General features: G+C 70.9%; 101 protein-coding genes (2 of these 101 running past the window's edge). 52 read left to right on the top strand and 49 right to left on the bottom strand.

Annotated features, from left to right (window positions below; translation table 11 throughout):
* Positions 1–486: the final stretch of a phosphoglucomutase (alpha-D-glucose-1,6-bisphosphate-dependent) gene (gene pgm / locus ACFWHT_RS11845; protein ID WP_378828707.1), read on the top strand. It extends 1,158 nt beyond the left edge of the window; only the last 486 of its 1,644 coding nucleotides appear in the window; the start codon falls outside the window, past its left edge; its stop codon occupies positions 484–486.
* A 55-nt stretch (positions 487–541) separates the two neighbouring features.
* Here pgm and ACFWHT_RS11840 read toward each other — a convergent pair whose 3' ends face one another.
* The 9 genes from ACFWHT_RS11840 to ACFWHT_RS11800 form a co-directional block, all read right to left on the bottom strand.
* The gene (locus tag ACFWHT_RS11840; RefSeq protein ID WP_378828704.1) at positions 542–1,645 is read right to left on the bottom strand and encodes a glycerate kinase; all 1,104 of its coding nucleotides are present in this window, start codon (positions 1,643–1,645) and stop codon (positions 542–544) included.
* 4 nt (positions 1,646–1,649) lie between these two features.
* Complete coding sequence (locus ACFWHT_RS11835; RefSeq protein ID WP_378828702.1) at positions 1,650–2,699, bottom strand: LacI family DNA-binding transcriptional regulator; 1,050 nt, start codon at positions 2,697–2,699, stop codon at positions 1,650–1,652.
* Between the two features lie 56 nt (positions 2,700–2,755).
* Positions 2,756–3,532, bottom strand: a complete 777-nt coding sequence (locus ACFWHT_RS11830) for a sugar phosphate isomerase/epimerase family protein (protein ID WP_378828700.1) — start codon at positions 3,530–3,532, stop codon at positions 2,756–2,758.
* A gap of 20 nt (positions 3,533–3,552) precedes the next feature.
* Positions 3,553–4,416 (bottom strand): sugar phosphate isomerase/epimerase family protein, encoded by an 864-nt coding sequence (locus ACFWHT_RS11825; protein ID WP_378829489.1) that lies wholly within the window; start codon positions 4,414–4,416, stop codon positions 3,553–3,555.
* 107 nt (positions 4,417–4,523) lie between these two features.
* Entirely contained in the window at positions 4,524–5,696 is a 1,173-nt protein-coding gene (locus ACFWHT_RS11820; RefSeq protein ID WP_378828699.1) for a dihydrodipicolinate synthase family protein, read from the bottom strand.
* Positions 5,693–6,847 carry a Gfo/Idh/MocA family protein gene (locus ACFWHT_RS11815; protein ID WP_378828697.1) on the bottom strand — a complete coding sequence of 385 codons (1,155 nt, stop codon included), beginning with the start codon at positions 6,845–6,847 and terminating at the stop codon, positions 5,693–5,695. The genes ACFWHT_RS11820 and ACFWHT_RS11815 overlap by 4 nt, the downstream gene beginning before the upstream one ends.
* A 211-nt stretch (positions 6,848–7,058) precedes the next feature.
* On the bottom strand, positions 7,059–7,532 hold the full coding sequence (locus tag ACFWHT_RS11810; protein WP_378828695.1) for a MarR family winged helix-turn-helix transcriptional regulator: 474 nt from the start codon (positions 7,530–7,532) through the stop codon (positions 7,059–7,061).
* A 61-nt stretch (positions 7,533–7,593) separates the two neighbouring features.
* Positions 7,594–8,031: a MarR family winged helix-turn-helix transcriptional regulator gene (locus ACFWHT_RS11805; RefSeq protein WP_378828692.1), complete on the bottom strand. Its 438-nt coding sequence runs from the start codon at positions 8,029–8,031 to the stop codon at positions 7,594–7,596.
* Between the two features lies 1 nt (position 8,032).
* Positions 8,033–9,706, bottom strand: a complete 1,674-nt coding sequence (locus ACFWHT_RS11800; protein WP_378829488.1) for an MDR family MFS transporter — start codon at positions 9,704–9,706, stop codon at positions 8,033–8,035.
* A 176-nt stretch (positions 9,707–9,882) separates the two neighbouring features.
* On the opposite strand from ACFWHT_RS11800, the gene ACFWHT_RS11795 reads away from it, so the two are divergent.
* Positions 9,883–10,893 carry a hydroxyacid dehydrogenase gene (locus ACFWHT_RS11795; RefSeq protein WP_378828690.1) on the top strand — a complete coding sequence of 337 codons (1,011 nt, stop codon included), beginning with the start codon at positions 9,883–9,885 and terminating at the stop codon, positions 10,891–10,893.
* The gene (locus ACFWHT_RS11790) at positions 10,890–12,818 is read left to right on the top strand and encodes a DUF2264 domain-containing protein (RefSeq protein WP_378828688.1); all 1,929 of its coding nucleotides are present in this window, start codon (positions 10,890–10,892) and stop codon (positions 12,816–12,818) included. Before ACFWHT_RS11795 ends, ACFWHT_RS11790 begins: the two co-directional genes overlap by 4 nt.
* A gap of 9 nt (positions 12,819–12,827) precedes the next feature.
* Here ACFWHT_RS11790 and ACFWHT_RS11785 read toward each other — a convergent pair whose 3' ends face one another.
* Positions 12,828–13,805 carry a LacI family DNA-binding transcriptional regulator gene (locus ACFWHT_RS11785; RefSeq protein WP_378828686.1) on the bottom strand — a complete coding sequence of 326 codons (978 nt, stop codon included), beginning with the start codon at positions 13,803–13,805 and terminating at the stop codon, positions 12,828–12,830.
* Between the two features lie 95 nt (positions 13,806–13,900).
* On the opposite strand from ACFWHT_RS11785, the gene galT reads away from it, so the two are divergent.
* The 6 genes from galT (at position 13,901) to ACFWHT_RS11755 (ending at position 19,820) form a co-directional block, all read left to right on the top strand.
* Positions 13,901–15,079 (top strand): galactose-1-phosphate uridylyltransferase, encoded by a 1,179-nt coding sequence (gene galT, locus ACFWHT_RS11780; protein WP_378829485.1) that lies wholly within the window; start codon positions 13,901–13,903, stop codon positions 15,077–15,079.
* Positions 15,076–16,257, top strand: a complete 1,182-nt coding sequence (galK, locus tag ACFWHT_RS11775; protein ID WP_378828684.1) for a galactokinase — start codon at positions 15,076–15,078, stop codon at positions 16,255–16,257. Before galT ends, galK begins: the two co-directional genes overlap by 4 nt.
* 40 nt (positions 16,258–16,297) lie before the next feature.
* Positions 16,298–17,275, top strand: a complete 978-nt coding sequence (galE, locus tag ACFWHT_RS11770) for a UDP-glucose 4-epimerase GalE (protein WP_378828682.1) — start codon at positions 16,298–16,300, stop codon at positions 17,273–17,275.
* Positions 17,276–17,289: 14 nt separating this feature from the next.
* Positions 17,290–17,799 (top strand): GNAT family N-acetyltransferase, encoded by a 510-nt coding sequence (locus tag ACFWHT_RS11765; RefSeq protein ID WP_378828680.1) that lies wholly within the window; start codon positions 17,290–17,292, stop codon positions 17,797–17,799.
* A gap of 107 nt (positions 17,800–17,906) precedes the next feature.
* A complete protein-coding gene (locus ACFWHT_RS11760) occupies positions 17,907–18,374 on the top strand; it encodes an Lrp/AsnC family transcriptional regulator (RefSeq protein ID WP_378828678.1) in 468 nt (155 codons plus the stop codon).
* Between the two features lie 51 nt (positions 18,375–18,425).
* The gene (locus ACFWHT_RS11755; protein WP_378828676.1) at positions 18,426–19,820 is read left to right on the top strand and encodes an NAD(P)/FAD-dependent oxidoreductase; all 1,395 of its coding nucleotides are present in this window, start codon (positions 18,426–18,428) and stop codon (positions 19,818–19,820) included.
* A gap of 25 nt (positions 19,821–19,845) precedes the next feature.
* Here ACFWHT_RS11755 and ACFWHT_RS11750 read toward each other — a convergent pair whose 3' ends face one another.
* Complete coding sequence (locus tag ACFWHT_RS11750) at positions 19,846–21,309, bottom strand: PucR family transcriptional regulator (RefSeq protein WP_378828675.1); 1,464 nt, start codon at positions 21,307–21,309, stop codon at positions 19,846–19,848.
* A 169-nt stretch (positions 21,310–21,478) separates the two neighbouring features.
* Here ACFWHT_RS11750 and ACFWHT_RS11745 point away from each other — a divergent pair, with 169 nt between their 5' ends.
* Complete coding sequence (locus tag ACFWHT_RS11745) at positions 21,479–22,963, top strand: CoA-acylating methylmalonate-semialdehyde dehydrogenase (protein ID WP_378828672.1); 1,485 nt, start codon at positions 21,479–21,481, stop codon at positions 22,961–22,963.
* Positions 22,964–22,988: 25 nt separating this feature from the next.
* Positions 22,989–24,377 carry an aspartate aminotransferase family protein gene (locus ACFWHT_RS11740; RefSeq protein WP_378828670.1) on the top strand — a complete coding sequence of 463 codons (1,389 nt, stop codon included), beginning with the start codon at positions 22,989–22,991 and terminating at the stop codon, positions 24,375–24,377.
* A gap of 67 nt (positions 24,378–24,444) precedes the next feature.
* Here the strand turns inward: ACFWHT_RS11740 and ACFWHT_RS11735 are convergent, their stop codons facing one another.
* Genes ACFWHT_RS11735 through ACFWHT_RS11715 form a run of 5 tightly spaced genes read right to left on the bottom strand, consistent with a single transcriptional unit; the run spans position 24,445 to position 30,217 of the window.
* Entirely contained in the window at positions 24,445–26,103 is a 1,659-nt protein-coding gene (locus ACFWHT_RS11735) for an amidohydrolase (RefSeq protein ID WP_378828667.1), read from the bottom strand.
* A 1-nt stretch (position 26,104) separates the two neighbouring features.
* Positions 26,105–26,968: an ABC transporter permease gene (locus ACFWHT_RS11730; protein WP_378828665.1), complete on the bottom strand. Its 864-nt coding sequence runs from the start codon at positions 26,966–26,968 to the stop codon at positions 26,105–26,107.
* Positions 26,965–27,849, bottom strand: coding sequence for an ABC transporter permease (locus tag ACFWHT_RS11725; protein WP_378828662.1), 885 nt, complete (start codon positions 27,847–27,849; stop codon positions 26,965–26,967). The genes ACFWHT_RS11730 and ACFWHT_RS11725 overlap by 4 nt, the downstream gene beginning before the upstream one ends.
* Entirely contained in the window at positions 27,842–29,020 is a 1,179-nt protein-coding gene (locus tag ACFWHT_RS11720) for a spermidine/putrescine ABC transporter substrate-binding protein (protein ID WP_378828660.1), read from the bottom strand. Before ACFWHT_RS11720 ends, ACFWHT_RS11725 begins: the two co-directional genes overlap by 8 nt.
* A gap of 48 nt (positions 29,021–29,068) precedes the next feature.
* Positions 29,069–30,217, bottom strand: a complete 1,149-nt coding sequence (locus ACFWHT_RS11715; RefSeq protein ID WP_378828658.1) for an ABC transporter ATP-binding protein — start codon at positions 30,215–30,217, stop codon at positions 29,069–29,071.
* A 211-nt stretch (positions 30,218–30,428) separates the two neighbouring features.
* Between ACFWHT_RS11715 and ACFWHT_RS11710 the strand changes: the two genes are divergently transcribed.
* Complete coding sequence (locus tag ACFWHT_RS11710; RefSeq protein WP_378828655.1) at positions 30,429–31,868, top strand: carboxylesterase/lipase family protein; 1,440 nt, start codon at positions 30,429–30,431, stop codon at positions 31,866–31,868.
* 320 nt (positions 31,869–32,188) lie between these two features.
* On the opposite strand, the gene ACFWHT_RS11705 is transcribed toward ACFWHT_RS11710, so the two are convergent.
* Complete coding sequence (locus ACFWHT_RS11705) at positions 32,189–35,659, bottom strand: bifunctional proline dehydrogenase/L-glutamate gamma-semialdehyde dehydrogenase (protein WP_378828653.1); 3,471 nt, start codon at positions 35,657–35,659, stop codon at positions 32,189–32,191.
* Between the two features lie 90 nt (positions 35,660–35,749).
* Here ACFWHT_RS11705 and ACFWHT_RS11700 point away from each other — a divergent pair, with 90 nt between their 5' ends.
* Entirely contained in the window at positions 35,750–36,643 is an 894-nt protein-coding gene (locus ACFWHT_RS11700) for a LysR family transcriptional regulator (protein WP_378828651.1), read from the top strand.
* Positions 36,644–36,717: 74 nt separating this feature from the next.
* On the opposite strand, the gene aztD is transcribed toward ACFWHT_RS11700, so the two are convergent.
* The 4 genes from aztD to aztB are packed head-to-tail and all read right to left on the bottom strand — an operon-like array spanning position 36,718 to position 40,947.
* Entirely contained in the window at positions 36,718–37,908 is a 1,191-nt protein-coding gene (aztD, locus tag ACFWHT_RS11695) for a zinc metallochaperone AztD (protein ID WP_378828649.1), read from the bottom strand.
* A 44-nt stretch (positions 37,909–37,952) separates the two neighbouring features.
* The gene (locus tag ACFWHT_RS11690; RefSeq protein ID WP_378828647.1) at positions 37,953–38,864 is read right to left on the bottom strand and encodes a metal ABC transporter solute-binding protein, Zn/Mn family; all 912 of its coding nucleotides are present in this window, start codon (positions 38,862–38,864) and stop codon (positions 37,953–37,955) included.
* A complete protein-coding gene (locus ACFWHT_RS11685) occupies positions 38,861–40,084 on the bottom strand; it encodes a hypothetical protein (RefSeq protein ID WP_378828645.1) in 1,224 nt (407 codons plus the stop codon). Before ACFWHT_RS11685 ends, ACFWHT_RS11690 begins: the two co-directional genes overlap by 4 nt.
* Positions 40,081–40,947, bottom strand: a complete 867-nt coding sequence (gene aztB, locus ACFWHT_RS11680) for a zinc ABC transporter permease AztB (RefSeq protein WP_378828643.1) — start codon at positions 40,945–40,947, stop codon at positions 40,081–40,083. The genes ACFWHT_RS11685 and aztB overlap by 4 nt, the downstream gene beginning before the upstream one ends.
* Positions 40,948–41,002: 55 nt before the next feature.
* Between aztB and aztA the strand changes: the two genes are divergently transcribed.
* Positions 41,003–41,659, top strand: coding sequence for a zinc ABC transporter ATP-binding protein AztA (gene aztA / locus ACFWHT_RS11675; protein ID WP_378828640.1), 657 nt, complete (start codon positions 41,003–41,005; stop codon positions 41,657–41,659).
* A 9-nt stretch (positions 41,660–41,668) separates the two neighbouring features.
* Here aztA and ACFWHT_RS11670 read toward each other — a convergent pair whose 3' ends face one another.
* From ACFWHT_RS11670 to ACFWHT_RS11660, 3 genes are all read right to left on the bottom strand, one after another.
* A complete protein-coding gene (locus ACFWHT_RS11670; RefSeq protein ID WP_378829483.1) occupies positions 41,669–42,550 on the bottom strand; it encodes a DNA-methyltransferase in 882 nt (293 codons plus the stop codon).
* A 135-nt stretch (positions 42,551–42,685) separates the two neighbouring features.
* A complete protein-coding gene (locus ACFWHT_RS11665) occupies positions 42,686–43,735 on the bottom strand; it encodes a lipoate--protein ligase family protein (RefSeq protein ID WP_378828638.1) in 1,050 nt (349 codons plus the stop codon).
* A gap of 40 nt (positions 43,736–43,775) precedes the next feature.
* Positions 43,776–44,639, bottom strand: a complete 864-nt coding sequence (locus tag ACFWHT_RS11660; protein ID WP_378828636.1) for an alpha/beta fold hydrolase — start codon at positions 44,637–44,639, stop codon at positions 43,776–43,778.
* Between the two features lie 175 nt (positions 44,640–44,814).
* On the opposite strand from ACFWHT_RS11660, the gene ACFWHT_RS11655 reads away from it, so the two are divergent.
* The 7 genes from ACFWHT_RS11655 to ACFWHT_RS11625 all read left to right on the top strand — a co-directional run bounded on the left by ACFWHT_RS11655 (position 44,815) and on the right by ACFWHT_RS11625 (position 51,034).
* Entirely contained in the window at positions 44,815–45,753 is a 939-nt protein-coding gene (locus ACFWHT_RS11655) for a type II CAAX prenyl endopeptidase Rce1 family protein (RefSeq protein ID WP_378828634.1), read from the top strand.
* A gap of 9 nt (positions 45,754–45,762) precedes the next feature.
* Complete coding sequence (locus ACFWHT_RS11650) at positions 45,763–47,028, top strand: sensor histidine kinase (RefSeq protein ID WP_378828631.1); 1,266 nt, start codon at positions 45,763–45,765, stop codon at positions 47,026–47,028.
* Positions 47,025–47,690, top strand: coding sequence for a response regulator (locus ACFWHT_RS11645; RefSeq protein ID WP_378828629.1), 666 nt, complete (start codon positions 47,025–47,027; stop codon positions 47,688–47,690). Before ACFWHT_RS11650 ends, ACFWHT_RS11645 begins: the two co-directional genes overlap by 4 nt.
* 40 nt (positions 47,691–47,730) lie before the next feature.
* On the top strand, positions 47,731–48,171 hold the full coding sequence (locus ACFWHT_RS11640) for a MarR family transcriptional regulator (protein ID WP_378828626.1): 441 nt from the start codon (positions 47,731–47,733) through the stop codon (positions 48,169–48,171).
* 5 nt (positions 48,172–48,176) lie between these two features.
* On the top strand, positions 48,177–49,508 hold the full coding sequence (locus ACFWHT_RS11635) for an MFS transporter (protein ID WP_378829481.1): 1,332 nt from the start codon (positions 48,177–48,179) through the stop codon (positions 49,506–49,508).
* A 3-nt stretch (positions 49,509–49,511) separates the two neighbouring features.
* On the top strand, positions 49,512–50,693 hold the full coding sequence (locus ACFWHT_RS11630) for a multidrug effflux MFS transporter (RefSeq protein WP_378828624.1): 1,182 nt from the start codon (positions 49,512–49,514) through the stop codon (positions 50,691–50,693).
* A 68-nt stretch (positions 50,694–50,761) separates the two neighbouring features.
* The gene (locus ACFWHT_RS11625; protein WP_378828622.1) at positions 50,762–51,034 is read left to right on the top strand and encodes a hypothetical protein; all 273 of its coding nucleotides are present in this window, start codon (positions 50,762–50,764) and stop codon (positions 51,032–51,034) included.
* Between the two features lie 10 nt (positions 51,035–51,044).
* Here the strand turns inward: ACFWHT_RS11625 and ddaH are convergent, their stop codons facing one another.
* Positions 51,045–51,920 (bottom strand): dimethylargininase, encoded by an 876-nt coding sequence (gene ddaH / locus ACFWHT_RS11620; protein WP_378828619.1) that lies wholly within the window; start codon positions 51,918–51,920, stop codon positions 51,045–51,047.
* A 258-nt stretch (positions 51,921–52,178) separates the two neighbouring features.
* Between ddaH and ACFWHT_RS11615 the strand changes: the two genes are divergently transcribed.
* Positions 52,179–53,060, top strand: a complete 882-nt coding sequence (locus ACFWHT_RS11615; RefSeq protein WP_378828617.1) for a manganese catalase family protein — start codon at positions 52,179–52,181, stop codon at positions 53,058–53,060.
* Positions 53,061–53,073: 13 nt separating this feature from the next.
* Here ACFWHT_RS11615 and ACFWHT_RS11610 read toward each other — a convergent pair whose 3' ends face one another.
* Positions 53,074–56,727, bottom strand: a complete 3,654-nt coding sequence (locus tag ACFWHT_RS11610) for a bifunctional proline dehydrogenase/L-glutamate gamma-semialdehyde dehydrogenase (RefSeq protein WP_378828615.1) — start codon at positions 56,725–56,727, stop codon at positions 53,074–53,076.
* A 78-nt stretch (positions 56,728–56,805) separates the two neighbouring features.
* Between ACFWHT_RS11610 and ACFWHT_RS11605 the strand changes: the two genes are divergently transcribed.
* From ACFWHT_RS11605 to ACFWHT_RS11595, 3 genes are read left to right on the top strand one after another with little or no spacing between them, the layout of a single operon-like run.
* Entirely contained in the window at positions 56,806–57,462 is a 657-nt protein-coding gene (locus tag ACFWHT_RS11605) for a hypothetical protein (protein ID WP_378828613.1), read from the top strand.
* A complete protein-coding gene (locus ACFWHT_RS11600) occupies positions 57,459–58,028 on the top strand; it encodes a hypothetical protein (protein WP_378828612.1) in 570 nt (189 codons plus the stop codon). The genes ACFWHT_RS11605 and ACFWHT_RS11600 overlap by 4 nt, the downstream gene beginning before the upstream one ends.
* Positions 58,025–58,672 carry a hypothetical protein gene (locus tag ACFWHT_RS11595; RefSeq protein WP_378828609.1) on the top strand — a complete coding sequence of 216 codons (648 nt, stop codon included), beginning with the start codon at positions 58,025–58,027 and terminating at the stop codon, positions 58,670–58,672. The genes ACFWHT_RS11600 and ACFWHT_RS11595 overlap by 4 nt, the downstream gene beginning before the upstream one ends.
* Here ACFWHT_RS11595 and ACFWHT_RS11590 read toward each other — a convergent pair.
* Positions 58,564–60,003 (bottom strand): hypothetical protein, encoded by a 1,440-nt coding sequence (locus ACFWHT_RS11590; RefSeq protein WP_378828607.1) that lies wholly within the window; start codon positions 60,001–60,003, stop codon positions 58,564–58,566. The two genes, ACFWHT_RS11595 and ACFWHT_RS11590, sit on opposite strands and share 109 nt — an antisense overlap.
* 77 nt (positions 60,004–60,080) lie before the next feature.
* Positions 60,081–60,641, bottom strand: coding sequence for an acyl-CoA thioesterase (locus ACFWHT_RS11585; protein ID WP_378828605.1), 561 nt, complete (start codon positions 60,639–60,641; stop codon positions 60,081–60,083).
* 119 nt (positions 60,642–60,760) lie between these two features.
* Here ACFWHT_RS11585 and ACFWHT_RS11580 point away from each other — a divergent pair, with 119 nt between their 5' ends.
* The gene (locus ACFWHT_RS11580) at positions 60,761–61,267 is read left to right on the top strand and encodes a GNAT family N-acetyltransferase (RefSeq protein ID WP_378828603.1); all 507 of its coding nucleotides are present in this window, start codon (positions 60,761–60,763) and stop codon (positions 61,265–61,267) included.
* Positions 61,268–61,317: 50 nt separating this feature from the next.
* Here the strand turns inward: ACFWHT_RS11580 and pntB are convergent, their stop codons facing one another.
* The 5 genes from pntB to ACFWHT_RS11555 form a co-directional block, all read right to left on the bottom strand.
* Positions 61,318–62,718 (bottom strand): Re/Si-specific NAD(P)(+) transhydrogenase subunit beta, encoded by a 1,401-nt coding sequence (gene pntB / locus ACFWHT_RS11575; protein ID WP_378828601.1) that lies wholly within the window; start codon positions 62,716–62,718, stop codon positions 61,318–61,320.
* Positions 62,715–64,271, bottom strand: coding sequence for a Re/Si-specific NAD(P)(+) transhydrogenase subunit alpha (locus ACFWHT_RS11570; protein ID WP_378828598.1), 1,557 nt, complete (start codon positions 64,269–64,271; stop codon positions 62,715–62,717). The genes pntB and ACFWHT_RS11570 overlap by 4 nt, the downstream gene beginning before the upstream one ends.
* A gap of 149 nt (positions 64,272–64,420) precedes the next feature.
* Positions 64,421–66,058, bottom strand: coding sequence for a cytochrome b/b6 domain-containing protein (locus tag ACFWHT_RS11565; RefSeq protein ID WP_378828596.1), 1,638 nt, complete (start codon positions 66,056–66,058; stop codon positions 64,421–64,423).
* Between the two features lie 2 nt (positions 66,059–66,060).
* Positions 66,061–67,029 carry an electron transfer flavoprotein subunit alpha/FixB family protein gene (locus tag ACFWHT_RS11560; protein ID WP_378828594.1) on the bottom strand — a complete coding sequence of 323 codons (969 nt, stop codon included), beginning with the start codon at positions 67,027–67,029 and terminating at the stop codon, positions 66,061–66,063.
* 2 nt (positions 67,030–67,031) lie between these two features.
* Positions 67,032–67,808: an electron transfer flavoprotein subunit beta/FixA family protein gene (locus tag ACFWHT_RS11555; RefSeq protein WP_378828592.1), complete on the bottom strand. Its 777-nt coding sequence runs from the start codon at positions 67,806–67,808 to the stop codon at positions 67,032–67,034.
* A 135-nt stretch (positions 67,809–67,943) separates the two neighbouring features.
* Here ACFWHT_RS11555 and ACFWHT_RS11550 point away from each other — a divergent pair, with 135 nt between their 5' ends.
* On the top strand, positions 67,944–68,480 hold the full coding sequence (locus tag ACFWHT_RS11550; protein WP_378828590.1) for a MarR family winged helix-turn-helix transcriptional regulator: 537 nt from the start codon (positions 67,944–67,946) through the stop codon (positions 68,478–68,480).
* The gene (locus ACFWHT_RS11545) at positions 68,480–68,926 is read left to right on the top strand and encodes an SRPBCC family protein (protein WP_378828588.1); all 447 of its coding nucleotides are present in this window, start codon (positions 68,480–68,482) and stop codon (positions 68,924–68,926) included. Before ACFWHT_RS11550 ends, ACFWHT_RS11545 begins: the two co-directional genes overlap by 1 nt.
* 6 nt (positions 68,927–68,932) lie before the next feature.
* On the opposite strand, the gene surE is transcribed toward ACFWHT_RS11545, so the two are convergent.
* A complete protein-coding gene (gene surE / locus ACFWHT_RS11540) occupies positions 68,933–69,691 on the bottom strand; it encodes a 5'/3'-nucleotidase SurE (RefSeq protein WP_378828585.1) in 759 nt (252 codons plus the stop codon).
* Complete coding sequence (locus tag ACFWHT_RS11535) at positions 69,688–70,686, bottom strand: 1-phosphofructokinase family hexose kinase (RefSeq protein WP_378828583.1); 999 nt, start codon at positions 70,684–70,686, stop codon at positions 69,688–69,690. Before ACFWHT_RS11535 ends, surE begins: the two co-directional genes overlap by 4 nt.
* Positions 70,687–70,782: 96 nt before the next feature.
* Here ACFWHT_RS11535 and ACFWHT_RS11530 point away from each other — a divergent pair, with 96 nt between their 5' ends.
* On the top strand, positions 70,783–71,226 hold the full coding sequence (locus ACFWHT_RS11530) for a YdeI/OmpD-associated family protein (protein WP_378828581.1): 444 nt from the start codon (positions 70,783–70,785) through the stop codon (positions 71,224–71,226).
* On the opposite strand, the gene ACFWHT_RS11525 is transcribed toward ACFWHT_RS11530, so the two are convergent.
* The 5 genes from ACFWHT_RS11525 to ACFWHT_RS11505 form a co-directional block, all read right to left on the bottom strand.
* On the bottom strand, positions 71,227–71,676 hold the full coding sequence (locus ACFWHT_RS11525; protein WP_378828579.1) for a putative immunity protein: 450 nt from the start codon (positions 71,674–71,676) through the stop codon (positions 71,227–71,229). It abuts the gene before it with no gap.
* Positions 71,673–72,449, bottom strand: coding sequence for an enoyl-CoA hydratase-related protein (locus tag ACFWHT_RS11520; RefSeq protein ID WP_378828576.1), 777 nt, complete (start codon positions 72,447–72,449; stop codon positions 71,673–71,675). Before ACFWHT_RS11520 ends, ACFWHT_RS11525 begins: the two co-directional genes overlap by 4 nt.
* Before the next feature lie 81 nt (positions 72,450–72,530).
* Positions 72,531–73,418, bottom strand: coding sequence for a 3-hydroxyisobutyrate dehydrogenase (gene mmsB, locus ACFWHT_RS11515; RefSeq protein WP_378828574.1), 888 nt, complete (start codon positions 73,416–73,418; stop codon positions 72,531–72,533).
* Positions 73,415–74,623 (bottom strand): acyl-CoA dehydrogenase family protein, encoded by a 1,209-nt coding sequence (locus ACFWHT_RS11510; RefSeq protein ID WP_378828572.1) that lies wholly within the window; start codon positions 74,621–74,623, stop codon positions 73,415–73,417. The genes mmsB and ACFWHT_RS11510 overlap by 4 nt, the downstream gene beginning before the upstream one ends.
* Entirely contained in the window at positions 74,620–76,152 is a 1,533-nt protein-coding gene (locus tag ACFWHT_RS11505) for a CoA-acylating methylmalonate-semialdehyde dehydrogenase (protein WP_378828569.1), read from the bottom strand. Before ACFWHT_RS11505 ends, ACFWHT_RS11510 begins: the two co-directional genes overlap by 4 nt.
* Before the next feature lie 398 nt (positions 76,153–76,550).
* Here ACFWHT_RS11505 and ACFWHT_RS11500 point away from each other — a divergent pair, with 398 nt between their 5' ends.
* Positions 76,551–77,528, top strand: a complete 978-nt coding sequence (locus tag ACFWHT_RS11500; RefSeq protein WP_378828567.1) for a hypothetical protein — start codon at positions 76,551–76,553, stop codon at positions 77,526–77,528.
* Between the two features lie 84 nt (positions 77,529–77,612).
* Here ACFWHT_RS11500 and ACFWHT_RS11495 read toward each other — a convergent pair whose 3' ends face one another.
* The 5 genes from ACFWHT_RS11495 to ACFWHT_RS11475 are packed head-to-tail and all read right to left on the bottom strand — an operon-like array spanning position 77,613 to position 83,137.
* The gene (locus tag ACFWHT_RS11495) at positions 77,613–78,791 is read right to left on the bottom strand and encodes a thiolase family protein (protein ID WP_378828565.1); all 1,179 of its coding nucleotides are present in this window, start codon (positions 78,789–78,791) and stop codon (positions 77,613–77,615) included.
* 48 nt (positions 78,792–78,839) lie between these two features.
* On the bottom strand, positions 78,840–80,027 hold the full coding sequence (locus ACFWHT_RS11490) for a bifunctional 2-methylcitrate synthase/citrate synthase (RefSeq protein ID WP_378828563.1): 1,188 nt from the start codon (positions 80,025–80,027) through the stop codon (positions 78,840–78,842).
* 4 nt (positions 80,028–80,031) lie between these two features.
* Complete coding sequence (gene prpB / locus ACFWHT_RS11485; RefSeq protein WP_378828561.1) at positions 80,032–80,934, bottom strand: methylisocitrate lyase; 903 nt, start codon at positions 80,932–80,934, stop codon at positions 80,032–80,034.
* Complete coding sequence (locus ACFWHT_RS11480; RefSeq protein WP_378828559.1) at positions 80,934–82,463, bottom strand: MmgE/PrpD family protein; 1,530 nt, start codon at positions 82,461–82,463, stop codon at positions 80,934–80,936. The genes prpB and ACFWHT_RS11480 overlap by 1 nt, the downstream gene beginning before the upstream one ends.
* Complete coding sequence (locus ACFWHT_RS11475) at positions 82,460–83,137, bottom strand: GntR family transcriptional regulator (RefSeq protein WP_378828557.1); 678 nt, start codon at positions 83,135–83,137, stop codon at positions 82,460–82,462. The genes ACFWHT_RS11480 and ACFWHT_RS11475 overlap by 4 nt, the downstream gene beginning before the upstream one ends.
* 183 nt (positions 83,138–83,320) lie before the next feature.
* Between ACFWHT_RS11475 and ACFWHT_RS11470 the strand changes: the two genes are divergently transcribed.
* From ACFWHT_RS11470 to ACFWHT_RS11435, 8 genes are all read left to right on the top strand, one after another.
* Positions 83,321–83,677, top strand: coding sequence for a PadR family transcriptional regulator (locus ACFWHT_RS11470; RefSeq protein WP_378828555.1), 357 nt, complete (start codon positions 83,321–83,323; stop codon positions 83,675–83,677).
* A 1-nt stretch (position 83,678) separates the two neighbouring features.
* The gene (locus ACFWHT_RS11465) at positions 83,679–84,050 is read left to right on the top strand and encodes a DUF1048 domain-containing protein (protein ID WP_378828554.1); all 372 of its coding nucleotides are present in this window, start codon (positions 83,679–83,681) and stop codon (positions 84,048–84,050) included.
* Positions 84,047–84,823, top strand: a complete 777-nt coding sequence (locus ACFWHT_RS11460; RefSeq protein ID WP_378828552.1) for an ABC transporter ATP-binding protein — start codon at positions 84,047–84,049, stop codon at positions 84,821–84,823. The genes ACFWHT_RS11465 and ACFWHT_RS11460 overlap by 4 nt, the downstream gene beginning before the upstream one ends.
* The gene (locus ACFWHT_RS11455; RefSeq protein ID WP_378828550.1) at positions 84,820–85,587 is read left to right on the top strand and encodes an ABC transporter permease; all 768 of its coding nucleotides are present in this window, start codon (positions 84,820–84,822) and stop codon (positions 85,585–85,587) included. The genes ACFWHT_RS11460 and ACFWHT_RS11455 overlap by 4 nt, the downstream gene beginning before the upstream one ends.
* Positions 85,588–85,759: 172 nt before the next feature.
* Positions 85,760–86,437, top strand: coding sequence for a response regulator transcription factor (locus ACFWHT_RS11450; RefSeq protein WP_378828547.1), 678 nt, complete (start codon positions 85,760–85,762; stop codon positions 86,435–86,437).
* A 1-nt stretch (position 86,438) separates the two neighbouring features.
* The gene (locus ACFWHT_RS11445; RefSeq protein WP_378828545.1) at positions 86,439–87,731 is read left to right on the top strand and encodes a sensor histidine kinase; all 1,293 of its coding nucleotides are present in this window, start codon (positions 86,439–86,441) and stop codon (positions 87,729–87,731) included.
* 56 nt (positions 87,732–87,787) lie between these two features.
* On the top strand, positions 87,788–88,573 hold the full coding sequence (locus ACFWHT_RS11440) for a hypothetical protein (RefSeq protein ID WP_378828543.1): 786 nt from the start codon (positions 87,788–87,790) through the stop codon (positions 88,571–88,573).
* A gap of 37 nt (positions 88,574–88,610) precedes the next feature.
* Positions 88,611–89,633: a hypothetical protein gene (locus tag ACFWHT_RS11435; RefSeq protein WP_378828541.1), complete on the top strand. Its 1,023-nt coding sequence runs from the start codon at positions 88,611–88,613 to the stop codon at positions 89,631–89,633.
* An 8-nt stretch (positions 89,634–89,641) separates the two neighbouring features.
* Here the strand turns inward: ACFWHT_RS11435 and ACFWHT_RS11430 are convergent, their stop codons facing one another.
* Positions 89,642–90,604, bottom strand: coding sequence for a DMT family transporter (locus ACFWHT_RS11430; protein WP_378828539.1), 963 nt, complete (start codon positions 90,602–90,604; stop codon positions 89,642–89,644).
* Positions 90,605–90,643: 39 nt separating this feature from the next.
* Here ACFWHT_RS11430 and ACFWHT_RS11425 point away from each other — a divergent pair, with 39 nt between their 5' ends.
* From ACFWHT_RS11425 to ACFWHT_RS11390, 8 genes are all read left to right on the top strand, one after another.
* Positions 90,644–91,180, top strand: coding sequence for a CGNR zinc finger domain-containing protein (locus tag ACFWHT_RS11425; protein WP_378828537.1), 537 nt, complete (start codon positions 90,644–90,646; stop codon positions 91,178–91,180).
* Between the two features lie 272 nt (positions 91,181–91,452).
* On the top strand, positions 91,453–92,721 hold the full coding sequence (locus ACFWHT_RS11420; protein WP_378828535.1) for an ABC transporter substrate-binding protein: 1,269 nt from the start codon (positions 91,453–91,455) through the stop codon (positions 92,719–92,721).
* Between the two features lie 86 nt (positions 92,722–92,807).
* Positions 92,808–93,722 (top strand): carbohydrate ABC transporter permease, encoded by a 915-nt coding sequence (locus ACFWHT_RS11415; RefSeq protein ID WP_378828533.1) that lies wholly within the window; start codon positions 92,808–92,810, stop codon positions 93,720–93,722.
* A complete protein-coding gene (locus tag ACFWHT_RS11410; protein WP_378828530.1) occupies positions 93,722–94,579 on the top strand; it encodes a carbohydrate ABC transporter permease in 858 nt (285 codons plus the stop codon). Before ACFWHT_RS11415 ends, ACFWHT_RS11410 begins: the two co-directional genes overlap by 1 nt.
* 2 nt (positions 94,580–94,581) lie before the next feature.
* Positions 94,582–96,504 carry a hypothetical protein gene (locus ACFWHT_RS11405; RefSeq protein ID WP_378828528.1) on the top strand — a complete coding sequence of 641 codons (1,923 nt, stop codon included), beginning with the start codon at positions 94,582–94,584 and terminating at the stop codon, positions 96,502–96,504.
* On the top strand, positions 96,501–97,301 hold the full coding sequence (locus ACFWHT_RS11400) for a ribonuclease activity regulator RraA (protein WP_378828526.1): 801 nt from the start codon (positions 96,501–96,503) through the stop codon (positions 97,299–97,301). Before ACFWHT_RS11405 ends, ACFWHT_RS11400 begins: the two co-directional genes overlap by 4 nt.
* A complete protein-coding gene (locus ACFWHT_RS11395) occupies positions 97,271–98,215 on the top strand; it encodes an aldo/keto reductase (RefSeq protein ID WP_378828524.1) in 945 nt (314 codons plus the stop codon). Before ACFWHT_RS11400 ends, ACFWHT_RS11395 begins: the two co-directional genes overlap by 31 nt.
* On the top strand, positions 98,185–99,009 hold the full coding sequence (locus ACFWHT_RS11390; protein ID WP_378828522.1) for an amidohydrolase family protein: 825 nt from the start codon (positions 98,185–98,187) through the stop codon (positions 99,007–99,009). The genes ACFWHT_RS11395 and ACFWHT_RS11390 overlap by 31 nt, the downstream gene beginning before the upstream one ends.
* A 13-nt stretch (positions 99,010–99,022) precedes the next feature.
* Here the strand turns inward: ACFWHT_RS11390 and ACFWHT_RS11385 are convergent, their stop codons facing one another.
* The 3 genes from ACFWHT_RS11385 to ACFWHT_RS11375 are packed head-to-tail and all read right to left on the bottom strand — an operon-like array spanning position 99,023 to position 104,419.
* A complete protein-coding gene (locus ACFWHT_RS11385) occupies positions 99,023–99,679 on the bottom strand; it encodes a GntR family transcriptional regulator (protein WP_378828519.1) in 657 nt (218 codons plus the stop codon).
* Positions 99,680–99,711: 32 nt separating this feature from the next.
* Positions 99,712–100,341 carry a GDSL-type esterase/lipase family protein gene (locus ACFWHT_RS11380; RefSeq protein ID WP_378828517.1) on the bottom strand — a complete coding sequence of 210 codons (630 nt, stop codon included), beginning with the start codon at positions 100,339–100,341 and terminating at the stop codon, positions 99,712–99,714.
* 37 nt (positions 100,342–100,378) lie between these two features.
* Positions 100,379–104,419, bottom strand: coding sequence for an Ig-like domain-containing protein (locus ACFWHT_RS11375; protein ID WP_378828515.1), 4,041 nt, complete (start codon positions 104,417–104,419; stop codon positions 100,379–100,381).
* 284 nt (positions 104,420–104,703) lie between these two features.
* Here ACFWHT_RS11375 and ACFWHT_RS11370 point away from each other — a divergent pair, with 284 nt between their 5' ends.
* From ACFWHT_RS11370 to ACFWHT_RS11345, 6 genes are all read left to right on the top strand, one after another.
* On the top strand, positions 104,704–105,624 hold the full coding sequence (locus ACFWHT_RS11370) for a carbohydrate ABC transporter permease (RefSeq protein WP_378828513.1): 921 nt from the start codon (positions 104,704–104,706) through the stop codon (positions 105,622–105,624).
* The gene (locus ACFWHT_RS11365; protein ID WP_378828511.1) at positions 105,621–106,526 is read left to right on the top strand and encodes a carbohydrate ABC transporter permease; all 906 of its coding nucleotides are present in this window, start codon (positions 105,621–105,623) and stop codon (positions 106,524–106,526) included. Before ACFWHT_RS11370 ends, ACFWHT_RS11365 begins: the two co-directional genes overlap by 4 nt.
* Positions 106,527–106,588: 62 nt before the next feature.
* Complete coding sequence (locus tag ACFWHT_RS11360) at positions 106,589–107,917, top strand: extracellular solute-binding protein (RefSeq protein WP_378828509.1); 1,329 nt, start codon at positions 106,589–106,591, stop codon at positions 107,915–107,917.
* Positions 107,914–110,049: a BNR-4 repeat-containing protein gene (locus ACFWHT_RS11355; protein WP_378828507.1), complete on the top strand. Its 2,136-nt coding sequence runs from the start codon at positions 107,914–107,916 to the stop codon at positions 110,047–110,049. Before ACFWHT_RS11360 ends, ACFWHT_RS11355 begins: the two co-directional genes overlap by 4 nt.
* Before the next feature lie 79 nt (positions 110,050–110,128).
* A complete protein-coding gene (locus ACFWHT_RS11350; RefSeq protein WP_378828505.1) occupies positions 110,129–112,387 on the top strand; it encodes an FAD-dependent oxidoreductase in 2,259 nt (752 codons plus the stop codon).
* Positions 112,388–112,455: 68 nt separating this feature from the next.
* Positions 112,456–113,069, top strand: the 5' portion of a protein-coding gene (locus tag ACFWHT_RS11345) for a LacI family DNA-binding transcriptional regulator (RefSeq protein WP_378828503.1). 292 nt of this gene lie beyond the right edge of the window; 614 of the gene's 906 nt are visible here — the first part of the coding sequence; its start codon is at positions 112,456–112,458; its stop codon lies beyond the right edge, outside the window.

The following is a 113,069-nucleotide window of genomic DNA, read 5'->3' as shown; positions in this document are numbered from 1 at the left end:
GTGGCGTTCGGCGGCGAGGAGTCGGCGGGTGCGTCGTTCCTGCGCCGGGACGGCAGCGTGTGGTCGACCGACAAGGACGGCATCCTGCTGTGCCTGCTGGCCGCCGAGATCATCGCGGTCACGGGCAAGACGCCGTCGGAGCGCTACCGCGAGCTGGAGGAGGCCTTCGGGGCATCCGCCTACCAGCGCGTCGACGCCCCGGCCACGCCGGAGCAGAAGGCGACGCTGGGAGAGCTGGCCCCGGATGCCGTCAGCGCCACCGAGCTCGCCGGCGAGGCGATCGTCGCCAAGCTCTCGCACGCGCCGGGAAACGGCGCGGCGATCGGCGGGCTGAAGGTGCAGACCGAGCATGCATGGTTCGCCGCCCGCCCCTCGGGCACGGAGGACGTGTACAAGCTGTACGCCGAGAGCCTGCTCGGCCCGGACCACCTCGCGAAGGTGCAGGAAGAGGCCAGGGCCGTCGTGTCCGCCGCGCTCGGCGACTGAGCCGCCGTGGCGCCCGGCGGCGGCTGACGCCCCGGCGCGCGCGACGCGGGCCGGGTCAGCCGAGTTCGCGCGCCAGCGCGGCACCGGCCGCGCGCAGCCAGCGGGCGGGGTCGGCGAGAGCGGATGCCGAGGAGCCGGCGAGCTCGGTCAGCGAGAGGCACGCCGCGAAGAGCGTCCGGTCGGCATCCTCGGTGATGCGTCCGGCCACCACGGCGGCCGGCACCCGGGCATCCGCTGCCCGTCGCGCGACGAAGGAGGGCACCTTGCCGTCGCCCGACTGCCCGTCGTACGAGCCCTCCCCGGTGATCACGAGGTCGGATTCCGCGATCGCCTCCGCCAGTCCGACGAGCCGCGCCACCTCCTCGGCCCCGGGAACCAGGCGCGCACCCCAGGCCAGGAGCGCACCGCCGACGCCGCCCGCGGCACCCGAGCCCGGCGCTTCGGCTTCCAGGCCCAGCATCCTCGCGAGGCGCGCGAGACCGGCGTCCACGGCGGCGCGATCGGCGGCGTCCGTCAGCCCCTTCTGCGGCCCGAAGACCTCGGCCGCCCCGCGGGCCCCGGTGAGCGGATTGGTCACGTCGGTGAGCACGAAGACCTCGGGTGCGGTGCGCAGATCCGAGAGGTCGACGCGGGCGAGGGCCGCGAGTCCGCGCGCTCCGGGCGCGACCGGCATGCCGCTCGCGTCGTCGAAGCGCGCGCCGAGCGCACACAGCATCCCGGTGCCGCCGTCGGTGGAGGCACTCGACCCGATGCCGAGCACGAGCCGTGACACGCCGTGGTCGAGCGCCGCGGCGATCGCCTGCCCGAAGCCCGTCGAATCCGCATCCCAGGGCCGCAGCTCGCCGATCAGCTCGATCCCGGAGGTGGACGCCAGGTCGATGACGGCCGTGCCGCCGGGCGTCTCATCCGCTGGCGGCAGCAGCAGCCAGGCGGTGCCGACCGGATCGCCCGCGGGTCCGTCGACGGTCACCGGCATCCGCACGGCCCCCGGTATCGCCGCCGCGAACGCGGCGACGGTGCCCTCTCCCCCGTCGGCCATGGGCCGACTCACGACCTCGACGTCTGCCGAGACCGATGACCACCCCTCGGCGAGGGCCGACACGGCATCGGCCGCGGTGATGGTCCCCTTGAAGCTGTCGGGCGCGAAGACGACGCGCATCGGATCACTCCTCCCGAGCCGGTGTGCTCTCGCGCACCAGCACCTCGAGTTCCGCGGTCGCCGGATGCCACTCCGCGTCGACGGTCGCACGGAACGCCTGATAGCCCAGCTCGCTCAGCGGCACGCGCACCGTGCTGAGCTGCGGCGTCACGTCGCGGCTGACCGGCACGTCGTCGAAACCGCAGACCGCGATGTCGTCGCCGACGCTCCTGCCCGCCTCGCGGATCGCCGTCATGGCACCGATCGCGACGATGTCGCTGAGCGCGAAGACCAGGGTGCCCGGCTCGACGCCGTCGGTCAGCGCCGCCGTCATGCAAGCGGCGCCCGATTCCCGCTCGAACGTGCCGCGGTACACGCGGCGCACCTCGCCGCCGCGGGCGGAGAAGCCGGCGGTGAAGCCGGCCAGGCGGTCATCGGAGGTGCGCACGCCCTCCGCCGCACCGAGCGCGACGGCGCTGCGGTAGCCGAGATCCGCCATCGCCCGCCCGAGGCGCTCGGCACCCCCGCGGTTGTCGATGCGGATGCTGCGATCACCGCCCGGGCCGAAGGTCACCGTCCGCGCACCGAGCGCACGGAAGGCAGCCGCCTCGTCGCCGGTGCTCTTCTCGGTTCCGTCCGACCGGGAGGCTGCGAGGATCACGCCCTGAGGGCGCTGTCCGCGCAGCGCGTGCAGGATGCGGGTCTCGCGCTGCGCCTCGCGCTCGGTGATCGCGACCGTGACGATCAGGCCCTCCTCATCGGCGCCGCGTGCGACGCCGGAGGCGATCAGCCCGAAGTAGGGGTCGGCGATGTCGGCGACCAGCAGCGCGATCACCGGCGAGGTGCCTCGCGCGATCGCCTGCGCCGAGACGTTCGCGCTGTAACCGAGTCGAGCCGCGGCCGTCTCCACGCGTTCACGGAACGACTCGGCGACCTTGCGCTCGGAGCCGTTGAGCACGCGGGAGGCCGTCGCCAGGGAGACACCAGCCGCGCGTGCGACGTCGTGCAGCGTCGGTGCGGAGCTTGCGCGCGCGGAGCGCTGCCTGCCCGGGGAAGGGCTTTCCGCTGTGGCCATGACCTCGAGCCTACTGGGAGCTCGCGGCCCCGACGGGCCCGACGTCGTGCCTGCCGTCAGCGGGCACGCGTCGCGTCCGCGTCGGCGAGCCACTGCCGCAGAGCGGCGGCCTCGGAGGCCAGGAGGTCGGGGTCGTCGTCGGGGACGAACTCCAGCAGCGCATCGCGCGGCGGTGAGGCCAGTGCGGCGGCCGCCGTGAACAGGGACTGCCACAGAACGCCGCGCTCCCGCAGCGGCAGCCGCTCGGTCAGCGGCCACCACGAGAAGACGTGCACCGCGCTGACTCGCGACGCGAGCGCGTCGAACTCGGCGAGCGCCACCTCGTCGGCAGCCCCGACCGTCGGCTGCCAGTACGTCGACAGCCCGGGTCGCCCCACATCCGCGAGCAGCCGCAGCACGGCATCCGGGTTGTCCGCGACGGTGCCGCGATGGTACTCCAGCGCCAGCGAGATCCCTCGGTCGCCGGCCTCGTCGACGGCGTCCCGCAGCCGGGACACGACGCCGGCGTACTCCTCCGGCGAAGCATCCGCGGAATCGACGCGGCCCGCCCACACGCGCACGCGGTCGGCACCCAGCGCCTGCGCGCTGTCGAGGATCGGCGTGATCGGCTCCTGGGCCCCGGCACGGAAGTAGGAGCCGTAGGAGCACACGTCGACACCGGCATCCGCCGTGGACCGGGCGACCTCGGCCGCGCGCTCCGGGTCGCCGGGCGGCACGTGCACGTCGCCGCCCCACTCGATCACCTCGAGCCGCGCCTCCGCGGCGAGCTCGACGATCCGCTCGGGGGTGAGCTGCCGGAACGTCACCGAGCACAGCCCTGGTCGCACGGTCATCCCCCCATCCTGCCCGGTCATCACCGCAGGTGCGGACTGATCGCTTCGCCGAAGGACGCCGCGGTGCGCGCCACGACCCGGGCCGGATCGTCGGCCCAGATGTCGGCGTTGAACAGCTCGACCTCGATGTCGCGGTCGTATCCGGTCTCGATCACCGCACGCGTCAGCGAGCCGAAGTCGATCACGCCGTCGCCCGGGTAGTGGCGCGAGAGCAGCACGTCCGCGGCCAGTGGCGTCTTCCAATCGCACACCTGGTACGTGGCGATGCGGCCCTCCCGCCCGGCGCGGGCGATCTGATCGAGCACCTGGGGGTCCCACCAGATGTGGAACGTGTCGACGGCCGCACCGACCACGGTGGCGTCGAAGTCGGCGGCGACGTCGAGCGCCTGGCCCAGCGTGGAGATCACGGCGCGATCGGAGGCGTACATCGGATGCAGGGGCTCGATCGCCAGCGTCACGCCGGCGGCCTTGGCATCGCCTGCGAGGGCGCCGATCGCATCGCGCACGCGCTCCCGAGCGCCGATGAGATCGCGAGAGCCCTCCGGCAGCCCGCCCGCGACGAGCACGAGCACGGCCGTCGATCCCGCAGCTCCCGCGGCGGCGAGGACGGCGGTCTCCTCGATGGCCCGGCGATTGTCGTCCAGGGCGGCGTCGCGCTCAGGTCCCGCGGGCAGCGTGAAGAACCCGCCCCGGCAGTGGGTCGAGAATCGCAGCCCGGAGTCGGCCAGCATCTTCGTGGCGGTGTCGAGGCCGACCTCGTTCACCGGCTCGCGCCACAGCCCGATCGACTGCACGCCGGCATCCGCCGTCGCCTTCAGCGCTGTGGCCAGGTCGGCGTGCTTGATCGTCGCCTGGTTGATCGACAGGCGCGGGTCCGCCCGCACCTGTCGGCTGGATTCACGGATGTCGGCGGATCCGACCGGATTCCGGCCGGCATCCGTGTTCTGCACCGACATCCGTGAGGAGCCGGTGCCGTGGGCGTTCGGGAGGATCATGCGTCGATTCCGTTCAGGCGCAGCATCCCGTGCCAGCGCTCGCGCGCGAGCTCGGGATTCTCCAGGGCGAGCGAGGCATTGGCCAGCTCCACGATCCGCGACAGATGCGGCAGGCTGCGCGCGGAGTGCAGGCCGCCGACCATCTGGAACGCGGGCTGGTGGCCGTTCAGCCACGCCAGGAACGCCACGCCGGTCTTGTAGTAGAAGGTGGGGGCGGCGAAGACCTGGCGACTGAGCTCTTCAGTCGGACCGAGGATGCGCCGGTAGGCGGCCGTGTCGCCCGCGTCGAGCGCCTGGATCGCGGCGGATGCCACGGGCGTGATCGCCGCGAACGCGCCGAGGAGCGCGTCGGAGTGTCCTTCGCCCTGCGCCGTCGAGTCGCCACCGATCAGGGAGACGTAGTTGAAGTCGTCACCGGTGAACATGCGCACACCCTCAGGGAGCCGCTCACGCACCGAGATCTCGCTCTCGGCGTTCAGCAGGCTCATCTTCACGCCCGCGACCCTGCCCGGATTCTCGGCGATGATGTCCAGCAGAACACCGGATGCCGTCTGCCAGTCGGATGCCCCGAAGTAGCCCTCCAGCTCGGGGTCGAAGGCCGTGCCGAGCCAGTGCAGCACGACCGGCGTCGTGGCCCGCTCCAGCACCGCGCGGTAGACCCGGCGATAGTCGTCGGCACTTCGCGCGACGCGGGCGAGGTGGCGGGATGCCATCAGCACTGGTCCTGCGCCCTGCTCCTCGGTGAACTCGAGCTGCGAGACGTACGCGTCGATGACCCGATCGAGGGAGATGTGCGTGTCCTCGACGTGATCGGTGTTGACGCCCACGACGACCGAGCCGCCCTCCTCGCGCGCCACCTGGGCGCTGCGGGAGATCAGCTCGCGGGTCGCTGCCGCGTCGAGTCCCATGTTCCGCTGAGCGGTGTCCATGGCATCCGCCACCCCGAGGCCCCACGAATAGACGTTGCGGCGGAACGCGAGCGTCGAGTCCCAGTCGATCTCCGCCGGCTGCCCGGGGGTGTTGTCACCCCAGACGACGGGCACGACGTGCGCCGCGGCGTAGGCGACCCGCGAACGCAGGGGCACCGCCGGGCGGACGTATCCGCCGGAGTCGCTGAGCTCGGCATCCGAGACGGCACCGTCGGCCGCCAGCAGGCGCAGGGTGCTCACAGCGACAGCCTCTCGATGGCGATCTTGCGGCCCTCGGCGCTGGAGGCGAGCCCCGCCTCGGCGAACTGCACGCCGCGGGCGCCGGCCAGCAGGTCGAAGACGTAGTCGGTGCCGAGCACGTACGACTCCAGGTACTCCTCCCACTGCTGGCGGAAGCCGTTCAGGAAGACGTCGTTGGTGGGGACGGCCTGCCAGTCGGCGTCGTAGTCGTGGGTGTCTTCGAGGTCGGGGTTCCACACCGGCTTCGGGGTGGCGTTGCGAGGCTGGATCTTGCAGCCGAACAGGCCGACCACGGCCGAGCCGTGCGTGCCGTCGACCTGGAACTCGACGAGCTCGTCGCGGTTCACGCGCACCGTCCACGAGGAGTTGATCTCGGCGATGATGCCGCCGTCGAGCTCGAAGATGCCGTACGCCGCGTCCTCGGCGGTGGCGTCGTAGTGCTCGCCCTTCTCGTCCCAGCGGTCGGCGATGTGCACGGCGGCCTGCGCGTACACGCTCTTGACCTCGCCGAACAGGTTCTCGAGCACGTAGTTCCAGTGCGGGAACATGTCGGTGATGATGCCGCCGCCGTCTTCGGTGCGGTAGTTCCAGCTGGGGCGCTGCGCGGGCTGCCAGTCACCTTCGAAGACCCAGTAGCCGAACTCGCCGCGCACCGAGAGGATGCGGCCGAAGAAGCCCGAGTCGATCAGGCGCTTGAGCTTCTGCAGGCCCGGCAGGTACAGCTTGTCGTGCACGACGCCGGTCTTCACGCCGGCGGCCTTGGCGAGGCGGGCGAGCTCGAGCGCCTCCTCGAGCGACTCGGCGGTGGGCTTCTCGGTGTAGATCGCCTTGCCCGCGGAGATGGCCTTGCGGATGGCGGTGGCGCGCGCCTTGGTCACCAGGAAGTCGGCGTAGATCTCCCACTGCGGGTCGGCGAGTGCCGCGTCGAGGTCGGTGGTGTAGTCGACGATGCCGTGCTTGGCGGCGAGCTCCGCGAGCTTCTCCTCGCTGCGGCCGACGAGGATCGGCTTGACGGTCACCCTGGAGCCGTCGGAGAGCTCGATGCCGCCCTGGTCGCGGATCGCGAGGATCGAGCGCACGAGGTGCTGCCGATAGCCCATGCGTCCGGAGACGCCGTTCATGATGATGCCGATCTCGCGCACGTTCGCCATGGTCTTCCGTTCTGTCGGGAGGTCTGTTGCGCCTCCGAGAGGTCCGGTAAGCGCTTTCCCATATGAAAGCAGGTCGCGGCCGAACGTGCAAGCGGCAGCATCCGTCATCCGGAACAGGAGGATCGTCGAAAACAGGACGGATGCCGTCGGCAGCGTCGTGTTCTCGCCGAATCTCCTGTCCTCGACGCGGGGAGGGGATGCCCGCCCGGGCTCAGGAGCCGAGGGCGTTCAGCAGGTCGGCGAAGTGGTCGAGGTCGGCCGCCGACCAGGTGCGCAGCCGATCGCCGATCCGGCTCTCGTACGCGGCCCGGGCGATCGCGACCCGCTCCTTCGCGAGCGCGGTCGCGACCAGCCTGCGCGCACGGCGGTCGTCGGGATCGCGGATGCTGTCGACCAGCCCGAGCTCGGTGAGCTGGCGCACCTGCCTGCTCACCGCCGACTTGTCGGTGTGCAGTCGCTCGACGATCGCGCCGGCCGTGGTCGCCTCCCCGCCGAGGATGGCGACCAGCACCTGGTAGCCCAGAGGCTGCAGGTCGGGATGCACGGTCGCCGCCGCCTCGCGCCAGCCGACCCGGATGCGGGCGAACAGCCGCCCGAACTCGTGCTCCACTCGAGCCACGGCGTCGTCCAGGTGGACACCACCGTCGTCGTCGCGGCCGGCGGCCCGATCCGTCGGAGCACTCATGCTCGCCAGTGTACGGCGCAACCCCCCGGGCGGATGGCCCGGGGGGTTGCGACGGCGCCTGTCAGATCTCGGCGAGCAGACGGAACGCCTTCGACGCGGCCAGGACCTCTTCCGGCGTCAGCTCGGCCAGGACCGAGCGCATGCGCTCGGCGTTCTCGCCGCGCAGCTCGGCCAGCATGCTGCGGGCGTCCGGCGTGGCCGAGAGCACGCGCAGCCGGCCGTCGTGCTCGTCCGGCCGGGATTCGAGAAGACCGAACTCCTCGAGCATCCGGATCTGCCTGCTGACCACCGACTTGTCCATGCCGAACAGCTCGGCGAGTCGGTGCGCACTGGCGTCGCCGCTGCGGGCGATGTACGCCAGCAGCTTGTAGCCGGAGGGCTGCAGCTCGGGGTGGATCCGCGCGGCGGAGTCCTTCCAGAGCGTGCGGGCACGCGCGAAGATCAGGTTCAGGTGAGCCTGGAAGTCCGCGAGCGTGTCGTCGGCCGTCGGGGTGGTCATGTCAGCGCACCGGCTCCTGTACGCCCGAGCGCCCCTCGCCCTCGACGACGCGGATGCTGCCGGTCGACGCGCCGACCTCGGCACCGGCGACCTCGATCGCCGACTCCTCCGCCTGCTCGCGCAGCTGCTCGGCCGAGTTCTTCGTCGACAGCGGCTTGTTGCGGATGAACGCGATGGCGATGATGCCGATCACCGCGAGGGGGATCGCGATGAAGAACGCGTCGGCGATCCCGTGGCCGTATGCCGACTCGACGATGGTGCGGATCGCGTCGGGCAGGTCGGCCATCTTCGGGACGTTGCCCGAACCGAGCTCCTTGAGCGCTTCGACCTCCTCCGGGGAGGCGGGTGCGAAGCCCGCGAAGCCGTCGGACAGATAGCCCTTCACGTTCGTCGCCAGGATCGAGCCCATGATCGTCACGCCGATGGTGCCGGCGATCGTGCGGAAGAAGTTCACGCCCGACGAGGCGGCGCCGAGCTGCTGCGGCGGGGTGTCGTTCTGCACGATGAGCGTGAGGTTCTGCATGACCATGCCGAGGCCTGCACCCAGGACGAACATGTAGATCGCCACGAGCACGAACGGGGTGTCGTAGCGCAGCAGCGACATCAGGCTGACGCCGGCGAGCGCGAGCACCGAGCCGAGCAGCATCCAGCCCTTCCACTTGCCGAAGCGGCTCACGAGCTGCCCGATGATGATCGAGGCGCCCATCTGACCGACGATCATGGGGATCGTCATCAGGCCCGACTCGGTGGGCGTGGCGCCGCGCGCGAGCTGGAAGTACTGGGCGAGGAACACCGAGGTCGCGAACATGGCCACGCCGATCGCGATCGATGCGACGACCGAGAGCGTGAAGGTGCGGTTGCGGAACAGCGTCATCGGGATGATCGGCTCCTTGACGAAGATCTCGACGAGGACGAAGGCGACGAGCACGACGCCCGAGCCGATCGCCAGCACGTAGCTGGTCATCGAGTCCCAGTCGAACTGGGATCCGCCCATCGAGACCCAGATCAGCAGCGCGGAGACGCCGACCGCGAGCAGCACGATGCCGAGGTAGTCGATGGAGACCTTGGCGGTCTGCGGCTTGGGCAGGTGCAGGGTGACCTGCAGCAGGATCAGGGCGATCACGGCGAACGGGACGCCGACGAAGAAGTTGGCGCGCCAGCCCCAGACATCGGTGATGAAACCGCCGAGCAGCGGCCCGCCGATGGTGGCCAGTGCCATGATGCCGCCGACGACGCCCATGTACTTGCCGCGCTCGCGCGGCGAGATGATCAGCGCGACGGCGACCATGACGAGCGACATGAGGCCGCCGACGCCGAGGCCCTGGACGACGCGCATGCCGATGAGCATGTTCATGTCGTGCGAGAATCCGGCCGCGACCGTGCCGACAGTGAACAGCACGAGCGACAGCTGCACGAGGATCTTGCGATCGACGAGGTCGGCGAGCTTGCCCCAGATGGGCGTGGTGACCGCGGTGGCCAGCAGGCTGGCGGTGATGACCCAGGTGTACTGGGCCTGGGTGCCGCCGAGGTCGGCGACGATGACGGGAAGCGAGGTCGAGACGACCGTGCCCGAGAGCACGGCCACGAACATGCCGACGATGAGGCCGGAGATCGCGGTGAAGACCTCGCGTGCCGAGCGCGTCGTCTCGGCGGAGGAATGGGTGGTGGAGTTCAAAGCAAGGCTCTCCTGAGAAGGATGGTTGATCTTCGTCAACGATACATCATTGGTTGACGTTTCTCAACCATTGCTCTCGATCAACCATCCGAACCCGAGTTGCGCGCGCGGCCCTCCTGGCGGTTCACTGGTCATACCGCCGAGAAAGCGGTTTCCCATTCGCCCGGAGGCATACCTTGAGCATCGAGAACCCACCCCGCGCTCATGCCGTGATGCACGCCGACGCCTTCTCCCTGCTCTTCGACGACTCCCGCAGGGCCCGCTTCGCGCAGCTCGCCGACACGGCCGACCGGATGCTGATCACCGACGTCGACGACCCCGCGCACGCGGCTCTGCTCGCCGGCACGGAGGTCCTCATCACGTCGTGGGGGGCGCCGCGGCTCGACGCCGCGCGGCTCGCCCGCATGCCCCGGCTGCGCGCCGTCCTGCACGCCGCCGGCAGTGTGCAGGGCCTGGTCTCCGACGAGCTCTGGGAGCGGGGCATCCGCGTCACCTCGGCGGTGGACGCCAACGCCGTGCCCGTCGCCGAGTTCACGCTCGGCGCCATCCTGCTCGCCGGCAAGCGCACGTTCACGCATCTGCGGGCACCGCACGACGACACCTGGAGCGCGTGGAGCGAACGCGGCATCGGCAACGTCGATCGCACCGTCGGCGTCGTCGGCTTCTCACGCATCGGACGGCGGGTGGTCGAGCTGCTGCAGCCGTTCGACGGCATCCGGGTGCTCGTCGCCGACCCCTACGCGGACGCGGATGCCGTCGCCGCGGCCGGCGCCACCCTGCTGCCCCTGGGCGAGATGCTCCCGCAGGTGAGCGTGCTGTCGCTGCACGCGCCCGCCCTCCCCGCCACCCACCACATGATCGCGGCAGCCGAACTGGCCGCCCTGCCCGACGGCGCCACGCTCATCAACACCGCCCGCGGCGCACTGGTGGATCACGAGGCGCTGCTCGGCGAGTGCCGCACGGGCCGGCTCGACGCCCTGCTCGATGTGACCGAACCCGAACCCCTCCCCCCGGGCCACGGCCTGCTCAGCCTGCCGAACGTGGCCATCACCCCGCACCTGGCGGGATCGCTGGGCACCGAGACGCGCCGCCTCGCCGACGCCGCACTCGACGAGCTGGCCGCCTACGCCGCGGGCGAGCCGGCCCGGCATCCGATCACCCGCGAAGAACTGGCCATCAGCGCATGACACTCCTCCTGCCCACCGACGACCGGGCCCTCTCCCCCTTCACCGGCTGGACCCGTGCTCACTGGAGTGCCCTCGCCGACACGATCCTCGCCGGCGCCGCCCGGCACGCGAGCCCCGCCCAGTCCCTCATCCGCTACCCCGGCGAGCCGGGCGGGCTGGGGCGCGACATCGACCACCTCGAGGGCTTCACGCGCACGTTCATGCTGGCCGCGTTCCGCATCGCGGGAGACCCGGCGGGAACGCGCGACCTCGCCGAACGCTACGCGCGTGGGATCGCGGCCGGGGTGGATCCCGAGCATCCGGAGCGCTGGGTGCGCATCGAGGAGCACGATCAGGCGAAGGTCGAGGCGGCCGCGCTCGCCCTCGGACTGCACCTCACCCGCGACACGGTCTGGGCGCTGCTCGGCGAGCGCGCGAAGCAGCAGACGGTCGAGTACCTCACGGCATCCATCGGAGCCCCCTACTGGCCCAACAACTGGGTGTGGTTCCGGATCATGGTGTCGTACTTCCTGGAGAGCGTCGGCGGCCCGTTCTCGGAGTCGGACCGCGAGGAGGACTTCGCCCTGCTCGACTCCTTCGACCTGCCCGGCGGCTGGGCCGCCGACGGCGTCGGGCGCAACTTCGATCACTACTGCGGCTGGGCACTGCCCTTCTATCCGATGGTGTGGGCGCAGCTGGTCGAGGACGACCCTCGGCACACCGAACGCGTCGCGCGGTACCGCAACCGCCTGGACGACTACCTCGACGACGCCCTGCACCTCATCGGCGCCGACGGCGGCCCGCTCATCCAGGGACGCAGCCTCACCTACCGCTTCGCGACCGCCGCACCGGCGTGGGCGGCCGCGTTCCACGGCGGCTCGCGCCACGACCCCGGGCTGCTGCGTCGTGCCGCCAGCGGGCAGGCGCGCCACTTCGTCGAGCGCGGTGCGCCGGATGCCGACGGCATCCTCTCCCTCGGCTGGCACGGACCCTGGCGGGCGATCGCGCAGCGGTACTCGGGGCTGGGCTCGCCGTACTGGGCGTCGAAGGGCATGCTCGGTCTCGCGCTGCCCGAGAGCGACCCGGTCTGGACCGCCGTCGAGCAGCCGCTGCCCATCGACCGCGGGCCGTTCGCCCGTGCGGTCGTCGCTCCGGGCTGGCTCGCGGTCGGCACGTCCGACGGCACCGTGCGGGTGACCAATCACGGCACCGACCACCGCGTGGAGGGATCGCTCGAGCCGGATGCCGCGGTCTACGCCAAGTTCGGCTACTCCACCGCGACCGCCCCGGTGCTCGACGGTCCCGGCGCCTCCTGGCCCGTGGACGGCACGGTCGCCCTCGTGCGCGACGGGCTGCCGAGCCACCGCTCCGGCTTCCGGACGGGCGGCGTGCGCGCACTCGACGCCGAGACGCTCACCGGCTCCTCCTGCGCGCGGGCGCACTGGCCGCTCGGCTTCGTCTCCGTGCCCGACAACGGGGTGAGTCTGCACGAGGGAACGACGATCACCGGCCCGTGGGTCGATGCCGTGTCGGTCGTGCGCGGAGCGTGGGAGGTGCGCTTCGTCCGCGTGCACGCCGGCGCCCTTGTCGAGGGCGACGTGCTGCGGGTCGGCGGGTGGGCGATCACGGCGCCCGACGTCGTGGTACGGCAGGGGGCCTGGGCCGCGAGCGAGCGGCTCGGTTCGCGCGTGGTCTCGCTCTCCGGAGCGGATGCCGTGACGGCCGGAGTGCTCAAGGAGGACGACGTGACGCCGCTCGAGGGGCGCACCGCCGTCCCCTGGGTCGAGGTGGCCCCGGCCCCCGGCGCGTGGCAGGCGTTCGCGATCGGACTGGGGTCGCCTTCCGAGGTCGAGCGCGCACCCTCCGTGGCGGGCACGACGATCACCTGGCCGGACGGCGGCACCACCGAGGCCGACCTCTCGGCCGTCGCCGCTCCGCCCGCCTGACCGGGCCGGTCAGGCGCTGGCTCGGCGGACGAGCTCCGGCACGAGCAGCACATCGCCGGGCGCGCCGCCCTCCACCGCGGCGACGAGAGCGCGCACCGCGTGCTCACCCAGCGCGTCGAAGTCCTGCCGCACGGTCGTCAGCGGCGGCGGGAACTGCGCGGCGTCCGCGATGTCGTCGAACCCGACCACGGCGACGTCCCGCGGCACCCGCCGTCCCGCCTCGGCCAGGGCGCGCAGCGCGCCGAGAGCCATCTGGTCGTTGGCGGCGAAGATCGCGGTGACGACGCCCGCGGCCAGCATCCGGGCCGTCTGCTCGTGTCCGGATGCCGCGGACCAGTCTCCGCGCACGACCGCGGGCGCGTCGCGACCGGCGGCGACGAGCGCGTCGCGCCAGCCGCGCTCGCGCTGCGCTGAGGCGTACGACCCGGCGGGTCCCGCCACGTGGTGCACCGTGTGGTGCCCCGCGGCGAGAAGGTGGTCGGTGGCGATTCGGGCGCCGGCGGCGTGGTCGGTGCCGATCGAGACGAAGCGCTCGTCGGGTGGCGAGTCGACCACGACCAGGCGCATGGCCGCGGAGGTCGCGTCTCGCGCGAGAGCGGATGCCTCGTTCAGCACGATCGCGCCGTCGACGCCCTGGTCGCGCAGCCGCTCGAAGGCGTCGTCGATGGCGGCGTCGGCGCCGAGGGTCACGACGGTGAGGGCGTATCCGCGCTCGGCCGCGGCTTCGGCCACCGCCTGGAGCATGCGGGAGTTGCCGACGGTGGCGAGTGTCTGCGCGACGAGCCCGAGCGTGTGCGTGCGCCCGGTGCGCAGGGCGCGAGCGGCACGGTTGGGCCGGTAGCCGAGTTCCGCCATCGCGCGCTCGACGCGCGTTCGGGTCTCGGGGTCGACGCGGGGACTGCCGTTCGCGACACGGGACACGGTCTGGCCCGACACCCCGGCGTGCTGGGCGACCATCGCCATCGACACGCGCCTCGCCTGCGGCATCCGCTCTCCCACCCTCGTCCGGCTCTCCCGGGCGGGTCCGCACCGCCGGGATGTTGACGTTACCACGGCTCCCGGGCTACCGTGTTGACGTGAACATGGATGCCTCTCCGGAGCTGCGAACGACCGAACTCGGCGCCGGCGTGATCCGACGCAGCACCCTGCTGGCCGACGGTCGCGAACTGCTCTACTACGACGACCCGGGCAGCGCCCTCGGCGACGAGCGTGCCGTCGACGCCCGCACCCTCGACGAGCGCCCCGAGACCGCGACCATGCGCCAGGACGTGCTCTCGGGCGACTGGATCACCTACGCCACGCGGCGGCAGAACCGGGTGATGATGCCCGGCGCCGACGCCGATCCGCTCGCACCGCAGACGGCCTCGAACCCGTCGGAGGTGCCCTCGCGCTACGACGTCGCCGTGTTCGAGAACCGCTCCCCCGCCTTCGGCCCCGCGCTCACGGCGGCCACCGCGAACGCCCCCGCCGCCGTCGATCCGCCCCGGGGGCTCGACGACATGGCGCACCTCGGCATCGGCCGCACCCGCACCAGCGCGGGCCGCTGCGAAGTGGTGTGCTTCAGCCCCGAGCACGAGGGCTCGCTCGGCACGCAGACGGTGACCCGCTCGCGCACGATCATCGAGGCCTGGGCCGACCGCACCGCGGCGCTGTCGGCTCTGCCCGGGATCGAGCAGGTGTTCCCGTTCGAGAACCGCGGCGAGGCCATCGGCGTCACCCTGCCGCATCCGCACGGCCAGATCTACTCCTACCCGTACATCACGCCGCGCACGCAGCGGCTGATGGACGGCATCGCGCGCGCGGCGCCGGACCTGATGACCCGCGTGCTCGACGCCGAGCAGGCCTCGGACCGCGTCGTGCTGCAGAACGAGCACTGGACGGCGTTCGTGCCCTTCGCCGCACGCTGGCCGCTCGAGGTGCAGGTCATGCCGCACCGGCACGCGGCCGACTTCACTGAGCTCACCGCTGCGGAGCGCGACGCGCTCGCACCGCTCTTCCTGCGACTGCTGCGCGGCGTCGACGCGCTGTACGAGACGCCCACCGCCTACATCGGCGCGTGGCATCAGGCGCCCGTGAACATCGGCCGCGACACCGTGCGGATGCGCTTCGAGCTGACCAGTCCGCGCCGCGCCGCCGACAAGCTCAAGTTCCTCGCCGGCACCGAGGCGGCCATGAGTGCGTGGAGCGCCGAGATCCTGCCGGAGGTCGCCGCCGAGCGCCTGCGCGCCGCGATCGACACCGTGCCCGAGGTGACCGCGTGAGCGCCCTGGAGGCAGCCCGAGAGCTGTTCACCGGCTCCTTCGGCGCCCGCCCGGACGGCGTCTGGTCGGCACCGGGCCGCGTGAACCTGATCGGCGAGCACACCGACTACAACGAGGGCTTCGTGCTGCCGTTCGCGATCCCGCACCGCACCTTCGCCGCCGCGGCGCTGAACGGCACGGACGAGATCCGCGTGCGCTCCACGTTCGCCGACGACCGGGTGGTCGTGCCCGTCGCCGACCTGGGCGGCATCTTCCCGACCCCGGCGGGCGCCGCTCCCGCCGTGCCGGAGTGGTCCGCCTACGTGCTCGGGGTCGCCTGGGCGCTGTGGATGCTGCAGCCGGATGCCCCGGCACCGGGCGTCGACATCGCGATCGCCTCCGACGTGCCGGTGGGAGCGGGGCTGTCGTCCTCCGCCGCGATCGAGGGTGCGGTGGCATCCGCCCTGAACGACCTGTGGGAGCTGGACCTCGACCCCGTCGCGCTCGCGCGGGTCGGCCGCCGCGCCGAGAACGAGGCGGTCGGCGCGCCGACCGGGATCATGGACCAGATGTCGTCCATGCTGGGCCGCCCGGATGCGGCGACCTTCATCGACTGCCGCAGCCTCGAGACGCGTTCGGTGCCCACCGGCTTCGCGTCGGCAGGGCTCGACGTGCTGGTGATCGACACGCAGGTCCGTCATGCGCACGCCACCGGCGGCTACCGTGAGCGCCGCGCCTCGTGCGAGCGCGGCGCGGAACTGCTCGGCATCCGCTCTCTGCGCGACGCGAGCGTCGCCGATCTGCCGCGCGCCGAAGAGCTCATGGACGACGTCACGCTTCGCCGGGTGCGGCACATCGTCACCGAGAACCAGCGGGTGCTCGACACGGTCGCCGCGCTGCAGAGCCGCGGACCCCGCGCGATCGGCGACCTGCTGGTGGCGTCGCACGCGTCCATGCGCGACGACTTCGAGATCTCGGTGCCCGAGCTCGACACGGCCGTCGACACCGCTCTGGCCAACGGCGCGATCGGCGCACGGATGACCGGCGGCGGCTTCGGCGGCGCCGCGATCGCCCTCGTCGCCCACGCCGACGTCGGCTCGGTGACGGGCGCCGTGACCCGGGAGTTCGCGGATGCCGGCTTCGCCGCTGCGCACATCTTCACGGTGACGCCTTCGGAGGGTCCCCGCCGGGACGCCTGACAGAATGATCACTGCGCCTTCGCGCGGGGAGAGGAGACCCATGTCCTGGCTTGTCACCGGCGGCGCCGGCTACATCGGAGCGCACGTGGTGCGCGCGCTCGCATCCGCCGGGCTCACGCCGGTCGTGCTGGACGACCTCTCCAGCGGGCGCCCGGCCTTCGTGACGGCGGACGTGGCGCTGGTCGAGGGCAGCATCCTCGACCGCGAGCTCGTCGAGCGCACCCTGCGCGAGCACGCCGTGGAGGGCGTGATCCACGTGGCGGGCTTCAAGTACGCGGGCGTCTCCGTCGAGCGGCCCCTGCACACCTACGCGCAGAACGTGGAGGGGACCCGGGTGATCCTCGAGGCGATGGCGGCCGCGGGCGTGACGAACATCGTCTTCTCGTCCAGCGCCGCCGTGTACGGCACGCCCGACGTCGAACTCGTGACCGAGGACACCGCCAAGCGCCCGGCGAGCCCGTACGGCGAGTCCAAGCTCATCGGCGAGTGGCTGCTGCGCGATCAGGGCGTGGCGACCGCGGCATCCGGCGCGCCCCTGCGGCACACCTCGCTGCGGTACTTCAACGTCGTCGGCTCCGCCGACCCCGCGGTGCACGACGTGAGCCCGCACAACCTGTTCCCGATCGTCTTCGAGGCGCTGCTGGCCGGGCAGACCCCGCGCATCAACGGCGACGACTACGACACCCCCGACGGCACGAACGTGCGCGACTACGTGCACGTGGGCGACATCGCCGCCGCGCACGTCGAGGCCGCCAAGCGCCTCGCCGCCGGCGAGCCGATCGAGCCCGCGTACAACCTCGGCTCCGGCGACGGGCTGAGCGTGAAGCAGATCATGGATGCCATGGTGCGCGTCACCGGGATCGACTTCGACCCCGTGATCGGTCCGCGCCGCGCCGGCGATCCCGACCGGATCGTCGCGGCGGGCGACCTGGCAGCCCGCGACCTGGGGTGGACCATGCGCCACACCGTCGACGAGATGGTGCGCAGCGGGTGGGAGGCCCGCCGCGCCGCCGGGTGAGCGGGATGGACGGGATGCTGCCGCGCCCCGCGACCGTCGACGACGCGCACGGCATCGCGGTCGTGCACGTGCGATCGTGGCAGGAGGCCTACCGCGGGCTGATGCCGCAGGAGGTGCTCGACGGACTGTCGATCGCCGAGCGCGAGGCGAACTGGGCTCGCATCATCGACGAGGCCGGGCGGGACTCGAGGACGCTGGTGGTGGAGCGCGACGGCGAGATCGCCGGCTGGGCGAGCTTCGGCGCCGCACGCGATGACGATGCTGCCGGCTCGGGCGAGCTGTGGGGCATCTACGCGCACCCGGATGCCTGGTCGAGCGGCGTCGGGCACGTGCTGATCGATGCCGCCGAGCGGGCGCTGCACGCCGAGGGCCATGAGATCGCGTACCTCTGGGTGCTGGAGGGCAATGAGCGTGCTGCGTCGTTCTACGAGCGGCACGGCTGGGCATCCGACGGCGCCGTCAAGACCGAGCACCGCCCGGGACTCGTGCTGCGCGAGCGCCGCCACGTCAAACGCCTGACCTGACCGGTTTCCCTCGCCACCGGGCTCAGTTCCTACGAATTCGGAACCGTTTACCACGATTCGGTGCGAATTCGGTTGTCGGATCTCGATTCGGATGGCAGGATCGACACATGACCGACAGGACGAAGGCCCCCGTGCTCGACGAGGTCTCCAAGCGCATCATCGAGCTGCTGCAGCAGGACGGCCGGCGCCCCTACGCCGAGATCGGCCGGGCGGTCGGGCTGAGCGAGGCCGCCGTGCGCCAGCGCGTGCAGCGGCTCACCGAATCGGGTGTCATGCAGATCGTGGCGGTCACCGATCCGCGCCAGCTGGGCTTCTCGCGGATGGCGATGATCGGTATCCGCGTGCAGGGCGATCCCCGCGAGGTGGCCGAGGCGGTGAAGGCGTTCGACGAGATCGCGTACGTCGTCGTCACGCTCGGCTCCTTCGACGTGCTCGCCGAGGCCATCTGCGAGTCCGACGAGGACCTGCTCGAACTGGTGTCCACGCGTGTGCGCGCCATCCCCGGGGTGGCCGAGACGGAGTGCCTGCTCTACGCCGGCCTGCACAAGGACTTCTACAACTGGGGAACGCGCTGATCCCCGCGCCTCCCGCCGACCCACCCCCGACCCCGACGCCGGAGTGATCCCATGGGAACGACCGTCTTCGAGCGGCTCCAGCCCTCTGCCGCCGTCATCGACGACGCGCTGCGCGACACGAGACACGAGGTGTTCTGGCTCGACGGCCTGAAGCGCACCGCCCACCCCGCCCTCTCGGGACGCATCCGCGCCGACCTGGCGATCGTCGGCGGCGGCTACGCCGGACTGTGGACGGCCATCCGTGCGAAAGAACGCGATCCGGAGCGCTCCGTGGTGCTGCTGGAGGCGAACCGGGTGGGATGGGCGGCCTCCGGTCGGAACGGCGGGTTCTGCGAGGCCAGCCTCACCCACGGCCACGAGAACGGCATGAACCGCTGGCCTGACGAGATGCCGCAGCTGGAGCGGCTCGGCCGGGAGAACCTCGACGGCATCCAGGAGGCCGTCGAGCGCTACGGCATGGATGTCGACTGGGAGCGCACCGGGCAGCTCGCGGTGGCTGTCGAGCCGCACCAGGTCGAATGGATGCACGGCGAGGACTTCCTCGATCAGCACGCGGTGCGTGCGGAGGTGGACTCCCCCACCTACCTCGCCGGCTCCTGGGACCGCGAGGGCTGCGCGATGGTGCATCCGGCCAAGCTCGCCTTCGAGCTGGCGCGCGTGGCGGCCGAGCTCGGCGTGCGGATCTTCGAGCGCACCCGGGTCACCGGGATCTCCGGCTCGGGGGTGCAGACGGTCATGACACCGGGCGGCTCCGTGGTGGCCGAGCACGTCGCGCTCGCCACGAACGCGTTCCCCTCGCTGCTCAAGCGCAACCGGCTGATGACCGTGCCGGTCTACGACTACGTGCTGATGACCGAGCCGCTCTCGGCCGAGCAGCTCGGCGCGATCGGCTGGCGGAGCCGCCAGGGCCTCTCCGACAGCGCGAACCAGTTCCACTACTACCGTCTGAGCGCCGACGACCGCATCCTGTTCGGCGGCTACGACGCCGTCTATCACTTCGGCGGACGGGTGCGCGAGCGGTACGAGGAGCGGCCGGAGAGCTACCGCCGGCTCGCCTCGCACTTCTTCACGACGTTCCCGCAGCTCGAGGGCCTGCGGTTCACGCACCGCTGGGCCGGCGCGATCGACTCGTGCAGCCGGTTCTGCGCGTTCTTCGGAACGGCCCGCGGCGGACGGGTCGTGTACGCGACCGGCTTCACCGGGCTGGGCGTCGGCGCCACCCGCTTCGCGGCCGACGTCATGCTCGACCGGCTCGCAGGAGTGAAGACCGAGCGCACCGAGCTGGAGATGGTGCGCACCCGCCCGATCCCGTTCCCGCCTGAGCCGGCCGCCGCGATCGGCGTGAACCTCGTGCGCGCGGCGATGGATCGCGCTGATCACGACGAGGGCAGGCGCGGGCTCTTCCTGCGGGCGCTCGACGCGGTCGGAATGGGATTCGACTCCTGACCGGTGCCGATGCGCCGGCCGGCACTCACGCCAGGAGCGCGAGGTGCAGGGCGGCGAGGGTCTCGCCGTCCTCGAGGTCGGCACCCGTCAGCTCTGCGATCAGCGCGAGCCGCTGGTAGAAGACCGAGCGGGAGAGGTGCGAGGCGCCGGCGGCGGCCGTGCGATTGCCCGGATGCGCGACGACGGCGCGCAGCACCCGGATGAGATCGCCGCCGTGGGTCTCGTCGTGATGACGCAGCGGCGCGAGCATCCGCCTGCTGTGCTCGCGCATCCGGTGGTCGCCGCCGAACTCCGCCGCCAGGCGCGCGAGCGGATGATCCGACACCCGCAGCACCTCGCCGGCCGTCGGGCGGGCGGCGAGACGGCGCACGAGCGACAGCGCCGCCCGCAGCTCGTCGACGCCCCGCACCGGCTCGCTCAGGGCCAGCGCGCCCAGACCCGACAGCGACTCGTCCGGCACGTGCGATCCGGCGGGGAGCGAGACGAGCGCCACGCGCTCCGGCCCGATCTCGGCCGACAGACAGCGTCCGGCCGGGCCGAAGCGACGAGCGAGGGCGTCACCGGACCAGGCGTCCGCGGGACGGGCATCCGGGGCGCCAGCGATCGCGTACAGCTCCCGGCCGTCGATCGGGAATCCGGATGCCTGGAGCCGGGTCCGGATGTCGGATCCGGCCACGAACCGCTCGCCCACCAGTGCGCCCAGCAGGGTGTCGGCGCGCAGGCGCGTCCACGCGTCCTCCGGCTCAGCCAGGCGGGAGAGAGCCAGCGTGGTCGCGGCCTGCTGCAGCACCGTCGCGCGTCCGGCGGGGTGCGGCGGGCCCGGCAGCGCCACGAGTTCGCCCCAGCTCGTGCCGCGCGCGGCAACGGGAACCCGCGTCCATCCCTCGATCGCACGGGGGGAGCGCCGAGGCCAGTCGGCGAGCGCTTCGGACTCGGGCAGGTCGAAGGCGTCCGCCGCCACCACCTGCCGGGTGAGGTCCTCCAGCACCACGGGTGCGCGCAGTGCCCGGGCGGTCTCGCGCACGACGACCTCGACCGCGGCGCCGCGCAGGCTCAGGCCCGTGAACAGCTCGTGCAGGCGCTGGCGCTCCTGCAGCGCCTCGAGCTGACCCGCGATGATCCTGCGATGCACGGCCTCGGTGACGGCGACGAATTTCGCCTCCTGCTCCAGCACGATCAGCGCGAGGTTCTTCGCGCGGCACGCCGCGACGAAGGCCGGCGGGGCGACGGAGAAGCGCGTTCCCAGCTCGAGGACGACCCCGGCGACGCCCGCCTGCGCCAGCGACGCCGCCAGCGCCTCGAGCGCGCCGGCCGCCCCGGGCCATCCGGCGGCGGTGGTCAGCAGCAGCTCGCCGCCGTCGAGCAGAGCGGCCACCCGGTCGCTGTCGGAGACGTGCACCCAGCGCACCGCGGCGTCCAGGGCCCCTCCCCCCACGAGCACCTCGGGCTCGGCGCGACGCACGACGTCGATGCCGAGGACGTCCCGCACGCGCAGAGCGGACAGCGGCGCCGGACGATCTGTATGGCGGGACGAAAGATCCTGACGCTCTGGCGGCATACACCCATCCTGCCCTCTGCCAGCATGGGGTTCAAGCCGCCTCGACCACGCCGGTCAGAGTGTGCGGCCGACAGCCACTCCCGAGATTCGGAGCACACCCGTGACCATCATCCGACACTTCATCGCCGGCGTCGACGCCGGGGATGCCGCCCGCACGCTGCCCGTCTACGACCCCGCCACCGGTCATGCGCACCGTGAGGTGGCCGCCGCCACCGCCGCCGAGGTCGAGCACGCGATCGCCGTCGCGAAGGCCGCGCAGCCCGCGTGGCGGGCGTCGAGCCTCATCAAGCGCGCCGACGTCTTCTTCCGCCTGAGGCAGATCCTCGCCGAGCGCACCGACGAGCTCGCCGCCATCGTCACCAGCGAGCACGGCAAGGTGCTCTCGGACGCCGCCGGCGAGGTCTCGCGCGGCATCGAGAACGTCGAGTTCGCGGCCGGCCTGCTGCACCACCTCAAGGGCGAGCGCGCCGAGCAGGTCTCGCGCGGCGTCGACGTGCACTCGGTCAAGCAGCCGGTCGGCGTGGTCGCGGCGATCACCCCGTTCAACTTCCCCGTCATGGTGCCGCTGTGGATGATCGCCAGCGCCATCGCCTGCGGCAACACCGTCGTGCTCAAGCCCAGCGAGAAGGACCCGTCGGCCGCGATCTGGCTGGCCAAGGCGTTCCAGGAGGCCGGGCTGCCCGACGGTGTGCTGAACGTCGTCCACGGCGACAAGGAGGCCGTGGACGTCCTGCTCGACTCGCCCGACGTCTCCGCCGTCAGCTTCGTCGGCTCCACGCCCATCGCGCAGGCCATCTACCGACGCGCCTCCGCGAACGGCAAGCGTGTGCAGGCGCTGGGCGGGGCCAAGAACCACATGGTCGTCATGCCCGACGCCGACATCGACGGCGCCGCGGCCGCAGCCGTCTCGGCGGCGTACGGCTCCGCGGGCGAGCGCTGCATGGCCGTCTCGGTGCTGGTCGCGGTGGGCGACATCGCCGACGACCTCATCGAGGGCATCCGCTCCCGCATCGACGGGCTGCGCATCGGACCGGGCACCGACGCCGCCAGCGAGATGGGCCCGCTGATCACCCGCGAGCACCGCGACCGCGTCGCCTCGTACGTCGAGGGTGCCGAGGCCGAGGGCGCCACCGTCGTCGTCGACGGCACGAAGCAGACCTTCGACGGCGACGGCTTCTTCGTCGGCGTCTCGCTGCTCGACGACGTGCGCCCCGGCATGCGGGTGTACGAGGACGAGATCTTCGGACCGGTCTTGGCCGTCGTGCGCGTGGACAGCTACGCCGAGGCGGTCGAGTTGATCAACGCCAACGCGTTCGGCAACGGCACCGCGATCTTCACGCGCGACGGCGGCACGGCTCGTCAGTTCGAGTTCGACATCGAGGTGGGCATGGTCGGCGTGAACGTGCCGATCCCGGTGCCGGTCGGCGCGTTCTCGTTCGGCGGCTGGAAGAGCTCGCTGTTCGGAGACTCGCACATCTACGGCCCCGAGTCGATCCACTTCTACACTCGGTCCAAGGTGGTCACCACGCGCTGGCCCGACCACACCCCCGCCCAGGTCGATCTCGGCTTCCCGAGCAACCACTGATCCCGCGGACAGCGAGGACGCAGACATGACGCACTACACCGACCGCCACGGCGCGGTCCACGCCCTCCCCGACCCCGAGGCCGAAGCGCAGGTGCGCGCCGACGACCGCGCGCACGTGTTCCACTCGTGGAGCGCACAGGCCCTGATCGACCCGCTTCCGGTGGCGGCGGGCGAGGGGTCGACTTTCTGGGACTACGCCGGCAACGCGTACCTCGACTTCTCGAGCCAGCTGGTCAACCTGAACCTCGGCCACCAGCACCCCGAACTCGTCGCGGCGATCCAGCGGCAGGCGGGACGTCTGGCGACGATCCAGCCGGCCGTCGCCAACGACGTGCGCGGCGAGCTCGCGCGCCTGATCGCCGAGGTGTCGCCCGAGGGTCTCGAGAAGGTGTTCTTCACGAACGGCGGCGCCGAGGCCAACGAGTACGCGGTGCGCATGGCCCGCCAGGTGACCGGCCGACGCAAGGTGCTGTCGATGTACCGCAGCTATCACGGCTCCACATCCACCGCCATCTCGCTGACCGGCGACCCGCGCCGCTGGGCCAACGAGGTCAGCGACAGCGGCGCTGTGCGCTTCTTCGGACCGTACCTCTACCGCTCCCCGTTCCACGCCGAGACCCCCGAGCAGGAGTCCGAGCGCGCGCTCGCCCACCTCGAGCAGACCATCGCGCTCGAGGGGCCGTCGACCATCGCCGCGATCATCATCGAGACCGTGGTCGGCACGAACGGCGTGCTCGTGCCGCCGCCCGGCTACCTGCAGGGCGTGCGCGAGCTGTGCGACCGCCACGGCATCCTGTACATCGCCGACGAGGTGATGGTCGGCTTCGGTCGGCTGGGCGAGTGGTTCGGCATCGACGCGTTCGACGCACGCCCCGACCTGATCACCTTCGCCAAGGGCGTGAACTCGGGGTACGTGCCGCTCGGCGGCGTGGTGATCGCCGAGCACGTCGCCTCGCGCTTCGACACCACCGCGTTCCCGGGCGGGCTCACCTACTCCGGGCATCCGCTGGCGTGCGCGGCGGGTGTCGCGACGTTCGAGGTGTTCCGCCGCGACGGCATCCTGGAGCGGGTGCGCGACCTCGGCGAGCGCGTCGTCGAGCCGACCCTGCGGGGCTGGGCCGAGACGCACCCCAGCGTCGGCGAGGTGCGCGGACGCGGGCTGTTCTGGGCGGTCGAGCTGGTGCGCGACCGCGAGACCCGCGAGCCGCTGGTGCCGTTCAACGCCTCGGGCGCGGATGCGGCGCCGATGGGCGCCTTCGCAGCCGCCGCGAAGAAGGCGGGTGTCTGGCCCTTCACGCATTTCAACCGCACGCACATCGCCCCTCCTCTGGTGATCGAGGAGGACGAGCTGGTCCGCGGCCTCGCCGCGATCGACGAGGCGCTGTCGGTCGCCGACGAGCACGCGCGCGGATGACGCCCCGCTGACGCGGTCCGGCGCGGAGCGGACGGCCACGCCGCCGGGTGCGGATGCCACGGCATCCTCACCCGGCGGCGTGCACCTGCTCCCCCTCCACCCAGGTCCCCAGCACCCGGGTGTTCCCGATCTCCTCGGCGGGCCCGTCGAACGGGTCCCGGTCGAGGAGGGTCAGATCCGCCAGCATCCCGACCCGGATGCCGCCCGTCTCGGGCAGGCTGTTCACGCGCGCCGACCCGGCCGTGTACGCCTGCAGCGCGGTGCCCAGGTCGATCGCCTGATCGGGCAGGAACGGCGGGTAGTCGCCCTCCCATTCCGACGGCGCCGAGCGCCGGTTCACGGCCGTGTGGATCGCCGCCATGGGATCGGGTGTCGACACCGACCAGTCGCTGCCGGCGGCGAGCGCGGCGCCGGCACGCAGCAGGTCGCCGAACGGATACTGCCAGCCCGAGCGCTCCTCCCCCAGGAACGGCAGGGTGAGGTCGACCATCTGCGGCTCCAGGGTCGCCCACAGCATCTGCATGTTCGCCGTCACACCCAGCCGGCGGAAGCGCGGGATGTCGTCGGGATGCACCACCTGGATGTGCGAGATGTGGTGCGGGTTGCCGCGCGGGCCGTTGCGGCGCAGCGCCTCTTCCACCGCGTCCAGGCACTCGCGCACGGCGCGGTCGCCGATGGCGTGGAAGTGCAGGGTGAACCCGAGCGCGTCCAGCCGGGCCGCGGCCTCTTTCAGCAGCTGCGGCTCGACGAACGAGATGCCGGAGTTCCCCGTGCGGTGGCCGTGCCCGTCGCAGTACGGCTCGAGCATCGAGGCGGTGAAGTTCTCGGCGACGCCGTCCTGCATGATCTTGATGCTCGTGGCCGCGAAGCGGCCGACCCGACCGGACTCGCGCAGGGCGACCAGGTCGTCGATCTGCTCGAGCCCGCGGTTGCGGTCCCACCACAGCGACCCGACGACCCGTCCGGTCAGCTCACCGGCACGCGCCGCGGCGACGTACACCGGCAGCGGATCGCCCGCGTCGCCGTACTGCGTGCCGACGATGGCGTCCTGCCAGGCGGTGATGCCGAACGAGTGCAGGTGCCGCTGCCCGACGGCCAGCGCCTCGCGCAGCCGCTCGTGCGGCTCGGGCGGCAGCAGCCGGTTGACGAGCGACATCGCGCCCTCATGGAGCGTTCCGGTCGGCGTACCGTCCGCGGCGCGCTCGATCCGGCCATCGGCGGGATCCGGTGTGCGGCGGGTGATGCCGGCCAGCTCCAGCGCACGGGAGTTCACCCATGCGCCGTGCCCGTCGCGGTTCGGCAGGAACGCCGGCCGGTCGCAGACCGCCGTGTCCAGAGCGAGCGCGGTCGGCGTGCCGCCCGGAAACGCCGACATCTGCCAGCCGCCGCCCAGCACCCACACGTCGTCGGGATGCGCGGCGGCGTACTCGCGGATGCGGTCGAGGTAGCCCGCCTCGTCGGACAGATCGGCCAGGTCGCAGCGCAGCATGTCCAGACCGCCCCACAGCGGATGCACGTGAGCATCCTGAAAGCCCGGCAGCAGCATCCGCCCGTCCAGGTCGACCACCTCGGTCGGCGGCCCGATCAGCGACACGGCCTGCGGTCCGACCGCGACGATGCGGCCACCGGAGACGGCGACCGCGTCCGCGCGACCGCGCGACGCATCCGACAGGAACACGCGCCCGCCGTATGCGCCACCGGTGAACACCAGGTCGGCGTGGGTCATGTCAGCCTCCCGCCATCGTCCTGGCGATCTCCGTCGCCGAGTCCCCCGCCCGCTTCAGCACGAGGGCGACCAGCCCGAGCGCGACCAGGGTGAGCACGAGCATCACCGTCGACACCGCGGCGATCTCGGGGCGCAGGCCGCTGCGCAGCGAGCTGAGCACGTACACGGGCCAGGGCGTCGTGCCCGAGACCTGCACGAAGGCCGACACCACGGTGTTGTCGAGGCTCAACGTGAACGAGAGCAGGAAGCCGGCGAGCACCGCAGGCATCGCCAGCGGCAGCGTCACCCGCCGGAAGGTGCGCACCGGAGTGGCGTAGAGATCCGCCGATGCCTCTTCGAGCCGTGCGTCCTGCCCGATCAGCCGCGCGCGCACGATGTACGACACGATCGCGATGGAGAACAGCGAATGACCGATCACCAGGCGCACGGTGCCGTCGTTGAACGCGGTCATCCCCAGGTCCTGCCCGAGGAAGACCATCCACGGCAGCAGCGCGATCGCGTCGACGATCTCGGGCGTGACCGACACGAGCAGCAGCAGGCCGAGGAACCACCACACCCACCGACCCGGGCGGCGAGCCATCGCGATGCCGGCGAGGGTGCCGATCAGCGAGGCGATCACCGCGGCGACCAGACCGGTGCGCAGCGACACCATCACCGCATCGCGCACGACGGGCTTCTCGACCAGTGCGGCGAAGGGCTCCAGACTGAAGCCGTCCCACGCGACCAGCAGGCGCCCCGCGTTGAACGACGACGCGATGATCACCACGATCGGCAGGAACAGGAAGGCGAACACCGCGATCGACCAGATCGTCAGGATCCGGTCGCCGGTGCGCGCGTGGCGGGGACGCGGGGCCGTCGCGCTCATGATGCCTCCTCCAGCACGAGACGGGTGCGGGCGCGCAACGGCAGCGAGACCAGCCACAGCAGCAGGGCGGCCACGCCGATCGTCGCCATGATCACGAGGATGAGCAGCACGGCCATCGCCGAGCCCAGGGCCCAGTTCTGCGCCGTGCCGAACTGGCTGGCCACGAGCTGGCCGATCATGTTGCCCTGCGCCCCGCCCAGGACGGTTGCCGTGATGTAGTCACCCATCAGCGGGATGAAGACCAGCAGCACGCCGGCGATGATCCCGGGCCTGGCCAGAGGGACGGTGATGCGAAGGAATGTGCGCACGGGATCGGCGCCCAGGTCCTTGCTGGCTTCGCGCAGCGGCGCACCGACGCGATCGAAGGCGACGAACAGCGGCAGGATCATCAGCGGCAGGTAGTTGTACACCACGCCGATGAGCACCGCACCGCGCGTGTAGAGGATCTCGATGGGCCCGTCGATCAGGCCGGCCCCCTGCAGCAGCGACGAAAGCCAGCCCTCCGGAGAGAGGATCACCTGCCAGCCCAGCGTGCGCACGAGGAAGTTCGTCCAGAACGGCACCATGACGAGCGCCAGCAGCAGGCCCCGCCGGGACGGCGGCGCCTTGACCGCCATCCAGTATGCCACGGGCAGGCCGATCACCAGGCACAGCACCGTGCCGAGCACCCCGACCCACAGAGTGTTCTGGAACGTCGCGAAGAAGGTCGGCGACATCGCCTCGAGGTAGCGGTCGAACGAGAGGCGGTCGTTGGCGTGCGTGCCGAAGATGCCCGGCTTGTACCCGAAGCTGAACCACACCACCATCGCGATCGGCGCGATGAAGAAGATGCCCAGCCACGCCCACGCGGGCAGCGCCAGTGCGAAGCGCGGGCTACGCACCTGCCGCGGCCTTCGTCTTGTTCCACATCTCGACGATCCGCGTCTGCGCCTCGGTCACCTTGCCCTCGTGCATGGTCGCCACCTGCGCCTCGTCGAAGAAGACCAGGTCGAGCATCTCGAGCCCGGCTTGCTCGGCCGCCTCGCGGATGCCCGCGGCGCCGGTGTCGTAGCCGATGTAGTCGACCTGGGCGAGCTGGTTCTCGGGCGTGAGGATGAAGTTCAGGAAGGCGTGCGCGGCCTCGGGGTGCGGCGCCCCCTCGGCGAGAGCCCAGTTGTCCATCCACAGCTCGGTGTCCGGAGCTCCCAGCACCCACTGCCAGCGGTCCGGGTCGGGCGATTCCATGATGCCGATGCGCGCATCGCCGTTCCACACCTGCATGAGCACGTGCGAGGCCTGCGGAATGGCCGACCCGCCGGGATACGAGTCGAAGGCCGAGATGTGCGGGGCGAGCTCCTCGACGAGGAACTTCTCGCAGGCGTCGAGGTGGGCGGGGTCGGTGGTGTTCCAGTCGATGCCGTTGGCCCAGTAGTAGATGCCGCCCAGCGGCGCCGGATCGTCGAGCACCGAGGTCTTCCCGGACGCCTCGTTCTTGGCCGCGTCGATGAAATCGGCCCACGTCTTCAGCTCACGGGTGATCACCGTCCTGTCGTAGACGAAGCCGGTCGTGCCCCACGCCTTGCAGATCGAGTACTCGTTCTCGGGATCCCAGGCCCGGCCGAGGAAGGCCGGATCCATGTGCTCGATGTTCGGGATCAGGTCGAGGTTCAGCTTGGCGAGCAGCCCGTTCTCGATCATCTGCGGGATGAACACGCCGGTGGGCACGACCAGGTCGAAGCCGCTGGTGCCCTTGGCGGCGACGAGCTTGGCGATCATCTCCTCGTTGGAGTTGAAGGTGTCCATCACGATCTTGGGCCCCTGGTCCTTGGTGAAGGCCTCGAGCACCTCGGGAGCGTCGTACTCGCCCCAGCTGTAGATCGACAGCTTGTCCTCGACGCTGCCGCCGGTGGCGCCGGGTGCCGGCTGCCCCTGACCGGAGGGCGCGCAGGCGGTCAGGATCCCCGCCGCCCCGAGAGCGGCGACAGTGCCGATGAAACCGCGTCGGGTGAGCTGGTGGCGAAGGACCGGCGCGAGGGTGCTGTCGGCGAGGATGCGGATGCTGGCGTCGTTCATGAGGGGCACTCCTTCGTGCGTTCGGTCGGGGTCGTCGGAGCGCTCGGCTCAGACGCGGGAGCGGTCGGGCAGGGTGATCACGTGGGTGGCGGCGGTCGGGGCGCCGTCGGCGGCGAACAGGCGCACGTCGGCGGGCTCCCACACGCAGCGCACGTCGTCGTCCGCGGCGACGTCGGGCGCGGTCGGGGCGGGCGTGCGCACCAGCAGCGTCTGTCCGTCGGCGATGCCCACGACGACCTGCAGCGTCTCGCCGAGGTACGAGACGCTGAGCACCCGCCCGGGGATGCCGGCCGTCGTGCCGGTCTCGAGGCGGATGAACTCGGGCCGGATCGCCGCGACCGCGTCACCGCCGGGCTCGACGGCCGTGGCCCCCCAGCGACCCTGGACGGCACCGATGGGCGCGTCCACGGCGTCGCCGCCGACGGCGACAGTGCCACGCAGGAAGTTCTGCTGGCCGATGAACGAGGCGACGTACGCCGATGCGGGCGCGGCGTAGATGGCCTCCGGGGCGTCGAGCTGCTCGATGCGCCCCTCGCGCATCACCGCGATCCGATCACTCATCGACAGCGCCTCGCCCTGGTCGTGCGTGACGAACACGAAGGTCGTGCCCAGCCGGGCCTGCAGCAGCTTGAGCTCCACCTGCATCTCTTCGCGCAGCTGCCGGTCGAGGGCGGCCAGCGGCTCGTCGAGCAGCAGCACGCTGGGCCGGTTGATCAGGGCCCGCGAGAGCGCGATGCGCTGCTGCTGACCCCCGGAGAGCTGGGTGGGCTTGCGGTCCGCGAAGCGGCGCAGCTGCACCATGTCGAGTGCAGCTGCGACCCGCTCGCGCTGCTCCGCCTTGGGCACCCGTCTCTGCTGCAGACCGTATGCCACGTTCTCCGCGACCGTCATGTGCGGGAACAGTGCGTACGCCTGGAAGACGGTGTTGACCTCGCGCCGGTGCGCGGGCAGCGACAGCACGCTGCGGCCCGAGATGCGGATGTCCCCGCTGTCGGGATGCTCGAAGCCCGCGATCATCCGCAGCGTCGTCGTCTTTCCGCAGCCCGACGGCCCGAGCAGCGAGAGGAACTCGCCCGGCCGGATGGTGAGCGACAGGTCGTCGACCGCGACGGCGTCGCCGTAGGTCTTGGTGACCCCGGCGATCTCGACGCCGCCGCTCGGTGCGCTTTCGGCGGACGCATCTGCGTGAACGGCCATGGAACCTCCACATCGAGGAACGGTGTGCCGACAGTCAACCACAAGAGCACCCGCAGGGGAACCGAAAAGCGAAGAACATCACCGCCCTCGCGACGATTTCCGTTGCGAGATAACGCCCAGACAACGGATACGGCGCGCGCGGCGCCCGGCGACACCTTCCGCCGAACTCCCGTGCGGGCGGGTGGAGGGATACTGGAGAAGAGGTGATGCCATGACCGATGCACCGATCGTCCGCACTGCCGAGGGACCGGTCCGCGGCATCCGGCGCGACGGCGATCTCGCCTTCCTCGGCATCCCCTACGCCTCGACCCCCACCGGGCGTCACCGCTTCCGGCCCCCGCAGCCGGTGACCCCGTGGACCGAGCCGCTCGACGCGACCGCCTACGGCCCCACCCCGCAGCGACGCGAGGAGGCGAACGCGATCATCCCCGAGCCGAGCATCCCCGGCGCCGCGATCCTCAACCTCAACGTCTTCACCCCGGCGCTCGACGGCTCCCGGCCGGTGCTGGTGTGGATCCACGGCGGCGGGTACTCCGCCGGGTCCGCCGCGAGCCCGTGGTACGACGGGCGGGCATTCACCCGTGACGGGATCGTCACCGTGAGCATCTCGTACCGGCTCGGATTCGACGGCTTCGGCGTGATCGACGGGGTGCCGGGCAATCGCGGCGTGCGCGACTGGATCGCAGCGCTGGAATGGGTGCAGCGCAACATCGCCGCGTTCGGCGGCGACCCCGGCCGGGTCACGATCGCCGGGCAGTCGGCCGGCGGCGGCGCCGTGCTCACGCTGTTCGGGATGCCGTCCGCGCAGCACCTGTTCCACGCCGGGATGTCGTTCAGCGGGGCGCTGGGCGACCTCCCGCGCACACGGGCGCGGAAGCGCAGCATCCGCCTGGCCCGGATCGTCGGCGTCGAACCCACGCTCGACGGCTTCCGGTCGGTGAAGGAGCGCGAGCTGACCCGCCGTCAGTACCAGGCGTCGCTGCTGGGCAAGACCGGCATCGCCGCGACGACGGCGACGCTCGTCGACGGACTGCCCTGGGGGCCCGTGATCGACGGCGACCTCCTCGCGCGGCCCACCGTGGCGTCGCTCGCCGCCGGCGCGGGCGCGTCCAAGCCCCTGCTGCTCGGCGCGACCGACGACGAGTTCACGATGGTGTTCGACAGCGCGCCGCGCTGGCTGCGCTGGGTGCCGGTCGGACTGGCGCTGCGATTCGTCGAGGCCGCCGGTGCGATCCGACGCAACTGGCGGCGGGCCAATCGCGGCCGGCGCGGCGCGGGCGCGGCGCTGGGACGGTTCGTGGCCGACCGCGTGTTCCGCTCACTGGTGCTGCGTGTCGCGCAGGCCCGCACGGGAGCGGGCACCTGGGTGTACCGCTTCGCATGGCCCTCGCCCGTGAACGGGTGGTCACACCACTGCCTCGACGTGCCGTTCTGGTTCGACTGCCTGGACGAGCCGCACGTCACCGCGATCGCCGGTGACCGACCGCCTCAGGGGCTCGCCGACGAGATGCACGCGGCTGCGGTCGCGTTCGTGCGCGACGGCGATCCGGGCTGGCCGTCCTGGCGCACCGAGCCCGGCATCACCCGGGTCTTCGGCGACCGACCCGCGCTGTCGCGCTCGGCCTACGACGACGCCCTGCCCCTGCTCTGAGGCCGCGCCCCGGCATCCCCGCCCCCGGCCCCGCGGATGTGACGCGAATGGCACCCTCCCACCCCCACAAGCAGCCATCTGCGCCACATCCGCATGCCCGCCCCGACGACCCCGCGCCCTCGGCCCCGGCCCCGCCCCGCGAATGTGACGCGAATGGTCCCCTCCGAACCCCACAAGCAGCCATCTGCGCCACATCCGCAAGCGCACGCCGGCGACCCCGCACCCTGGGCCCGACCCCCGGACCCGCGGATGTGACGCGAATGGCCGCCTCCCACACGGGGAAGCGGCCATTCGCGACCCCTTCGGGTCTCGGCTCGTGCTCAGCGCACGGGATCGAGCAGCGGGATTTCGTACCGGTGCGGGGTGCCGAAGCGGTGCGCGGTGACCGAGACGGCCTGCTCGCGCAGGAACGTCAGCATCTCCACGCGGCCGGCGGCGACGACGGGATTCGCGTAGAGGGCCAGACTCGGCGATCCCTCCACGGCCGCCGCGGTCTCCGAGGCGGTGGCTCCGATCAGGCGCACGCGTCCGCCGGCGTCCGACAGACGGCGGGCGTGCGCGGCCCACGTGCCGGCGTCCTCGGTTACGACGACCACGTCGTGCGCGCCCAGCCAGGTGACCACGGGCTCGGGCAGGGCGGATGCCGTGCTCACCGTCACCCGAGCGCGCAGACGCACCCCGGCGGCGACGACGCGGATCAGCTCTGCGACCCGGGCGCTCTCGAAGCGGACCGTGACGGGCAGCGCCTGGTAGCGCAGCGCGTTCTGCTCGGTGACCAGCCCTGTCGCATCACGGACGACGCCGAACTCCGTGGACCAGGCGTCGATGTCGGTGGCGAGGGCACCGCGCAGCCAGGCTGCGGCGTCGCCGTCGATCTCGCCGACGCCGTCGGCGAGCTGCGCGGCCGACAGACCGAGCTCGTCGAGCGGCCGGGTGGTCGCGACCGGAGCATCCGCCCAGTCCGCCAGGCCCACCAGGTAGTTCGGGCCGCCGGCCTTGGAACCTGCGCCCACGGCGGCCTTCTTCCACCCGCCGAACGGCTGACGCTGCACGATGGCGCCGGTGGTGCCGCGGTTGACGTACACGTTCCCGGCCTGGATCGACGCGAGCCACTGCTGGATCTCGTCCTCATCCAGCGAGTGGATGCCGCTGGTGAGGCCGTAGTCGATGTCGTTGACGATGTCGATCGCCTCGGCCAGCGTCGCAGCCGTCATGACGCCCAGCACCGGACCGAAGTACTCCACGCGGTGGAACTCGCTGCCGCGCTGCACGCCGTCGCGGATGCCGGGGCTCCAGAGCTGGCCGGCGTCGTCGAGCTTCTTCGGCTCGAGCATCCAGGACTGGCCGGGGTGCAGCTCGGTGAGCGCGCCGAGCAGCTTGCCCTCGGCCGGGCCGATCAGCGGTCCGATGCGGTTGGAGCCGTCCTCCGGTGCGCCGACCTCGTAGGCGCGCACGGCGTCGACGAGCTGGCGGCGGAAGCGCTCGGACTTCGCGGCGGAGCCGACCAGCACGACCAGCGACGCGGCCGAGCACTTCTGGCCGGCATGCCCGAAGGCCGAGTAGGCGACGTCCTTCGCCGCGAGGTCGAGGTCGGCCGAGGGGGTGACGATGATCGCGTTCTTGCCGCTGGTCTCGGCGAGCAGGGGCAGGTCCTGACGGAATCCGCGGAACAGCTCGGCCGTCTCGTATCCGCCGGTCAGGATGACGCGGCCCACAGCCGGGTCGCTGACGAGCTTCGTGCCGAGCTCGCGCCCGTCGAGCTGCACGTACTGCAGCACGTCGCGGGGCACGCCCGCCTCCCAGAGCGCTTCGACCATGACGGCACCGGAGCGGCGGGCCTGCCGGGCGGGCTTGATGATCACCGGCGACCCGGTGGCCAGGGCCGAGAGCACGGAACCGGCCGGGATCGCGACCGGGAAGTTCCACGGCGGGGTGACGACCGTCAGACCGACGGGCTGCATGACGGCGCCGTCGACCTCGGCGAGCCTCTTGGCGCTCTCGGCGTAGTAGTGCGCGAAGTCGATGGCCTCGGAGACCTCGGGGTCGCCCTGCTCGATGACCTTGCCGGCCTCGGCGCCCATCACCTCGAGAAGGTCGGCGCGACGCGCCTCGAGCACGTCGCCCGCACGGTGCAGGATCTCGGCGCGCCCATCGGCACCGAGCGCCCGCCACGCCTCGCCCGCGGCGACGCCGGCGGCGATGCGCTCGTCGACCTGCTCGGTCGAGTCGAGGGTGTTCGCGGCGACCGTGTCGTTCCCGAGGGTCGACCCTGTCATCCGCGCGCGGATCGCGTCGGCCCACTCACGGTTGGCCGCCAGCGAGGGGTCGGTGTCGGGCGTGTTCTCGAAGCCGTCGCGCGGCGCCGGTGCGGCGGGCAGCTGACGGTTCTGGGTGCGGTTCGAACCGGGCACCTCGGTCGGCATGGAGGCGACGGATGCCAGGAAGCGCTGCTTCTCGCGCTCGAAGAGCTTCGGGTCGGCGTCGAGGTCGAACACGGCTGACATGAAGTTCTCCTGGCTCGCGCCCTCCTCCAGACGGCGGATCAGATAGGCGATCGCGACGTCGAACTCGTCGGGGTGCACCACCGGCGTGTAGAGCAGCAGGGAGCCGACGGTGCGCTTGACGACGGCGGCCTGGGCGGATGCCATGCCGAGCAGCATCTCGAACTCGATGCCGTCGGTGGCACCGCGCTTCTCGGCGAGCAGCCAGGCGAGCGCGATGTCGAAGAGGTTGTGTCCGGCGATACCGATGCGCACGTTCGCGGTGTGCTCGGGACGCAGCGCGTAGTCGAGCACCGCCTTGTACGAGGCATCCGACTCCTGCTTGGTCGACCAGGTGGCCAGCGGCCAGCCGTGGGTCTCGGAATCGACCGTCTCCATCGGAAGGTTGGCGCCCTTGACGACGCGCACCTTGATGGGGGCTCCGCCGGAGGCCACGCGCTTCGCCGCCCACTCCTGCAGGCGGATCATGGCCGAGAGGGCGTCGGGCAGGTAGGCCTGCAGCACGATGCCGGCCTCGAGATCGGCGAACTCGGGGCGGTCGAGGATGGCGGTGAAGACCGCGATGGTGAGGTCGAGGTCCTTGTACTCCTCCATGTCGAGGTTGATGAACTTCTTGCCGGCCGGGCCGCCCTTCGCGGCGATCTCGTACAGCGGGCGCAGCGCGTCGGCGGCGTGGGCGACGGCCTCGTCGAAGGCCCACGGGCTGTGCGGGGCGACGGTGGAGGACACCTTGATCGACACGTAGTCGACGTCGTCGCGCAGCAGCAGGCGACGGGTGCCCTCGAGGCGGCGGGTGGCCTCGTCACGGCCGAGGATGGCCTCACCGAGCAGGTTGATGTTGAGCCCCACGCCCTGCGTCTCGCGGATGTGCTTGATCGCGGCGCCGAGCTTCTCGTCGCGGGCGTCGACGATGAGGTGGCGCACCATCTGGCGCAGCACGGCGCGGGCGGAGGGCACGACGATGCCGGGGAGCATGCCGGCGGTGGCGCCGCCGAGGCCGATGGCCGCGCGCATGGGGGCCGGGAGGAAGCCGGGCGTGAGCGGCACGAGCTCCTTGAGTCTGGCGGCGGCGACCTTGAGGTCCTCGGGGCGCACGACGCCATCGACGAAGCCCACCGTGAAGTCGAGGCCGTTCGGATCGCGCAGCACGCCGGCGAGCCGCTGACCCGCGGCGTCGACCGGCACCTCGCGGCTCTGGACCAGCCAGTCGCGCACCAGCGCGACGGCGTCGTCGGCGAGGTCGGCGAGATCGGAGACGGATGCTTCGGCGGCGGGTGCGGGGGTGGTCATGATCTCAGGATCGTGCCCGTGATTCGATAAGAAAAGCGATGATTCATGAATGATAATGTTCGAGGTAGTCGAGCAATGGGAGGCATGTCGATGTTCGAGCTCCGACGACTGCGCCTGCTGCATGAGCTGGCGCTGCGCGGAACGATCGCCGAGGTCGCGGCGTCGCTCTCCTACTCCCCCTCGACCGTCTCTCAGCAGCTCGCGCTGCTCGAGCGCGAAGCGGGCGTCGCGCTGCTGGAACCGGACGGTCGCCGGGTGCGCCTCACCTCTCAGGGGCGGATGCTGGCGCAGCACGCCGCCCGCGCGTTGGAGCTCGACGAGAGCGCGCGGGCGGAGCTCACCGGCACGCCGGGGTGGGAGCCGGTGCGGCTGTCGGCCATGCCGACCGCCGCCGAGACCATCGTGCCCGCCGCACTCACGCTGCTCGCCGAGCGGGCACCCGAGCTGCGGGTGGAGGTGGCCGAGCTCCCCCCGGAGGAGAGCCTGTTCGAGCTGTGGGCGAGGCGATTCGATCTGGTGATCGCCGAGCAGTACCCCGGGCACACGCGCGAGCTGCGCGACGGTGTGGAGCACGACCTTCTCGGCGAGGATCCGATCCGGATCGTGCTGCCCCGCACCGAGCATCCGGTCCCTCTGCACGAGCTGCGTGACCGATCATGGGTGATGGAGCCGCAGGGCACGGCCGCCCGGCAATGGGCCGTGCAGCAGTGCCGCGCGGCCGGGTTCGAGCCCGACGTGCGCTTCGAAGCGACCGATCTGACCGCCCACGTGCGGCTGGTGGCATCCGGCCACGCGGTCGGGATGCTGCCCGACCTGATCTGGGGCGACGAACCGAGCCCGCTGACGACCGCCGAGCTTCCCGGTTCCCCGGTGCGCGAGGTGTTCACCGCGGTGCGCACGGGCAGCCGCCGCTCCGATGGAATCCGAGCGGTGCGCGCGGCCCTGTCCGACGCGCTCGCCTCGCACCGCACAGCTGCGGAGTGAGCGCTTCCGCCGCGACCGCCGCCGGGGGACCGGCGGCGCGGCGCGACGGAAGCGCCGATGCCGTCACCCGATGCTCACTCCACGACGGCGATCTCGTTCGGAACCTCGGGCAGGTCGCCTCTCGCCACGACATCGCCCGTGGCGGCGTCGAGAGCCACGATCTCGCTGTTCGCCGAGTCCGTCACGTAGATCGTCTCGCCGGTCACGGCGATGGCGGGGTGCGCCTGCTGCCACTCGGTCGGGCTCTGCCAGGCTTCGATCGCGTCGTACGACGCCGTGATCCGTCCGGTGTCGGGGGCGATCACGTGCAGGCGGCCGTCCGAGCCGATCATCAGGGCGTCGCCCGACGGCGAGCGCACCACGCCGCGCCAGGTGTAGCCGACGCCCTCGGGCAGTGCGACCGTCTCCAGGGTCTTCGCGTCGGTGTCGACCAGGGCGAGGTTCGTCAGCAGGTACCCCTCGGCATCCGGGTCGTCCTTGTAGTCCATCACCACCAGCGGGCTCTCGTCCGTGGCGTAGGCGTTGCCGATCCGCCCGAACTCGTCCGGGGCGTCGAGCTTGGTGATCTCGCCGTCGCGGTAGAGCAGCGCGCCGTTCTCGCACCCGAAGACCAGGGCCTCGTCCTGGGCCGCGCCCTCGCCGTGGACGCCGGGGCAGTCCGCGCTGGTGGCGATCTCGGTGCCGTCGGCTGCGGTCACGCGGATGCCGGTGCGCCCCGCCTCGTCGCCGACGGTGGTCGCGAACTCGCCGCCCTCCAGCAGCACGGACACGCCGTGGTGCGCCTCGACGCCGGGGATGACCTGCGCCTCGGGGAGCTCGCCCTGCATGCGCGCGAGCTCGGCGGTGTCGAACACCGTGGTGTCGCTCGTGGCGTCGTCGTAGAGCACGGTGCGGCCCGCGTGGCGCACGACGTGACCGGCCGCGGCGGCGGAGACGACGTGGTCGGTCAGCGCCGGCTCACGCATGTCGAGGAACTGGAACCCCTGCGACGTCGTCACGACGACGTGGCGGTCGTCGCCGGCGGAGTTCACCCGCACGAACTCCTCGGAGGGGAAGTCGTCGATCACCTCGAGCGTCTCCCCGTCCACCACGAGCACGCCTCCGGCGTAGGCCACGGCGACGCGAGGGCCGTCCGGGGCGGACGCCTGATCGTCGCCGCTCGGGTTCTCGGCCGGCTGTGCGGCGCATCCCGCCAGCACGGCGACGGCGACCGCGGCGACGGCCGCGAAGCGGACTGCCCGCGCCTTCGGGTCGGATCCTGTCATGATGTTCTTCCTTTCTGTGCGTCCCGTCGAGTGCGGGACGGTGGTCATGGTCCGAGTCCTGTCACGATGCGGTCGGTGTTCACCCGCATCATGTCGAGGTAGGTGTCGCCGGGATGTCCCGGCGGTGCGAGCGACTCCGAGATGAGCTCGACGACGGCGACGTCGCGATCCGCCTCCTCGGCGAGCACCTGCACCAGGCGGTCGGGCTGCGACGACTCGGCGAAGATCGTCTGCACGCCCGCCTCGTCGATGGCGGTCACGAGTTCGCGCAGGTCGGCGGGGCTGGGCGCTGCGAGGGTGGTGCCGCCGGGGATCGCCGCGCCCAGGACGCGCAGGTCGAACCGGCGGGCCAGGTAGCCGAACACGTGATGGTTCGTGACGAGCGCCCGGTGCTCGCGGGGGATGCCGCCGAGCTCGGATGCCATGCGCCGCTCGAGCTCGCGCAGGCTCCGGCCGTACGCCTCCGCCCGCGCCAGGACGTCGTCCCGCGCGTCGCCGGCGTGCGCGGCCAGCTCCGCTCCCAGTTCGTCGGCGACGAGCGCCATCTGCGCGGGATCCGTCCAGAAGTGGGGGTCCGGTCCAGCGCCCTCGGCGTACTCGATGACGTCGACGTGTTCCCCGGCGACGAAGATCGGCACGCCTTCGGCGGCTGCCGCTTCCACCTGATGGACCAGTCCCTCCTCCAGGCCGAGCCCGTTGGCCACGACGAGCTCGGCGTCGCGCATCCCGCCGGCCTGCTGCGCCGACACCTCGAAGGAGTGCGGATCGGCCCCGGGCGCCATGAGCGTGACGATCTCCAGGTCGTCGCCGGCGATCTCCGCCGCCACGTCGCCCAGGATGTTCGTCGTCACGTAGACGACCGGACGGCCGTCCGCGGAGGATGCGCAGCCGGTCAGTCCGGCGACGACGGCGAGGGCGAGTCCGGCGGCTCCCCTGCGGATGAGCGCACTCCTCATCGGCCCGTGCCTGCCAGGTGCATCGGTGCGGCGTCGGTCGGGAAGCTGCGGGCGATGCGGGCGTCGTCGGCAGGATCGATCTCCCACAGCATGTTCTCCACCGGTCCGTTCAGGTAGGCGCGCTTCTGGTCCACCACGAAGCGGACGTGACGGGCCATCTCCTCATCGCCGAGAGAGCGCGCCACCAGAGACTCCGTCCGTGCGGTCACGGTGCCGTCCGCCATCACGAGCACCGAGCCGTCGGCGGCCAGCGCGAGCACACGCTCCTCGGCGTCGTCGATCGCAGCGGCGTCCACGACCTCCTGCCCGGCGTCCCAGACCTCCCAGGTGCGCGCCCGGGTGTCCAGGATCCAGACCGTCGAGCCTCCCGCGACGGTCGTGGCTGCCACAGTCGGCCGCGCCTCGCGGGCCGCGAAGCGCACCGCGCCGGCCGGCGCGTGCTCGGGGTAGGCGATGCGTTCGGCCCCGTTCGCGTCGCCGCCGGGAAGGAGCAGCGCGCCGTCCGCGCAGCCCACGACCACCCCGACGACCGTGGTGATGGTGCCCGCGGCGTGCACGCAGTCCAGGAGGTCGCGCTCCTCGCCCTCTGCGGTCACGACGCGCAGGCCCTGCGGGTCGCCCGCGGCGTCGGGCTCCGTGACCAGGGCGCCTCGGGAGAGCGGCACGACGAGGCCCTCGTGCGGATCGATGTCGAGGCGGAAGCGCTCCTCGATGTCGCCGTCGGCGAGCCCCGCGGTGTCGAGCAGGACGGCCTGATCGTCGAACTGGATGCCCACGCCGGTCTCGCCGGGCACGACGGTGGGGATGCCGCGTCCGCTCACCTCGCCGACCACGCGCGAGGGGGCTTCGTAGTAGTGGAAGTGGTCGACGTGGCTCCACGTCCAGACACCGCTGTCGATCACCGTCACGCCGCCCTCACGGATCGCGAAGAGCAGACGCCCATCGGTGACCACGTCGTCGGCCGGCTCGATGCGGGCGAGGACTTCCCGGCTCTCGTCGAGCAGGTCGAGGTGCTGGATCTCTCCCGCAGGCGACACGGTGGCGAGGTGCAGAGCCGGTTCGGCGAGCTCGCGCGCACCGGAGATCTGCCCGTGGCCGTCTCCGTTCGCGGACGGTGCGGTCGTCGCGGTGACGTCCGGGGCGCTGTCGGCCGGGGCGGAGCATCCGGCCAGCGCCGCGCTCAGGGTGATCACGGCGGCGACGATCAGGCGGTGTCTCATGGGGTCCTCTCGACGGATGGTTCCGGGGATGCGGGCGCGGTGCGCGCGCGAAGCGTGGCGAGTCCGCGCAGCAGCGCGGAGAGCGGCGCCGCGAGGACCGCGACGAGGGCGATGGTCGACCCGGCGGCGGTGCCGGTGTACCAGGAGACCAGCAGTCCGGCGACCACGCTCGCCGAACCGATGGCGGCGGCGATGGCCATGGTCGAGACGATGCGCACGGTCCAGCGTCCGGCGGCGACCGCGGGACCGAGCAGCATGCCGACGACGAGCAGCGAGCCGACGGCCTGATACGCCGCGACGACGGCGAGGGTGACCATTCCGACGAGCTGGACGTGCGCGAGACGCGGCCGCAGGCCCAGCAGCTGCGCCTGCCGCGGGTCGACGGTCAGTGCGACGAACGAACGGTGGCCGACGGCGGCGAGCACGAGCGTGAGAGCGGCCACGATCGACAGCAGGAGGATGTCGGCGGGTGCGGCGGCGAGGATGTCTCCGAAGAGGATCGCGGTCGCGTCGGTGGCGAAGCTGCGGGAGGCGGAGATGATGATCACGCCCGTGGCCAGGCTCGCGACGAACAGCAGTCCGATGCTCGTGTCGGCCGAAAGCCGTCCGCGGCGCTGCAGGGCGGCGACGCCGGCGGCCATCGCCGACGCGCTGACCGCCGCGCCGATGATCGCGGGCGCGCCGAGGAGTGTCGCCGCGGCGACACCGGGCAGCATCCCGTGCGCGAGCGCCTCGCCGAGGAAGGCCATGCCGCGCAGCACCACCCAGGTGCCGACCACGGCGCAGACCAGCGCCACGAGCACCCCCACGACGAGGCCGCGCTGCACGAAGCCGGCGGCGAAGGGTTCCAGGAGAAGGGGCACGGTGATCGACTGTAGCAGTAATTGAGAACGATTCTCATTTGCAATAATCGAGGGCATGACCGATTCGCCCCTGCTGCTCGACACCACCCGCGTCCTCACGGTCCACGACGTGCACGTCGTCCGCGACGGGCATGTCGCCCTGCGCGGCATCGATGCCGTGGCGCACGCCGGACGCCTGCTCGCCGTCGTCGGGGCCAACGGCTCGGGCAAGTCGACGCTGCTCGAGGTCGCCGCCGGATTGCTGGTCCCATCGCGCGGCGAGGTGCGACGGCGCGAGGGTCTGCGGATCGCCTTCGTCCCCCAGACCACCGCCCTGCCGGCGCATCTGCCCCTCACCGTGACCGACATCGTGGCCATGGGGATGTGGGGCCGCCTGGGGGCGTGGCGCCGGGCGCGGCGGGCCGACCGGGCCGCCGTGGCGGACGCCGTGGACGCCGTCGGCCTGCGACCTCACGCCGCGCGGCGCATCGGTGCGCTCTCCGGCGGGCAGCGCCAGCGCGCCCTGCTCGCCCAGGCGCTGGTCCAGCGAGCCGACCTCGTGCTGCTCGACGAGCCCATGGCCGGGCTGGACGCCCGCTCGCGCGAGATCATCGCCGGCACGATCGGCCGGCTCACCGCCGACGGCGCGGCGGTCATCGTCGTGACGCACGATCTCGGCGAGCTGCACGGGGCCGACGAGGTGCTCACGCTGCACGAGGGCCGGGCGGCGTGACCGGAGGGATCAGAGCGCGCGCACGCTCGCGTGGGGCATCCGGTTTCGCATGACCCGGACCGCCTCGGGGCTGTGGTCGACGAGCACGGCATCGCGGCCGAGGGCCGATGCCACCGCTCCCGTCGTGCCCGACCCCGCGAACAGGTCGAGCACCCGGTCACCGGGGCGGCTCGACGCCTGGACGATGCGGCGCAGCACGCCCTCGGGCTTCTGCGTCGGGTAGCCGGTCTTCTCCCGACCCGTGGTCGGCACGATCGTGTGCCACCACACGTCGGTGGGCAGCTTTCCGCGCGCGGCCTTCTCGGCGGTCACGAGCCCCGGCGCCATGTAGGGCTCGCGATCCACGGCATCCGAGTCGAAGAAGTGCCCGCCCGGCGTCTTGACGTACACCAGGATCGTGTCGTGCTTGGTCGGCCAGCGGCGCCGCGTCTTCGCGCCGTAGTCGTACGCCCAGATCAGCTCGTTGAGGAACGCGTCGCGACCGAAGACGGCGTCGAGCATGACCTTCGCGTAGTGGGCCTCACGGTAGTCCAGGTGCAGGTACAGCGTGCCGTCGTCGGCGAGCAGACGCCAGGCCTCGGCGAGCCGGGGCATGAGGAACTCGCCGTAGTCGTCGAAGCGGTCGTCGTAGGCGCGCAGCATGCCGCGCACCCGCTCGTAGGCGTGACCGTGGAAGCCGTGGCGGATCTCCCGCTGAGCCGGGGCGCGTTCGGGGCTGCGGAGGTCGTCGGCCGGATCGGCAGGGTCCTCCGCAGCTGCGAGGGCCCGGCGGGCGGTGACCACCTGCCGCTCCTGCGCGCGGCCGGTGTTGAACGGCGGGTCGAGGTAGACGAGGGCGAAGGATCCGGATGCCAGGGTGCCGGCGGCCTCGAGGTTGTCGCCCTCGATGATCTCGACGGCACCAGGCGGTGCGGGCGCTTCGCGCGGAGATGTGCGCTTCGCGCGGACGGAGTCCGAGGATTGATCCGCGGCAGGCGCACTCTCCCGCGCGTGGTGCTCGGCGTCAGCGCTCACTGCACGCCGCGTTCACGGAACACGGTGCAGCCACGCGTCGGTCGAGAACTTGGATGCCACGAGCGCTTCGGCATCCGCGTACTCGTCCGCCGTGATCCCGCCGTCCTCCGCTGCGGTGAGAGCCCGGAAGGTTGATTTGAAGCGCTCGATGATCTCGCTGCGCTCCATGCCGGTCTGCGTGCGCAGCGGGTCGACGCGCTTGGCGGCGGAGGTGGTGCCCTTGTCGCTGAGCTTCTCGCGGCCGATGCGCAGCACCTCGGTCATCATCTGGCCGTCGATGTCGTACGAGATGGTCGCGTGGTGCAGCACGCCGCCGTTGGCGAGACGCTTCTGCGCGGCGCCGCCGATCTTGCCGGTGGGCGAGGCGATGTCGTTGAGCGGCTGGTAGGTGGCGTCGACGCCGACCGAGCGCAGCGCCTGCAGCACCCAGTCGTCCAGGAACGCGTAGGAGTCGGCGAAGGTCATGCCCTGCACGAGCGAGGCGGGCACGTACAGCGAGTAGGTGATGATCTGCCCGGCGGCCATCATCATCGCGCCTCCGCCCGAGATGCGGCGCACGACGTCGAAGCCGTGCTTCGCGGCACCCTCCGGGTCGACCTCGTTGCGGTACGACTGGAACGATCCGATCACCACGGCCGACTCGTCCCACTCCCAGATGCGCAGGGTGGGACGGCGACGGCCCTCGCCGACACGGGCGGTGAGCACCTCGTCGAGCGCGAGGTTCAGGCGCGGCGAGACGGCCTTCTCGTGCACGATCTCCCAATCGAAGTCGCGCCAGCCGGGCGCCGTCACCAGCGCGCGGCGCACCGCGGTGCCGACCGCCTCGGGCGAGAAGCCCAGCAGCTGCGCGCCCTGGGGCAGGGCCCCGCGAACGGCTGCGGCGATGGTCGACGCATCGGCCTCGACGGGCATGCCCTCGACGGCGGCGTTGATCGCCTCGAGGGCCGTGTCGGGCTCGAGGAAGAAGTCCCCCGCGAGACGGAAGTCACGGATCAGGCCGTCCTCGACCTCGAGGTCGACGACGACGAGCTTTCCCCCGGGAACCTTGTACTCACCATGCACGTGTCCAGCTTAAGTGCGCACGGCGCGATCGGGCGGGCCGTCACGCTCGCGGAGCGATGTGCCGGTCCAGCCAGGCGAGCAGGTCCGCGCGCACCTCGGCCTGGTTCGTCTCGTTGAACAGCTCGTGCCGGGCGTCGGGGTACACCAGCGTCGTCACGTCGGTGAGGCCCGAGCGGCGACGGTAGGCGTCGGCGAGCTTGTGCACGCTGCGCGGCCCGCCCACCGGGTCGTCGCGGCCGACCATGAGCAGCACCGGCACGTCGCGCGGCAGGTCGCGGCGCGGCCGCCCGTACAGGCGCGCCGCCTCGATCGGCCCGAACAGCCGCAGCAGCGGCGTCTCGGTGGTCAGCGGGTCGTCGTGGAACGCCTGCCAGACCGCCGGGTCGCGCGAGAGCCATTCCAGGCCGTCGGCATCCGGTCCCTTCCACCGTGCGTTCAGCGGCGCGGCGTTGAGATCGGCGGGAGTGAGGTGCGCGGACCCGCTCAGCACGACCGCGTCGTAGGTCTGCGCGTTCGCGCTCAGCAGCTTCTGGGCGAGGAACGACCCCCAGGAGTGGCCGATCAGCACGAGAGGAAGATCGGGATGCTCGGCGCGGATGATCCCGGTCAGCTGCGCGCAGGCGGCCACCGCGGCGCGCAGGCCTCCGGCGCCGAGCCGGCCGAGCCTGGCCGGATCGCCGTGCTGACGGATGCCGGTGCGCCCATGACCGCGATGGTCGTCGGCGTAGACGTGGAAGCCCGCCCCGGTCAGGGCGTCGATGAGTGCGCCGTATCGACCGGCGTGCTCGCCGACGCCGTGCAGCAGCTGCACCACTCCTCGCGCCTCGCCCGCGGCGTCATGCACGTCGTACACGGTGGCGATCCCCTGAGCGTCGATGAACTCCGTCGTCCTCATGCCGGTCATGCTGCGAGTCTACGTTTCCCCGTCATCCGCACCGCCGCGCGCGATCGCGCCGGGGCGCTTGCACCTTTCGATGGAGGTTGCGGGGTTCATCCCTTCGCCGCTCGTTCCCGGATGCCCGGATTCCTAACGTCGTAGAGGCGGGATCATCCCCCGCTCTCAGACGAAGGGACCTCCCATGACACTCCAGCGCGAGACGACGACAGGCACTCGCACGCCGTCGGATCCGGGTGCACGCAGCGGACTGCGCGCGGTGATCTCCCGGCATCCGCTCATCACCTTCTTCCTGCTCGCCAACGCTCTGAGCTGGCTGGCCTGGACGCCGTACGTGCTCTCCCTCAACGGGCTCGGACTGTGGCACTTCGAGTTCCCGGCGATCCTCGGAACGAGCCAGCTGGCCGGCGTGCTGCCCGGGGCCTATCTCGGTCCGATCACCTCCGCGCTGGTCGTGACCGCGCTCGTCGACGGACGCCCGGGCCTGCGCCGCTGGGCGGGCAGGCTGTGGCGCTGGCGCGTCGGATGGCGCTGGTATGCACTGGCGCTGCTGGGCGTGCCTGCGACGATGATCGCGGGCAGCTGGGTCTTCACGGGCGGCGACATCCACGCCCCGTCCGCCGCAGCGCTGGCGTTCGTCGTGCCGGGCCTGATGCTGCAGATGGTCACGACCGGACTGGCCGAGGAGCCGGGCTGGCGCGACTTCGCACTGCCCCGCCTGCAGGAGCGGTTCCGCCCGCTCGCCTCGAGCTTCATCCTCGGCCCGCTGTGGGCGCTGTGGCACATGCCGCTCTTCCTCACCGAATGGGGCGGCTTCCCCGACGGCAGCTGGGCGCGCACCGCGGCGTTCGCGGGCTTCTGCATCGCCTTCAACATCGTCATGTCGTGGGTGTTCAACCGCACGAACCAGAGCCTGCCGCTGTCGATGCTGCTGCACGTCGGGGTGAACAACACCGCATCCGTCCTGCTGCCGGACATGTTCCCGACCATGTCGGCGGACACCCACTCGCTGATGCTGCTGGTGATCTCGTGCCTCGCAGCCGCCGCGATCGTCATCGGCACACGCGGACGACTGGGTCTCCCCGCGCCCGCCTCCGCCGAGGCGATCCCGGTCCGGTCGTAGACTCCCGTCATGGTCGCCGACGCACTTCGCGCACCCCGGGCCCGGGACGTCGTCGTCGCGGCGGCGACCGGGGCGGTCGCGATCATCGCCCTGCTGCTCCTCCCCGGGCTGCTGGCCGACGCCCCGGAGACGACCGCGCGGATCGTCGAACCGGGCACCGCGACGTGGTGGCTGACGGTCTTCGTGGTCTTCGTGCAGTGCCTGCTGCTGTCCTGGGCGCGCCATGCGCCCAGGACAGCCGTCGTGGCGGTCGCCGCGGTCAGCGCCGCGCTCGCGCTCACCGCACCGGGCCCGCTGCACGACATCACCGCGTTCGCGATCCCCGTCGCCGTCTACCTCGTCTTCCGCCGCCCGCCGCTGACGGGCCTGCGGCTCGCCGCGACCGGTGCCGCCGCGCTCTTCCTGGCGGGCAGCGCGGTCAACGGGGTGGTGGCGGAGCACGCCGAAGCCCTCCTGGCGGTGATCGAAGCCGCCGTGCAGACCGCGGGCGTGTTCGGCATCCCGGTGCTGCTCGCCGTGGCGCTGCGGTCGCAGCAGGACTCCCGCGACGCGCAGGACAGGGAGCTGCTCGCGCTGACACGGGAGCGGGATGCCCTCGTCGAGGCCACGGTGGCCCGCGAGCGCACGGCCATGGCACGGGAGCTGCACGACATCGCCGCCCACCACCTGTCCGGCATCGCGCTGATGGCGGCGACGATCGAGAGGCAGGCCGCGGGCGATCCGGCGGCGGCTCGGGAGTCGGCGCGCCAGATCCGCGCCGAGAGCACTGCCGTGCTGCAGAATCTGCGCCGCGTGGTCGGCCTGCTCCGCGACGGCGCGCAGGCGGAGCTCACGGTGGAGGGCTTCGCCTCGATCCCTGACCTGGTCCGCAGCATGAGCGCGCCGGACGGTCCCGCCGTCGAGCTGCGCATGCCGTCGCCCGACGGACCTGCGTTCGAGGGCGTGGGTCCCCTGGCCCAGCTCGCCGCGTACCGCACGGTGCAGGAGGCGCTCGCCAACGTCACCCTGCACGCTCCCGGTGCCGACGGCGTGGTCGAGATCGACGACACGGATCCCGCAGCCGTGCACGTGCGAGTGCGCAACGGCGCTCCCACGCGGCGGCCCACGGCACGATCGCAGGGCGGCTACGGTCTGGTGGGCATGCGCGAACGCGCCGACCTGATCGGTGCACGGCTGCACTGCGGCCCGACGCCGGACGGCGGCTGGGAGGTGCGGCTGGAGGTGCCGCGCGATCCGGCCGACGACGGCGGCTCGCAGAAGGGGGTGCGCTCGTGATCCGCGCGCTGATCGCGGACGATCAGGCCCTGGTGCGAGCGGGACTGTCGGCACTGCTGTCGGCCGAGGAGGACATCGAAGTGGTCGCCACCGCCGAGGACGGCGTGCAGGCGCTGCGGCTGGCGCACGAGCTGCGGCCCGACGTCGCCTGCCTCGACATCCGGATGCCGGGGATGAACGGCATCGAGGTGGCGCGCGAGCTCTGCGCGGCACCCTCGCCGATACCGGTGCTGATCCTCACGACGTTCGATCTCGACGACTACGTCTTCGGCGCCCTGGAGGCGGGGGCGTCGGGCTTCCTGCTGAAGGATGCCGACCCCGACACGATCCTGCACGCGGTCCGCCGCGTCGCGGACGGCCACGGCACGATCGATCAGTCGCTCACACGGCGCATCCTGCGTGAGTTCGCCCAGCGCCGGCGGCTGCAGCCGGTGACGGCTCAGCGCGCGGACGGAGTGCTCACCGACAGGGAGAGGCAGATCCTGCTGCTGCTTGCGCAGGGCATGTCGAACGAGGAGATCGCCTCGGCGCTGGTGGTCGAGATCTCGACGGTGAAGTCGCACCTGGCCCGGATGCTGCCCAAGCTCGGTGTGCGCTCCCGGCTGCAGGCGGTGGTGTGGGCGTATCAGAACCGCGTGGTCGCGATCGACGAGGAGGGCTGACCTTCAGAACGGGAGGAAACTTAGTTAGACTACCTAAACAATGAGCGACTCCCTCGAAGATCTCGACGCCACGGCCACGCAGCTGCGCCTCGCCGTCTTCCGCCTGGCCCGTCGCCTGCGCTGCGCCCGTGCTCTCGATGCCATGAGCGACGCGCAGCTCGCGGTGCTCGCCGCCCTGCGCGTCCACGGCCGGCACACCCTCTCCCGTCTCGCCGAGCGCGAGCATGTGACCGCTCCCACGATGAGCGCCATGATCAACGGGCTCGCCGATCAGGGCTTCGTCGTGCGCATCCCCGACGACGAGGACCGGCGTCGCGTGCACGTGGAGATCACCGAACAGGGCGCCGAGGTCGTCACCGAGACGATCCGTCGCCGCGACGAGCTGCTCGCCGGCATGCTGCGCGAGGTCGACCTCGACGATCACGACCTGTCGGTGCTGCGCGAGGCCGCGGTGCTGCTGAAGAGGGTGGCCGAGGGATGAGCGCGATGTTCCGGTCCTTCCGGACCTTCAACTACCGCACCTGGTTCCTCGGCGCCGTCATCTCCAACATCGGCGGATGGATGCAGGCCACCGCACAGGACTGGGTGGTGCTCACCGAGCTGACCGACAACGACGCCACAGCCATGGGCGTCACGATGGCGCTGCAGTTCGGGCCGCCCCTGGTGCTCGTCAGCCTCACCGGATGGGTGGCCGACCGGTTCGATCGTCGCAGGATCCTGCTCGCCACCCAGTCGGTGCTGATGGGGCTGGCCGTCGCCGTCGCCGCGCTGCTGCTCACCGGCGTGATGACCCTGCCGCTCATGCTCTGCTTCGCCGCCGCCTTCGGCGTGACCAACGCCTTCGACGCCCCGGCCCGGCAGGCTTTCGTCTCGGATATGGTGACGCTGGAGGACACCTCCAACGCCGTCGCCCTGAACTCCGCGTCGTTCAACATGGCGCGCCTGATCGGCCCGGCCATCGGCGGTCTGCTGATCGTCGCGATCGGCTCGGGGTGGGTGTTCGTCGCCAATGCCGTGACCTTCCTGGCGATGCTGATCGCCCTCATGCTGATCCGCAAGGGCGAGCTCCGGCCGCGCGTCAAGAGCAGTCGCGGCAACGGAGGTCTCGCAGCGGGATTCCGCTACGTGCTCAGCCGCCCCGACCTGCTGGTCGTGTTCGTCATGGTCTTCCTGATCGGCGCGTTCGGCATGAACTTCCCGATCTTCGCCTCCACCATGGCGCTGGAGTTCGGGCGCGGCGCCGACGGCTACGGGGTGCTCAGCTCGGTGCTCGCGATCGGCTCCCTGGCGGGCGCCCTGCTGGCCGCCCGGCGCGACCGTGCGCGGGTGCGCGTCATCGTGCTCTCCGCTGCCGGCTTCGGCGCTGCATCCGTCGTCTCGGCGCTCATGCCGTCGTACTGGACGTACGGCACGGTGCTGGTGTTCGTCGGATTCTGCACGGTGACGATGCTCACCACCGCGAACGGTTACGTGCAGACCACGACCGACGCGGCAGTGCGCGGGCGCGTGCTGGCGCTGTACATGGCCGTCGTCATGGGCGCGACCCCCATCGGCGCGCCCATCGCGGGCTGGATCGTCGACGCCTTCTCGGCTCGCACGGCCATCGTGGTGGGCGGCGTCGCGGGAGTGCTGGCCGGGGCGATCGGCCTCGGATGGATGCTCTGGTCGGGCCGGCTGCATCGCGCCGAGCGCACCCGGTTCCTGCTCACGCTCGACGAGACGCGGCCGCTGTCGGTGGTCCGCGCCATGGAGCCGGTCGCGTTCGACGACCACGCGACCGCAACCACGCCGATCCGGCTGCCGGACGCGAAGGACTGACCGGTGGCCGGGCATCCGCGCTCGCTCATGCTGGCGCTGGGGGCGCTGACGGCGTTCGGCCCCATCTCCCTGGACGTCTACCTGCCCTCCCTGCCGCAGCTGGGCGCCGAGTTCGGCGCATCCGAGGCGCTCACCCAGCTCACGATGAGCGCGTGCATGATCGGGCTGGCGCTGGGCCAGCTTCTCTGGGGCCCGATCAGCGACCGATACGGCAGGCGGATGCCGCTGATCCTCGCGATCTCCGGCTTCGCCCTCACCTCGGTGCTGTGCGCCTTCGCACCCTCGATCGAAGTGCTCATCGCCATCCGGGTGGTGCAGGGGCTGTGCGGAGCGGCCGGCATGGTCATCGCGCGCGCGGTCGTGCACGATCTGTTCTCCGGTGCGGATGCGGTGGCCGCGTTCTCGACCCTCGCCGCGGTGATGGGTGTGGCGCCGGTGCTCGCGCCGCTGATCGGCGGCGCCGTGGCGACGTTCTCGAGCTGGCGCGGCGTGTTCGTCGCGCTCGCCGTCATCGGCCTCCTGATGCTCGCCGTCGCCGCCTTCGGGGTGCCCGAGTCGCTCGCCTCCGGCGAGCGCACCCGCGGCGGCATCGCCAACGACTTCCACGGCATCGGCGCCGCACTGCGCAACGGGCCCTTCCTGCTCGCCGCGGTGACGCTCGCCGTCGCATCGGTTCCGCTGTTCACGTATCTGCAGCATGCGCCGTTCGTGCTGCAGTCGCAGTACGGTCTGAGCGCGCAGGGCTTCGCGATCGTATTCGCGGTGAACGCGGTCGGCATCACCCTCGCGGCGAATCTGAACCGACGACTGGCACGGCGGATGCCCGGGGTCAGGATCGCTCGCTGGTCTCTGGCGGTCGGGGCCGCCGGAGCGCTCGCCCTCGTTCTCACGGCCGCACTCGATTCCGCCCTGCCCTGGCTGCTGGTGCCCCTGTTCGTGGCGCTGTGCACGCAGGGCGTGAACAACCCCTCGCTCACGGGCATGGCACTCGGGCACGTCCGGCACGCCGCGGGCTCGGCATCGGCCGTGCTCGGCACGTTGTCGATGCTGCTGGGCGCCCTGGTCCCGCCCGCGGTGGCGCTGATCGGGGTGTCCGCGACGGTGCTCGGCGCCACCATGCTCGTCGCGTTCGCCCTCGCACTGGCGCTCGCGCTCGTCGGACGGCATCCCGCCGCCTCCGGCTGATCCGACCACTCGCAGGTGCGCTGTCAATGCCCTCGCCGACCGGGGGGCGAGGGCCTAGTCTGCTTGCCATGAGCGATCAGCAGCAGGGACAGGATGCCGGGCAGCGTCCCCACACGCCGGGCCAGGATCCGAGCGGAAGCGGAGAGCCGCGGCAGGCGGGCGGGCACACGGGCGCTCCCGAGGACATCCCCGAGCACAACACCGCGCCCGACGGTCAGCCGGGCACCGATGAGGACGCACCCCTCGGCGGGGATGAGACCACCGAGGAGCAGCTCGTCGCCGACACCGCCGTCGAGGCCGACGCCCTGAAGGGGCTCGACCCCGACGACACACCGGCCTGAGCCGGCGGGCTCAGGCGCCGCGCAGCTCCAGGGTGCAGCACTTGATGCCGCCGCCGCCGAGCAGCAGCTCGGACAGGTCGACGGCGATCGGGTTGTACCCGCGCTCGCGCAGCTGCTTCTCGAAGCCGGTGGCGCGCGGGGAGATGATCACGTTGTAGCCGTCGCTGGCGGAGTTCAGGCCGAAGACCGCTCCGTCCTCGTCGGCGACGAGGATCGCGTCGGGGAAGCGCTCGGCGAGGATCCTCTGCGAGTCCTCGTCGAAGGCGTTGGGCAGGTAGGCGACGTTCGCGCGCTCGGGCCCGCCGTTCTCCACTCCCTGCACGGGGTCGAGCACGGTGAGCGCGGTGTCGAGGTGGTAGAAGCGCGGATCGACGAGCGTGAGCGTCACGACCTCGCGACCGAACACCTCGCGCACCTCGTGGTGGCTGTCGCCTGCGGACCGGAAGCCGGTGCCGGCCAGAATCACATCGCCCGCGAGCAGGAAGTCGCCCTCGCCCTCGTTGACCTCTCGGGGCAGCACCGTGTCGAAGCCGTGGGTGCGGAACCACTCGGCGAACGCGGGCGCCTCGCCCTGGCGCTGCTCGAAGTAGAACTCCGGCACGTAGGCGCGGCCGTCGATCACGAAACCGCCGTTGGCGGTGTAGACCATGTCGGGGTAGCCCGGCAGAGGCTCGATGAGCTCGACCTCGTGCCCGAGCTCGAGGTACAGGTCGTGGAGCTTCTGCCACTGCTGCACGGCCTTGGCCGTGTCGGTGGGGGTGGTCGGCTCCATCCACGGGTTGATCTTGTAGTTGACGGTGAAGTGCTCCGGCCGGCACATCAGGTAACGGCGGTGGTGAGCGGTGCGGGTCGGGACGGTGACGGTCGCGGTCTCGGGCGTGGACATGAGTACTCCTCAGGACGGTGCGGCGGACGCTGTCCAGGGGCCTGGCGGAAGTTCGACCCACGCGACGGCGGGGAAGATGCGACACAGGCACGCCAGGAGTATTTTCGCATCCCCGCGGCGGATCCCGCCAGTGCGCGCGCTCAGCCGGCTCGGGATTGTCCCACCCGCCGCCTCCCACCGGAAGCCCCCTGTGCGGATCACGGCATCGGGCGTTGCATGGGCCGTTCGACGGCAACCGGTTCAGAAGGGTGACACATCATGTTCTTCCATCGTCAGGAGCTTCAGTACGCGGCGACCCCGGAGGCCCCGGATGCCGTCTATGCACGAAAGCTGCAGGAAGTGCTGGGCGGGCAGTACGGCGAGATCACCGTGGCCCTGCAGTATCAGTTCCAGGCGTGGAACATGCACATCCCGGGCAAGTACCGCGATCTGGTGTTCGGCATCGGCGCCGAGGAGATGGGCCATGTCGAGATGCTCGCCGTCATGATCGCGCAGCTGCTCGAGAAGGCTCCGCTCGGCATCACCGAGGACGCGGTGCAGGACGACCCGACCGTCGCCGCGATCGTCGGTGGAACCGACGTGCAGCAGGGCATCGTGTCCGGTGCGGGCGCACGCCCCGTCGACAGCAACGGCAACCCGTGGTCGGGCTCGTACATCACGTCGAGCGGCAATCTGCTCGCCGATTTCACCTCCAATGCGAATGCCGAGATGCAGGGCCGGCTGCAGGTGGCGCGGCTCTACCACATGACCGACGACCACGGTGTGCGAGATCTCCTCGGATTCCTGCTGGCCCGCGACACGATGCACCAGAACCAGTGGCTCGCCGCCGTCGAGGAGCTCAAGGCCGAGGGCGCGGAGGCGCTGCCGGTTCCCGGGAAGTTCCCACTGGAGAACGAGCACCGCGAGGTGTCGTACCAGTACCTGAACTTCAGCGACGGCCAGGCTGCGGCGGAAGGCTCCTGGGCCCAGGGACCGGCTCCGGACGGCCTCGGGGAGTTCAGCTATCACGAGGGGACGACCACGACGGCCGAGATGCCCGCGCCCACCCATCCGGATGCCCGCTTCTACGGCACGACCGACGTTCCCGACGTCGTGGAGAAGGCGGCCGGCGCCGTCCAGGACGCCACCGAGACGGAGTAGCCGGGGACTCCGATCAGATCACGTCTGCGCTCCACGGGTCGGGGTTGCCGTAGCGGTGCGCGGTGATCGAGATCGCCTGCTCGTGCAGGAAGGGGAGCAGCTCGATGCGTCCCGCCGAGGTGACCTCGTCGGCGTAGACCGCGAGTGAGCGGTCCGCGCCGACGGCCTCGGCGACCGCGAGGTGCAGAGAAGCCACGGCATCCCGGCCGCCGATCAGGCGCACGCGGTCGGCCGTCGGCGAGGCCTCCTCGGCCGGCGCGTCGCGCACCAGCATCCGCTCGACCCACTCCTCGTCGGTCTCCACCGCGACCATCACGCCCAGCGCGCCGAGCTCGGCGCGCACGCCCGCGGGCATCCCGTCGGGCACCGACACGAGGAAGTCCGCACCCGAGCGGATGCCGGCCAGCACCACCCGCAGCACCTCCTGCAGGCCCGCGTCGGCCGTGGCGCGCACCATCACGGGCACCGGCCGGTACCGGAACAGATTCCGCTCGACGCCGAGCTGCGACACATCGCGCACCTGCCCGAACTCGCGGTCCCACGCCACGGCATCCGAGAGCGCCGCCTGACGCAGCCACTCGAAGGAGTCGAAGTTCAGCGACGACTGAGCCGACTCGATCAGACCCGAGATGCGGCTGTCGAGTCCGCGCAGATGCAGCGTGCTCGACGACTTGCCCCGCGGTCGCGAACGCCAGGAGCCGAGCCCGATCAGGTAGTTCGGCCCGCCCGCCTTGGCACCGGGGCCCACCGAGGAGCGCTTCCAGCCGCCGAACGGCTGACGCTGCACGATCGCGCCGGTGATGCCGCGGTTGACGTAGAGGTTTCCGGCCTGCACCTGATCGAGCCACAGCGCCAGGTCCTCCGGATCCTGCGTGTGCAGACCGGCGGTCAGCCCGTAGTCGACGGCGTTCTGCAGGCGGATCGCCTCGCTGAGAGTGGGCGCGTGCATGATGCCGAGCATCGGCCCGAAGAACTCCTCGAGGTGCGTCCGCGACCCCGCCCGCACACCGACGCGGACACCCGGGCTCCACAGCCGTCCCGTCTCATCCAGGCTCTTGGGCGCGATGAGCCACCTCTCCTCCCCCTCCAACTGCGTGAGCGCCCAGGCGAGCTTGCCCTCGGGCTTGTCGATCACCGGCCCCATCTCGGCGAGCGGGTCGCCCGGCCAGGCCACGCGCAGCGAGCGGACCGCGTCGACGAGCTGACGCGCGAAGCGCTTCGAGCGCCCGACCGGTCCGACGAGGATCGCGAGGGACGCGGCCGAGCACTTCTGCCCGGCGTGCCCGAAGGCGCTCTTCACCAGGTCGGCGACGGCCAGGTCGAGGTCGGCGGTGGGCGCGATGACCATCGCGTTCTTGCCGCTGGTCTCGGCCAGCAGAGGCAGGTCCGGTCGCCAGGAGCGAAACAGCGCAGCGGTGTCCCAGGATCCGGTGAGGATCACGCGATCGACGTCGGGATGGGCGACGAGCTGCCTGCCCAGCTCGCTCTCCGAGACGTCGACGAGCGCGAGCACATCTCGCGGCACACCCGCCTGCCAGAGCGCTTCGGCGATGACCGCACCGCACCGGCGCGCCTGATGCGCGGGTTTGAACACGACACCCGATCCGGCCGCGAGCGCGGCGAGCACTCCCCCGGCCGGGATCGCGAGCGGGAAGTTCCAGGGCGGGGTGACGACGGTCACGCGCGCGGGTTCGAAGCGCGCACCGGCGACGCCGTCGAGCTCCCGACAGGTCGCCGCGTAGTACTTCGCGAAGTCGACCGCCTCACTGACCTCGACATCCGCCTCGGCGAACACCTTGCCGGTCTCGGCGGCGGCGACCTCGATCAGCTCGCCGCGACGCCCGGCGAGCGCCGCCGCCGCGCGCAGCAGGATCTCGCTCCTCTCGGATGCCGGTCGCGCACCCCACGCGGATGCCGCATCGCGCACCCGCTCGACGGTCTGCCGCAGCGTCGACTCGTCATCGATGCGCGATGCGGCGAGGGTCGCCAGCCCGGGCGCCGCTCCTCGGGCCGCCGGCGGGACATCGGACACGCGCGCGAGCACCTCGCGCGCCCAGTCGCGGTTCGCGGCCAGCGCGGGATCGCTGTCGGGGGTGTTGACGAAGCCGGGTGCCCCGTCGGCCGATCCGGCATGCTCCTGCCGCGCGTAGACCGCGGTCTGCACGAAGGGGTCGTCGCCGTCGTCGTCGTGCGAGCCCCGGGCGATGCCGAGCACGATCCCGGTCAGGTCCTCATCGTCGGCCTGCTGACGCAGGTTCGGGCGAACCGACTCGTGCAGCGGAGCCGCGCGGTCCTGGGTGCGTCGCGCTCCGGTGCGCAGCGAGTGCTCACCGGAGCGGCGCACGGAGTCGACGAAGCGCAGGCGCTCGCGCTCGAACAGCGAGGCGTCGTCGGCCAGGTGGAACGCCGCCGAGAGGAAGTTCGATGTGGAGGCGTTCTCCTCGAGCCGGCGCACCAGGTAGCCGATCGCGACGTCGAACTCGTGCGGGTGCACCACGGGCACGTACAGCAGCACGGGTCCGACGACCCGGGAGACCGCGGCCACCTGCCCCTGCGCCATGCCGAGCAGCATCTCGAACTCCACCGCGTCGCGCACCTCGCGCTCGCCCGCGAGCAGCCAGGCGTAGGCGATGTCGAAGAGGTTGTGCCCGGCCACGCCGATGCGCACGGCCGCGGCGCTGCGAGGCTGGAAGGCCTCGTGCAGGCAGCGCAGATAGTTCGCGTCGGTGTCGAGCTTGGACCCGTAGGGCGCCGGGGTCCACCCGTGCATGACGGCGTCGACCTTCTCCATCGCCAGGTTGGCGCCCTTGACGAGGCGCACCTTGATGGGAGCCCCGCCGTACTCCACCCGCTCGCGCGCCCATGCGCTCAGTTCGCGCAGCGCCGGCAGCGCGTCGGGCAGGTAGGTCTGCAGCACGATGCCCGCCTCGAGGCCCTTCAGGCGGGGGTCCTCGAGCAGCCGGGTGAACACCGCGATGGTCAGGTCGAGATCGCGGTACTCCTCCATGTCGAGGTTGATGAAGGTGTGCGTCGACAGCGCGGTGAGGTACAGGGGCGCGAGCCGCTCGACCACGGCATCGACCACCTCGTCGAAGCCCCACAGTGAGATGCGGCTCATGACGGCCGACACCTTGACCGAGACGTAGTCGACGTCGTCGCGCCGGATGAGGTCGTGGATGCCGTCGAGACGGCGCTGGGCCTCGGCCTCGCCGAGCACCGCCTCACCGAGGAGGTTGAGGTTGAGCCGGCTGCCCGAGGCGTGCAGCCTCTCCAGCGCCGCGCCCAGCTTCTCCGGCCGGGCGTCGACGATGAGATGCCCCACCATCTCGCGCAGCACCCGCCGAGCCAGCGGGACTGTGGGAACAGGCAGCGCTGGCGCGATCCCGCCCCCGGCGCGCACGACGCCGCGCAGATACCAGGGCAGGATGGCCGGTGCGAGCGGCGCGACGCGACGCAGGTTGGATGCCGCCGCGGCGAGACTCTCGGGACGCATGACGCCGTCGACGAAACCGAGGGTGAACGGGAGCCCGTTCGGATCGCTCAGCACTCCCGCCAGCCGTTCGGCTGCGGGATCGACATCGGCGGTCGCCGCCTCCTGCACCCATCGATGCGCGAGTTCGACGGCCGCGTCGGCGAGACGCGCCCCGGATGAGGTCTGGTCGGGCATGAGGCCAGCCTAGATCCGGTGATCCCGCGGACGCGGCGATGCCGCCGCGGCGCGCGGATGTCGCCCTATGCTGATCTCGTGAACGCCGTTCCTCCTGCCGCGCCCACGCGAGCGCGCGTGCCCGTGTGGGCCCGACGGACGTTCGACATGATCCCGACACCCTGGCTGATCACCGGCGGCACCGGCGCTCTTCTGGCGTTCACGGCGGCGTTCGGGGGGTTGGACACCGTACCCGCACCGCCTGCGCCTGAACTCGCCGTCGGCGACGAGTTCACCGGTTCGGACCTCTCCATCACCGTGGTCGGAGTGGAGATCACCGACACCAGACGCGGCAGCGGAGTCTTCCCGGACCAGGACAAGGGCGAGCGCGTCCTCACGATCTTCGTCGACGTCACGAACGAGTACAGCCGGCCGCGCCCGGTGTCGACGAGCCTGACCCACTCGCCCGTCGTCGACGGCATCACCGTCGAGGGCCTGTCGACGGGCAAGCCCAGCATCGCACGTGCCGACGACAGCACATCCGCAGTCGTGCTGCAGCCCGACGTCACCGCGCCGCTCATCGTGTCCTGGACCGTCCCCGGCGACGCCGTGCGCGCGGGCGATGAGGTGCGCATCACCCTCCCCGACTCGACCCGCGTGGTCGGCGAGTCCGTGGTGCGCGGCGAGTTCTGGACCGACGTCGTCGTGGGCGCTCGAGTCACGGCGCACGTGCACGAAGGGGTGGCGCCCGAATGACGTCGTCGTGGAAGCGCGTCGCCCCCTGGGCCGCGACGTCCGTGCTGCTCGCCGCAGCCTGGGGCGTGAACACCGTCACGCCGCCGGAGGACGTCATCCAGGACGGAATGATCGTCGCGGGCCGGGCGGGTGAGCCCGTGATGACACGCAACCTCGTCGTCACGGTCGAAGACGTGCGCGCGGCTCGCGCCGTGGCGGATCCTGCCGGTTGGAGCGCGGACGGCGCGTGGGTGATCGTCGACCTGCACGCGTCCTCCGTCGACGACCAACTCGGAACGACTCTCGCACTGGCCGAGCTCACCGTGGGCGAGCGCACCTTCCGGGCGACGGAGCGAGCGGAGAGCCTGTACCGAAAGCCCCTCGTGCCCGGAGTCGCGAGACAGGGAAGCGTGGCCTTCGAGGTGCCGCCGGATGCGCTCTCCGGACCGGGCGTGCTGCGCTTCTCCCTGGCATCCGAGCCGCAGATGGACGGCGTGATCGAGATCCCGATCGATCTCGACGACGTCGCCGTCGAGCAGCGGACGACGCTGCTCGAGACGGGCTGGGCGGAGAAGACGGAGCCATGACGATCCCGACCCCACCACGCGCGCCGATGGCGGCTGCCGCGTCGGCATCCGACGCGCAGACGTCCGCGGCGGCGTCCGTCCCCTCACGGCGCAGCCGCGGCTGGTGGCGCCGGAACCTCATCGCACTGCTCGTGCTCGCGGTGGTCGCGCCGGCGTTGGGCGGATACGTCTGGTGGGACGGCTGGTACGCCGCCTACGGCCACGGCGCGAGACCCACCACCCCGGTCGCGCCCGGCGAGAACGGTACGGTCACGATGGCCGGCACGACGTTCGGCCCCATCGAGAGCGGCATCGCCGTCGACACCGAGGGCTTCGACCTGCCCGCGGGCACGTCCTTCCACATCGCGACCGTCGGCGTCGATCCGCAGGAGTTCGTCGACCCGGGTGCCGAGACGCCGGTGATGGTCTCCTGCGCGTCGCCCGTGCTGGTGCAGCAGAGCACCGGCCGGCGCTGGACGCCGTTGCGCACCGAGCTGGGCATCCCGTACTCCTCGGAGGAGCCGGACAGCTGCGAGACTCTGGCCGAAGAGCCGTATCAGCTCGTCGTCGGATTCGTCGTGCCGGACGACGTGGAGGGACCGTTCTGGCTGGATGTCGACCCCGCCGGCGACGGCAGCTTCATCAGGTTCCCGATCGATCCCTGACCGCTCGTCCCCGCCTCGGACGCGACGACGGCCTCCACCGTGCCCGGCATCAGCCCGGCGGCACCGGCCACGGCTCGCACCCCCGCCTCGGCTTCCGAGATCTCCCCGGAATCCACCTTCCGCTGCTGCGTGACGCGCAGCCGCCCGAGCGTCGCATCGTAGGCACCGGCGACCACGGCGATGCGCAGCGGCTCGATCAGCAGCATCGGCAGCATCGTCGCCAGCGGCAGGACGATCGTCCAGTAGGTGATGTCGTGCGGCCCGATGGCGCGCGTGATGCCGAGCTTCAGATACACCTCCAGTGACGTGACCGCGACGTACAGCAGCGCGAAGGACGCGACCAGCACGGGTCCCGCCCGCCACATCAGCAGCAACGCACGGCCGATGGGCTTGAACCGCGAGCCGAGCTCGCCGCCCAGGTCCTTGAGCCGACGCATCATGCCGTTCGGCACCACCTTCGCGTGCTCTCGGAGACGCGTGACGAAGGCGATCTCGACGGTCAGCTTCTCGGCGACGATCGCCTGCCCGTACACCACACCGGCGATGGTCAGCCAGGCGAGCGGCGCGAGCAGGATGGGCCCGGCCTGGCCGATCAGCCAGGTGGTCCCGTCCCACAGCCAGGCCAGCGGCGCGACCGCGTCGAGCACGTCCAGCCGGATCCGGTCGAAGAGCTCGACCGCCGCCCTCGTGTCGATCCACCCCTGCACACGGTCGGTGATCGCGCCGATCACGATCACCGAGAAGAACACCCAGACCACCTCGAAGTACACGGCGAGCGGCGAGAGCCAGGCCGACGCCTTCGCCGACCACCTGCCCCACGCCCAGCGTGCGGAGAACGCGACGACGATGATGGTGATGGTCCAGACGTCCACGGGGATGTCGTTGCCCGTGCCGGAGGTGTCCACCGGCCCCGCGCCGAAAGACGTCCAGATGCGGTTGCTGGTCTCCTGCAGCGAACGCGCGAGATAGGCGTCGACATCGTCGCGCAGCATGCCCTGCGCCCAGTAGACGGCGACGAACGGCAGGATGCTGGCGAGCAGCGCCGAGGTGAAGCTGCGGCGGCGCTCCTGCGGCTCCTCGGGCAGCGGCGCGACGATCCCGAGCTCGGCGAGGCCGTCGCGCAGGACCAGGAACATGGCGACCATGCTGACCAGCCGGGCGAGGATCGCGATCGGCAGGATGAGGAAGCCGAGCGTGGCCGAGTAGGCGCCGACGAACCCGGCCGCCTCGATCACGAGCACGTGCACGAGCAGCCCGCCCAGGTACCAGGCCAGCAGGGCGGGCCAGTGGCGCCAGAGGCTGCGCGCCGTCGACGTGATGATCGCCTTCACGGCATCACGTTATCGCGCGCGGGCCGTCGTCGCGCGCGTGCCACGGCGATCCCGGGGCGCGGGATGTCGCCCCGCTGTCAGCGCCAGACGCTCGGGGCGGGCCGGCGGGTGGGTGGGAGGGCCGACGCCGCGGACCAGTCGTGGATCCACTCCTCGATGTCGGGTACGCCGGCCGGCCTGCCGACGGCGGCGAAGAGCTCGTCGTGCGCGACGGTGCCGCCGCCGCGACGCAGCATCCGCGCCCGCACGATCACGCGGGCGTAGACCTCGCCGTCGACGACCGCACGGTGCTCCAGGAACACGGCCTTCTCGTCGTGGCCGATGAAGCGGGACTCGACGTCGAAGCGCTGCCACAGCTGCAGCGATTTCCGGAAGGTGACCGTCTCGCTGGAGACCACCGCGTACCAGCCGCGCTGCCTCATCGCGTCGAACAGGCCCGTGCGGATCAGCAGATCCCAGCGCCCGAGGTCGAACAGCGACAGGTAGCGGCCGTTGTTCATGTGCCGCAGGATGTCGATGTCGGTCGGCAGCGTGGTCAGCCGGATGCGGCCGACCTCGGCGGGATCCAGGTGTCGGCCTCGGCGCACGCGCCATCGGGCAGCGAGGATCACGAGGAGGGTCCGCCAGATCACGTTCACATCGGCCGATGGTAGTGATCCTCGACGGATCGCCCAAGTTCATTGGTCGGATGCTACAGATCACTCCCGGTGAGGTCGTCCGATTTCACCTCCAGCGCCTCCGCGCGTAGAGTCGCGGCATGAGCGCCGAAGCCCAGCCCGAGATCATCGTCCGTCCGGTCCGCGATGTGGATGCGGAGGCTCTGGGTCGCGTGCACGCACAGTGCTGGCACGAGACGTACGACCACCTGATCAGCAAGGCGGCGCTGGAGAAGATCTCCCCGCGGCGCATGGCGGAGCTGTGGACCCACTGGGCAGCGCAGGGCGAGGACTTCAGGATGAGCGCCGCGCTCGTCGACGGCGAGATCGTCGGCTTCGTCGGATCCGGCCCGGCGCGCGACAAGGATGCTCCCGCGTTCCGGGAGCTGTACTTCATCTACCTGCTCGACGCCTGGCACGGCACCGGCATCGGCCAGAAGCTCTTCGACGCCGCGGTCGAGTCCGAGGAGCCGCTGTACCTGTGGGTGGCCGAGGACAACCCCCGCGCGCACCGCTTCTACACGCGCAACGGCTTCGCCCTCGACGGCGCCACCCACACCGAGCCGTTCCTCGGCGAGACGCTCACCGAGGTGCGCTTCGTGCGCTGATCTCGCCCGCCCGTCCCACCGCGGCGTCGGCCGGGGGCGCGACCCGGGTGTCAGAGCGCCTTGATGATGTCCTCGACGCGCTCCTTGGCGTCGCCGAAGAGCATCTGCGCGTTCTCGCGGAAGAACAGCGGGTTCTGCACGCCGGCATAGCCGGCGGCCATCGACCGCTTGAACACGATGACGTTCTCGGCCTCCCACACACGCAGCACCGGCATTCCCGCGATGGGGCTGCCCGGGTCCTCGGCGGCGGCGGGGTTGACCGTGTCATTGGCGCCGATCACGAGCACGACGCTGGTGGATGCCAGGTCGTCGTTGATCTCATCCATGCCCAGCACGATGTCGTACGGCACCTTCGCCTCGGCGAGCAGCACGTTCATGTGCCCGGGCAGGCGCCCGGCGACCGGATGGATGCCGAAGCGCACGTCCACGCCGCGGTCGCGCAGGCGGGCGACGAGGTCGGCGACGGGGTACTGCGCCTGCGCGACCGCCATGCCGTAGCCGGGAGTGATGACCACGCTCGAAGCGGACGACAGCATCGACGCGGCGGACTCGGCGGTGATCTCTCGATGCTCGCCGTGCTCGTCGTCGCCCGGGGCGGAGGCGACGATGCCGAAGCCTCCGGCGATCACCGACAGGAACGAGCGGTTCATGGCCTTGCACATGATGTACGACAGATACGCACCCGACGAGCCCACGAGCGCACCGGTGACGATGAGCAGGTCGTTGTTCAGCAGGAAGCCGGCGGCGGCCGCAGCCCAGCCGGAGTAGCTGTTGAGCATCGACACGACGACGGGCATGTCGCCGCCGCCGATGGATGCCACGAGATGCCAGCCGAGGGCGAAGGCGAGCACCGTGACGGCGATCAGCAGCCACAGCTGCTGATCCAGCACGAACCAGACCGTCAGCACGAGGAAGACGACCAGTGCGCCGATGTTCAGCACGTTCTTCCCCGGCAGCATGAGCGGGCGCGAGGACATCTTCGCCGACAGTTTGAGATACGCCACGATCGACCCGGTGAACGTCACGCCGCCGATGAAGACGCCGATGAACACCTCGGCGTTGTGGATGCCGACCAGCTGCTGCGGGATCGGCGCGTGCGCGAGGTGGCCGTTCCAGCCGACCAGCACGGCCGCGAGCCCCACGAAGCTGTGCAGCAGGGCGATGAGCTCGGGCATCTCGGTCATCTGCACGACCCGGGCGCGCCACAGACCGATCGCGGCGCCGACGAGCACGCCGACACCCAGCAGGCTCAAGCCCAGGATCGCGCCGGTTCCGCCCCAGGCGCCGGAGATCGTCAGGGCGAGGGTGGCGGCCAGGGCGACGGTCATGCCGGCGATCCCGTACACGACGCCCGCGCGCGCGGACTCGTGGCGGCTGAGACCGGCCAGACTCAGGATGAACAGCAGAGCGGCGACGATGTACGCGGCCCCGGCGAAGGCGTCGATGCTCACCTGCCGCCCCCCTTCTCCGACTTCCCGAGGGTGAACATGGCGAGCATCCGACGCGTCACCGCGAAGCCTCCGAAGATGTTGATGGCGGCCAGCAGCACGGCCACGGCGGCGACCGCCTGGACGACGGGATCGGCGTCGGTGATCTGCAGCATCGCGCCGACGATGATCACGCCCGAGATCGCGTTGGTCACCGACATGAGAGGCGTGTGCAGGGCGTGGTGCACCTTGCCGATCACGTAGAAGCCGATCACGACCGACAGCATCAGCACGGTGAAGTGCTGCGGCAGCGGGGCGGGCGCGAAGGCGTTCACGAGGAACAGCGCGGCGACGCCGGCGACGATCAGCGCGGCCTTCGCGCCGACGGACATCGCCTTCTTCTGCGCGACGACGGGCTCGGCCGCCGCCACCGTGGCGGGTGCGGGCGTCGCGGCGACCTGCACGGCAGGCGGCGGCCAGGTCACCTCGCCGTCGCGCACCACGGTCACCGAGCGCTGCACGACGTCGTCGAAGTCGATGGCGAGCCGGCCGTCCTCGGCGGGGGTCAGCAGGGCGAGCAGGTTCGCGACGTTGGTGCCGTACAGCTGCGAGGCCTGAGTGGCCAGGCGCGACGCGAGGTCGGTGTAGCCCAGGATGACCACGCCGTTCTCGGTCACGACGCGCTCGCCGGCCACCGAGCCCTCGACGTTGCCGCCTTGGCCGGCTGCCATGTCGACGATGACGCTGCCGGGTCGCATCCGGGCGACGTCGGAAGCGGTGATCAGCCGCGGCGCGGCGCGGCCGGGGATGAGGGCCGTGGTGACGATGATGTCGACGTCGGCCGCCTGCTCGGTGTAGATCTCCGCGGCGCGGCGGTCGTAATCGGCGCTGGTCGCCTTGGCGTAGCCGTCGGTGGACTTCTCCACCTCGACGTCGACGGGCAGATAGGCGCCGCCCACCGAGGCGACCTGGTCGGCGACCTCGGGGCGCGGGTCGGTGGCGCGCACGATCGCGCCGAGGCTGGAGGCCGCGCCGATCGCGGCGAGACCCGCGACGCCCGCGCCGGCCACGAGCACCTTCGCGGGCGGGACCTTGCCGGCCGCGGTGACCTGTCCCGTGAAGAACCGGCCGAACTCGTTCGCAGCCTCGACGATCGCCCGGTAGCCGGCGATGTTCGCCATCGAGCTGAGCACGTCCATCGACTGCGCCCGCGAGATGCGGGGCACCGCATCGAGCGCCACCGCCGTGATGCCCCGCTGCGCCAGCGCCGCGACGAGGTCCGGGCGAAGCGCCGGGGCGAGCAGGCCGATGACCGTGGCCCCGTCGGCGAGCCGGGCGATCTCCGCATCCGTCGGAGCCGCGACCTTCAGCACGATGCCGCTGGCCCATGCCTGCGCCGTCGGCACGATGAGGGCGCCCGCGTCTGCGAAGGCGTCGTCCGGATACGACGAGCGCGCTCCCGCGCCCTCCTCGACGGCAACCTCGTAGCCGAGCCCGAGCAATGTCCGCACGGTGGCCGGCGTCGCGGCGACCCGCGCCTCGTCCGGCCCCTCCTGCACGATTCCGATCTGCGTCATCGCGATCCTTTCATCCGGCATCCCCGCCGGATTCACGTTTCGCTCAGACTACTGATCGCTCGGGAAGAACCCTCCCGGTTCGCGCTCTGTAACCGCTCAAGATTCGCCGTTCTTGCAGGAACGGTAAGACGGATGCCCTCGGCGGCGCCTCAGCGGCCCGAAACCTGCCCGAACAGCTTGGCGATGGGAGCCAGGACGAGCGGCCTGGCCGCGAACCAACCGCCGGCGATGACGACCATCGCGACCACGAACACCCAGAACCCGGTCCAGTTCGCGGCGTACTCCATGCCGTCGGCCGAGCCCTGCGCGGCGAACATGTGGTTGAGGTTGCGCAGCGCCCCGGTGAGGAACACGAGTGCGACGTGCACGATGATGAACGCGACGAAGTAGAGCATCACCGGGAAGTGCACGGCACGCGCCCACTCGACCGGATATGCCCGGGACAGTCTCTCGGCCTTCTTCGGCCACAGACCCGACATCCGGAACCCCGTGACGACCGCGAGCGGTGCCGCGATGAACACGGTGGCGAAGTACGCCAGCTGCTGCAGGCTGTTGTAGTTCACCCAGCCGTTGTCGGTGGGCCAGTCGAGCGAGATGTACTGCAGCCCGGCCGAGAGCGCGTTCGGGATCACCTCCCAGCTGGTCGGCACGAGGCGAGCCCAGTGCCCGGTGACGAACAGCAGCACCACGAAGACCACGCCGTTGATGATCCAGAGCAGGTCCAGGGCCTGGTGGAACCAGAGCGTCAGGCTGATCTTGCCCTTGCCCTTGCCGTTGCGACGCGGCGTCCAGAACACCGTCGGGCGCTTCTCGGAGCGCACGCGCAGGCCGGATCGGATGATCAGCACCATGAGGAACATGTTGAAGAAGTGCTGCCAGCCCACCCACGGCGAGAACCCGGGCTCCACGTCCACGTGGTACTCGCCCGGGTAGGTGACGAGGAAGTCCTGCATGAACGGCAGGCTGAGGAAGGTGCGCACGAGGAAGACGCCGGCGACCGCGACGAGGCCGAGGGCGGCGAGTCCCAGCAGTCCGCCGATCGCCTGGGGCCACGTGGGGCGCCGCTTCGACGGCTCGCGCTCCGGCTGGGCCGCGTGACGTGGTGCCGTGCCCGGCCAGACCGTCCGGGTGAACGGCAGCGGCGTGGAGACGTCGATGGCGGCGGGTGCCGCCGGTCGCGCGGCGACTGCGCCGGATGCTGTCGGCAGCACGGCCTGTTCACGCGGGGCATCCGTGCTCTCGGTGAGAACCGGTGCACTCGACGATGCCACCCCTGCTGGAGGCCAGGGCTCGCCGCCGGCGACGCGCGGAAGTCCGCGACGCAGTGCCGGTCCTCCGCCCCCGCCGGCCGGCACCGCGCGCGGGGTCCCGGGCTCGGCCGGTTGCGCGTCGACGGCACGGGAAACCGTCGACGGCGCGACTTCTCCACGCGAAGCGTCGGTGCTCTCGGCGAGATCCCGCACACTCGACGCAGCGACGGGGCTGGCGGCGGCGGATGCGGGGGGCCACGGCTCCCCGCCGGCAACCCGAGGAAGGCCCCGGCGCAGCGTCGCGGGAACCGTCGGTGTCACGGATGCCGCGGGCACCGGCGCCGACGCCGTGTCGCGTGCGCCGGACGCTGCCGAGGGCACGGCTTCTTCACGCGAAGGTCCCGTGTCCTCGGCGAGATCCCGTGCGCTCGACGCGACTTCGGCAGGCGCCGGGGGCGCGGGCGACTCGGCGGCCGGGGGCCAGGGCTCGCCGCCCTTCACCCGCGGCAGGCCGCGGCGCAGCATCCGCTCTGCCATGGCTAGCTCTTCCGCGCTTCGATCGCCTCGATCAGCTGCGGGACGACGGAGAAGACGTCGCCGACGATGCCGAAGTCGGCCACGTCGAAGATCGGCGCCTCGCCGTCCTTGTTGATCGCCACGATGGTCTTCGCCGTCTGCATGCCCGCGCGGTGCTGGATGGCACCCGAGATGCCGAGCGCCACGTACAGCTGCGGCGACACCGAGACGCCGGTCTGCCCGACCTGGTGCGCGTAGGGGATGTAGCCGGCATCCACCGCGGCACGCGATGCGCCGACGGCGGCACCGAGGGCGTCGGCGAGCTGCTCGACGAGCGCGAACTGCTCCTTGGAGCCGAGGCCGCGGCCGCCCGAGACGACCTTGGTGGCTCCGCGCAGCTCGGGCCGCGACGACGTCTTCTCCTCGGCCGCGATCTCTCCCGCGGATGCTGCGGCGGCGCCGGATGCCGTGACCGCGAGCTCCTCGACCTCGGGCGTGGCCGCCTCGGCCCTGGCATCCACCGCACCCTGGCGGACCGTGATGACCGGGGCGCCGAAGGTGGGGGCGGAGTCGGTGAGGAACGAGCCGCCGTACACGGAGTGCTGGGCGGTGACGCCCTCGTCGTCGCGGGAGACGCCGACGGCGTCGACGGACAGGGCGAGCGATTCGCGCACGGCCAGGCGACCCGCGGCGTCGCGCCCGGCGATCGAGTTCGACACGAGCACGGCATCCGGCTGCACCTGGCGGTACGCCGCCTGCAGGGCGTCGACGACCGGCACGGTCAGTGCGGCGGCATCGCCGGCGGCGGTGAGCACGACCTGTGCGCCCGCGGCGGCCGCGGCATCCGTCGCCTCCTGCGTACCGCCGACGATCAGCGCCACGGGCGAACCGATCGTGGAGGCCGCGCCGATCAGTGCGGCGGTGCTGGCCGCGGCGCCACCGCGCGGGTCGACGTCGACGAGGACGAGGATCGGGTTCTCGGGGTAGCCCATGGTCACACCAGCCTGTTCTGCACGAGGAACTCGACGAGCTGGGCGGCGGCGTCGCCCTCGTCGGTGATCTTGACGCCCGCGGCGCGCGGCGGCTTCTCGGACACCGTCGTCATGATCGTGCGAGGAGCGGATGCCGGATCCGCCGACACCCCGAGGTCGGTCAGCGAGAGCACCTCGAGCGGCTTCTTCTTCGCCGCCATGATGCCTTTGAAGTTCGGGAACCTGGCGTCGGGCAGGGCTTCGGTGATCGATATGACGGCGGGGAGCGAGGCGGTGACCTGCTGGGTGCCGTCGTCGCCGGTGCGGGTGCCGGACACCTGGTCGCCGGCGATCTCCACCGCGCTCAGCGCCGTGGCCTGCGCGAAACCGAGGTGCTCGGCGAGCATGGCGGGGATGACTCCGCCCGAGCCGTCGGTGGAGAGATTGCCGGTGATGACGAGGTCGGGCTCGCCGCGGCGGATCGCGGCTGCGAGGGTCTCGGCCGTCAGGGTGAGATCGGCTCCGCGCAGCTGCTCGTCGACGACGTGCACGGCGGATGCGGCGCCGATCGCCAGCGCGCGACGCACGGATGCCGTCGCCGTCTCCGGTGACATCGACAGTGCGACCACCTCGGTGCCGGCGTTCTTCTCGGCGTACGAGAGCGCCACCTCGAGAGCGCGTTCGGTGATCTCGTCCAGCACGACGTCACCGGCCCCACGATCGGCCAGCCCCGTCTCGAGATCGAGCTTGCGGTCACCGTAGGTGTCGGGGACTTCCTTCACCAGGACGTAGATCTTCATCGAGCCTCCTCGCGCCTGTGACGATCTTACCCGTGCGCACCTGTGGAATCAGGTGTCATCACCCATGGTATTCAGTTTCTGCGAAGCCGGTGCCGGGACGCCACCGCACCGCCGACGACGGGATAGCGTGGACGCATGGCGCGTCCTCGTCCTCTCTCGATCGATCCGCTCGCCGAGGCGAAGCGGCAGTGGCTCGCGCACGGGTGGGAGGACGCCGCCGACGGCATGGCGGTGGTCACCTCCGTGATGCGGGCGCAGCAGCTGCTGCTGGCGCGGGTGGATGCCACCCTGAAGCCCTTCGGCGTCACGTTCGCCCGCTACGAGGTACTGCGGCTGCTGGCCTTCAGCCGGACCGGCACGCTTCCACTGTCGAGCGTGGTCGCTCGTCTGCAGGTGCACGCGACGAGCGTCACCAGCACCGCGGAGCGCCTCGTGCGCGACGGGCTGGTGCTGCGCGAGCCGCATCCGCACGACGGGCGGGCCGCATTGCTCACTCTCACCGAGTCCGGCCGCGACCTCGTCGAGCGTGCCACCCGCGCCCTGAACACCGATGTGTTCCGCAGCCCCGGCGTGGACGCGGACGACGCGAGCGCCCTGGTCGGGATCGTCGCCCGGCTGCGCAAGAACGCGGGCGACTTCACCGACCCGCGCCCGGTGCCGGATCCGCTCTGATGGCGTCCTTCGTCCTCGAGCGGCATGTGCCCGCACCGCCGGAACGGGTGTTCGATGCGTCGCTGGACGTGGGGCTGCACCTGGCCTCGCAGAGCACACGCGGCGAACGCGTCGTCGGCGGTCCGGCGCACGGGATGCTGAAGGAGGGCGACCGCGTCACCTGGAGCGCGCGTCACTTCGGACTGCGCCTGCGGATGACCTCGCTCGTGTTCGACGTCGACCGACCGCATCGTTTCCGCGATCGTCAGACGGCGGGGCCGTTCGGCGCCTTCCTGCACACGCACGAGTTCCTCGCCGACGGCGACGGCACGCGCATGCGCGACACCATCGAGTTCCGCTCACCGCTCGGCCCGCTCGGGCGGCTCGTCGACGCGGCCGTCATGCGCCGCCATCTCATCGCGGTGATCTCGGAGCGCAACGACGCGATCAGCGCTCACTTCGCCTGAGCGCCTTCAGCCGGGCCCGGCATCCGCGACGATCCCGAGCGGCATGTGGGACACCGGGTCGAGCCCGGTCACCGTGACCCAGCCGGCGGCGAGGTGCGCCGCGTCGCTGCCCGGTGCGGGATCGCGCGGCAGGTCCTCCACCGCGAGGCGCACGTCGTGCTCGTCCTTCTGGGTGAGCGTCGTCTGCACGATCCCGAAGGGCGCGAGCTCGGCTTCGACCACGCCCTTGATCTCGGCACTGTTGGGCGCGTTGACGTTGATGACGGTGCCGCGCGGATGCTGCAGCAGCGCCGGCACGAGATCGGCCGCCGCGTCGGCCGCGGCATCCCAGTGGAAGATCTTCGGGTCCAGCCCGACGTCGAGCGACACCGCCAGGCCCCACGCCCCGTTGAGCCCTCCGGTCAGGGCGGCTCCCACCGTGCCGGAGTGCAGGATCGCGCGCCCGACGTTGGCGCCGTGATTGACGCCGGACGCCACGAGATCGCTGGGCTCGCCGAAAGCCCCGCGTGCCGCGATGAGGGCGATCAGTCCCGGCCCGCCGTGCACGGCGAAGGCGGGCACATCCTCCAGCCCCTCGATCGTGCGCCGGTCCACGCGAATGCGCCCCTCGGCGTTCTCGGCCATGATCGAGGCGCTCGATCCGCTGGACTGCGTCACCGGGGCCGCGATCGTCACCGCCAGCTCTCTCGCGCGCAGCGCGTGCGCCAGCGCGTGCAGGCCGGGCGAGTCGATCCCGTCGTCGTTGGTGACCAGTACCCGGGTCATCGCTCCCCCTCCTGCGTCTCGGCCAGTGAGGCGAGATCGTCGGGGCTCACCGCCGTGCTCGCGGCGTCCTCGGCGCCGGCGGCGGCAGCCGAAGCGACCTGCACCCGCTGGCGCAGCTCGGCGATCGCCTCGGCGTCGCCCGTGCCGAGCCCGTGCCGGGTGACGTTCATCGCCCCCGCCGCGGCGCCGAGCGTGATCGCGCCGCGCGGCGTCTCGCCCCGCACCATCCCGGCGACGACGCCCGCGGTGAGCGAGTCGCCGGCACCGCGGCTCTCGGCGACCTCCAGCCGGGGAGGGGTGATCTCGATCAGTCCCTCGGAGTCCAGCAGGAGCAGCGGTTCGGCCGCACGGGTGACGATCACGGCGCCCGCACCGCGTGACCGCAGCGATTCCATGGCCTCGGCGACGGCCTCGGTCGAGTCGTCGTCGAGTCCGTGATCGCGCATCTCCTCGTCGCTGACCTTCAGCACGTCGACGCCTCCCGCCAGGGCCGCGTCGAGCCGCTCGCCCGCGAGATCGACCACGACGGTGCATCCCGATTCGCGCAGGTCGGCCGCCAGACGCCGGTAGGTGTCGTCCGGCAGCACATCGCCCGCCGCCGGTCCGCTCAGGAGTACGACGCGCGAGCGCATCCCCTCCCGGATGACGGCCCCGTACAGCTCGTCCAGCTCGTGGCGCGCAATGGGGTCTCCCACCTCGGCGCCGATCTCCTCGCGCTCGCCTCGCCGGCGATCCTGCACATAGGCGGACGACCGTCCGGGTCGTGCGATGCCGACGACCTCGACGCCGTCATCCTCCAGCAGGTGCCTGATGACCTCTCCGACCTCGCCCGCCAGCGTGCAGCACATGGTCACCGAGACGCCCAGGCGGCGCAGCATCCGGGCCTGCCACACGCCCTGTCCGCCGGCGTGGATATGGATCTCATCGGCTCCGCCCGCGTTCTCGACGGTCACCGTGAGTGTCGGCGAGGGGGCGAAGATCGTCACGTCGCTCATGCGGCGACGCTAACCGGTCGCGCGTGAGCGCCGGGACCCCCTTGCGCTCGGCGGAAGGTGTCGATCCACTTCGGCGCCGCACGTAGGATGGCCCGCATGAGCGAGCTGAGACTGCACACGGACCTTCGCCCGATGGGCCCCGCCGGTGCCATCGTCCTCGATGACGCGCAGGTCGCGAGCCTGAGCACGGCGAAGGCGTTTCCGGTCGTCGTCGCCATCGGCGACCGCACGGCACGACTGCGCCTGTCGCGCATGGGCGGGAAGAACCTGATCGGGTTCAGCAAGGCCACCCGTGCGGAACTCGGCGTGGAGCTGGGCGACGAGTTCGACGCGGTCATCACCGCCGACACCGCGGAGCGCACGGTGGAGGTGCCGGAGGCACTCGCCGCGGCCCTGGCATCCGATCCGGTGGCCCATGCCGCCTTCGAGGCCCTGACGTACTCCCGCCGCAAGGAGATCGCCCGTCAGATCGCCGAGGCCAAGCAGGATGCCACGCGCGAGCGCCGCCTCGCCAGAGCCCTGGAGGACCTGAAGGGCTGATCAGTCGCCTTCGTACACGTAGCGATCGAAACGGCCCGGCACCCGCATCCGCTGCCAAGCGAGCTCCTCGTCGCGGCGCGCACGGTCGCCGGGGAACGCCTTGGCGGTGTACCGCGGCACCTGTCGGGCGTGCCCGGCCATGTGGGCCACCGCGGCCGCCTGGCCGCACACCCGCGCGGCGGCGAGCGCCGACGGGTCACTCGCCTCACGGGCCGCGGCGTGGCTGGCGAACGCCTTCTCGCGCACGTCGTCGATGCTCATCTCGCCGCGCAGGAAAGCGCGCGCGGCATCCAGCGCGTCCTGCGGGCGCGCGTCGTGCGGTCGCTCGTCGAAGAAGAGCGGCAGCATCCGCTCCGCGCAGGCGATCGTCCACTCCACGAGCTCACGACGGTCCTGCTCCGACAGGGTCAGGTCCGCGTCATCAGGCAGCACGTCGGACACGGCGCTCATCGGTGCTCGAAGCGAGGGGGGCGCTTCTCGCGGAACGCGGCCATGCCCTCCTTCTGGTCGGCGGTGTCGAACAGCCCCGCGAAGGTCTGCTTCTCGACGGCGAGGCCGGCTTCGAGGGTGGTCTCCATGGCTGCGTCCAGCGTCGCCTTGGCTGCGTACACCGACGGCAGGGACTTGGACGCGATGGTCTCGGCGAGCGTCGACGCCTCGTCGAGCAGATCGCCCGCGGCGACCACGCGCGAGACGAGACCGATGCGCTCGGCCTCGTCCGCCTTGATGAGCCGGCCGGAGAGCACGAGTTCGGCGGCCTTGTAGTAGCCGACGGCGCGGATCAGGCGCTGCGTGCCGCCCATACCCGGGATGACGCCGAGATTGATCTCGGGCTGCCCGAACGTGGCCGTGTCGGCGGCGAGGATGATGTCGCACATCATCGCGAGCTCGCATCCGCCGCCCAGTGCGTAGCCGGACACGGCGGCGATGACCGGGGTGCGGACGGCGGCGAAGCGCGTCCACGCGCCGAAGTGGTCGGTGTCGATCATCTCGGCGCCGGTCTTCGACTCCATCTCCTTGATGTCGGCACCCGCCGCGAACGCCTTCTCGGATCCGGTCACCACGATCGCCCCGATTCCGTCGTCGCCGTCGAAGACGGACGCCGCATCGGCGATCTCCTCGGAGACGCGGCCGTTCAGGGCGTTGAGCGCCTGCGGCCTGTCGAGGGTGATCCACCCCACCCGTCCTCGCTGTTCGACGAGGATCGTCTCGTACTCGGCCATGTGTCACTTCCCCTCCGCCGCGACGCTGCAGCCCCTCCAGTATTCCAGGTCGGCACCTATCCGGATCCTGAACGACGGATGTCAGACATCCCCGACACGGATGTCGGTGATGATGCCGGAGAAGTCCCGACCGGCGCCGTCGCCCTCGGCGAACGCCGCGTAGATCTGCTGCGCGAGCCGGCCCATCCTGGCGTCGGTCCCGGTCCCCTCGATGGCCTGCAGGGCGAGGCCGAGATCCTTCGCCATCAGCGCGCCGGCGAAACCGGGCAGGTAGTCGCGGTTCGCCGGGCTGGTGGGCACCGGACCCGGGACCGGGCAGTTGGTCGTCAGCGCCCAGCACTGGCCGGATGCCTGCGAGACGACGTCGTACATCGCCTGATGCTCGAGCCCCAGCCGCTCGGCGAGCACGAACGCCTCGGCGACGGCGATCTGCGAGATGCCGAGGATCATGTTGTTGCACACCTTCGCGGCCTGGCCCAGCCCCGGGCCGCCGCAGTGCACGATGCGCTTGCCCATGACCTCGAGCAGCGGCCGTGCGGCCTCGAAGTCGTCACCGGAACCGCCGACCATGAAGGCCAGCGTTCCGGCCTCGGCGCCGACCACGCCACCGGAGACCGGTGCGTCGACGCTGCGGTGCCCGGCGTCGACGGCCAGCCGGTGGGCGGTGCGCGCCTCGTCCACGGCGATGGTCGAGGACTCGATGAACAGGGTGCCAGGGGCAGCCGCGTCAAGCAGCTCGTCCTGGTAGGCGGCGATGACGTGCCGGCCGGCGGGGAACATCGTGATGACGACCTCGGCGCCGGAGACGGCCTCCGCGCCGCTCCCGGCGACCGGTATGCCGGCGGCCGTGGCCGCATCGATCGCGGCAGGGACGAGGTCGTAGCCGTGCACCTCGTGCCCGGCGCTCACGAGGTTGACGGCCATGGGCAGCCCCATGTGACCGAGGCCCAGGAAGGCGATACGCGTCATGAGGCGCTCCGCAGCGGGTTCCCGACGCCGCGCTCGAGGGAGTCGGAACCGGCGGCGCGCAGCATCTCGCGCCCGACGATGAGTCGCATGATCTCGTTCGTCCCTTCCAGGATCTGGTGCACGCGAAGATCGCGCACGACCTTCTCGACCCCGTAGTCCTGCAGGTATCCGTACCCTCCGTGCAGCTGGAGGGCGCGGTTGGCGACGTCGAAGCCGGCGTCGGTGGCGAAGCGCTTGGCCATCGCGCAGCGCATCGTGGCATCCGGCGCCTGCTCGTCGACGGCCTGCGCGCCGTCGCGCACCATCAGGCGCGCTGCCTGCAGGTCGGTGCGCATGTCGGCGATGGTGAACAGGATCGACTGCTTCTCGGCGAGCGGCTCGCCGAAGGCGACGCGCTCGTGCACGTACTGCACGGCGCGGTCCAGCGCCCACTGGGCACCGCCCAGCGAGCAGGCGGCGATGTTCAGGCGCCCGCCGTTCAGGGCCGACATCGCGATCGCGAAGCCCCTGCCCTCCTCGCCCAGCATGGCGGATGCCGGAACCCGCACCCCGTCGAAGATCACCTGCCGGGTGGGCTGCGCGTGCCAGCCCATCTTCTTCTCCAGCGTGCCGAAGCCGAGACCTTCCGCATCGCCCGGGACGAGGAAGGCGCTGACGCCCTTCGCGCCGGGCTCGCCGGTGCGCGCCATGACGACGTAGACGCCCGCCTCGCCGGCACCGGAGATGAACTGCTTCACGCCGGTGAGCACGTACTCGTCCGCATCGCGCACCGCGCTCGTGGCGATGTTCGCGGCATCCGATCCCGCTCCCGGCTCGGTCAGGCAGTAGCCGCCGAACGCCTCCATCGCCGTGAGCGAAGGCAGCCATCGTCCGCGCTGCTCTTCGGTGCCGTAGGTGTCGATCATCCAGGCGACCATGTTGTGGATCGAGATGTATGCCGCGACCGCCGGGTCGCCCTGGGCGAGCTCCTCGAAGATCGCGACGGTGTCGACCCGGCCGAGGCCCGTACCCCCGAACTCCTCACCCACGTAGATGCCGCCCAGCCCCAGCTCCCCGGCGCGGCGCAGCGTCTCGCGCGGGAAGAGGTGCTTCTCGTCGCGCTCGGCCGCGTGCGGGGCCAGCTCGGTCTCGGCGAAGTCGCGCACGGCGCCGAGGATGGCCTCGCGCTCCTCGGCGCTCACGGTCGCTGCAGTCATGATGGTCATCGGTGTCCCTCCCCGGTGTTCGGCATGACGAAGCTGGCGCCCTCGCGGATCGCCGTTCCGTCGCGCAGGTCGGACGTCAGCCAGCGGCTGGTGACGGTCTTGGTCTTGGTGTAGAAGCGGAAGCCGTCGGCGCCGTGCTGGTTCAGGTCTCCGAACCCGGATGCCTTCCAGCCGCCGAACGTGTAGTACGCGATCGGCACGGGAATCGGGATGTTCACGCCGACCATGCCGACGTTCACGCGCGCGGCGAAGTCGCGGGCGGCATCGCCGTCACGGGTGAAGATGCCGACGCCGTTGCCGTAGGGGTTGTCGGATGCCAGTGCCAGTGCCTCTTCGTAGTCCGCGGCGCGGACCACCGAGAGCACCGGACCGAAGATCTCCTCACGGTAGATCGACATGTCGGGCATGACGTGGTCGAACAGGGTCGGTCCCAGGTAGAAGCCGTTCTCGTGGCCTTCGACGACCAGACCGCGGCCGTCGGCGACGAGCGTGGCGCCGGCGTCCGCCCCTTCCTGGATCAGGCCCTCCACGCGCGCCTTGGCGGCCGCGCTGACCAGCGGGCCGTAGTCGACGCCTGGCTGCGCGCCCGGGCCGACCTTCAGCTCGCGCACCCGTTCCGCGAGCTTGGCGACGAGGGCGTCGGCCGTCTCCTGACCGACGGGCACCGCGACCGAGATCGCCATGCACCGCTCGCCTGCGGAGCCGTAGCCGGAGCCGATCAGGGCGTCGACAGCCTGGTCGAGGTCGGCGTCGGGCATGACGACGAGGTGGTTCTTCGCACCGCCGAAGCACTGCGCGCGCTTGCCGTTCGCGGCGGCGGTGGAGTAGATGTACTCGGCGATCGGAGTGGAGCCGACGAACCCGACCGCCTGGATGCGCGGGTCGGTCAGGAGGGTGTCCACCGCCTCCTTGTCGCCGTGGACGACGTTGAGGATGCCCGCGGGCAGACCGGCCTCGAGGAACAACTCGGCCAGGCGCACCGGCACGGAGGGGTCCCGCTCGGAGGGCTTGAGCACGAAGGCGTTGCCCGCGGCGATGGCGGGTCCGGCCTTCCACAGGGGGATCATGGCAGGGAAGTTGAAGGGCGTGATGCCGGCCACGACGCCGAGGGGCTGGCGCATGGAGTAGACGTCGATGCCCGTGCCCGCCTCGGTGGAGTACTCGCCCTTGAGCAGGTGCGGGGCGCCGATGCAGAACTCGATCACGTCGAGTCCGCGGATGACGTCGCCCTTGGCGTCCTCGACGGTCTTGCCGTGCTCGCTCGAGAGCAGGCGGGCGAGCTCGTCCATGTTCTGGTGCGCGAGCTCGACGAAGCGCATCATGACGCGGGCACGCTTCTGCGGATTGGTGGCGGCCCACGCGGGCTGTGCGGCGGCGGCGTCGTCGATGACGGCGCGCACCTCGTCGGCCGTCGCCAGCGGCACGCGCGCCTGCACGGCGCCTGTCGACGGGTCGAACACGTCGGCGACGCGTCCACCGGTGGGCTCGAGCGGCCTTCCGCCTACGAAATGGGGGATGTAACGGGTCATTGTGTGACACTCCTCTGCGCCCTCTTTGGCACAGTGTTCATGGTAGTCGGTACACAATGGATTTACTAGGGCGTCCTACTATCTGCCCGGCGCGGATGTTCGCCCCGCGTTCACCGCCAGGTCATCTGCGCCCCGTACAACTGTCTCTGCGCGGCCGAATGGACTGACCGGATCGGGTGCCGACCACGTCCGCGCCGCGGTGAGCGCTGCTCCCGCCGCGGTCTCAGACCGCGAGACCCCCGCCGAATCGGGTCGGCGGGGGTCTCTTCCCCGCCCACGTTCGAATCGCTCAAGTTGCTGCATCTGAGGCCCAGATACAGCAACTTGAGCGATTCGAAGCATGACCGACCTGTGGAGAACCCCGACGGCACCGGCTCGGAACCTGTCAGGGTGAGCCGATGGGACGACGACAGGAACTTCCCGATCCGCTCGGCGACGGGTTCTCCGTGGCGGAAGCGCGGCGTTACGGTGTCACCCACGCGCGGATGCGGGGAGGCGACCTTCTCAGACCGTTCCACGGCATGCGCGTCATCGAGTCCGAGATCGACGAACCCGAGCGGATCGATGACCCCTATCTGCGCCAGCGACGGGATCGCGTCGCGAGGGCGCGGCTGTACGCCCCGCGCCTTCACACCGGACACTTCTTCAGCCATCAGACCGCCGCATCGATCTGGGGCGGTCCACTCCCGCTCGAGTTCACTGAGAAAGGCGAGGTCGCCGACGGGGAACTGCTGCCGCTGCACGTGAGCGCCTCGGGGTTCGTACCCTTCCCGCGGGCGCGGGGCATCGTGGGCCACCGCACGCTCGCGAGCATGACGTCGATAGGCGAGTGCGATGATCTGCGGGTCACCTCACCCGCCGCCACCTGGGTCTCGCTCGGCCGTCTCCGCGTGCCTGACCTCGTCGCGCTCGGCGACTACTTCTGCCGGAAGTGGCGCACGGGCGTCGGCAGAAGAGAAGTCGGGCGAGCCCCGCTGGCCACTCTCGACGATCTGCAGGCTGCGCTGAACGCCGGGCGGCGGTTGGGAGCAGCGAGGCTGCGCGATGCACTGTCCTTGATCCGGGAAGACAGCTGGTCACCGCGCGAATCGCTCGTGCGTGTGATCCTCGTGACGGCAGGACTGCCGGAGCCCCAGCTGAACATCGACGTGTTCGACGATCAGGGCCGCTTCCTCGGCTGCGCCGACATGGTGTATCCGGAAGCAAGGGTGATCGTCGAGTACCACGGGATGCTCCATGGGCCGCAGTGGGCTCAAGATGTGGAGCGCATCGGCGCGTTCCGCGCGGCCGGATGGGATGTGATCGAGGTCACGTCGCCTCTGCTGAACCGGCCGGAGGAGCTGGTGCAGCGCGTCAGACGTGCGCTGCTCGGGTAGTGCCCGTTCGAATCGCTCAAGTTGCTGCATCTGAGGCGCAGATACAGCAACTTGAGCGATTCGAACGGAGAGAGCGCGACCGCCTCAGATCCGCTCGATGATCAGGGCGTTGGCCATCCCGCCGCCCTCGCACATGGTCTGCAGCCCCAGCCGTCCGCCGGTCGCCTCGAGGTGATCGAGGAGCGTTCCCAGCAGCCGAGTGCCGGACGACCCCAGGGCGTGACCGAGGGCGATCGCCCCGCCCCGCGGATTGAGTCTGGTGGGATCGGCATCCAGCTCCGCCGCCCAGGCCAGGGGAACGGAGGCGAACGCCTCGTTCACCTCGTAGGCGTCGATGTCGTCGATGTCGAGTCCCGAGCGCTCCAGCACGCGGCGCGTGGCCGGGATGGGGCCGGTGAGCATGAGCAGCGGATCGTCGCCGATCACGTCGAACGCGCGGAACCGCGCCCGTGGGGTCAGCCCGAGCTGCTCGGCGCGATCCGCGCTCATCATCAGAGCCGCCGACGCCCCGTCGGTGAGCGGCGAGGAGTTGCCCGGCGTGATGCTCCAGGAGATGTCGGGAAAACGCTGCGCCAGGGCATCCGTGCGAAAGGATGCCGGCAGGCCGGCCAGCCGCTCGACGCTGGTGCCCTCTCGCACGGTCTCGTCGCTCGTGGCATCCGGCGCCTCGGGAACCGCCACGACGGTGCGATCGAAGAAGCCGTCGCGCCAGGCGCGGGCGGCCCGGGCGTGCGATTCGGCGGCGAACGCGTCGAGCGTCTCGCGATCGAAGCCCCAGCGCCGGGCGATGAGCTCTGCGCTCACGCCCTGGTTGACCAGACCCTGCGGGTAGCGGGCGCGCAGCCGGGGAGACATCGGCGAGCCGCCCGCCGCGGATGCCCCCAGCGGCACCCGGCTCATGGACTCCACTCCCCCGACGATCACGATGTCGCTCTCGCCGGCGGCGATGCCCGCAGCCGCGAAGTGCACCGCCTGCTGGCTGGAGCCGCACTGCCGGTCGATGGTCGTGCCGGGGATGCGCTCGTCGAAACCGGCCGCGAGCACGGCCTGCCTGGCGACGTTCATGGCCTGGTCGCCCACCTGGCTGACGCAGCCCAGCATCACGTCGTCGATCTGCCCGGACTCCAGGCCGTTGCGATCCAGGATCGCCTGCAGCATCCCGGCCGCGAGATCGACCGGGTGCACGCCAGACAGCGAACCGCCCGGCTTGCCCCGCCCCACCGGTGTTCGGACAACGTCGACCAGGACCGCTTCGCTGCTCATCACTCCATCATGCCTTCGCCGCGCCGCGAGCGGCCGTCGCGGGACGGATCAGTCCGCCGCCTCTTCCGGCCGCTCCTGCACGTCGATCGCCGCCGTGTCGGGCTCGTACTCCTCGATGTGCCGCTCGTCGCTGCCGTTGTACGCCGACAGCGGGCGGATGAGGGCGTTGGATGCCTGCTGCTCGAGCACGTGCGCAGTCCAGCCGGTGATGCGCGCGGCGATGAACAGCGGGGTGAAGGTCAGCGTGTCGAAGCCGATCAGGTTGTACGCGGGACCCGAGGGATAGTCGAGGTTCGGGTAGATGCCCTTGCGCTCGACGAACTCGCTCTCGAGCTTCTCGTACAGCTCGGCGACATCGGGCCGGTCGTAGTGCTCGACGAGCGAGTCCAGCGCCGCCTTCATCGTCGGCACGCGTGAGTCGCCGCGCTTGTACACCCGGTGCCCGAAGCCCATGATCTTGCGCTTCTCGGCGAGCGCGGCATCCAGCCACTCCTCCACTCGGTCGGCCGAGCGGATCTCGTCGAAGATGTGCATGACGGCCTCGTTCGCCCCGCCGTGCAGCGGACCCTTGAGCGCGCCGATCGCACCGACCACGGCCGAGTACAGGTCGCTCAGCGTCGACGTGATCACCCGGGCGGTGAACGTGGACGCGTTGAAGGAGTGCTCCGCGTACAGGATCATCGAGCGGTTGAAGGCGTCGACGACCTTCGGCTCCGGCTCCTCGCCGAAGGTGAGCCAGAGGAAGTTGGCGGCGTAGTCCAGGTCGTCGCGCGACTCGACCAGCGTCTGGCCGCGGCGGCGCCGCTGACCGTACGCGACGATCGCAGGCAGCACGGCGAACAGCTGCAGGCTGCGCTGCAGGTTCTGCTCGGGGGTGCCCACGGCATCCAGCACGTTGCCCGTGCCGGCGGTCTCAATCGCACCGATCACGCTGACCGCGGTGCGCACCTCGTCCATCGGGTGCGCGTCCAGCGGCAGCGCGTCGATGGCGTCCTTCACCCGCGGGGAGAGAGCCCGATGCTCGCGCTCGGTGGCGCGGAACTGCGCCAGCTGCTCGGCATCCGGCAGCTCGCCCTGCCACAGCAGATAGGCGACCGCCTCGAACGGCTGGGTCGCCGCCAGCTCCTGCACCGGGTAGCCGCGGTAGAGCAGGCTGTTCGTCTCGGGGTTGACCTTGCTGATGGCGGTGACGTCGGCGACGACGCCGGCGAGGCCCTTCTTAATGTCCTCGGTCATTTGCTCAGCCCTTCGCGATGGTGAAGTTGAAGACGCCGGAGTCGAAGTGGTTGTACGACTCGTAGTCGATGAGGTCATACAGCTCGGCGCGGTGCTGCATCTCGCCGAGCCTGGAGGTGAGGTGCCCCTCCTCGTTCAGCGTATCGAGTGCGCGCCCCGCCGCGCCCATCGCGATCCGCAGCAGCGACACCGGCCAGATGACGATGTTCACGCCCACGTCTCGCAGCTGCGCGACGCTGAAAAGATCCGACTTCCCGAACTCGGTCATGTTCGCCAGGATCGGCACATCGACCGCCTCCCTGATCGCGGCGAACTCCTCCAACGACCGCATCGCCTCGGGGAAGATCGCGTCGGCACCGGCATCCACCAGCGCCTTCGCGCGATCCTTCGCGGCCTCCAGCCCGTCCACGGCGGCGATGTCGGTGCGCGCCATGATGAGGAAGTCCGGGTCCCGCCGCGCGTCGACGGCGGCGCGGATGCGCTTCAGCGCCGTCTGCTCGTCGACGACGGCCTTGCCGTCGAGGTGGCCACAGCGCTTCGGGTTGATCTGGTCCTCGATGTGGGCGCCGGCGAGCCCGGCATCCTCGAGGGTCTGGATCGTGCGGGCGACGTTCATCGGCTCGCCGAATCCGGTGTCGGCGTCGATGATGGCCGGCAGCTCCGTCATCCGGGCGATCTGCTGACCCCGCGAGGCCACCTCGGTGAGCGTCGTCAAGCCGATGTCGGGCAACCCGAGGTCGGCCGAGAGCACGGCGCCGGAGATGTAGACGCCCTCGAACCCCTTCTGCTCGATGAGACGAGCAGAGAGCGGGTTGAACGCGCCGGGGAAGCGCAGCAGCTCTCCCGAGGCGAGTCGCTCGCGGAACAGGCGGCGCTTCTCGTGCGCGGGCGTGGATGAGTACAGCATCAGAACAGACCCTTCGGAGCCTCGGGAGCGGATGCGAGCACGCCGGCCTTCGCGATGATCGACAGCTCGCCGACCTCGGCGGCCGAGAGCTCGGGCAGACGCTGCACCAGTTCCAGGAAGCGGTCGATCTCGGCGGCGTCGAGCACGGGCTCGGCGAGGATGCGGAACTTGCGGATGTACTGCTCGCGGCCGAACGGGCGGGCGCCGAGCGGATGCGCGTCGGCGACCGCGATCTCGTCGACGACGGTCTCGCCGTTGGCGAGGGTGATCTCCACCCGGCCGCCGAACGCCTTCTCACCGGGGTCGACGGAGTGGTAGCGGCGCGTCCATTCGGGATCCTCGGCCGTGGTGATCCTGTGCCACAGCTCGATCGTGTCCTCGCGTTGCGCACGCTCGGGCAGGTAGGAGTCGACGTGGTGCCAGGTGCCGTCCTGCAGCGCCACGGCGAAGATGTACGGCACCGAGTGGTCCAGCGTCTCGCGCGACGCCGTCGGGTCGTACTTCTGCGGGTCGTTCGCCCCCGAGCCGATCACGTTGTGCGTGTGGTGGCTGGTGTGCAGCACGATGCTCGCGATGTTCGCCGGATCGCGCAGCTCGGGGCGGGCGGTGCCCAGGCGCCGGGCGAGGTCGATGATCGCCTGGGCCTGATACTCGGCGGAGTGCTCCTTGGTGTACGTGTCCAGGATGCCGCGCTTGGGCTCGCCGGCAGCCGGCAGCGGCACGTCGTAGGAGGCGTCCTTGCCGTCGAGCATCCAGGCGATCACGCCGTCCTCGCCCTCGTAGATCGGCGACGGCGAGGTCTGGCCGCGCATGGCGCGGTCGACCGCTTCGACCGCCATCTTGCCGGCGAACGCGGGGGCGTGCGCCTTCCAGGTGGAGATCTCGCCCTTGCGGCTCTGCCGGGTGGCCGTCGTGGTGTGCAGCGCCTGGCCGACGGCCTGGTAGATCGTCTCGGCAGGAAGTCCGAGCAGGGTGCCGATGCCGGCTGCGGCCGACGGGCCGAGGTGGGCGACGTGGTCGATCTTGTGCTTGTGCAGCGAGATCGCCCGCACGAGGTCGACCTGGATCTCGTAGCCGGTGGCGATGCCGCGCACCAGCGCGCGTCCATCGCATCCGGCGTGCTGGGCGACGGCGAGGATCGGCGGGATGTTGTCGCCCGGGTGCGAGTACTCCGCCGCGAGGAAGGTGTCGTGGTAGTCGAGCTCGCGCACGGCGACGCCGTTGGCCCAGGCCGCCCACTCCGGGCTGGTGCGGCGGTCGAGCTCGGCACCGAAGACGGTCGCTCCCCTGCCGCCGGTGGAGACGGGGTGAGTGAAGGCCTGGGCGCGTGCCGCGACGATGGGGGCCCGGGTCAGGGAGGCCGCGGCGACCGAGGCGTTGTCGATGATGCGGTTGATGATCATGTCGACCACCTCGGGTTCGACCTCGACGGGGTCGACGGCGACTTCGGCGATCTTCCACGCGAGCTGCTGCTCGCGGGGAAGGTCCTCTTCGCTGCGGTAGACGCGGACGTGGTGGGTGACCGTCATGGGGTTCCTTCCGAGGGGGCGCTCTGCTGTTCCAGAGACGCGAGGATGCTGGTGAGAGCGTTGTGCAGGTGGACGTGGGTGGCGTGTGCGGCGAGTTCGGCATCGCCGGACGCCAGGGCGCTCGCGATCAGCCGATGCTCGGATGCCGATGCCGCCAGGCGCTCGGGGTTGTCACGCGCCATGCGGCGCACGCGGACGAGGTGGGTGCGCACGGTGCGCAGGGCCGAGGCGAGGTAGTCGTTGCCGTGCGAGAGGTCGAGCTGGGCATCCATGCCCGCGATGAGGGCGTAATAGGCATCGCGCCCCTCATCGGCATCCAGGGCCACGTGCGAGAACGCGTCGGCGAGCGCTGCGAACGCGGCCTTGTCGCCGCGCCGGGCGGCGAGCCGCGCGGCGGTCTCCTCCAGTGCGCGACGGATCTCGAACAGCGCGCGGATGTCATCCGCGTCGATGGCCGCGACGACCGTGACCCGGGGTGACTGCTGCACGGAGAGACCGTCGGCGGCGAGCCGGCGCAGCGCCTCGCGCATCGGCGTGCGACTGACCCCGAGCCGCTCCGCCTGCTCGACCTCGGCGAGTACGGCGCCCGCGGCAAGCGCGCCCGACTGGATCTCATCGAGCAGGATCGCGTAGGCGCGGTCGCTCGCTCGGACGGACTCGGGAACGGTGCTCACGCGGCCAGCGTATACACAACTGCCCCCGAATGCGAGCGTGGGCCGAGATTCGCGCCACTTACGTATACATAAAAAATTCGCCGCACACTCTTGCGCTCCGGCTACTCAGTGTTACTATGTACTGGTAGTCAGCAACACTGAGTACCAGTACCCAGTACTACCGAGTAGTGAAAGGAGGCCGCCATGGGCAGACAGATGACCGAGATGCTCAAGGGCACACTCGAGGGCATCGTGCTGGCGCTGCTGTCGGGCAGCCCCGCCTACGGCTACGAGATCACCACGCAGCTGCGCGAGCGGGGCTTCACCGAGATCGCCGAGGGCACGATATACGCGCTCCTCGTGCGCATCGAGCAGAAGGGCCTCGTGGACGTGGAGAAGGTGCCCAGCGAGAAGGGCCCGCCCCGCAAAGTCTTCACCCTGAACGCACAGGGGGCCCAGGAACTCGCCGAGTTCTGGAGCACCTGGGCGTTCCTCGCCGAGCGGATCGACCAGCTCCGCTCCCCCGACATCACACACGACGACTCCGAAGGAGAGAACTGACATGGCCGCGAAATGGATCGAAGCGCTCACCGGACCGCTCGAGCAGAAGAAGCAGTACCGCAACGCCAAATCGCGCATCGACGCGATGCCCGAGCCCCACCGGACCGCCGCGAACGCGATGCACCGCTACCTGCTGCACTACGGCGGCGTCACCGACGGCGACACCCTCGTGCGGATGTTCGTCGACCTGGCCGACCTCTGGGAGCGCGCCGCCGTGGACGGCACCCCGGTCTCGGAGATCACCGGGGACGACCCGGTGGACTTCGCCGAGACGTTCGCCCAGTCGTACGGCGGCGCCCGCTGGATCGACAAGGAGCGCGCCCGGCTCATCGAGGCGATCGACGGCGCGAAGAGGAAGGAGGAGCGATCATGACCACCCCGACCATCTCGGTGCGCGGCATCGAGAAGTCCTACAAGGACCTGCAGGTGCTGCGCGGCGTCGACTTCGACGTCGAGCACGGCAGCATCTTCGCTCTGCTCGGCTCGAACGGCGCCGGCAAGACCACGATGGTGCGCATCCTCTCGACCCTGCTCAAGGCGGATGCCGGCACGGCATCCGTGCGCGGCTTCGACGTGGCATCCGAACCGCTCAAGGTGCGCGAGTCGATCAGCCTGACCGGACAGTTCGCCGCGGTGGACGAGATCCTCACGGGGCGTGAGAACCTCGTGCTCGTGGCGAAGCTGCGCCACCTTCCCGATCCGGGAGCCGTGGCCGACGACCTGCTCGCCCGCTTCCGCCTCACCGACGCGGGCGCCCGCAAGGCCGGCGCCTACTCCGGCGGCATGCGCCGCCGACTCGACATCGCGATGAGCCTGGTCGGAGACCCCGAGGTCATCTATCTCGACGAGCCGACCACGGGGCTCGACCCCGAGGCGCGCATCGAGGTGTGGGGCATCGTCAAGGAACTCGCGACGAACGGCACGACCGTGCTGCTCACCACGCAGTACCTCGACGAGGCCGAGCAGCTCGCCGACCGCATCGCGATCCTGCACCAGGGTCGCATCATCGCGAACGGCACGCTCGCCGAGCTCAAGCAGCTGCTGCCGGCGGCGAAGGCCGAATACGTCGAGAAGCAGCCCACGCTCGAGGAGATCTTCCTCGCGCTGGTCGGGCCTACCCCGACAGAAGAGAGGAGCGCAGCATGAGCACGCATCTCGTCGCCGACACGGCGACGCTCACCGGCCGGTCGATGCGCCACATCTTCCGCAGCGCCGACACCATCATCACCACGGCGGTCACCCCGATCGCGCTGATGCTGCTGTTCGTGTTCGTCTTCGGCGGAGCGCTGCGGCAGAGCATCGGATCCGAGAGCTACGTGAACTACCTGCTCCCGGGCATCCTGTTGATCGCGATCGCGTCGGGCATCTCGTACACGGCGTTCCGGCTGTTCACCGACATGCAGGGCGGCGTCTTCGAGCGGTTCCACTCGATGCCGATCGCGCGCTCGAGCGTGCTGTGGGCGCATGTGCTCACCTCGCTCGTCGCGAACGGCATCACCCTGGCGATCATCTTCGCGGTCGGATTCCTGATGGGGTTCCGTACGGGTGCCGGGCCACTGGAGTGGCTCGCCGTGATCGGCATCCTGGCGCTGTTCACGCTGGCACTCACCTGGCTGGCCGTGATCGCGGGCCTGGCCGCGAAGACGATCGACGGGGCGACGGCGTTCTCGTATCCGCTGATCTTCCTGCCGTTCATCAGCTCGGCCTTCGTGCCGACCGAGACGATGCCGGGCCCGGTGCGCTGGTTCGCCGAGAACCAGCCGGTCACGTCGATCGTGAACAGCATCCAAGCGCTCTTCGCGGGCGAGCCCGTCGGCTCGTCGATCTGGATCGCGCTGGCCTGGTGCGCCGGAATCCTCCTCGTCGCCTACGTCTTCGCGATGCGAGCCTACCGGCGCCGGATCGGGTAGCACCGGACGACGTGCGCCGAGACCCCGCACTGCCGTCGAGACCCCGTGATGCGGACGCCCGCATCACGGGGTCTCGACGATTGCACGGGGTGTCGGGAAAGCGCGACGACGCGCGAACGACCGCTGACCCGTCTTCAGGCCCGCTTCAGCACCGTCGGGCCACACTGGAGGCATGCGGATACTGCTCGTGGACGATGAGGTGCGCCTCGCGGACGGCATCCGCCGTGGACTCGAGGCCGAGGGGATGCTCGTCGACCTGGCGCATGACGGCCTCAGCGGACTTCGGATGGCCACCGACGCGGACTACGACGCGATCGTGCTCGACGTCATGATGCCCGGCATGAGCGGCTACCGGGTCTGTCAGGCGCTGCGCGCCGACGAGAACTGGACGCCCGTCCTCTTCCTCACCGCCAAGGACGGCGAATGGGACGAGGTCGAGGGTTTGGACACCGGCGGCGACGACTGGCTCACCAAGCCCTTCTCGTATCCCGTGCTCGTCGCCCGGCTGCGCGCTCTCGTCCGGCGCGGCGGGCGCGAGCGTCCGGTGGTGCTCGAAGCCGGCGACCTGCGACTCGACCCCGCCGCGCGCCGCGCGTTCCGCGGTGACACCGAGCTGACCCTGACCGCTCGCGAGCTCTCGGTGCTCGACTTCCTCCTGCGGCGCCGGGACGAGGTCGTCACCAAGCGCGAGGTGATCGCCAACGTCTGGGGCGACGACTTCGACGGCGACGCCAACATCGTCGAGGTGTACGTCGGTCATCTCCGCGCCAAGATCGATCGGCCCTTCGGCCGTGAGGCCATCGAGACCGTGCGCGGCGCCGGATACCGGCTGTCCGGAACGGGCGGCTGACATGGCGCGTCGCGTGGCCCTCTCCCGCTCGATCCGCGCCCGGGTCACCACCGGGGCGTTCATCGTGGTGGCCATCGCCCTCGGCGTCGGCGCCGTCGCCACCGTGCAGATCCTCTCCGGCGCGCTCACCGAGGGTGTCCGCGTCGCAGTGGAGCAGGATCTGGAGACCATCGGGGAGCAGGTCGAGGCCGGCACCGGCGCGATCGAGGGCATCGACGGCGACCTGCTCGTGCGCCTGGGCGACGCCGTCAGCGACGACGACGCCGCGGAGCTTCCCGCTGTCGCGGAGGACGCAACCGCCCGCGTCGTCGTCGACGGCGATGCGTACCTCGCCGCCTCGGAGGAGACGGATGCCGGGACGCTGACCGTCGCCCGCCCGCTCGAGCACGTCGAGGACGCCGTGGCGACGGCGACTGCGCTGCTGGCGGTCGCGGTGCCGCTGCTGCTGGTCCTGATCGCCGTGGTCGTGTGGGTCGTCGCCGGGCGCGCCCTGGCACCCGTCGAGCGTCTGCGCAGACAGGTCGACGCCATCGGCCCCGACCGGCTCGGCAGCCGGGTCGACGCCGGCGAGGACGAGCTCGGGTCCCTCGCCGAGACCATGAACCGGATGCTGGAGCGCATCGAGCACGCGCAGTCGGTGCAGAGGCGGTTCGTGAGCGATGCCTCGCATGAGCTGCGCTCCCCTCTCGCCACGATCCGGCAGCACGCCGAGGTGGCGGCCGCGCACCCGCACTCCACCTCGGTCGAGGCGCTGAGCCAGGTCGTGCGGCACGAAGGCATCCGCATGCAGGATCTCGTCGAGGGCCTGCTGCTGCTGGCGCGGATCGATGAGCACCAGCAGCATCCGGCCGAGCCCGTGGATCTCGATGATCTCGCGCTCGCGGAGGCGAGCAGGCTGCGCGGAATGGGCGCGCAGGTCGACACGCGCGGCGTCGGCGCAGGTCGCGTGCGGGGGAGCCGCGCCCTGTTGTCACGCGCGGTGCGCAACCTCGCGGACAACGCCGCCAGGCACGCCGCGCGGATCGTCACGATCCGCGTGTCGTCCGAGCAGGACCGTGTCGTGCTCGTGGTCGAGGACGACGGCAACGGCATCCCGCCCGAACACCGCCGTCGGATCTTCGACCGCTTCGCGCGCCTGGACGAGGGCCGAGCGCGCGACGAGGGCGGCAGCGGACTCGGGCTCGCGATCGTGCACGAGGTCGCGGCTCTGCACCGCGGGACGGTGACGGTGGATGCCGGAGCGCACGGCGGCGCGCGATTCACGCTCACCCTGCCCGGGTCGCCCGGAGCCTGAAGCGCTCTTCAGGCGGCTTCAGACGCGGTTCAGCACCCCTTCGGCAGGCTGAAGACATGAACGAGAACGAGACCCCCCAGCCCGTGTCCCCCGATGCCCAGACGCAGCGGATGCCCGAGCAGCCGGCCGCGACGGCACCGGGCCCGGAGAAGCCCCAGGGCCGCAAGCGCGCCCTGCTGATCGGCGCTGCCGCCGTGGTCGCCCTCCTCGCCGTCGGTGGCGGCGCGTACGCGATCGGCGCGAACGTGGCCGACGACGACGATGATCGCCCCGCCGCGGTCGCGGGCTCGGATTCCGGTCGCGGGACGGAGGACGGCGACCGGGACGGCGACAGTCAGGACGATCGTGCGGGCTCGGGCGCCGACACGCCCTCGGACCGGGACGGCGACGGAGCGCAGAACACGCCCGGCGGCGTTCCCGCGTCGGACGACGCCTCGCTCCGAGCCGCCGCCGAGAAGGCGATCGCCGAGGCGGGCGCCCAGGGCGCGACCTCGATCGACGTCGAGCGCGGCGGCTACGAGGTCGAGGTGCAGCTGGCCGACGGCAGCGAGCCGGATCTGTTCGTCGGCACGGACGGCACCGTCACCACGGATGCCGATCGCCCCGACGACGACGATCGTCCGGATCCGCTGCTCGACCTCGGCACGCTCACCGGGATCGAGAAGGCAGCGCTCGACGCCGTCGCCTCAGCGGGCGGCGCGGACGGCACCATCGATTCCCTCTCCACGTCCGACGACCGCGGCGTCGCCTACGAGGTCAGCATCCGCCTGTCCGACGGCCGCGACGCCGACGTCGAGCTCGCCTCGGATCTCACCGTGGTCTCGGTCGACCTCGACAACTGATCCTGCGCCTCTGATGGCGTCGGATAGGTTCGACGCCATGGACAACATCGCCGGAGATTCCCGCTACGAGATCTCCTACCGCTCCACCTGGGGCGCCGACGGCGGCCCCCTCGGGCACCTGGTGATCCGCCGTCTGGACGACCACGCGATCATGGCCGAGATCCCCGCCGCGACGGAGGACGAGGCACGAAAGCTGATCGCCCGTGCCGAGGACGAGGTGCGCGGACCGGCGAGCGCGTTCGAGCGGACGTGGGGCATCACCGGCCCGGAGGAGGTCCCCGCGCCGGCGCCGCACCTGTCGCCGGCGTCTCCCTGGACGGACCGTGGCCTCGTGGAGAGCGAAGAGGTCTCCGCGCCGGATCCGCGCGTGCACGTGCTCCCCGACCCCTCCGACGTGTTCGCCGCGGATCAGCCCTGGCTCGCTCGTGTGCTGCACCCGCTCCTGTCGATCGAGCTCGGAGCCATCGACCCCGCCTGGACGGGCCGCGTCCACCTCCTGAGTCCGGTGGAGCCGGGCGAAGGGCTCCTGGGCCAAGAGACGGATGCCCATCACGACGAACACGCCGGAGAGAACTGGATCACCTTCCGACTCGGCGACGACGACAGGTACACGTTCCTCGGACATCCCCGCTTCTTCCGCATCGAGGACGCGGAGGCGTCGGGGGAGGCCCTCTCCCAGGAACTGCGCCAGCTCTACGCGGAGGCGGAATCGGACATCGCGGGAGCGCGAACGCGCTGGGAGCGTCTGGGAGCACTGGTGTGGGGCACGGAGGAGGACCCGAGCGTCCAGCGCGAGGGCTGGGGCGCCGACCTGCCCCTCGTCGATGCGCTGGGGGGAGAGCCCGGCTACGGCAACTGGGCGAGCTTTCCGCCGCCGCCGTCGGTCCGGCTGGACGAGAGCGACACGGTGAGTCCCGTGCTGCGGCTCTCGGACGGGCGGCCCTTCACGTTCGTCGCCGCCACCGCCGGTTACCCGTGGCGCCGACAGGGCGCCGACGCGATCCTGCTCTTCTTCGAACCTCGCACGCGCACGGTGGCGCTCACGTTCGACTGGACCTGAGAGGCGGGTCACACCGGTGTCGCGACCGGCGCAGGCCGTGCGGCGGGCTCGCCGAGCTTGACCACCACGACACCGGCGAGCACGAGCACGCCGCCGATCAGCTGCAGCGGCGCGGGGAGCTGCCCCAGCAGCATCCACCCGAACAGCATCGCGGCGACGACCTCGGCGAGTGCGACGAACGAGGCCAGGCGCGAGCCCAGCATCCGCGTCGACGCGATGCCGAGGGTGTAGGCCAGGGCCGTCGCCAGCAGGCCGATCGCGAGCACGGGGACGAACCACGGGACGGTGCCGAACCGGAAGGCGACGTCGTCGAAGGACCACGCCATGGGCAGGACGCCGACCGCACCGGCCGCCGTCAGGCCGATCGCACCGAGCAGGAGGCCGGTGCCGGCGAGCACGATCGGCGGCAGCCCCGTGTCCTCCCGTGCCGACAGCACGAAGTACGTCGCGGCTCCCACCATCGCGGCGAGAGCCCAGAGGATGCCTCCGGCGTCCACCCGCGCCCCCGTGAGGATGTCGAGCATGAGCACGAGACCCGCGAAGGCGATGATCGCGCCGAGGATGCTGCGTCTCGTGGGCCTCTCGCCGCGACGCAGCCACAGCCACAGCACCACGGCGACCGGCGCGGTGTACTCGATGAGCAGCGCGATGCCGACATCCATCACGGCGACCGCCTGGAAGTAGCACAGCTGCGTGGCGGTGACGGCGAGCAGTCCGTACGCCACGATCATGCCGGCGTTGCGGCGCAGCAGGCCCCATCGCCCGCGCAGGGCGAGGATCGTCGGGACGAGAAGGATGAGCGCGGCCACCCAGACGCGCGCTGTGACCGCCGCCCCCGGGGTCCAGCCGGCGTCGATCAGCCCGCGGGCCCAGGCACCCGACATGCCGAACGAGAACGCCGCGCCGAGCGCGACGAGCAGCCCTGCTCCCACGCGCGAGCCGAGGCGTGTGTCATCTGCCAACTGGTCCATGAGACATGACACTATTGCCTGACGTTGTAAGGTGTCAACATGATGTTCACCAGTGACACGGAAGAGGCGCTGCGCGCGGCCGTGGCGCTCGTGAACTCGGCCGAGGAACCCGACACCCTCTCGAGCCTGGACGACTACGGGGCCTTCCTCGCCGAGTATCCGTACACCGGGCGCATCGATCGCGACGATGCCGAGCTGCAGACGCTGCGCGAGCTGCGCCCGCGACTGCGCGCTATGCTCCTCGCCCCGAGGGACGAGATGGTCGCGCGCGTGAACACCGCCCTCGCCGACGTCACCCTCGCTCCCCGGCTGACCAGGCACGACGACGCCGACTGGCATCTGCACGCGGTCGCCGACGATCATCCGCTGTCCGAGCGCATCCTCATCGAGACCGCGATGGCGCTGATCGACGTGATCCGCACGGAAGAGGGCAGTCGCCTCGAGGTGTGCGCAGACGCCGACTGCCACGCGATCGCGCTGGACCTGTCGCGCAACCGCTCGAAGAGGTACTGCTCGACCACCTGCGCGAACCGGAACGCCGTCGCCGCGTACCGCGCCCGCCGCGCGTCGCGCTGAGCCGGCCGGAGGTATCCGGGTCGCACTTCGTCACGGAATCCCCTCCGCCACCCCCGTCCAGGTCGCACTTCATCCCGGAATAAGGCGCCGAAACCGGGACCAACTGCGACCTGAGCGCCGGGCCCGCGCCGAAACCGGGACGAATCGCGACCTGAACGACACCCCGCGACCTCGCACCCCGCCACGGATCGCACGAAAGCTTCACAAACGATTATCGATTAGTGTAATGTCCCTGGAAGCACTCCCTCCCATGCATCCCGAAAGGATCAACGATGATCAAGGCTCGACTCCTGCCCGCAGTCGGCATCGCCGCAGTCTCAGCGCTGGCGCTGGCCGGCTGCAGCACCTCCGCAGCCGGCGACGGCGCAGGCTCCGACGAGAAGGTCACGCTCCGCGTGCTCGTCAACGTGACCCCCAACCTCACCGAGGAGTTCTGGAACGACCTCGTCGCACCCTTCGAGGCCGAGAACGACAACATCGACGTCGTCATCCAGAATCCCGGCGCCGAGGGCGTCGAGGCGGCGATCCCGCGCCTGCTCGCATCGGGCGACGCACCCGACATCGTGCAGTCGCTCGCCCCCAACGGCAAGATCGCACCCGAGCTCGTCGATCTCTCGCAGTACGACTGGGCGAAGAACGGCCCTCTCGCCGACCAGTACTCGATGGACGGCAAGTACCTCATGGCCGGCATCGGCGTGCAGCTGCAGAGCCTGTTCTTCTACAACAAGACCGCGTTCGAAGAGGCCGGCATCACCGAGACGCCCACCACGGTCGACGAGCTGACCGCGGATCTCGGCAAGCTGAAGGACGCCGGCTGGACGCCGATCCAGGAAGGCGGCGACTGGATGTCGAGTCACACCCTCCAGTCCCTCGCGCTGCCGTCGGTGATCTCGGAGAACCCGGACTGGTACCAGGAGATCTCCGCCGGCGAGCTCACCTTCAGCGAGACGTACGGCTCCTCGGTGGAGGTGTTCGCCGACTGGGTCGAGAAGGGCTACGTCCCCAAGGACGCGCTGGGCATCAAGTACCCGGATGCCGAGCAGGCCTTCCTCTCGGGCAAGACCGCGGTCTACTCGATGGGAAGCTGGTTCGCCGGCACGCAGGCGAAGGCCGCCGAGTCGGCCGACATCGGCGTGTTCCGTGCTCCGGCGATGGACGAGGGCGACCAGCCCGCGATGGGCGCCAACATCGCGAGCCCGTACTCCATCCTCAAGGCGAGCGAGAACCAGGAGGCCGCCGCGAAGCTGATCGAGTTCCTGACCACCGACCAGAAGGCGGTCGCCGACCAGCTCGAGGTGGACGGCAACTTCCGCGACGGCTACGAGTACGACATGACCGCTCTCGGCGAGGAGCTGCTGCAGATCGTGGCCGACACCCCCGCCGAGGCGTACACGCCCACCGGCGGCGGCTACGGCGAGCGCACCCTGCCCGACGGCTACGCCGGTGAGATCAACACCCAGACCCAGGCCCTGATGGGCGGCACGTCGGCCGCCGCTGTCATCAAGGCGATGGATGCCTGGTTCGCCGCGAACGCCGGCTGATCCCGCCCGCCCGCACCCCTCAGCGCCCCGGGGCGGCATCCGCCCCGGGGCGCACCCGGTCCCCGAAACGACAGGAGCGTCGACGGATGAGTTCGACCATCGCACCGCAGCGTGGCCGTGCGCCGCAGCGCTGGCGGCGCACGATACCCGGCATGATCATGGCCACCCCCGCGATCGTGGTGTTCCTCGCCATGTTCGTGATCCCGATGATCCTCGCCTGCGTGCTGAGCTTCACGAACTGGACCGGTTACAGCCTGAGCTTCGACTTCGTCGGCTGGGAGAACTACGCCAAGGCGTTCCGGAACCCCCGTTCGCTCGCGGCCGCCGTCTTCACGGGCATCATCGCCGTGGTCGGCACCGTGCTCTGCAACGTCGTCGGTCTTGCGATCGCGGCCCTCATCTCGGGTCCGGGCCGCTCGAACACGATCCTTCGCACGATCTTCTTCTACCCGTACGTCATCAGCGCGCTGATCATCGGCTTCCTCTGGTCGGCGATGCTCGCCCCGCAGGGCGCCGTGAACGGGCTGCTGACATCGGTCGGCCTGCCCGATCTGCCGTTCCTCACCGATCCGAGCTTCGCCAAGGCGAGCGTGATCTTCACGATCGTCTGGTCGCACTTCGGATTCAACATGATCCTGTTCCTCGCCGGCATCAAGTCGGTGCCCGCTGAGTACTACGAGGCCGCCACCGTCGACGGCGCCTCCCGCTGGCAGCAGTTCCGCGCGATCACCGTGCCGCTGATCGCGCCGGTCTTCACCGTCAACATCGTGCTGACCCTCGTCGGCCTGCTCAAGGCGTACGACGTGGTGCTCTCGCTGACCGACGGCGGGCCGGCCGGATCGACGCAGACGATCGTGTACCAGATCCTGAAGGACTCCTTCGCGAACTCCGCACTCGGCTTCGGCGCCGCCCAGTCGATCGTGCTGCTGATCGTGACGGCCGTGATCGGCCTCGGCGTGACGCTGGTGCGCCGCCGCGCAGAGCAGAAGGCGACCGACTGATGAAGAAGCAGACCCGCAACCGCCCCTCCGCCCTGGTCAGCACGATCCGCTGGGCCGTGCTGAGCGTCGTCGCGATCACCATGCTGATCCCGATGTACACGATGGTGATCAACGCCTTCAAGCCGCAGAAGGAGATCATCGAGAACCCGCTGCTGATCACCCCGCAGAGCTTCACGCTCGACTACCTGTGGCAGGCCGTCACCAGCAGCAGGTTCAACGTGATCGCCGCGTACGGCATCACCCTGCTGTTCGTGGTGCTGGTGAACATCTGCTGCATCCTGCTCTCCGCCCCGGTCGCCTACGTGATCGCCCGCGGCCGCTCGAAGTGGCACCTCGGGCTGCTGCTGCTGTTCGTTTCCGGCCTGTTCATCCCCGGCCAGGTCACTCTGATCCCCGTCGTCTTCGTGCTGAGGGTGCTGGGGCTGATCAACACCATCCCCGGGTTCATCCTGTTCGAGACGGCGGCAACCCTGCCGGTGACGATCTTCCTGTTCACCGCGTACCTGCGCAGCGTTCCCCGCGACATCGACGAGGCGGCGGCGCTCGACGGCGCCGGTCCCATCCGCGCGTTCTGGTCGTGCATCTTCCCGATCATGAAGCCCGTGGTCGCCACGGCCGTGGTGCTGAACTCGATCGGCGTGTGGAACGACTTCGTCAGCCCGCAGATCATCCTCGGCCCCAGCTCCGGCATCTACACGGTGACGACGGGGGTGTACGCCGCGGTCGGGCAGTTCTCCACCGACTACACGCAGGTGTTCCCGACCCTGCTGCTCGCGGTGCTGCCCGCCATGATCTTCTTCATCGTGATGCAGCGCCACATCATCGGCGGCCTGGTCGCCGGGGCGACGAAGGGATGACCATGCCGGATGCACCGTTCGCGTACCCGCTGCGGACCGTTCCCGCGTGGGCGGTGCTGCAGCGCCGCCTCTTCGACGAGATCGAGCAGGCGCGGAGGCTGTTCCGCGACCGCTACACGCTGCCGGACGGCCGGCTGCGCGGCGTGGCGGAGTTCGTCGACCGCGACGGCGTCGACGACCTGTACGAGCCGTTCTTCAACTGGCCGGCGTTCTACCTGCTCGGCGGGCCCGACGAGGTGCTCGCCGACAGCAAGCGCGCCTGGGAGGGGGTGACCGCGCAGCTGGCCGAGGCGGGCATGATCACCGAGGAGTACGACAACGGCTACGACTGGTTCCACCAGGGCGAATCGCTGCTGTTCTTCGCGGGCATCTGCGCCGCCGACCCCGCGGACCCCGCCTACGCGGCACGCGCCCGCCGCTTCGCGGAGCTGTTCATCGACCCGGCGCGCGGCAATTACGACGCCGAGCGCAACATCATCCGCGCCCCGCACAATGGCGCGCTCGGCGCACGGCCCGGGCTCGACGACACGGTCGTGCCGTACAGCGCCGACCGCGCCGAGATGCGTCCTTACGGCCTGCCGATCCAGGGGCTGGACGGCATCGCCATGTGGGACGACCTCGCCGACCCGGCCAACGCCTTGCGCATGTCGGAGGAGATGCACCGCCGCGCGCAGGGCGACATCGCCGTCAACCTCGCCGCGACCTCGCTCGCCGCGAACGCCTGGCTCTACCACGGCGACGCGACTGCGGCCGCGTGGATCCGCCGCTACGTCGACGGCTGGCGCGCGCGCACCGGCGAAGGGATCATGCCCGACAGCGTGGGTCCCGACGGCGTCGCCGGATCGCTGCACGATGGCCGCTGGTGGGGTGGCCACTACGGCTGGGCCTGGCCGCACGGGCTGCACTCGGTCGGCATGAGCGCCCTCATCGGCGCCCTCAACCACGCCCTCGTCACCGACGGCGACGAGGCGCTGGATCTCGTGCGCACCATGCTCGACGCCGTGCTCGCCGAGGCGCGCACGGGCACGGTGACCGACTCGACGTACAGCCTCCGCGGCGGCTGGCTGGCCCGGCTGGGCGACGCCGGCGGCGAGCCGGGGATGCTCGTGCCGTACCGCCACGGAGCCGACGGGTGGTTCGATTTCGGACCCCTTCAGCTCGACCTGCCGCTCTGGCTGTGGTGGTGGTCGCGATCGGATGCCGACGCCGAGCGCCTGGAACGCGCGATCGCGGGGCTTCCCGCATCCGCCGACCTCGTCGCGCCGTTCCGCGACAAGGAGGAGGCCGGCCACGAGGCCGGCTGGTACTCCTTCCTCGCCGGCCGGCTGCCCGACTACCCCGAACGGGCGCTCGAGATGGCGCTCGGCCAGGTCGCCCGCCGCACGGCCATGATGCTCGGCGACGCCCGGGATCCGGATGCCGCGCATCTGCACTTCTGGCAGCGGGTGAATCCCGTGGTGACCGAGGTGCTCACTCAGCTGGCGGCAGGCGCGCCGCAGGTGCTGTACAACGGCGGGCTCGGTCACACGGCCCTGCGCTACGAGGACGTCGAGCGCGCCCGGCCCGGCCTTCCGCAGGACGTCGCCGCGCTCGTGCATCGACTCGACGACGACGGCATCGGCGTGCGACTGGTGAACACCTCCGTCGTGCACACGCGCACCCTGCGCCTGCGGGGCGGGCGCTTCGGCCTCGATCGGATCGTGGCGGCCTCCGCGGAGGTGGAGGACGCAAGCGGCCATCCCGGCGCCTCCGGCACCTACGCCTCGCCGCGCGGCGCCATCGGCACGCACGCCGTCGCGTGCGACGACGACCTCGTCGTGGTGCTGCCCCCGGCGCACGCCGCCGACCTCGACCTCACCATCGCGCGCGGAGACGGAACCCCGCGCCACCTCACCCCCCTCACCGACGCCGAAGGACACGCATGAGCGCCGAACTGATCCGCCCCGATTACGCACTCCCGGTGCGGGGCGCGGCCTACGAACGACCCGACGCCGCTCTCGTGGAGGACTTCTCTTCGCTGTCGTCGGCCACCGCCTGCGCGAAGCTGCATCAGCTCGGCATCCGCCGCACCTTCATCGAGGGCCCGCAGTCGCTCACGCCCGGCAGCCGCGTGGTGGGTTCCGCCCTGACGCTGCAGTTCATGCCCCAGCGCGAGGACATGGCTCTCCCCCAGGACGCGACCGCCGGCGTGGAGCAGGAGTACGCCGAACGGCACACGGCCCTCTGGCACGTGCTCGAGGCGGTGCGCCCCGGAGACGTGCTCGTGGTGCAGGCCTACGGCAGCAGGTTCTCCGGATGCCTCGGCGACATCCTGGTGCGCTACTTCATCCGCCAGGGCGGAGCGGGCATCGTCGTCGACGGCCGCATCCGCGATGCCGAGCGGATCCGCGCCCTGGGCATCCCCGTGTGGTGCACCGGCACCACCCCGCACTACGCCTCGCAGTCCGAACTCGCACCGTGGGGCTACGACGTGCCGGTGGCCGTGGGCGGGGCGCTGTGCATGCCCGGCGATCTCGTCATCGCCGACGACGACGGACCGGTGGTCGTGCCGCAGGCGATGGCCCCGCAGGTGGTCGCCTCGGCGCGGGATCATGAGGAGTGGGAGGTGTTCAGCCGGATGCGTCTGGACGAGGGCGCCCGACTGAGCGACTACTACCCGCTGACCCCCGACAGCCGTGAGGAGTACGAGGCATGGCGTTCCCTGCAGAGCTCCGGCCGCTGAGCCCGGTCGCCGGCCTCCGCGACGAGGTCGGGCTCGGCTGCGCCCCGATCGGCAACCTCTTCTCGCCCGTCTCGGATGCGGATGCCGTGTCGACCGTGCACGCCGCGCTCGCTCAGGGCGTGCGCTTCTTCGACACGGCTCCGCTGTACGGCTCGGGCGAGAGCGAGCGCAAGCTCGGACTGGCCCTGCGCGACGTGCGCCGCGACACGGTCGTGATCGCCACGAAGGTGGGCCGGCAGCTGCTCGACGTCGACGGCGAGCCGGTCGCGGGCGCGGGCAGCGGTGTCTCGTCGGTCGCCGACCTCAGCCGCGACGGCGTGTGGCGCAGCCTGGAGGGCAGCCTGGCCCGCCTGGGCACGGACCGCGTGGACGTTCTGCACCTGCACGATCCGCTGGATGTCGAGGCCGGCATGGCGGGCGCGATGACCGCACTGGTGCAGCTGCGCGAGCAGGGCGTGGTGCGTGCCGTCAGCGTGGGCCTGGGCCGGCTGGACCCTCTGGAGCGCTTCGCGGCGCAAGCCCCGCTCGACGTGCTCATGGAGGCCGGTCGCCTGACGCTGCTCGACCGCACGGCCGAGGAGCTCCTCCTGCCGCTGGCGGCCACCCGTGGGATCGGCGTGATCGCGGCGGGAGTGTTCAACTCGGGTATCCTCGCCGACCCGGATGCGGCGCCGTTCTTCGAGTACCGGCAGGCCGACGAGACGCTGCTCGGCCGGGCGCGGGTGCTGCGGGCGATCTGCGAGACGCACGGCGTCGCCCTGGCGGACGCGGCCGTGCGCTTTCCTCTGCACCGCGGAGCGGACGCCGTGGTCGTCGGCGCGCGCACGCCGGCGGAGGTCGACGCCTTCGTCGCCGGTCTCGATGCGACCATCCCCGCGGAGCTGTGGACCGCGCTCGAGGCGGCGAGCGCCTGATCGTGCGCATCGTCGACGCGCACGTGCACCTGTGGGACGTGCGCGCGTTCCCCATCCCCTGGTTCCATGACGGGCTGGGGCTGCCCGAGGCGGCGACGCCGGGGATGCTACGCGCCGCGTCGAGGTCGTGCGGCATCACCAGCGCGATCGCCGTGCAGGTGGCCGACACCGTCGAGGAGGCCGGCTGGCTCACGGCGCTCACCGCGTCGGATGCCCTCGCCACGCGGGCCGTGCTGCAGTACGAGCCGGCCGGCAGAACGGCGCTCGGGGCGACCGTCTTCGACGGGGCGCCGTTCTCGGGCATCCGCGCCGCCGTCGCCCAGTCCGCCGCAGACCTCTCCGATGTGCCGGGGCTCGACGCGCTCGCCTCCGCCCTGGGCGAGGCCGGCCGCGTGCTGGAGCTGCTGATCAGGCCTGCGCAGCTGACCGGCGCAGCCGCACTCGCCCGGCGGCATCCGGACACTCCGATGGTGCTGTGCCATCTGGGCCTGGGTGCGGCAGAGCCGAGCCGCGACTGGTCAGAGGCCCTGAACGCCTTCGCGCACGCACCGAACGCCCACGCGAAGTTCTCGGGCCTCCTCTCGCCGTCTCGAACGGATGCCGAGCTGGCCGACCTCGCGCGCACGGCCATGGCGCTGTTCGGAGCGGAGCGGCTGATGTTCGGCAGCGACTGGCCGATGTCGGCCCGCACGCACGCCTACGCCGACGTGGTCCACGCCGTGCGCCGGGCACTCCCGGACCCGCACGACCGGTCGTTCTGGTCCGACACCGCCGATCGCCTGTACCGATCGTGAGGCCGTGCGCCGATCAGGCCGGGTCGAGGAGGGTGCCTGCGGCGTGGGCGCGGAACAGCGCCGAGGCGGCCTCGGCATCCCCCGCGTCGAGCACATCGAGCAGACCACGATGCCAGTCGGCGACCTCGTGCCAGTCGCCGGTGAAGGCGGGGTCGCCCAGCACGTGCATGGATCGCAGACTCGGTTCGAGCAGATCCCACATGCGCGGCAGATAGACGTTTCCACCGGACTCGATCACCGCACGGTGGAACACGAAGTCGAGCTCGCGGAAGCGGGAGAGGTCGTTCGCCTCCGCCGCCTCGTGCATCCGGTCGATCAGATCGGCGAGCACGCTGCGGCGCTCGGCGTCGAGCGCGCCGCAGGCGAGCCGCCCGGCGAGAGCCTCGAGCTCGACCCTGGCCACCTTCGCCTGGGCGGCCTCCTCGGCCGAGTAACTGGCGACGAAGTTGCCCTGATGACGCACGTGCGAGACCAGCCCCTCATGGGCCAGCCGCTTGAGCGCGTCGCGCACGGGCGCCTGGCTCACCTGCAGCTGCCGCGCGAGCTGAGACTCGACCAGCTGCTCTCCCGGAGCCAGCGTGGAGTCCTTGATCATCGCCTTGATCATGGCGTAGATCTGATCCGACAGCAGTCCACGCTGAAGCCCTGCTGCGCCCATCACGTCCGTCATGACAACCATTGTACTTTCACTATCGACTATCGCTAATGACCGGCGGGGTGTTGCCGCGCCTGCGCGTCCCGCCACGCCCCGGCGATGAGCCGGGACGCCTCGGGCAGGGGATGCACGCCGTCGGGAGCCAGCGCCGCAGCCTCCTTCTCCGTGGCGGCCGCGGTGAGGATCTCGTGCAACGGCACGAGCTCTGCACCAAGCTCGTCCGCGAGCCGCCTGACCGCAGCCCTCTTCTCGTCGAGTTCGGCGAGCCAGCCGCGCTGCTCGTCGCGCACGGGCAGCAGGAACGGCTCCATGAGGATCAGCCGCGACCCGAAGGCGTCCACGGCAGACGCCAGCAATTCCCGCAGGGTGGCCTCGAACGCCACGGTCGACGTCGGGTCGTCGCTGTCGAAGCGACGCCACACGTCGTTGATGCCGACGTACACCGTCAGCAGATCCGGCGCGGTGGGCACGAGGTCCATCGCCCACCGGGCGGCCAGATCCACGGCCCGGTCGCCGGCGATGCCGACGTTGCGCACCTCGGCACCGCCGGCGATCAGCTCCGGCGCCAGCAGCGAGACGTAGCCGTCGCCGTACGAGTCCGGGTTCGCCCTGTCGCGCCCGGCGTCGGTGATCGAGTCGCCGATGAAGGCGATGCTCGAGTGTCCGAGCGAGTCCATGGCTCTTCCTCCCTGATCCGACGGCGTTCCGGCCAGCCTATTCAGCCGGCTCCTGCAGGTGATGATCCACCGCCGAGGCCCGACGACGCCGCCGCAGCGTCCACAGAACGATCCCCATGAGCAGGAGTCCCGCTCCGAGCATCGCCGGCAGCAGCGGGTCGGCACCGGTCAGCGGCAGCATCCCCGATCCACCGGGCGCGCCCGCTTCGCCCGGGTCGGTCTCGCCCGGGTCCGAAGGACCGCCACCACCGGGCTCGCTCGGTTCACCCGGCTCGCCGGGCCCGGGCTCACCCGGCCCGTCGGCGGCCGCCGGGCGCACCGCGAGGGCGTTGGTCTTGCCGTAGTGGTACAGGTTCAAGAACCCGTCCGCCCCGATGCGCAGATTCTCCCTGGCATCCAGCATGTTCCACACCGTCGTGCCGTCGACGCGCAGCACCACGCGGGTGCCGGAGTCCTCCGCGATCGCGCCGACCTCGATCTCGTGGGTCGAGCCGGGCTCGATCACCGTGTTCGGGATGACGTCGAGCATGGTCTGCCCGGGCGTCCAGCTCTGGAACTCGAACGTGTCCTCCTTCACGATGAACAGGTACCCCGTGTTGGAGTTCTGCCAGGCGGGGAGCCCGGTCTGATCCGAGCGCACCTGGAAGCCGTACCAGCCGCCGTCGAATTCGCCGAAGTCGGCCTCGAAGCGCAGCAGGGTGGATCCGAAGCGCTCGGCCTCGTAGCCGTACACGCCCTCCGCGCTCAGGCGCACGCCGTCGTCGTCGACCGCGATGCCGTCGGCGTCGCTCCAGCTCGCGGCATCCGAGAGCTGCCGATCCAGCCGGACGGTCGGGTACTCGGCGTCCGCCACGGTGACGGCGACCTCGTCGGTCAGCGTCGGGTCCGAGACGGAGGTCGCGGTGATGGTCGTCGTGCCGGCGCCCACGGCCGCAACGCGTCCGTCGACGACCGTCGCGATCGCCGGATCGGCGCTCGTCCAGCTCACCCGGGTGTCACTGGCGTCCTCGGGAGCGGCCGTGGCCGTGACCTGCGTGCGCTCGCCGACGTTGAGCGCGAGCTTCTCGACGTCGAGGCTGATGTCCGTGACCGGCACCCCGGACAGCGAGAAGCCGATGTCGTCGAGATCGAGCGACGGGTACCCCTCCACGTAGAAGCCGACGCGGCCGGCGGCGCCGGGTGCCGGGTCCTTGCCCTCGAGGGCGATGGCGCCGTTGACGACGATGCGGATCCTGCCGTCCTGCACCGCGATGCGCACATGCGAGGTCTTGCCGTTCGGGATGCCCTGCTCCTTCGCGACCACCTTCTCGGCGACGATCTGCCAGGAGCTGTCGAAGATGGTCCACGTCGGGCCATCCGCGGCGTTGCGGTAGCGGATGTAGCCGCCGCCGTTCTGGTTGCGGTTGTAGATCAGCAGATCGGACTTGACCACGTCGCCGGCGGGCGACGCGACGTCGAAGTCGAGCACGAACTCCGTGAAGTCTCGAGGCAGCTGCGAGTTCGCCCCGTTCACGATCCGGTACACCTTGTCACCGGTGGAGTCGGCCTGGATGCTGCGGTTCGGGTCGGTCGGCCAGCCGTTCGCGCCCGACTCGAAGTCGGTGAAGTGCAGCACGCCGTCGCCCTCGGAGACGACCACCTCGATGGTGGCGGTCTTCGTCGCATCCGCCTTCACCGTGGCCGTGACGGTCGTCGTCCCGGGCCCCGCACCGAGGACGACACCCTGGGCGTTCACCGTCGCGACAGCCGCATCCGCCGTCGCGTACTCGACGGCGGCGTCATCGGCGTTCCACGGTAGCGGCACGGCGCGCACGCGCACCTCGTCGCCGGCGTCGATGCTCAGCCGGTCGCTATCGAAGGCGATCCCCTCGAGGGCGACGTGCTCCGCCGACTGCGACTGACCGATGTGGCCCTTCGTGCCGATCTCGTCGAAGGCGATGGCCTCGAAACCCGGAATCTTCGAGAAGACCTCGGAGTCCGCCTTGAGCGTGTAGTCGCCGTTCGCGGCATCCACGAAGCCGGGGTCGTCTGCGGCGACGAGGTTGGTGCCGTAGTTCAGCAGATTCTTGCCGTCCTTCGCCCCCTGGTCGTTGATGCCCGCGATCGGTGTGCGGTTCGGGTTCCACACCACGTTCTTCGCGAAGGTGCTGTGGTCGGGATAGTGGTGATCGTCCTCGAAGAAGTGCGCGAGCTCCGGGTACTTCTCCAGGTACGGGGTGCCGACGAAGTCGTCGTTCTCCTCGAACACGCGCTTCCACTCCGGCATGTAGTCGCGGTCGACGACGTTGCCCTCCTGATCGCCCATCCACTGCTCGTAGTTGTCGTAGGGCGCGTACGCATCGACGAAGACGTTGTTGGTCGCGTCGATGTAGTCCGCCGAGCCGCTCTTGATCGCGGCGTTGCCCATGTTCACGAACACGTTCTTCTCGATGGTGAGATCCCACGTGAAGTTGTCCGCGTAGATGCCCTCGACCCCGGCCATGCCGACGCCGATGTCGTGGAAGTGGTTCTCGCGGAAGACGTGCCCGCGCTGCTGCGGCGTCTTGCCGGAGTTCATGTAGACGGCCCCGAGATCGTTGAACAGCTTGCAGACGTCGTACACCTCGTTGCGTTCGAAGAGGTGATCGTTGCCGTGCACGATGATGCCCGGATGCGGCGCGTCGTGGATCCTGTTGTTCCTGGCGACGTTGCCGACGCCGTCGAACATCACACCGGGGTTGTAGGCCTTGTGGTAATACGCGAAGTCGGCGATCTCGGAGTTCTCGACCCGGTTGCGGCCCGGCTCGAGCGTCGTCTTGTCGCCGCCCTGCAGCACCACCCCCACGCCGCCGACGTGGGTGAGCCGCGAGTCGGTCACCGCGTGGTCGCGCCCGCCGCGGTTGACCGGGATGCCGTCGTAGGTGTACCGGCCGGGCGAGTTGATGAGCACGCCGCCGTCGGTGAAGTTGCGGATGTCGGCGTGCGAGATCGTCACGTTCGAGCCGCCGAGGATGACCGCTGCCGTCGCGCGCCCGTACTCCATCACGATGTCGTCGAACGTCACGTACGAGGTGTCGTCGGCGCGCAGCATCGGCTCATTGAGCGTGGTGACGGTCACCTCGCCCGTGCCGGCGGTGAACGCCGCGTTGGGGACGAGGTAGAGCTTGCCCGCGTCGCGGTCGATGTAGTACTCGCCCGGGGCGTCCAGTTCCTCGAGCAGGTTCTGCGCGAAGTGGAAGTCGGGGAACCAGCTCTTCATGATCCCGGACATCTCGCCGTAGCGCAGCGTGATGGTCTTCTTGGCCGGGTCGATCTTCTCGATTTTGTTGTAGGACCACTCCCAGCTGTAGCCGAAGATGCCGTCGAGCCACACGTCGTCGGCCTCGGTCCAGTGCTGGGGGCGATCGTAGGTGTAGGTGAACGCGCCGCCGCGGTCCTGCAGGTCGGCGTCCTTGCGGGTGGGTCCCGGGTCGACGATGTCGCCCATCTGCACAGTCGGGGTGGCCGCGTCGGCGTTGGGCCAGCGGGCGAGCGTCATGCCCTGCCCGGCGATGTACAACTCCATCGGCGGCGTGGTGCTGACGTCGTTGGCCAGCCAGTAGCCGTGTCGGCTGAGCTGGCCGTAGTCGGTCAGGCCCAGTTCCTTCAGGTCGATCTCGAGAACCTTGTCCCGCGCGGAGGCCTCGACGATGCGGTCGGTGACGGCGGTGTCGGTCACCTTCTCGAAGTCGTCCCGCGGCAGCTCCCGGCCACCGGTCAGCGTGGCCGTCTCGCCGGGGTACGAGCGGTAGACGATCGGATGCTCCGCCGTGCCGGAGTCCTGCTTGCCGAGCGTGAACGAGGCGCTGCGGCTGTACTCGCCCTCGCGCAGGAACACGGTCATGCCGTCGGCGAGGCCGGATCCGGACTTGAGTTCGCGGATGCGGTCGCGCGCGCCTTCGAGCGTGGCGAGCGGGGCGTCTATCGTGCCCGTTGCGGAGTCGTCACCCCCCGGCGCCACGTAGAGGGACGGGCCGTCCGCGGCCGTCGCCGGCGAGGCTGCGGCCAGCGCCGAGCCGAGCATCGCCGCTATGGCGACTGTTGTCAGTGCACGCTTCATCGCGTCTCCGGTTGCTCATCGAGGGGCACGGGCGAGGGCCCGTACGGCCGCTGGGGCGACCGTACGAGAGCCTAGCTAATCGATAATCGCTAATCAAGCATCGATCTGGGTTGGGAGAACGATTAGCCGAAAATATCGAAAGTCACCATTTATCAACAGAACTTCTCGTTACTTGATCGTGACGCTTTCCATTTGACGGATGATCGGATCTGCGGAAACACTGGAGTTTCCACCGGAAGCGCCTCGGCGCCACCGCGAACGTGAAGGTCAAGGATGCCCAAGTCATGACAGAACTTCCCATCAGTTCACAACCTCTCGCACAGCGTCCCCCGCGACGACTGTCGAACGGGATGTTCGCGCTGCTTCTGACCGCCCCCGGTCTCGCTCTGCTGGCGGCCGTCGTCGTCTACCCGCTGATCACCGCGCTCGTCACGGCGTTCTTCGAGCAGAGCCTCGTCGAGCCCGGTCGTGAGTTCGTCGGCTTCGACAACATCGTCGACGTCCTCACCGGCGACTTCGTGAGGCTGCTCGTCCAGACGATCGTCTTCACCCTCGGCACGACGATCGCGCCCTTCGTCATCGGCTTCGGCCTGGCCCTCGCCTTGAACACGAGGATCCGCGGCGCCAAGGTGCTGCGGGGCCTCATGCTCATCCCCTGGCTGATCCCGGGCGTGGTGGTCTCCTTCCTGTGGATGTGGATCTTCAACGCCAACTACGGCGTCATGAACTCGCTGCTCCAGTCCCTCGGCCTGATCGAGGACCCCCAGGCGTGGCTCGCCGACCCGACCACCGCGATGATCGCCGTGATCGTCGCGAAGACCTGGCAGTCGTTCCCGTGGATGATGGTCATGCTGCTCGCCGGACTGCAGACCGTGCCGCCCGAGCTGCACGAAGCGGCCGAGATCGACGGCGCCGGAACCGTGCGCCGGTTCTTCTCCATCACCGTCCCCCAGATGGGCGGGATCATCGGCCTGGTGCTGCTGCTGGAGTTCATCTGGAACTTCCAGCACTTCGACATCATCTACGTGCTCACCGGCGGCGGTCCCGCCGGCTCCACCCAGACCTTCGCGACCGCCGTCTACGAGACCGCCTTCACCGGCTTCGACCTCGGCAGGGCCGGTGCCCTCGGCCTGCTCTGGATGGTGCTGCTGATGGGACTCGTCGTCGTGTACGTGCGCTTTTCCGAGAAGGGAGAGAAGCGATGACCGCGCTGCTCACCGAGACCCCGTCCGTGACATCCGTTCCCCCCGCTCCGCAGCGGCGCAGGCCGCGCCTGCGCGCGGACCGCCGGGCGGTCACCATCAGCGCCTGGGTCGCGGTCGTCGTCTTCGGCGGGTTCGCCCTGCTGCCGGTGTACTGGCTGCTCGCCACCTCGCTGACCCCGCGCACGGAGGTGTTCTCCTACCCGCCCAGGCTGTTCCCGTCAGAGATCAGCCTCGACGCCTATTTCGCACTGGTGAACAACCCCGCCCTGTTCGGCTATCTGCGCAACAGCATCGTGGTGTCGATCATCACGGCCGTGCTGTCGGTGATCGTGTCGGCGTACATGGGCTACGCCTTCTCGAAGTTCCGCTACCGGGGCCGTCGCAGCCTGATGTACTTCGTGCTCGCCTCGCAGATGTTCCCGCAGGCGCTGCTGCTGATCACCCTGTACACGGTGTTCTCGGCCTACGGCCTGCTGAACACGTACGCGGCGCTCGTACTGTCGTTCACGACGTTCACGCTGCCGCTGTGCGTGTGGATGCTGAAGGGCTTCTTCGACACGATCCCCGACGACCTCATCGAGGCCGCTCTCGTCGACGGAGCCTCCCGGATGCGCATCATCCACTCCATCGTGCTGCCTCTGGCAGCGCCCGGCCTCGTCGCCGCCGGCCTGTTCGCCTTCGTCCGCGGCTGGAACGACTTCATCTTCGCCCTGACCCTCGCCGGCCCGGACAAGCAGACGCTGCCGCCGGGTCTTGTGAACACGTTCATCGGCGAGGCCTCCACCGCCTGGCCCGAGCTGATGGCCGCGTCGCTGGTGGTGTCGCTCCCCGTGGCCATCGCCTTCATCGCCCTGCAGCGCTTCCTCGTCGGCGGCATGACCGCCGGCGCGGTCAAGGGCTGACCCCGCGCATCCGACCCAGCCTTTCCCACCCGAATCACCCCTCGAAGAAGAGAGAAAGAACCATGTCTCAGAACACCCCCTCCGTCTCGCGTCGCCAGTTGCTGCAGTTCGCAGGTCTCGGTGCCGCGGGCCTGATGCTCGCCGGTTGCATGCCCAGCGGCGGATCCACCGGCGGCGGCGCGCCCTCGGCCGGCGGCGCGCTCGAGCCGGGCGGCTTCACGGCCACGGACTTCAGCTTCGCCAGCTGGTCGCTCACCGAGGAGGCCGCGGCCCCCGCGATCAAGGCGCTCCTGGAGGGCTACAAGAAGAAGAGCAAGGTCGGCATCACCGAGGTCTCGTTCCCCTACAACGAGTACTTCAAGCAGCTCATGCTGCAGGTGCGCGGTGGGCAGTTCTCGGGCGCGGCGCACGTCGACGTCGCCTGGCTGGCGTCGCTGGCCGCTCTGGGCAAGCTCGAAGACATCTCGGCCTTCACGAAGGACCGCGGCTACACGGCATCCGCCCTCGAGGCCGCCCAGTTCGATGGCAAGCAGTACGGCTTCCCGTGGACGATCGGCGCCATCGGCCTGGTGACCAACTCGGAGCTGATCCAGAAGGCCGGCATCGACGAGTTCCCCGTCACCGTCGACGAGTACGAGGGCGCGCTGAAGAAGCTGAAGGCGCTCGGCGGCGGGCTCATCCCCTACGCCGCCTCGACGAAGGCGGCGCAGCTGAAGGACATCCTGATCTGGATGGAGACCTTCGGCAGCCCCCTGGTGAAGGACGGCACCGTCACGATCGGCGACGACGCGAGCGTGGACGCCGTCGCCTGGTACAAGTCCCTCTACGAGCAGGGCCTGATCGCGGCCGACGTCGACCGGTTCGACGCCCGTGCGCTGTTCTCGCAGGGGCGCGCCGCGATCTACGACGACGCCCCGGTCGGGCGCAACTCGGTCGTTAAGGACTCCCCCGACCCGAAGCTCGGCGAGAAGATCGTCTCGGAGTCGCGCCCGGTGCTGAAGAAGGGCGACACCCCGCGCGCTCTCGTGTGGGGCGGCGCGATCGTCGTCGTCGGCGGCGCCGGCGGCGACGCGACCGGCACCGCCGCGGAGTTCGGGCAGTGGGCGACGAGCGATCTGGATGCTGTGCTCGCCGACTACGAGGTGCGCGGCCTGCCGCCGGTGACCGACGAGGCGCAGGCGTCCGACGTGGTCACCTCGGACGCCTTCGGCGCGCGCTTCGCCGAGAAGATCACCGCGACCGCGACCGTCAACCCGTTCTGGCAGTACCCGGAGTACGCCCAGGTCGAGACCGTCATCGCCGAGCGCGTGCAGGCGGTGCTGGTCGGCCAGCAGAGCCCGAAGGACGCCATGAAGCAGGCGGGCGAAGCCGCGCAGAAGCTGATCGGATGATGGGCGTCCCGATCACGCGACGCGCGCTGGCACTCGCGGCGGCCGCCATCGCCGCGACCACCGCCGCCGCCCTCGGCCCGGCGGCGAGCGCGGCGGAGTCCCCCATCGAGGCGGAGACCGTGCCCGTGACGGTGGACGGCTCGAACCAGTCCGGCTGGTGGAATCCGCTGGCCGTCGACGGCGACACCACGTACTTCGCCTACAACGTGCCCGCCGGCACCGGCCGGCACGAGGTGCATCTCGCATCTCGTGCGGCCGGCGGCCCGTGGACGACGGGGTGCCTGCGGCTCGCGGCGGGCGCATGCGCGGACTACCTCAACGACAACGGGCACAACCAGCCGTCGATCGCGATCGACGGCGAGGGCCACATCCATGTGTTCGCCTCGATGCACCACGAGGACTGGAACTACTTCCGCTCCACGACGGCGGGCGATGTGACGTCGCTCGTCGAGGTGAGCGAGGAGATGCCCGATCAGGGCGGGACCATCTCGTACCCGATCACGTCGGTCGGCCCCGACGGCGACGTCTGGCTGATGGTGCGCACGGGCCCGGATGCCCAGGCGCGGCGCGACGGCGTGCTGTACCACTACGACGTCGCGGCGAAGTCCTGGGCACGCGAGACGGTGATCGCCTCGGCGACGAACTACTCGGTGTACCCCGACGACCTCGTCGTGGACGACGACGGCCGGGTGCACGTCCTGTGGGAGTGGCACCGATGGGCGGCGGGCCCGTACCGCCACCTCGGCTCGTACGCGATCTGGAACCCCGAGGACCGGACGTTCCGCGACGTCGACGGCGGCGCCCTTCCCGTGCCCATCCGGCCGGAGAGCACCGGCCCGGTCGTCTTCCAGCCGTTCACGGCCGATGAGGACATGAACAGCACCACCCCTGCCGTGCAGACGGCGAAGATGGCGGTGCGGGACGGACGGCTCGAGGGCATCGTGTACCGGTACTCCGCTGCCGGCTCTGCGCTGTTCGATCTGAAGTGGGCGGCCTGGGACGGCACCGAATGGAACCGCGATGTGCTGATCGACTCCGCAGCGCTCGGCAGCGGCGTCGACACGATCGCCACCATGGATGCCACCTCCCTCGGTTCCGCCACGCGGGTCTACGCGGTGCTGTCGGTGCAGACCTGCGACGCCGTGCGCAGTCAGGTCGTGATGCTGGAGCGGACTCAGGGTCAGGCGGCGTGGGCCGCCGAGGCGGTCGGCGATGCGGTCGCGGGTCAGCAGCGACTGCGAGCCGCGACGACGACGGCCGGCACCGACGTGCTGTACCTCAGCGCTCCGGCCACACCGGGTGGAGGCACGCTGCGGTACGCCGAGGTGCCTCGCGCCGGCCGCGGCGCCGCGGACACCGCCCTCGCCGACATCGTGTCCGTGGTGAGGGGGGACGGCGGCGGCGTCGACCTTGCGCTCGGCGGCACCGCCACGGCGTCCTCACAGCTGCGAGACGACACCGGTCCCGAGCTGGCGTTCGACGGCGTGTGCTCGGATGCCAGCCGCTGGATCTCCGCGGTCGGCGACGCGCAGCCATGGATCATGGTGGAGTGGGACGAGGCCGCACCGCTGGATGTCGTGCGCGTGCGCAGCGGGTATCTGGGGGGAGCGATGCAGCCCTCGGTGCTGCGCGACTTCACCGTGGAGGCCCGCACGGCCCAGGGCTGGACACCGCTCGCCACGATCCAGCGCAACGTCAGCGACGTTGTGGTCGTCGACGCGAAGAAGGTGACCGCGGACGCTGTGCGCCTGCTGATCACCAACCCGTCCGACTCCGCCACCGATGTCGCGCGCGTCTTCGGGATCGAAGCGATCGCGGCGAACGACGCACCGGCCGAACCCGGCATCCCGTCCCCGTCACCGTCCCCGTCGCCCGGTGACGGCGACGACGGCGACGACGACGGCTCCGGCGACGACGACGGCGGGCCCGGTGACGGCGACAGCGGCGGACCCGACGATGACGGATCAGGAGTCGCCGGCCCTGACGGCGACGAGGCGTCCGCCGGCGGCAGCCTCGCCTCGACCGGTGGCGGAGTGCCGCTGCTGTTCGGCGGCGCGGCCCTGCTGCTGACCCTCGGCGGAGTCGCCCTGCGATTCATCCGCCGTCGCCCGGGGCCGTCGTCCACCAGCTGACCCACCGACCAGAGACGGTGAGCGCCGCGCGAGCGGCGCTCACCGTCACCCTTCCGAAGAAGACCAGGAGATTCCCGCCATGCGCACGCAGACCGTCGAAGCCGACATCATCGTCGTCGGAGGAGGCCTTGCCGGTGTGAGCGCCGCCGTCGCCGCCGCCCGGCTCGGCCGGCGCACCGTCCTCATCAACAACCGCCCGGTGCTCGGCGGGAACTCCTCCTCGGAGGTGAGTGTCTGGGTGTGCGGCGCGACGGCGCACGGCAACCAGCGCTGGGCGCGCGAGACCGGGATCATGGGCGAGATGTTCCTCGAGAACCAGTTCCGCAACCCCGAGGGCAATCCGGTGTACTGGGATGACGTCGTCCTGGACACCGTCCGCCGCGAGCCCAACCTCACCCTGTTCCTGAACACCGAGGTCCTCGAGGCCGAGCACTCCGGCGCCGACGAGGATCGGCGCGTGACGTCCGTCACCGGGTGGACGATGGGCTCGGAGGTCCGCACGATCTTCCGCGCCCCGGTCTTCCTCGACTGTACGGGCGACGGTCTGGTCGGCCGTCTGGTGGGTGCGCGCCACCGTCTGGGCAAGGAGGGAAGGGCGGAGTTCGGCGAGGAGTGGGCGCCCGAGGAGCCGGTCCGCGAGTTCCTCGGGTCGACGCTGCTGTTCTACACCAAGGACCTCGGGCACCCGGTGAAGTTCGTGGCACCCGAATCGGCCAAGGACATCAGCACCACGCCGATCCCCGCGACCCGCATCATCCGCAGCGGCGACAGCGGCGCGCACTACTGGTGGATCGAGTGGGGCGGCCAGCTCGACATCGTCGACGACAACGAGCGCATCCGCGACGAACTGCGCTCGGTGATCCTGGGCATCTGGGATCACATCAAGAACTCCGGTGAGTTCGACGCCGACAACCTCACCCTGGAGTGGATCGGGAACATCCCCGGCAAGCGCGAGTACCGCCGCTTCGTCGGCGACTACACGCTGCGCCAGCAGGACGTGCTCGAGCAGGTCGAGTTCGACGACGGCGTCGCGTTCGGCGGCTGGTCGATCGACCTGCACCCGGCCGAGGGCATGTACGCCACCGGCGCGGGCGCCGTGCAGCGCTTCTCGGATGGGCTGTTCGAGATCCCGTTCCGCTCCCTGTACTCCGCGAACGTGTCGAACCTGCTGATGGCCGGACGCAACATCTCGGCCACCCACATCGCGTTCGGCGCCGCACGGGTGATGGCCACGTGCGCCGCGATGGGCGAGGCCGCCGGCACCGCAGCATCCCTCTGCCTCACCCACGACGCGACCCCGCGGGAACTGTACGAGCACCACCGCGCCGAGCTGCGTCAGCTGCTGCTGCGCACCGACGCGTCGCTCATCGGCGTCGCCAACGAGGATCCCGACGACCTCGCGCGCACGGCCGCCGTGACCGCATCGGGCTGGCAGCGCACGGTCGCCGCGGGCTCGGATGCCGACGCGTCCGCGCCGCACGCGCTGGCCGACGATCTCGGGATCGTCGTGCCCGTGCATCCCCGGCTGGAGACCACCGAGCTGCTGCTGAGCGCGACGGAGCCGACCACCCTGACCGTGGAGGTGTGGTCCACCGGCAAGCGGCAGAACATCGTGCCGGCCCACCTGGAGCACACGACGACCGTCGAGGTTCCGGCCGGCGAGCGCCGTTGGGTGAGCGCACCCACGCCGTTCGCGCCCGGCACGCCGCAGAACGCCATCGTCGTCCTGCGTGCCGATCCGGCGGTGAGCGTGCACCTGACCTCGCCCCTGCCCGCCGGGGTCCTGACCCTCGTGCACCGGGTGGACAGCGACGACCAGAACGTCGAGGTGAGCGAGGACGGTCTGCTCGTCAGATGGCCCACCAAGCCGCTGCGCGGCCGGGCGCCGGTGTTCCGCGCCTTCCCGGAGAGCCTCGCCCTCGCTCCGGAGCGGGCCGTCTCGGGGTACAACCGGCCGTTCGGCGGACCGAACCTCTGGGCGTCGGGGCCGCTGGCCGACGGTCCCGCCTGGCTGCATCTGGACTGGGAAGCACCCGTCGTCCCGCGCGAGGTGCGGCTGGTGTTCGACGACGACGTCGACGTGTCGCTGAACACTCTGCACCACCATCGCAACCCCGACGAGATCCTGCCGCAGCTGGTGCGCGACTATCGCGTCGAGGTGCGGTCCGCCGCATCGGGCGAATGGAGCACCGTCGTCGAGGTGCGCGGCAACCGGCACCGGCAGCGCGTGCACGCGCTGCCGGACGGGCTGGGTGCGATCACGGCCGCGCGGCTCGTGATCACCGCCACCAACGGCGCCGCCGAGGCCCGGGTCATCGCCTTCCGGGTGCAGTCGTGACCGATGACGCTAACGTGAAGCACACCCGCCTTCCGGCGGGAGCACGACGGCCAGTGAGGGGATCGAGGATGGGCGGAACGTCCGCTGAGCGCGAGCGCGCGTCGGCGCGCTCGATGCCGGGTGCGCGCGCCACGCGGACCGGTCTCGTGGCGCTGGCGGTGCCGCACCTCGAGGAGCCGTACTTCGCCGAGCTCAGCTCCCGTCTGGTGCGCGGCGCAGAGGCCAGGGGCATGGCCGTGCTGATCGTGCAGACGGAGGGCGAGCACGGCCGTGAGGTCGACGTCGCCAACGGCGTGGGCCTGCCCGCCATCGACGGACTGATCCACATCCCGCGCTCCCTCACCGTGGCCGATCTGACCCGCCGCACCTCGCCGGGACCGCTGGTGCTGCTCGGCGAGCACATCGAGGTGAGCCCGTTCACCCACATCACGATCGACAACCGCGGCGCGGCGCGGACCGCGGCCGAGCACCTCATCGGCATCGGCAGCCGCCGGATCGCGTTCATCGGTCGCCGCGACGCGCGCCCCTCGGATGCCGCCGACCGCCGCCACGCCGGCTATCTGGAGGCGCTCGAGTCCGCGGGCCTTCCCGTCGACCCCGCACTCACCGCGCAGGTCGCCGCGTTCTCGGCGGAGGAGGGCGAGCGGGTCACCCGTGAGATGGTCACGGCGATCCCCGACGT

The sequence above is a fragment of the Microbacterium sp. NPDC058342 genome (genome assembly GCF_042723935.1).
Lineage (GTDB): Bacteria > Actinomycetota > Actinomycetes > Actinomycetales > Microbacteriaceae > Microbacterium.
Note: the sequence above shows the minus strand (reverse complement) of the source record. Positions and strands in the feature narration are given on the sequence as shown.

What these genes read in the sequence shown, in the direction of transcription:
- ACFWHT_RS11840 (WP_378828704.1), bottom strand. Translation starts at nt 1,645, where the DNA reads ATGCGCGTCGTCTTCGCGCCCGACAGCTTCAAGGGGACCATCACCGCG.
- ACFWHT_RS11835 (WP_378828702.1), bottom strand. Translation starts at nt 2,699, where the DNA reads ATGGCCACAGCGGAAAGCCCTTCCCCGGGCAGGCAGCGCTCCGCGCGC.
- ACFWHT_RS11830 (WP_378828700.1), bottom strand. Translation starts at nt 3,532, where the DNA reads ATGACCGTGCGACCAGGGCTGTGCTCGGTGACGTTCCGGCAGCTCACC.
- ACFWHT_RS11815 (WP_378828697.1), bottom strand. Translation starts at nt 6,847, where the DNA reads ATGGCGAACGTGCGCGAGATCGGCATCATCATGAACGGCGTCTCCGGA.
- ACFWHT_RS11810 (WP_378828695.1), bottom strand. Translation starts at nt 7,532, where the DNA reads ATGAGTGCTCCGACGGATCGGGCCGCCGGCCGCGACGACGACGGTGGT.
- ACFWHT_RS11805 (WP_378828692.1), bottom strand. Translation starts at nt 8,031, where the DNA reads ATGACCACCCCGACGGCCGACGACACGCTCGCGGACTTCCAGGCTCAC.
- ACFWHT_RS11790 (WP_378828688.1), top strand. Translation starts at nt 10,890, where the DNA reads ATGACACTCCTCCTGCCCACCGACGACCGGGCCCTCTCCCCCTTCACC.
- ACFWHT_RS11785 (WP_378828686.1), bottom strand. Translation starts at nt 13,805, where the DNA reads ATGCCGCAGGCGAGGCGCGTGTCGATGGCGATGGTCGCCCAGCACGCC.
- galT (WP_378829485.1), top strand. Translation starts at nt 13,901, where the DNA reads ATGGATGCCTCTCCGGAGCTGCGAACGACCGAACTCGGCGCCGGCGTG.
- galE (WP_378828682.1), top strand. Translation starts at nt 16,298, where the DNA reads ATGTCCTGGCTTGTCACCGGCGGCGCCGGCTACATCGGAGCGCACGTG.
- ACFWHT_RS11765 (WP_378828680.1), top strand. Translation starts at nt 17,290, where the DNA reads ATGCTGCCGCGCCCCGCGACCGTCGACGACGCGCACGGCATCGCGGTC.
- ACFWHT_RS11760 (WP_378828678.1), top strand. Translation starts at nt 17,907, where the DNA reads ATGACCGACAGGACGAAGGCCCCCGTGCTCGACGAGGTCTCCAAGCGC.
- ACFWHT_RS11755 (WP_378828676.1), top strand. Translation starts at nt 18,426, where the DNA reads ATGGGAACGACCGTCTTCGAGCGGCTCCAGCCCTCTGCCGCCGTCATC.
- ACFWHT_RS11740 (WP_378828670.1), top strand. Translation starts at nt 22,989, where the DNA reads ATGACGCACTACACCGACCGCCACGGCGCGGTCCACGCCCTCCCCGAC.
- ACFWHT_RS11735 (WP_378828667.1), bottom strand. Translation starts at nt 26,103, where the DNA reads ATGACCCACGCCGACCTGGTGTTCACCGGTGGCGCATACGGCGGGCGC.
- ACFWHT_RS11730 (WP_378828665.1), bottom strand. Translation starts at nt 26,968, where the DNA reads ATGAGCGCGACGGCCCCGCGTCCCCGCCACGCGCGCACCGGCGACCGG.
- ACFWHT_RS11720 (WP_378828660.1), bottom strand. Translation starts at nt 29,020, where the DNA reads ATGAACGACGCCAGCATCCGCATCCTCGCCGACAGCACCCTCGCGCCG.
- ACFWHT_RS11715 (WP_378828658.1), bottom strand. Translation starts at nt 30,217, where the DNA reads ATGGCCGTTCACGCAGATGCGTCCGCCGAAAGCGCACCGAGCGGCGGC.
- ACFWHT_RS11710 (WP_378828655.1), top strand. Translation starts at nt 30,429, where the DNA reads ATGACCGATGCACCGATCGTCCGCACTGCCGAGGGACCGGTCCGCGGC.
- ACFWHT_RS11705 (WP_378828653.1), bottom strand. Translation starts at nt 35,659, where the DNA reads ATGACCACCCCCGCACCCGCCGCCGAAGCATCCGTCTCCGATCTCGCC.
- ACFWHT_RS11700 (WP_378828651.1), top strand. Translation starts at nt 35,750, where the DNA reads ATGTTCGAGCTCCGACGACTGCGCCTGCTGCATGAGCTGGCGCTGCGC.
- aztD (WP_378828649.1), bottom strand. Translation starts at nt 37,908, where the DNA reads ATGACAGGATCCGACCCGAAGGCGCGGGCAGTCCGCTTCGCGGCCGTC.
- ACFWHT_RS11690 (WP_378828647.1), bottom strand. Translation starts at nt 38,864, where the DNA reads ATGAGGAGTGCGCTCATCCGCAGGGGAGCCGCCGGACTCGCCCTCGCC.
- ACFWHT_RS11685 (WP_378828645.1), bottom strand. Translation starts at nt 40,084, where the DNA reads ATGAGACACCGCCTGATCGTCGCCGCCGTGATCACCCTGAGCGCGGCG.
- aztA (WP_378828640.1), top strand. Translation starts at nt 41,003, where the DNA reads ATGACCGATTCGCCCCTGCTGCTCGACACCACCCGCGTCCTCACGGTC.
- ACFWHT_RS11660 (WP_378828636.1), bottom strand. Translation starts at nt 44,639, where the DNA reads ATGACCGGCATGAGGACGACGGAGTTCATCGACGCTCAGGGGATCGCC.
- ACFWHT_RS11655 (WP_378828634.1), top strand. Translation starts at nt 44,815, where the DNA reads ATGACACTCCAGCGCGAGACGACGACAGGCACTCGCACGCCGTCGGAT.
- ACFWHT_RS11650 (WP_378828631.1), top strand. Translation starts at nt 45,763, where the DNA reads ATGGTCGCCGACGCACTTCGCGCACCCCGGGCCCGGGACGTCGTCGTC.
- ACFWHT_RS11640 (WP_378828626.1), top strand. Translation starts at nt 47,731, where the DNA reads ATGAGCGACTCCCTCGAAGATCTCGACGCCACGGCCACGCAGCTGCGC.
- ACFWHT_RS11635 (WP_378829481.1), top strand. Translation starts at nt 48,177, where the DNA reads ATGTTCCGGTCCTTCCGGACCTTCAACTACCGCACCTGGTTCCTCGGC.
- ACFWHT_RS11625 (WP_378828622.1), top strand. Translation starts at nt 50,762, where the DNA reads ATGAGCGATCAGCAGCAGGGACAGGATGCCGGGCAGCGTCCCCACACG.
- ddaH (WP_378828619.1), bottom strand. Translation starts at nt 51,920, where the DNA reads ATGTCCACGCCCGAGACCGCGACCGTCACCGTCCCGACCCGCACCGCT.
- ACFWHT_RS11615 (WP_378828617.1), top strand. Translation starts at nt 52,179, where the DNA reads ATGTTCTTCCATCGTCAGGAGCTTCAGTACGCGGCGACCCCGGAGGCC.
- ACFWHT_RS11610 (WP_378828615.1), bottom strand. Translation starts at nt 56,727, where the DNA reads ATGCCCGACCAGACCTCATCCGGGGCGCGTCTCGCCGACGCGGCCGTC.
- ACFWHT_RS11600 (WP_378828612.1), top strand. Translation starts at nt 57,459, where the DNA reads ATGACGTCGTCGTGGAAGCGCGTCGCCCCCTGGGCCGCGACGTCCGTG.
- ACFWHT_RS11595 (WP_378828609.1), top strand. Translation starts at nt 58,025, where the DNA reads ATGACGATCCCGACCCCACCACGCGCGCCGATGGCGGCTGCCGCGTCG.
- ACFWHT_RS11580 (WP_378828603.1), top strand. Translation starts at nt 60,761, where the DNA reads ATGAGCGCCGAAGCCCAGCCCGAGATCATCGTCCGTCCGGTCCGCGAT.
- ACFWHT_RS11570 (WP_378828598.1), bottom strand. Translation starts at nt 64,271, where the DNA reads ATGACGCAGATCGGAATCGTGCAGGAGGGGCCGGACGAGGCGCGGGTC.
- ACFWHT_RS11565 (WP_378828596.1), bottom strand. Translation starts at nt 66,058, where the DNA reads ATGGCAGAGCGGATGCTGCGCCGCGGCCTGCCGCGGGTGAAGGGCGGC.
- ACFWHT_RS11560 (WP_378828594.1), bottom strand. Translation starts at nt 67,029, where the DNA reads ATGGGCTACCCCGAGAACCCGATCCTCGTCCTCGTCGACGTCGACCCG.
- ACFWHT_RS11555 (WP_378828592.1), bottom strand. Translation starts at nt 67,808, where the DNA reads ATGAAGATCTACGTCCTGGTGAAGGAAGTCCCCGACACCTACGGTGAC.
- ACFWHT_RS11550 (WP_378828590.1), top strand. Translation starts at nt 67,944, where the DNA reads ATGGCGCGTCCTCGTCCTCTCTCGATCGATCCGCTCGCCGAGGCGAAG.
- ACFWHT_RS11545 (WP_378828588.1), top strand. Translation starts at nt 68,480, where the DNA reads ATGGCGTCCTTCGTCCTCGAGCGGCATGTGCCCGCACCGCCGGAACGG.
- surE (WP_378828585.1), bottom strand. Translation starts at nt 69,691, where the DNA reads ATGACCCGGGTACTGGTCACCAACGACGACGGGATCGACTCGCCCGGC.
- ACFWHT_RS11535 (WP_378828583.1), bottom strand. Translation starts at nt 70,686, where the DNA reads ATGAGCGACGTGACGATCTTCGCCCCCTCGCCGACACTCACGGTGACC.
- ACFWHT_RS11530 (WP_378828581.1), top strand. Translation starts at nt 70,783, where the DNA reads ATGAGCGAGCTGAGACTGCACACGGACCTTCGCCCGATGGGCCCCGCC.
- ACFWHT_RS11525 (WP_378828579.1), bottom strand. Translation starts at nt 71,676, where the DNA reads ATGAGCGCCGTGTCCGACGTGCTGCCTGATGACGCGGACCTGACCCTG.
- ACFWHT_RS11520 (WP_378828576.1), bottom strand. Translation starts at nt 72,449, where the DNA reads ATGGCCGAGTACGAGACGATCCTCGTCGAACAGCGAGGACGGGTGGGG.
- mmsB (WP_378828574.1), bottom strand. Translation starts at nt 73,418, where the DNA reads ATGACGCGTATCGCCTTCCTGGGCCTCGGTCACATGGGGCTGCCCATG.
- ACFWHT_RS11510 (WP_378828572.1), bottom strand. Translation starts at nt 74,623, where the DNA reads ATGACCATCATGACTGCAGCGACCGTGAGCGCCGAGGAGCGCGAGGCC.
- ACFWHT_RS11505 (WP_378828569.1), bottom strand. Translation starts at nt 76,152, where the DNA reads ATGACCCGTTACATCCCCCATTTCGTAGGCGGAAGGCCGCTCGAGCCC.
- ACFWHT_RS11500 (WP_378828567.1), top strand. Translation starts at nt 76,551, where the DNA reads ATGGGACGACGACAGGAACTTCCCGATCCGCTCGGCGACGGGTTCTCC.
- ACFWHT_RS11495 (WP_378828565.1), bottom strand. Translation starts at nt 78,791, where the DNA reads ATGAGCAGCGAAGCGGTCCTGGTCGACGTTGTCCGAACACCGGTGGGG.
- ACFWHT_RS11490 (WP_378828563.1), bottom strand. Translation starts at nt 80,027, where the DNA reads ATGACCGAGGACATTAAGAAGGGCCTCGCCGGCGTCGTCGCCGACGTC.
- prpB (WP_378828561.1), bottom strand. Translation starts at nt 80,934, where the DNA reads ATGCTGTACTCATCCACGCCCGCGCACGAGAAGCGCCGCCTGTTCCGC.
- ACFWHT_RS11480 (WP_378828559.1), bottom strand. Translation starts at nt 82,463, where the DNA reads ATGACGGTCACCCACCACGTCCGCGTCTACCGCAGCGAAGAGGACCTT.
- ACFWHT_RS11470 (WP_378828555.1), top strand. Translation starts at nt 83,321, where the DNA reads ATGGGCAGACAGATGACCGAGATGCTCAAGGGCACACTCGAGGGCATC.
- ACFWHT_RS11465 (WP_378828554.1), top strand. Translation starts at nt 83,679, where the DNA reads ATGGCCGCGAAATGGATCGAAGCGCTCACCGGACCGCTCGAGCAGAAG.
- ACFWHT_RS11460 (WP_378828552.1), top strand. Translation starts at nt 84,047, where the DNA reads ATGACCACCCCGACCATCTCGGTGCGCGGCATCGAGAAGTCCTACAAG.
- ACFWHT_RS11455 (WP_378828550.1), top strand. Translation starts at nt 84,820, where the DNA reads ATGAGCACGCATCTCGTCGCCGACACGGCGACGCTCACCGGCCGGTCG.
- ACFWHT_RS11450 (WP_378828547.1), top strand. Translation starts at nt 85,760, where the DNA reads ATGCGGATACTGCTCGTGGACGATGAGGTGCGCCTCGCGGACGGCATC.
- ACFWHT_RS11445 (WP_378828545.1), top strand. Translation starts at nt 86,439, where the DNA reads ATGGCGCGTCGCGTGGCCCTCTCCCGCTCGATCCGCGCCCGGGTCACC.
- ACFWHT_RS11440 (WP_378828543.1), top strand. Translation starts at nt 87,788, where the DNA reads ATGAACGAGAACGAGACCCCCCAGCCCGTGTCCCCCGATGCCCAGACG.
- ACFWHT_RS11435 (WP_378828541.1), top strand. Translation starts at nt 88,611, where the DNA reads ATGGACAACATCGCCGGAGATTCCCGCTACGAGATCTCCTACCGCTCC.
- ACFWHT_RS11430 (WP_378828539.1), bottom strand. Translation starts at nt 90,604, where the DNA reads ATGGACCAGTTGGCAGATGACACACGCCTCGGCTCGCGCGTGGGAGCA.
- ACFWHT_RS11425 (WP_378828537.1), top strand. Translation starts at nt 90,644, where the DNA reads ATGATGTTCACCAGTGACACGGAAGAGGCGCTGCGCGCGGCCGTGGCG.
- ACFWHT_RS11420 (WP_378828535.1), top strand. Translation starts at nt 91,453, where the DNA reads ATGATCAAGGCTCGACTCCTGCCCGCAGTCGGCATCGCCGCAGTCTCA.
- ACFWHT_RS11415 (WP_378828533.1), top strand. Translation starts at nt 92,808, where the DNA reads ATGAGTTCGACCATCGCACCGCAGCGTGGCCGTGCGCCGCAGCGCTGG.
- ACFWHT_RS11410 (WP_378828530.1), top strand. Translation starts at nt 93,722, where the DNA reads ATGAAGAAGCAGACCCGCAACCGCCCCTCCGCCCTGGTCAGCACGATC.
- ACFWHT_RS11405 (WP_378828528.1), top strand. Translation starts at nt 94,582, where the DNA reads ATGCCGGATGCACCGTTCGCGTACCCGCTGCGGACCGTTCCCGCGTGG.
- ACFWHT_RS11400 (WP_378828526.1), top strand. Translation starts at nt 96,501, where the DNA reads ATGAGCGCCGAACTGATCCGCCCCGATTACGCACTCCCGGTGCGGGGC.
- ACFWHT_RS11395 (WP_378828524.1), top strand. Translation starts at nt 97,271, where the DNA reads ATGGCGTTCCCTGCAGAGCTCCGGCCGCTGAGCCCGGTCGCCGGCCTC.
- ACFWHT_RS11385 (WP_378828519.1), bottom strand. Translation starts at nt 99,679, where the DNA reads ATGACGGACGTGATGGGCGCAGCAGGGCTTCAGCGTGGACTGCTGTCG.
- ACFWHT_RS11380 (WP_378828517.1), bottom strand. Translation starts at nt 100,341, where the DNA reads ATGGACTCGCTCGGACACTCGAGCATCGCCTTCATCGGCGACTCGATC.
- ACFWHT_RS11375 (WP_378828515.1), bottom strand. Translation starts at nt 104,419, where the DNA reads ATGAAGCGTGCACTGACAACAGTCGCCATAGCGGCGATGCTCGGCTCG.
- ACFWHT_RS11370 (WP_378828513.1), top strand. Translation starts at nt 104,704, where the DNA reads ATGACAGAACTTCCCATCAGTTCACAACCTCTCGCACAGCGTCCCCCG.
- ACFWHT_RS11365 (WP_378828511.1), top strand. Translation starts at nt 105,621, where the DNA reads ATGACCGCGCTGCTCACCGAGACCCCGTCCGTGACATCCGTTCCCCCC.
- ACFWHT_RS11360 (WP_378828509.1), top strand. Translation starts at nt 106,589, where the DNA reads ATGTCTCAGAACACCCCCTCCGTCTCGCGTCGCCAGTTGCTGCAGTTC.
- ACFWHT_RS11355 (WP_378828507.1), top strand. Translation starts at nt 107,914, where the DNA reads ATGATGGGCGTCCCGATCACGCGACGCGCGCTGGCACTCGCGGCGGCC.
- ACFWHT_RS11350 (WP_378828505.1), top strand. Translation starts at nt 110,129, where the DNA reads ATGCGCACGCAGACCGTCGAAGCCGACATCATCGTCGTCGGAGGAGGC.